The following is a 113070-nucleotide window of genomic DNA, read 5'->3' on the forward strand; positions in this document are numbered from 1 at the left end:
CGGGCCCGCGATGTACGGGTCGATCCTGGTGGCCGAGGAGATCCTCGACCGGTTGCAGCGCGAGCAGATGAACGACCCCGACATCCAGCCGCTCGTGCGCATGATCAACCGCATCCACGTGCTGGAGGAAGCCCGGCACGTGACGTTCGCCCGCGAGGAGGTCGCGCGCGGCATGCGCGACCTGCGGGGCCCCGAGAAGGCCTACCAGCAGTGGCTGCTCGCGGTGGTGGCTCACGAGATCACCCGCAGTCTGGTCAACCCCCGCGTCTACGCCGCCGTGGGCATTCGACCGGCGGACGGCTACCGCGCGGCCGTGAACAATCCGTACTGGCGGGAGACCATCCGCTACTGCGGGGAGCGGATTATGGGCTTCCTCGACGAGGTCGGGCTCGTCGGCGGTCCGGGCATGCCGTGGTGGCGGCGCTCGTTCCTGCTGGGGGCCCGATGAGCGCCGAGCGTTTCGTCACGAGCGACGGCACGGCCCTGGCGGTCGAGCGGGGGGAGGTGGACGACGCGGCGGGCACCGTCGTGCTCGTCCACGGGTGGACCCAGGATCGCCGGACCTGGGACCGCGTGCTTTCCCTGCTTCCCCCCGAGGTCCGGAGCGTGCGCTACGACCTGCGCGGACACGGGGAGTCGGGGCACTCGGCTTTCGAGACCACGACCATCGACCGGCTCGCCGACGACCTCGCGGAGGTGATCGAGGCTTTCGCCCCCTCGGGGAGGCTCGTGCTCGCGGGACACTCGATGGGCGGCATGACGATCATGGCGTTGGCCGACCGGCATCCCGAGCTCGTCCGGGACCGTGTCCACGGAGTGGCGTTCGTGTCCACCGCCTGCGCGAACCTGAGCCGGGTCACCCTCGGGTTGCCCGGCGCGCTCGGAACCGCCGCCCACCGCGTCGAGCGCAAGCTCGCGACGGCGCTCGTGCGGTACCGGAGGGAGCGGCTTCCGCTGCCGCGCACGGCTGCCCGACTCGGGGCGCGGTGGCTCGTGTTCGGTCGCAAGCCCCGGCGTTCCGACGTCGAGTCGGTGGCCGACCAGCTCCTACGGGTCCACCCCGCGAGCATGGGGGCCTTCCGGAACGAGATCGCCCTGCACGACCGCACGGCGGCGTTGGCGGTGCTGCGCCGCACGCCGAGTGTGGTCATGGCGGGAATGGCCGACCGGCTCTGCTCCACCCGCCATGCTCGGGCCATCGCCGACGAGCTGGAGGCGGGGCGGCTCGTGCTGTGCCCCGGCGCGGGGCACATGCTGCCGCAGGAGCGAGCACACGAGGTGGCGCGGGAGATCTCGATCCTGTGCCGAGTGCCGTCGGCGTCCCTCCCGGTGGGCTGAGCGGTTTTCCGCTGTCCGGTCAGTCGCGGCCGGACAGCGGAAAACCCGCGCCGATGCCGCGCCACGCGAGCGTCGAGGTGAGCGCGACGGCCTCTTCCTGGGACATCGAGCTGTTGGCCAGCCAGAACCGAGCGCTGACCTGGCTCATGCCCACGAGCCCGACGGCGAGCAGGCGAGCCTTCTCCTCGTCGAGCCCCGCGTCGGCCGTGATCGTCTCCGTGATGGCGTCGACGCTGGCCGACGTGGCCCGGTCGACGGCCTCCTGCACGGCGGGCTCACCTCGAAGATCCGACTCGAACACCATGCGGAACGCGCCCACGTCACTGTTGACGAAGTCGAAGAAGGCGCCCACGGCGTTCTTGACGCGCTGCTTGTTGTCCGTTGTGGACGCGAGCGCCTGCTGCACGGCGTTCACCAGGTTGTCGACGTGGCTTTCCAGCAGTGCGATGTAGAGGTCCAGCTTGCCGGGGAAGTGCTGGTAGAGCACGGGCTTGCTGACTCCCGCGCGCTCGGCGATGTCGTCCATGGCCGCCGCGTGGTAGCCGTTGGCCGCGAACACCTCCTGGGCGGCCGCGAGCAACTGCGCGCGGCGCTCCGTTCGCGGGAGCCGTACCCCGCGTCCGAGCGGTGCCGAGCTCGTCTCGCTCGTAACCTGCCGCGCCTGCCCTGTCTCCGTCATCCCCGCCTCCAGTCGTGCTTCCCATCGCACACTACTCGTGGGTACGTACCGCACGCCAAGCGCCGTGGGCGTCAGGCATGCTGTAAAGGTGCCCGAAACACGCACCAGTTCACCCGAGAGGTTGACCTCCGAGCGTCCTCGTCGCCGTCCCCCGCTCACCCACGTACCGCTGTCGAGGACCCCCCTGCCGGAACTCGACCTCACGGCCGGACCGTGGCCGGGAGCGTTCGAGCGCGTCGGGGAACTTACCTTGCACGTCCGCCGTACTCACGGCGACGCTCCGGCCGCCTCGGCCACGGCCGTCTACGTGCACGGGCTCGGTGGTTCGTCGACGAACTGGACGGACCTCGGCAGGCTGCTCGCGCCCCACGCCGCCGGGCACGCGCTCGACCTGCCCGGCTTCGGAGCCTCCGAGCCCATGGACGGGTTCACGTTCAGCCTCTCCGCGCACGCCGAGGTGTTGGGCGACTACCTGGCCGAACACACCGACGCGCCCGTGCACCTGGTCGGCAACTCGATGGGCGGGGCGATCTCCATGCTCGTCGCCGCGCACCGTCCGGAACTCGTGCGCACGCTGACGTTGATCTCCCCGGCGGTGCCCGACTTGCGCCCGGACCCGCGCAGGCTCTCCGACCCCCGCCTGGCGCTCGCGTACCTGCCGGTGATCGGCAAACGGGCCCGGCGTGAACTCGCGGCGATGACGCCGAGGCAGCGGGCGGAACAGGTCATCCGCCTGTGTTTCGCCGATCCGTCCTCGTTCCCCGCGCACCGCTTCGACGAGGTGATCGAGGAGCACAGCGCTCGCGTCTCGTACGAGTGGGCCGAGCGCGCGATGGCTCGCAGCACCATGGAGATCTTCCGGACCTGGTTCACCAGGGGAGCGGGATCGTTGTGGGCGGTGGCGCCCCGGATCAGCGCGCCCACCCTCGTGGTCTGGGGCACGGAGGACCGCGTCATCTCCGTGCGCAAGGCGCCTCGGACGGCGCGGCTCATTCCTCGTGCGCGACTGTTGGTGCTCCCCAGAACGGGGCATGTGGCCCAGATGGAGCGACCCACGACCGTGGCCAAGGCGGTGTTGGGTATGTGGGAGAGCGTCGAGGCCGGACACTGGTGAGTGCCACCCCCTCCGAACGGGTGACGCATGATAGGCCGAACGTGTCGGGCCACGCGGAGAACCGCACGCTCAGGTGTGGCACTCTGAAGCCGTGAAGCGGGTAACAGGAGGGGTACGGAAAAGCGACGGGGACATCGCGTCGGCTGGTCACGATCCTGCTGATGCCCGTGGTACGGCGGAGGCGGACCGCCCGGACGACGGGGACTTCGACGCGGAGTCCGAGGGCGGACGTCCCCCGTCCGAGCCGCTGCGGGCGTCGTGGCGGCCGGTCGGGAAGGTTGCCCCGGAACGTCCTCGACGCTCCGGACTCAAGAAGTTCACCGCCACCTACGGCTGGCGCGCGTACCTGATCCCGATCCTGCTCGTCGTCACCGCGCTGGTCGTGTTCGACACCACCAGGAACGCCGGCACCCCCGACGGTGGCGATGCGTCGGGGGCGGCCCCGAGCGGCGGTGGCGACGGCTCGTCGCCGAATCCGGTGGCCACCGAGGTGCCCGCGAAGCAGGTCGACCTCCACATCCCCACCGCCGAGCTGCCCGAGGGCGGGGACTACGACAAGGTCGGCAAGGGCCAGTGGCACGTCGTGCCGCTCGGCGAGAACGGCGGCAAGAAGGCGGGGGACTCCCCGAACCTGTACACCTACACCGTCGAGGTGGAGGACGGGTTGAATCCGGGCAGCTTCGCCGGCGACGACAGTTTCGCCTCCACCGTGGAGGCCACGTTGTCCGACAGCCGGAGCTGGCCGGGGACCGGGGAGGTGTCCTTCCAACGCGTCGACGACAGGCACCCCGACCCGGACTTCCGGGTCAGCCTGACGTCTCCCGAGACCACCAAGCAGCTGTGCGGCCAGGAGATCCCGTTCGAGTCGTCGTGCTACATCAGCTCGTACCAGCGAGTCGTCATCAACCTGGCCAGATGGGTGCGGGGGGCGAAGGCGTTCAGCGGCAACATGGGCGTCTACCAGCAGTACGTCATCAACCACGAGGTCGGTCACGCGCTGGGCAACGGGCACGTCGGATGTCCGGAGGACGGTGCGCTCGCCCCCGTGATGATGCAGCAGACCTTCGGCGTCGCCAACGACTACGTCGCCAAGCTCAACGACCTGCCCGGAGGCGACCAGGGAGCCGTGCCCGCCGACGGCAAGGTCTGCCTCCCCAACGCCTGGCCCGTGCCACAGCCGAAGGGCGAGTGATCCAGCCGACTCTCGTCCACGATGTGGACGTGGGAAGACCCGGCCCTCTCGCGCCGTTATAGATGGCGAAGGACCGCGACACGCGCGAGATGGAGGACTGATGTCTGGTACAGGGGGCGGTACGTCGGAAGCCAAGCTTCCGCCGCTCGTCGAGCCGGCCGCCGAACTCACCAAGGAAGAGGTCGCGCGCTACAGCCGTCACCTCATCATCCCCGACGTCGGCGTGGACGGGCAGAAGCGGCTGAAGAACGCCAAGGTCCTGGTCATCGGTGCCGGCGGGCTGGGAAGCCCCGCACTGCTGTACCTCGCCGCGGCCGGGGTGGGCACCCTGGGCGTGATCGACTTCGACGTGGTGGACGAGTCGAACCTCCAGCGTCAGGTCATCCACGGCGTGTCCGACGTCGGCAAGCCGAAGGCCATCTCGGCGAAGGAATCCGTCGCCGAGATCAACCCGTTCGTGAACTTCGTCGTGCACAACGAGCAGCTGACCACCGACAACGCGGTGGAGCTGTTCAGTTCCTACGACCTGATCCTCGACGGCACGGACAACTTCGCCACGCGCTACCTCGTCAACGACGCCGCCGTGCTGGCGGGCAAGCCGTACGTGTGGGGTTCGATCTTCCGGTTCGAGGGCCAGGTGAGCGTGTTCTGGGAGGACGCGCCCAACGGCAAGGGGTTGAACTACCGCGACCTCTACCCCGAGCCGCCGCCTCCCGGCATGGTTCCCTCGTGCGCCGAGGGTGGCGTGCTGGGTGTGCTGTGCGCGTCGATCGGCTCCATCATGGTCACGGAGGCGATCAAGCTCATCACCGGTATCGGTGAGCCGCTGCTCGGCAGGCTCGTCACCTACGACGCGCTGGAGATGCGCTACCGCGAGGTGAAAATCCGCAAGGACCCGGAGACGCCGAAGATCACCGAGCTGATCGACTACGAGGCGTTCTGCGGCGTGGTGTCCGACGACGCCCAGAAGGCGGCGTCCGGTCACACGATCACCCCGGAGGAGCTGAAGGCGAAGTTCGACGCCGGTGAGGACTTCGAACTCATCGACGTCCGGGAGCCGCACGAGTACGAGATCGTCAACATCAAGGGCTCGAAGCTGATCCCGAAGGACCGCATCCTGTCCGGGGAGGCCTTGGCGGAGCTGCCCCAGGACAAGCCCATCGTGCTGCACTGCAAGTCGGGCGCTCGGTCGGCGGAGGCGCTGGCGGCCCTGCACAAGGCGGGCTTCCGCGACGCCACGCACCTCGGTGGCGGTGTGCTGGCGTGGGCTCGCCAGGTGGACCCCAGCCTGCCAACGTACTGAGCCGCTCCGGCGACGTACGACAACTGCAAACACGCGTCCGCAGCGTGCGGACACGCGTACATGGTCTGCGGACACGCCGGTATGGGCACCCCATACCGGCGTGTCCGCACTTTATGCACGGGTGTTCGCAGTTCTTCGGGGTAACGTCGCGGCGTGATTCAGGGACCCCCTCCGGAGCACACGCGCCGGGCCTTCGGGCTGGGTGGTGCCGACGTCGAACCGTTGGTCGGCGGCACGGGATGGCGCTGCGGTGACGTGGTACTCGAACCGGTGCACGATCGCGCCCAGGGAGTGTGGCTGTCCCGCACGATGGCGGCCCTGGACGTGCCCGAGCTGCGCGTGGCACGGCCGGTGGGCGCGACCGACGGACGCTGGGTGGTCGGCGGGTGGCGAGCCCGCCGCTACCTGTCGGGCTCGCCCGATCACCGGCCTCACGAGACCGTCCTCGCCGCGGTGAAGCTGCACCAGGCGACGGCCGCGTTCCCGCGTCCTCCCTTCCTCGGGGATCGGAACGACGTCTCCGCCGTCGCCGAGCGCCTGGCGTGGGGCGAGGAGCACCGGGAGTTGGACGAGGCCAAGGGTGGGCGGTTGTTCGAGATCCTCGCGCCGGCGCGGCGCCCGGTGCAGGCCCCCGACCAACTCGTGCACGCTGAACTGTTCGGCACCCTGCTCTTCGACGGTGACGAGCCTCCGGGGCTGGTGAACTTCGTGCCGCACTTCCGACCCGCGGAGTGGGGCACCGCGGTGGCTGCGGTGGACGCCGTGGCCTGGGGCGGCGGCGACGGCGCGCTACTGCGGTACTGGTCGCACCTGCCCGAATGGCCGCAGATGTTGTTGCGAGCCGTGTTGTTCCGCCTGGCCTGGCACGCGCTGCACCCTCGTTCCGGCGTCTCGACCCTCGACGGGCTGCGGCGCGCGGCCGGTGAGATCACCGAGCTGCTGTAGCACGGTGTTCCGTGCCACGGTCAGGTCCAGCTCACTCGAAGCGACTCGGCTCCCCGTGCCTTTCCCAGCCGCTCCGCCTCCGCCTCGACGGCCGCCCTCACCCGCGCGGACAGCGGCAGCAGTTCCGTCAACGTCAACTCCATCCGGGCTCCGGACCTCCTCGCCCGCCACACGCCGGCGATCTCGCCGTCGGCGAGGATCGTGCCGGGACTGCCGAGGATCTTCCAGACCTCCTTGCGGTGACCGGGGTCCGGCACGAGCAGTGCGCGGTCCCGCGCCTGTACCAGCGGGTCCCTCGGCGGCAGCAGGCGAACGACGTCCGCCTCCGGTGGGTGCTCCAGCGCCGCGAGTGCGTCGTGGGGGATCACGCATCGCCTGCCGTCCACCGACACCTCCACGAGGTCGTCGGGCCACATCGCGTGTGTCAGCGTGGTTCTCGTGGTTCCGACAAATCCCGCCGCGTCGGTGGCGGTCGCCGGACCGTGCAACCGCAGGTAGGTCCTCACCACGTCGACCGCCGCCCGTGCGTCGGGGTGTTCCGGGACGCGCGGGCGGGGCCGCAGCGGTACCAGCGTCACGGGAGAGACTCCCGGTCGCAGCGCGAGGCCGGCCAGCGGCGTGGCGAGCCGCATGAGCTGGTCGAGGATGTGCGTGGCCCGGCAACGTCGGCACCACAGCGACAGCCCCTCGGGGATCACCTTCGTCACGGCCTCGCTCGCGGCGCCTTTCGTCATGGGGTGCGTGACCACCTTTCGCAGCGCGGCGGCGGCCGTACGGATCGCCTCGTCGGCGGGCATCCCGGCCGCCGCCATGTCGCGGCGTTGCCAGCTCAGCCGTGCGGCGGCGTCGGCCGCGTCCCACGGCATCAAGGCCGGCAAGAGCGCTCGGAAGTCGCCCGCGCGGTGGTAGTGCGGCGCGCCGCGATGCGACCACGTTGAGAGGAAGCGTTCGTCGTCGGCGAGAGGGCGTCGCGGTGCGGTGTCGAGTCTCGCGAGCACCGCGAGGTTCGCGGTGTCGCGCTGCGCGTCGTCCTGAACCCCGAGGTCGAACACCGCGAGCGCGGCGGGGTCGGTCCCACCGCGGTGCAGCCCGTGCGCCGCAACGCGGTACGCCATCGCCTGCCGCCGGTCGATCTCCAGCACCATCGCCGTCACGCTCCTCCCCGCGGGTCCACGCTGTCCGTACCCCCTTCGGGCAGGTGGTAGTCGAACGTGTACGGCACCGTCTCGTTCGCCGACGCCGCCGTGCCACTGCCCTCAAGACCGGCCAGCTCACCCGTGGCGGAGCCCGGCACCACGGTGAACCGGTCCGAGATCCCGTTGGCGGTGTAGGCGACGTCGTGGCGAAGGACGAACGTTCCCGAACGACCCGCGACGCTGCCCTCGACGCGTTCGTAACCGGGCGCTCGCTGTCCGCCGTGCGCGGTGGCCTCGTCGTAGTACAGGAGGTAGTCGACCGACGCGGTCCCTTCGATCACTCCCCGATAGGTGGAGGTGGCGTGTGCGTGGGCGTAGTGGGGGCCGGTGTCCGAACCCGCGACGACGTGTTCGTCCCAACTGGTCACGGTGTAGGAGTTCGTGCTCATGACACCGACCCTGCCCGGTATACCTGTCGTCCTTTGTCAGGTTTTACGCGCAGAATGAAGGTCGTGCGGGCGAGCAGGTTGCTGTCGGTGCTGCTGCTGTTGCAGAACCGAGGGCGGATGACGGCACGGGAGCTCGCCGACGAGCTCGAGGTCTCGGTGCGCACCGTCTATCGCGACGTCGAGGCGTTGTCGGCGGCAGGCGTGCCCGTCTACGCCGACCGGGGCCGCGCGGGGGCGTATCGGCTCCTGGGCGGCTATCGCACCCGGCTCACCGGACTGTCGGAGGCGGAAGCGCGCGCTCTCGCGCTGGCGGGCCTGCCGGCGGCCGCCTCCGAACTCGGTCTCGGCACGGTGCTCGCCGCCGCGCAGCTCAAACTGCATGCCGCGCTGCCGGAGGAACTTCGCCACCGGGCGGGCGAACTCGCCCAACGTTTCCACGTGGACGTTCCCGGCTGGCACCGGGAGATCGAACACGCCTCGGCCCTGGCGGCGGTCGCCGATGCCGTATGGCACGCCAAGCGAGTACGCGTGCGCTATCGGCGGTGGGACGGCAGCGCCGTCGAGCGTGATCTCGACCCGCTCGGTCTCGTGCTCAAGGCCGGGGCGTGGTATCTCGCCGCACGGTGTGACGGCTCCGTGCGCACCTATCGGGTTTCGCGGGTGGACGCTCTCGTCGAGCTCGGTGAGACGTTCGACCGGCCCGACGACTTCGACCTCGCCGACTACTGGCGAACATGGTCGGAGGGGTTCGAGCGGCGGCTGTACCCGGAGACGGCGAGGGTGCGACTGTCGCCGTTGGGGTGCGAACTCGTCCCTTTCCTCCTCGGGTCCGTGGGTGCCCGTGCCCTGCGGGAGACCGCCACTTCGCCGGACCGGGACGGTTGGGTGACGGTGGAGCTGCCGGTGGAGACCGGCGCGCCCGCGCTCGCCCAGCTCCTGCAGTTCGGTGCGGAGTTGGAGGTGCTCGCGCCGCCGGAACTCCGGCGCAGGGTGTCCGACGTCGTCGTGAGAATGGGTTCCCACTATGGCTGAAGGTGTGCTCACGGGGGTGACCGTCGGGATCACCGCGGAGCGCAGGGCGAGCGAGTTCATCGCCGCGCTGGAGCGGCACGGGGCCACGGTGGTACACGCCCCCACCATCCGTATCGTGCCGCTGCCCGAGGACGAACAACTGCGTGCCGCCACCAATGCGATCCTCCAGTCCGGTGTGGACGTCGTGGCGGTGACGACGGGCGCCGGGTTCCGGGGCTGGCTGGAGGCCGCCGACGGGTGGGGAGTCTCGGAGTCGCTGACGCGCGCGCTGGCGAGGGCGAAGGTGTTCACGAGGGGGCCGAAGGCCACCGGTGCGGTGCGTCAGCGGGGGCTGTGGGAGGTCTGGTCGGCGCCGGGGGAGACCAACGACGAGCTGTTCGACCGGCTCGGCTCCGAGGACCTGCGGGGCAGGCGGGTGGCGGTGCAGTTGCACGGCGCGCCGCTGCCCGAGCACGTCGCCGCGCTGCGCGCGCGGGCGGCGGAGGTGATCGAGGTGCAGCCGTACCGCTGGGAGTGGCCCGCCGACCTCGCGCCCGTGAAGGACCTCGTCGCACGCATCGGCGCGGGAGAGGTGGACGCTCTGGCGTTCACGAGCGCTCCGGCCGCCACGAACCTCCTCGCGCTGGCGGACGAGGGCCCCCACCGGAAGGCCTTCGCGGACGCGCTCGCGAACCGGGTGCTCTGCGCGTGCGTGGGCCCGGTGACGGCCGCGCCGCTCGTCGAGCGTGGGATTCCGGTGGCGGTACCGGAACGTGCCCGGCTCGGCGCCTTGGTGAAACTGCTGGTGGCGCGACTCGGCCGGTAGCCGGGCTCAGTCGGCGAGGACTTCGCCGCGGTCGTGGGCCCGTAGTTGCTCGCGTCCGGTGTCCTCCTCGCTGCGGCCACGACGCCAGTAGCCGGTGAAGGTGATGTGGCGCTTGTCGACGCCGCGCTCGCGCACGAGGTGGCGGCGGACGTGCTTGACCAGGCTCGCCTCGCCGGAGACCCACGCGTACGGCGCTCCCGGCGGGAACGTCGCCTCGCGGACGGCGGCCAGCACGGCCTCGCCGACGGGGGCCTCGCCGCGATGCACCCACCGCACGTCCACGTGGCGTCCGTCTCCGGCCAGCGGGATCTCGTCGGTGGCGTCGGCCACCTCCACGAACACGGCTGCCTTGGCCCCCTCCGGCAACCGCTCGCAGATCGCGGCGATAGCGGGGAGGGCGGACTCGTCGCCCACCAAAAGCTGCCACGACGTTCCCGTGGGCACGTCGTACAGTCCGTACGGCCCGAGCAACGCCACCTCGTCGCCGGGACGGGCCGAGGCGGCCCAGCTCGCTCCGGGGCCGGCGTCGTCGTGCAGGAGGAAGTCGATGTCCAGCTCGGCCTCTCGTGGGCGCGCGCTGCGGACGGTGTAGGTGCGCATGGCGGGTCGGGTGCCGTCGGGCATCGCGAGGTACCGGCGGTACCAGGACATCGCGTCGTCGGCGAGCGGCGGCGGGAGTTGGGGGCGGTCGGTGCCGGGGGCGGGGAAGAACACCTTGACGTACTGGTCGGGCGCCGAGTCGACGACATGGGCGAGGTCGGGGCCCGCGAACGTGATCCGCACGAGTCGCGGGGTGAGGGCGCGAACGTGCCGGACGTACGCGCTCAGGTAGGCCAGGCGTGGCCGGGTCGCCTCGATGCTCATTAGGCAAGGCTAACCTACAAAGGCTTCCAGCGAAACTTCCGGAGGTCGATCCGCCGTCCGTCGGCGAGGACGCCCTCCGCCCGCAGCCGCGCGAGTTGTTCCCGCGCCAGGTGGGGGGCCGGGGTGCCGTCGGCGCGGAGTATCCGGTGCCAGGGCAGGTCGTGCCCGTCCTCGGCGAGCACCCGGCCCACGAGCCGCGGCGTGGACGCGCCCGCCAGGGCCGCCACGTCACCGTAGGTCGCCACCGTGCCCTCCGGCACGGACGCGACCACCTCGCGGATGCGTTCGTGCAGTTCCTCGTTCATCGCCTACCCCCGTACCGGAAGTGCGAACACGCGTACCCAACCTGCGGACACGGTATGCACCCTTTCGGGCGAGCAGTATGCGCAACACACGGTGGACGTGCTCCGTCGATCCGCCGGGGCGGCATGATTCCATCAGGACGTGAACGGACTCCGAGCGCGATTGGTACGGACCCCGGTGCGACCGGTCCCACCGCAGACGTGGGACGAGGGTGCCCGGTGGCTGCTCGCCGAGCCGCGCGGGTTCGTCCGGGTCCTGGGAGCACCGGGGACGGGCAAGACCACCCTGCTCGCCACCACCGCGGCCGCGCGGATCGCCGAGGGCGCCGATCCGGAGAGCGTGCTGGTACTCACCGCGTCGCGGAAGTCGGCCGACGCCGTGCGCTCCGAGATCACCCGACGGCTCACGATCCTCGACGACACCCGCGCCGAGATTCGCACGGTGCGCGAACCGCTCGTGCGTACCGTGCACTCCTACGCGTTCGCGGTCCTGCGCGCACAGGCCGCTCGGGACGGGGTCCCCGCGCCCAGGCTGTTGTCCGGACCGGAGCAGGACGTGGTGGTGCGGGAACTGCTCGCCGGAGATCTCGAACGCGGCGCCCCGGACTGGCCCGAACCCCTGCGTCCCGCGTTGGCCGTGCCGGGATTCGCCGAGGAACTACGTGATCTGCTGCTGCGCGCCGCCGAACGCGGTCTGGGGCCCGAGGACCTCGTCACGTTGGGCCGCAGGCAGGGCAGGCCCGAGTGGGTGGCGGCCGGGCATTTCTGGAGCCAGTACGAGCAGGTGACCCTGCTGCAGGGAGTCGGCGGACACGCGGTGGGTGAGCCGGGCGCTCCCGCGCTCGACGCGGCCGAGCTGGTCTCCAGCGCGCTCGTGGAACTCGAAGGTGATCCGGGCCTGCTCGCCGGGGAACGGCAGCGGATACGCCACCTGTTCGTGGACGACGCTCAGCACCTCGACCCCCTGCAGTACCGCTTGGTGCGGTTGCTGGCGGCCACCGCGTCCGACGCCGTGCTGGCGGGGGACCCCGACCAGGCCGTGTTCTCGTTCCGGGGAGCCGATCCGCGGTTGCTCGCCGACGCCGACCCCGACGGCACGCACACCGTCGTCCTGGAACGCTCGCACCGGCTCGCCCCCGCGGTGTACGAGACGGTGGCACGCATCGCGGGAACCCTGCCGGGCACGTCGGCGCATCGATTCGTGTCACCCGCGCCGAACGCCACCGCAGGCACGGTGCGGGTTCGGTTGCTGCCCACCGCGACCGCCGAGGCGGCGTGGGTGGCCGACCAGTTGCGCCGGGCCCACCTGCTGGACGGGGTCCCGTGGTCCGAGATGGCCGTGCTCATGCGATCGGCGACGCAGTCGCTTCCGTTGCTGCAGCGGGCCTTGGCGACGGCCGGGGTGCCCGTGGCCACGGTGGTCGAGGAACTGCCCCTGGCGCAGCAACCCGCCGTCCGTCCGTTGTTGACGGTGCTGAAGGTGGCGGCCGAGCCGTGGTCGCTCGACGCCGAGACCGCGGAGATGCTGTTGTCGTCGCCGTTGGGCGGCGCCGACCCGTTGGCGTTGCGTCGCCTGCGTCGTGGGCTGCGCCGACTGGAGTCGGTGGCGGGAGGGGAGCGGTCGAGCGACGAACTCCTGGTGGAGGCGTTGCGGGACGGCGACGTGCTGGCCGGGTTGGCCGACGCGGAGGCCCTGCCGGTGCGGCGGGTGGGGAGACTGCTCACCACGGCGTCGGAGGCCATCCGGGAAGGCGTCGGGGTGCCCGAGGTCCTGTGGCGGGTCTGGGAGACGAGCGGTCTTCAGGACCGGCTCGTGGCTCAGGCCGGCCGGGGAGGGGTGTTGGGAGCGCGGGCGGACCGCGATCTCGACGCGGTCGTGGCGTTGTTCGACGCGGCGGCCCGCTATGTGGAGAGGCTTCCGAAGGCCAGTGTCGCCGGGTTCGCCGAGTACCTGTCGTCGCAGCACATCGCGGGCGACAGCCTCGCGCCCGTGGCCCAGAAGGGAACGGGGGTCTCACTGCTCACCGCCCACGCGGCAGTAGGTCGGGAGTGGACGGTGGTGGCGGTGACGGGACTCCAGGAGGGGACGTGGCCCGACCTTCGGCTGCGAGGCTCGCTGCTCGGCGTCGAACGACTCGTCGACCTGTTGTCCGGAGTGGACGACGACGCCATGTCGGCCGTCTCCGCCACCGCGCCGATCCTGGCCGAGGAACGTCGCCTGTTCTACGTGGCCGCGAGCCGGGCTCGGCGAACCCTGCTGGTCAGCGCCGTGCAGGGCGAGGAGGAGCAACCGTCACGGTTCCTCTCGGAGCTGACCGACAGCGGTGAGGACGTGGGGCGGGGCGGTCCGCGGACTCCCGTGGAGGAGCGGGAACGAGGACTGACGCTCGCGGAACTGGTGGGTGAGTTGCGCGCGGCCGTCACCGATCCGGACGCAGACCTCGGGCGCCGCAGGCTCGCCGCGCGTCAGCTCGCCCGGCTGGCGCGAGCCGGGGTGCCCGGAGCGCACCCGTCGCAGTGGTACGGCGTCTCGGGCCCCTCCACCGACCGGCCGTTGCGGGGACCGGACGAGATCATCCGCGTTTCCCCGTCCGTTGTGGACACCTTGGTGAAGTGTCCGCTCCGTTGGCTGCTGGAGCGGCACGGCGGCACCGATCCCGCCCAGTTGTCGGCCGTCACCGGCACCGTGGTGCACGCGCTGGCGCAGGCGGCGGCCGAGGGGGCCGACGAACGGACCCTGTGGAAGGAACTCGACGCGGCGTGGGCGAAGGTGGACGCCGGTGCGCCGTGGTTCTCCCGCAGGGAGCGGGATCGGGTGGAGGCCATGGTCCGCAACTTCCTCGCCTGGTTCCGCCGGAGCCGGGCCACGCTCACCCAGCACGCCGTGGAGCAGGACATGAGGGTGGAGCTGCCCGCCTCGGAAGGGGAACCGAGGGTGGCGTTGACGGGACGGGTCGACCGGCTGGAGCTCGACGAGGAGGGCAGGCCGGTGGTCGTCGACCTGAAGACCGCCAAGGAGGCGGTGAGTGAGCGCGCGGCCGCCGAACACCCGCAGCTCGCCGTCTACCAGCTCGCCACCCTGCTCGGGGCGTTCTCCGAGCACTCGGGCACCACCGGCGGTGCCAAGCTGCTGTACGTCGCCAAGTCCAACAAAAAGGACGGGGCCACCGTCCGGGAGCAGCCGCCGTTGGACGAGGAGGCCGCGCGTCGCTGGCTCGCCGACGTGCGCCGGGCCGCCGCCGACACCGCCGGGCCGACGTATCGGGTCAAGGAGAACGTGGACTGTTCGCGATGCCCTTCGCGGTCGGCGTGCCCCCTGCGGCCCGAGGGCAGGCAGGTGACGGGAGAGTGACGAGGACGAACGAGACCGCCCGCCCGGCCCGGTTCCTCTCTCCCGCCGACATCGCGGAGGCGTTGGGCCTGCCCACGCCGACTCGGGAACAGGCCGCGGTCATCGCGGCTCCCCCCGAACCCGCGCTCGTGGTGGCGGGCGCGGGAGCGGGCAAGACGGAGACCATGGCGGCACGCGTGGTGTGGTTGGTCGCCAACGGACTCGTCACCCCGGACCGCGTGCTGGGGCTGACCTTCACCCGCAAGGCGGCGCGGCAGCTCGCGGAGCGGGTGCGGGCCCGCCTCCGGCGGCTGGCCGGCTCGGGTCTGCTGGACGACGTCGATCCCAGCGGACAACGCAGGCTCGCGGTCGCCTCGGGCGAGCCGACCGTGCTCACCTACCACGCTTACGCGGGGCGGCTGCTGAGCGAGCACGGACTGCGGCTGCCGGTGCAGCCGGGGGCGCGGGTCCTGTCGGAGACCTCCGCGTGGCAGCTCGCCCACCGGGTCGTGGCGTCGTGGGACGCCGACCTGGACACCGACAAGGCGCCGTCGACGATCACCGAGGACGTGCTCGCGATCGCGGGCGAGTTGGGCGAACACCTGGTGCGGCCCGAACGGCTCCGCGAGTACACGGAGTGGTTCTGCTCGTTGGTGGAGAACGCGCCCCGTGCCAAGCGGCAGCGCGCGAACCTGCCGGACAAGTTGCTCAAGGTGCTCGCCACGCAGCGCCTGCGGCTGCAGTTGCTGCCGTTGGTGAAGGCGTACGAGCAACGCAAACGGGCCGAGGGAGCGCTGGACTTCTCCGACCAGATGTCGCTCGCGGCCCGGCTGGCGGAGACCCAGCCCGACGTCGTCGCCCTCGAACGCGCCCGCTACGGTGCCGTGTTGCTGGACGAGTACCAGGACACCGGGCACGCCCAGCGGGTGTTGCTGCGTTCGTTGTTCGGCGGAGCCGAGCCGATGCCGGTCACCGCGGTGGGCGATCCGCTCCAGGCCATCTACGGCTGGCGTGGGGCGAGCGCGGCCAACCTGCCGCGGTTCACCACGGACTTCCCGCGCCTCGACCGCGCCGGCGGGCACGTGCCCACGCCCGCCCGTGAGTACGGGATGCTCACGAGTTTCCGCAATCCGCCCGAGGTGCTCGCGCTCGCCAACGCGGTGGCCGAGCCGCTTCGCGGGGAGGGCGCGGGCGTGAGCGAGTTGCGGGCCCGTCCCGACGCGGGGCCCGCCGACATTCGGGTGGCGTTGCTGCCCGACGTGCGAAGCGAGCGCCGATGGGTGGCGAAGCAACTGGCGACCCGCTGGTTCGCCGAGCGGGAGGCCACCGGCGTGGCGCCGACCGCGGCCGTTCTCGTGCGCAGGCGGGCCGACATGGCGCCCATCGCCGCGGCGTTGCGCGAGGAAGGGCTGCCGGTGGAGGTCGTCGGGCTGGGTGGACTGCTCGACGAACCGGAGGTCGCCGACCTCGTGGCCACGTTGCGGGTGCTGGCCGAACCGCTGTCGGGCACGGCCGCCGCGCGGCTGCTCACGGGGGCCCGGTGGCGACTCGGCGCGGCCGACCTCGCCGCCCTGTGGCGTCGGGCCGGCGAGTTGTCGGCCGCGGACGACGCGGTGGTGGCGGAGAGGTCCGAACAGGCCGGGCTCGTGGACGCGCTGGACGATCCCGGTGAGCCGGAGCGGTACTCGCCGGAGGGCTACGCGCGCATCCGCAGGCTGAGCCGGGAGCTGGAGGCGTTGCGACGCAGGCTCGACCAACCGCTTCCCGAGCTGGTCGCCGACGTCGAACGCACGATGTTGCTGGACGTGGAGGCGCTGGCCCGGCCGGGCGCGGTGGGCCGGGCGCACCTCGACGCGTTCGCCGAGGTCGTGCACGAGTACGCCGAGAGCTCGCCGACGGCCACGTTGCTGTCCTTCGTGGACTACCTCACCACGGCAGCCCGTGCCGAGGACGGACTCGAACCGGGTGAGGTGGAGGTGGCCCCCGAGCGCGTGCAGGTGCTCACCGCCCACGCGGCCAAGGGGCTGGAGTGGCGCCTCGTCGCCGTCCCGCACCTGGTGGACGGCGTCTTCCCGAACGAGCGCAAGACGGGGTCCTGGCTGCGTACGGTGTCCGAGCTGCCCGCCGCGCTGCGGGGGGACGCCCAGGACCTGCCCGCGCTCACGCTTCGCGGGGACGAGGACCGTAAGCAGGTCCAGGAGGCCCTCGACGACCACGAGGAACGGTTCAAGCAGCGGCACGCCGAGGAGGAGCGCAGGCTGTGCTACGTGGCGTTGACGCGTTCCGAGCACTGCCTGCTCGTCTCCGGTTATCGGTGGCATGACCCCGCGGCGACGAAACCGAAGAACCCGTCCCCGTTCCTGACCGAGATCGCCGAGCAGCTCCGGGAGCACCCCGAGGCCGGAGTGATCGACCACTGGCAGGAGGAAGCGGGGGACAACCCGCTGTCGGAGTCGTCGCGGGAACTGCTGTGGCCGGTCGACCCCCTCGGCGCCCGCCGCGCGGCGGTGGACGAGGGGGCGCGCCTCGTCCTCGAAGCGCTGGAGGCTCCCGAGGACCCCGACGGTGACGAGGACGATCCCGACGGCTGGGTGAGCGACACCGACGTGCTGCTGGCCGAGCGCGCCCGCACCGGACAGCCGCAGACCGAGATCGAGCTGCCCGGCAAGCTGTCGGTGAGCCAGCTTGTGGACCTCGCCGGGCAACCGGAGGACCTCGCGCGCAGCCTGCGCAGGCCGCTGCCCTTCCCACCGAACGCCTACGCCCGGCGGGGCACGGAGTTCCACGGCTGGCTGGAACGTCGGTTCGCGAGCGACAAGTTGTTCGACCTCGACGACCTGCCGGGCGCGATGGACCCGGACGACGTGGAGGGACCCGACGGCGACGCGGCCGGCCTGGAGGGCTTGAAGGAGGCGTTCGAACGGAGTCCGTGGGCCCGAAGGACCCCTCACGACGTGGAGGTACCGTTCTCCACCGTCATCGACGGAATCACCGTGCGGGGCCGGATGGACGCGGTGTTCGCCGACGAGGACGGCGGCTGGACCGTCGTGGACTGGAAGACCGGGGCAGTGCCGGACGCCGACCGGATGCGGGTGCTGTCGGTGCAGCTCGCCGCGTACCGGCTGGCGTGGGCGGGGCTCTCGGGGGCGCCGCTGCACAAGGTGCGGGCGGCGTTCCACTACGTCCGCGCGAACCGCACCGTCCATCCCGTGGACCTGGCCGACGCCGAGGGGCTCAAGGCCCTGCTGCGCACGGTGCCGCCACGCGAACGGGACGGGGAGGCGACGTGAGGACGGGTACGGCGCGATCATGGTGAGGGCGTGGAGAGCCAACCTCCGCGAGGAGAGGTTGTCCGAGCTACCGGGGCACGCGTTGGTGGGCGTGGTCAACATGCCCACCCACACGGTCAGCCCGGTGCGTGCCATCGCTCGCCGGGTGCTGTTCGCACTGCTGGCCCTGGTGGCCGTGGTGTTCGTCGTCTACCTCGAACGCGACGGGTACCGCGACGTCAACGGTGACGGCCTTTCGTTGCTCGACTGCTTCTACTACGCCACCGTGACGCTGTCCACCACCGGCTACGGGGACATCACCCCGGTCAGCGAGACGGCCCGGCTGGTGAACACCGTCCTGATCACACCGCTGCGGGTGCTGTTCCTGATCGTGTTGATCGGAACGACACTGGAGGTGCTGACGGAGCGCTCGCGGCAGGCGTTTCGGATCCAGAATTGGAGGCGCACAGTGCGCGACCACGTGGTCGTCATCGGCTTCGGCACCAAGGGTCGCTCGGCGGTGAACGCGTTGCTGGCGGAGGAGGACAGCGATCCGAGCCAGGTCGTGGTGGTGGACACCGACCGCGCCGCCCTCGACGCCGCCAGCGCTCGCGGGTTGATCACGGTGCACGGCTCGGCGACACGCTCGGACGTGCTGCGGGTCGCGGGCGTGCAGCGCGCCCGCGCGGTGGTGGTCGCGCCGAACCGGGACGACACGGCCGTGCTCGTGACGCTCAGTGCCAGGGAACTCGCTCCCAAGGCGCGCATCCTCGTGTCGGTGCGGGAGGCGGAGAACGTCCACCTGCTCAAGCAGTCCGGTGCCGACCAGGTGGTGGTGTCGAGCGAGACGGCGGGTCGTCTGTTGGGCATCGCCACTCGGACCCCACGGGTGGTGGACATGGTGGAGGACCTGCTGACCCCCGAGACCGGTCTGGCGATCGCCGAACGGCCCGTGGAGCCCTCCGAGGAGGGAGGCTCACCTCGGCACCTGAGCGACATCGTGCTCGGGCTCGTGCGAAACGGCATCCTCTACCGCGTGGACGCTCCCGAGGCCGACTCCCTCGAACCCGGCGACCGGTTGCTGTACGTGAAGAAGGTGTCGGCGGGGGAGGAAACCGTGTCGTGACGGACGTCCTCGCGGTTTTCGACGTCGGGGACCGTGTTGTGGGCGGTGCCGAGGTGTTCTGGAACCATTGAACCGTGCCGCAGCCAGCGAACCCAGACAGACGGCGAACTCCCCAACTGACACCGCGAGTGCTCGGTGTCGCTGTGGTGACCGGCATCCTGATCCTGCTCGGGGCGTGGTGGATGGGGCCCTCGCTGTTCGGGGCCGGGTCCGCTGAGGCGGACCGGAAGGTCGTCGACGCGACGGTGACGAAACCCGTGGAGTGCTCGAAACCCGACGCCGAGGAGACCGTCCGGTTCCAACTCGACGGGAAGACCTACGAGGGCCTGCTGAGCGGATGTGGCCACAGTCAGGACGAGCAGGTGAGCATCGCGGTGGTCGACGACCCCACCGAGGCCGAGGGCCCGGTGTCCGTGTTCCTCGACGCCACCGCGCCGGGCGTCCACGACCTGCGCAGGCCGGTGGGACTCGGCCTGCTCATGCTCGGTTGCGTCAGCGGTGGCACCTACGCCTTCCTGCTGGCGCGAGGGCCGCGCTCGGGGCTCGCGGCGGCGTGATCGCGAGCGCGGCCCGGCCGCGTCGAACTCAGGCCACGTCCTCGCTCGGGGCCGCGAACGTGTTGCAGTCGACGATGCGGTTGTCGTAGGCACCCGCGCGCCACCACTTCGCGTAGTTGGCGTTGCTGCCGTGGTCATGGGTGCCCGAGGTGTCGTCGCCGCGGGTCTCCTGGTCGTACCAGGCGGCGTCGTACATCTCGCGGGTGATGGAGCCGCCCTGGTCGACGTGGGCGCCGAGGAACATCCCGGAGAAGCACTGCGCCTGCAACTCCTTGCGCCGCGACATCTCCTGTCCGGCGGGGCTGTCGCGCCCCTCCGCGTAGATGCGTTCCCAGGCGGCGTCCATGATCCCGGCCAGCTCCTGCACGTGATGGCCGTACTCGTGCGCGAACAACGCGAGGTAGACGCCGGGGGCGTTGCCGTACTGCTGGGTCTGCAGCCCGTCGAAGGGCAGGTACAGGTCACCCTCGCAGTAGTACGCCGCCGTGGAGATGCTGACGTCGATCCTGCCGCACTGGGTGTCGAAGCTGTCCGTCTCCGGGAAGTGCAGTCTCGGGGGTGTGAACGGCAGGTTGTACGCGCGCAGGAACGGCTCCCACGCCGCGTCGAGGCACTCCCGCGCGGCGGTGAAGAACTCCTGCGCCCCCTCCGGCGTGCTCTCCCAGCCGGGCAGGTAGCAGGCACGGTTGGCCAGCCCGGCGTTCGGGTCCTGGAGTATGGGGTGGTCGGCGAGCTTGAGGATCTTGGTGGGTTGACCCGCCTGCCCCGTCGCCGACGCGCCACCCGCCGCAGGCGTCGCCGAGGTGGTGGTGGACGTCGTGCTCGACGTGGTCTCCGAGCTGCTGGGCACCGCCGGAGTCGGTATCGGCGAGGAGGCGGCCGAGTCGATCTGCGTGTCGCGTGACTCGGTGCCCGTCGCGACCACGTACACCAGCACAAGGGCGAGGACGAGCAGGATCGAGCCACTGCCGAACGCGAGCGCGTAGGGCCGCGTGGGTTTCCGCGGTGGCTGGTGCGGTGGTGTCGGGGGTGCCGGATACCCGGAGGGCACGTACGGGCCGTGACCGTGGCCCGAGGAGCCCGGCCACGGTGGCGGTTGTGTCATCTCGTCGTCCCCGCGCGGTCGATGGAACTCGGCCGCAAGCATAGCGAGCTTTCCTCCCCGCGGAACGGTTCTGCGGCGGACCCGGTCGCATTCCACACGCGAGGCAACCGTCAGGATGGAGGTATGTCCGAATCCACAGGTTGGTCCACGTCGCGTGAGCGGCGGCCGGGCGTCATCCCGCTTCGCCCACTGCTTCTCGGGGAGATCCTGGAAGGTGCCGTCGCGACCTTGCGCAGGTACGCGGGCGTGGTGTTCGGCTCCGCCGCGGTGGTGGCGTTGGTGAGCGCCGTCGTCTACTACGCCGCTGACCTGTGGGTGCTCGACGCCACCAGCCCCGCTCCCGTCATCGACGCGGACGCACCGCCCGAGGTGCAGCTCGAACAGGCGATGGAGCAGCTCAGAAGCTCGCTGCCGCAGTTCGGGGTGCTGGCACTGATCACCTTGGTGACGCAGACGTTCCTGTCCGGCCTGTTGACGGTCGTGGTGGGCAAGGCCGTGCTCGGCCGGCCCATCGGCGTGCGTGGGGCGTGGGAGGAACTGAAGCCTCGGCTGCTGCCCTTGCTGGGGCTGACGTTCGTGGTGACGGCGGCGGTCATGGTGGGCACCGCGCTGTTCATCGTGCCAGGGGTGTGGCTGTACGCCCTGCTGAGCCTGGCGACACCGGCGCTGGTGCTCGAACGCGGTCGGCTCGGGGCCGCGCTGCGCCGTTCGGTGCTCCTCGTGCAGGGCGCGTGGTGGCGGGTGTTCGGGGTGCTCGTGGTCGCCGTCCTGATCACGTGGGCGTTGTCCTACCTGATCCAGTGGCCGTTCACCCTGGCGATCGACCCGCAGGCGTTCGAGCGTGGCTACACGCCGCAGGAGCTGGTGATCCGGGAACTCGGGGGTGCCGTGGCCCGCACCGTCACGGTTCCGTTCTCCGCGGCCGTGACCGCGTTGCTCTACATCGACCAGCGCATCCGGAGGGAGAACCTGGCCGACGAACTCTCCAGGGCCGCCGGGAGGAACTGACCCGGACCTCGGGTGACATCACTCACATGCAGTGATTTCCTCCTCGGGTGAAACGCGGGGGCCGGTACCGACGACGAGGACGGTGACGTCGCCGGCGCACCGGGTCCGGCGCGCTCGTCGCGGCGAGGAGACACCGTGGGTCGTGTGGGGCGCCGGTCACGCGGCGTACGGCGGGCAGCTCGCCGTGCGTTCGTCACCGGGCTGGTCGTGGTGCTGACGTTGGGACTGACGGCATGCGTCTCCCCGAGAGCCACGACCGCGGCCACGACCCCGACCTGGTGCGAGGACCAGTCGGCGGCCATGATCCTCGGCGATTCCCACAGCACGGGGTACGGGCTGTCCGACTATTCGGGCGGCGGGAGCTACGCGCCGACGGAGGCCGGCTGGACGTCGACTCTGACGCGGCGCGCGTCCGACGAGTGGGGCACGATCACCACCGTGCTCGCGCACAACGGTGCCACGGCGGCCGACTTCCGGCCGGGAGGGCGCTGGGCGGAGACCGCGGGCGCGATCGGGACCGTGCACGACGTGCAACCGGCGCTCGTGATCGTGGCCCTCGGCGCGAGCGAGTTCGCGTCCGACCTCCCGCCCACGGACTTCGACGAGCACTACCGCGCTCTCGTGGAGGGGCTTCAGCAGGCCTCGCCGCGGACCACCGTGTTGTTGCTGGTGCCGCCCGAGCCGGGCGCGCGGCTCGTGCCCGACCCGGTGTATCCGTGGGAGGCGTACACCGCGGTGATCGAGACCGTGACGGCCGACCGGGGCGTCGAACTGCTCGACCTCGGGGAGTACCTGCCCGCGGGTGGCACGCCCGAGGCCGAGGGGCTCTACCTGCCCGACTCGACGCACCTGACGGAGGCCGGGCATCGGGTGGTGCATGCGGCGGTGTGGACGCTGCTCACGGCGCGGTGCGGCCTGTGACCGTCACGGCCTCCGGCAGACGTAGCCGACGTCGAGCGCGAGTGTGGACTCCTCGGCCTTGTCGGGATCGAGGGTGGTCGGCGGTGTGGACGCCTCCGAAGTCGTCCGAAGGGATGGGGCCGAAACAGCCGGGGACCGAAATCGGTGCGGAGAACGGGAGCCGGGTTCTCAACCCAGGGCGTCGCGTACGAGCTCGTCGCTGAGCTGCCGCAGCCGTTCTCGCGCCCGCCCGTCGCGTGCCTGCGGGTGCGGGGCCGCCTCACGGGTGCCGTCGAAGAAGCGTCCCGTGGTCTCGGCGAGGTCGTCGTCGCAGATCAGCCGCAGGGCCGCGGCCGCGCCGTCGTCCACACTGCTCGTCGGGGTGATGCCCGCCGCGCGCACCATCGTCGTGTCCATGAAGGTGGCGGGGTGCAGGGCGTTGACGGTGACGCCGCCGGCCCGGAGCTGGTCGGCGAGGTCCAGCGTGAACATCACCAGCGCCAGCTTGCTGCGCATGTACGCCGACATGCCGTCGTAGTGGTTCCGTAGCTGAGGGTCGGCGAAGTCGAACTCCGCCTGCCCGACCGAGGCGACGTTGACGATGCGAGCGGGAGCCCGCAGCAGAGGAAGGACGCGGCGGGTGAGGTGGTAGGCGGCGAGGTAGTTCACCGCCAGCCGCAACTCGTAGCCGTCGGCGCTCTCCTCCCGTCGAGTGGGATCGCTGCCGAAGCCCACCCCGGCGTTGTTCACCAGGACGTCCAACCGCTCGTAGCGTTGGAGCAACTCGGTCGCGAGACGGTCGACCTGACGCAGTTCCGCGAGGTCGGCACGGACGATCTCGGCGCCCGTCTCGTCGCGCACCGCGCGGAGCTTCTCCGGATCACGACCGTGGGCGATCACCCGGACCCCGCGGTCGATCAGTTCGGTGACCAGGCGTCGGCCGAGGCCGTCGGTGGCCCCGGTGACGAGTACGGTTCGCTCGGACAGCGGTTACCTCCGGCGTCGATCCAGTGGCCTCGTCACTTGCGTGGCTGCTCTCGGAATCGAGATTACCCGTAGGGTGTGCTCATGGCCGTCTCCGAGCTACACAAGTTCACCCTCGACAACGGCCTGCGCGTCGTGCTCGCGCCCGATCCGACCGCACCGGTCGTCGGGGTGAGCGTGCACTACGACGTGGGCTTCCGCTCCGAACCGGAAGGGCGCACGGGGTTCGCCCACCTCTTCGAACACCTGATGTTCCAGGGCAGCGAGAGCCTCGAGAAGCTCGCCCACTTCCGCCACGTGCAAAGCAGCGGGGGCACCTTCAACGGCTCCACTCACCCCGATTACACCGACTACTTCGAGGTTCTGCCGTCGGCAGCGCTGGAACGCGCGCTGTTTCTGGAGGCCGACCGCATGCGCGCGCCCAAGCTGACGCGCGAGAACCTCGCCAACCAGATCGACGTGGTGAAGGAGGAGATCCGCCTCAACGTGCTGAACCGGCCCTACGGCGGGTTCCCGTGGATCCTCCTGCCCCCGGTGCTGTACTCGACGTTCCCCAACGCCCACAACGGCTACGGCGACTTCACCGACCTGGAGCAGGCGTCCCTGGACGACTGTGCGGCGTTCTTCGACACCTACTACTCGCCCGCCAACGCAGTCCTCACCGTGGCGGGTGACCTCGACGTGGACCGCACCCGCGATCTGGTGGAGAAGCACTTCGGTGACGTGCCCGCGCGCCCGAAGCCGCAGCGGCCGTCGTTCGCCGAGCCCCGCCCCACCAAGGAGCTGCGCGGCTCGCACACCGACCCGCACGCACCGCTGCCCGCCCTCGCCGTGGGCTACCGGATGCCCGACCCGGTGGGCGAACTCGACGCCTACCTCGCTCACCTCGTCCTGGCCGGGGTGCTCACCGACGGCGACTCGTCGCGGCTGCAGCAGCGGCTCGTGCACGCCGAACCGCTGGTGACCGACGTCAACGCCGGTGCGGGACTCTTCGGTCCGTTCGAGGCGAGAGACCCGGACACGTTCTCGGTGACGGCGATCCACCCTCCGGAGACCTCGACCGAGCAGGTGCTCGACGCGCTGGACGCCGAACTCGACGCGCTGTCCACCACGCCGCCGGGAGAGCAGGAACTCGCCAAGGTGACGGCCCGATGGAGGGCGAACCTGCACTCCGATCACGACCGGTTGGTGTCGCGGACGCTGGCGCTCGGGTCGCTGGAGCTGCTCTACGGTGACGCCGGACTGGTGTACGAGCTGCCCGAGCGCATCGCCGCGGTGACGGCCGAGCAGGTGTCCGAGGCGGCGAAGTCGCTGCGCCCCGATTCGCGTGCCGTTCTCGAGGTGGAACCGGGACAGGGAGGTGCCCAGTGAGTGTGACCAGTCACCGTTCCGCCGAGGAGATCGGCCGTACGAAGCAGGGGCCGAGGCAGTTGCCCCCGCTCGGGGAGCAGCGGAGCGCGGCCGAACTGTCGCATGCGGACACCGTGCTGGACAACGGCCTGCGCGTGCTCGCCGTGCACAAGCCCACCGTGCCGATGGTCGAACTTCGGCTGACGATCCCCTTCGCGGGCGACGACCCGATGCACCCGGCCACGGCCGAGGTGCTGGCCGAGACCCTGCTCACCGGCACCCGCCGTCGCGACCGGATCGGCATCGACACCGACCTCGCGCTCATCGGCGGCGAGTTGAGCACCGTGGTCGACCCCGAACACCTCAGGATCTCGGGCGGCGCGCTGGCCGAGAAACTTCCCGACCTGCTGGACGTGCTGGCCGACGTGCTCACCGAGGCCTCGTACGAGGACGCCGAGGTGAACAGGGAGGCCGCCCGGATCTCCGAGCGGCTCGCCGTGGCACGCACCCAGCCCAGGGTGATTGCGCGGGAGGCGTTGCAGCGCAGGCGGTACGGCGACCACCCCTACACGCGTGAGATGCCGCGGGCCGAGGACGTCGCCGCCGTGGTGCCCGAGGGAGTGCGGTCGCTGCACGCGGCGTCGGTGCTGCCCGGCGGGTCCACCCTCGTCGTGGTCGGGGACGTGGACCCGGACACCGTGGTGGAGCAGGTTCGGCGGGCGCTGGCGGACTGGTCGAGCGACGCGCGGGCGCGCCGGCTTCCCGAGCTTCCGGACCTCACGCCCGGTGACCTGCTCCTGGTCGCCAGGCCCGGCGCGGTGCAGTCGCAGTTGCGGCTGTCGGCGCAGGGGGTGCCGAGGACCGATCCGCGCTATCCCGCGTTGCAGCTGGCCAACCTCGCCTACGGCGGGTACTTCTCGTCTCGGCTCGTGGAGAACATCCGCGAGGACAAGGGTTACACCTACGGCGCGCACTCCGGGTTCGAGTTCACCGGGTCCAAGGCCACGTTGCAGGTGGAGGCCGACACGGCGAGCGAGGTGACCGCGGCGGCGTTGCTGGAGACCCGCTACGAACTGGCCCGGTTGGGGCTCGTGCCGCCCACGGACGACGAGGTGGAGTCCGTGCGGCAGTATGCCGTCGGCACTCTGTTGATCGCGTCGTCGTCGCAGGCCGGGCTGGCGAGCCAGTTGGCCGCGTTGACCGCCGTGGGACTCGGGGTGGAGTGGCTCGCGGAGCATCCGCGGCGGCTGGCCGAGGTGACCACCGAGCAGGTGGCCGAGGCGGCGTTGGAGTTCTTCTCGCCCCGGCGTTTCACCGGGGTCGTGGTCGGCGATGCCGACGTCCTCGCGCCGAAGCTGACCGCGCTCGGGGGCGTCGAGGTGGACGGTGAGATAGTGCCGGCTCGATGAGTGCTACGAGCCAACCTTCCCCGTTCCGGCTGACCACCCTTCCCGCGCTGTCCCGGTCGACAGCCGATCGACAGGAGTCGCTCCGCACCGATCCCGAGCGGTTACGGGCTCGGTGGCCCTCGGCGCGAGTCGTCCGCCTCGACAGCGCGGGGCGCGTCCCGGTGCCCGAGGACGCCCTCCTCGGGCACCGATCCGGTGGGGTGCCGCTGGCCACGACGCCCGCCCTCGACGTCGCCGAGGAGGTGCCCGAGGAGGCCGTCTTCCTCGGGCGCTGGGAGGACACCGACTACTGGGCCGTGCTGGCCGATCCCGCGGGGCCCGGACGGCGGGTCGGCCTCGACGGTGGCTGGGGACTGCCGGTGGAGGTCACCGTCGTCGGCAACGAGGCGTGGGTGGATCTGCGAGCGCACGGCGCGGTGCTGGACGACACGGCCGCCGGCCTGCTGACCACCGCCGTGGCGCTGCGCAACTGGCATCGGCGAGCCCGGTACTGCGCTCGGTGCGGGGGGCGGACGACGCTGCACCAGTTCGGCTGGGCCAGCACGTGCGAGCAGTGCGGGCGCGAGGAGTATCCGCGGACGGACCCGGCCGTGATCTGCCTGGTGCACGACGACGTCGGTGTCAACGGGGAGAACGTGCTGCTGGCACGTCAGCCGACGTGGCCGCCGAACCGCTACTCGGTGCTCGCCGGGTTCGTCGAGGCGGGCGAGTCCCTGGAACGCTGCGTGGAGCGGGAGATCCGCGAGGAGGTGGGGGTCGCCGTTCGAGACGTCCGCTATCTCGGCAGCCAGCCGTGGCCGTTCCCACGCTCGATCATGATGGGCTTCGCGGCACGGGCCGACGCCGTGGCGCCGCTCACGCCCGCTCGCGGGGAGATCGAGAACGCCCAGTGGGTGTCCAGGGAGCGGGTTCGAGCCGCCCTCGCCGGGAACGACCCGGAGCTGTTGCTGCCGGGGGAGACGTCCATCGCACACGTCATGGTGCGTGCCTGGGCGGAGGCCCGGAACTGAGCACGAACTTTCGGCCGATAGTCTCGCGACACGCGAGAATCAGGGGGTAGGTCGAGTGAGCGCAGCGCGGGCTGTGGGACTGCTGCTGGGCGTTGTGGCCGACGCGATGGTCGGCGAGTCGGTGCGGGGGCGAGCGGACGCCACGTTCGCGCGTCTCGCGCGGGCGGTGCGGCGACGCGTCCCCGTGGATCACCCGCTGGCGGGGGCGGTGCATCTCGGTGCGGTGACCGGGACGGCCGTGTTGGCCGGGACGGCGCTGGAGCGCCTCGGCCGTACCCGCCCGCTCGTGAACGCCGTCACCACTGCGGCCGGTACCTGGGCGGTCCTCGGTGGGGCTCGCCTGGCCGCCGACGGCACGGCGCTGGCGAGGCACCTGGAGACCGGTGATCTCGGGGCCACGCGCGAGACCCTGGCGCACTGGGACTCGCGGTGCTCGCGGGATCTCGACTCCGTCGCGTTGGCGCGGGCGTCGGTGGAAGCCGTGGCGCACAACGCCTCCGACACCGTGGTCTCGCCCCTGTTGTGGGGCGCGGTCGCCGGTGTGCCGGGGTTGCTGGCTTCTCGTGCCGTCGGCGTGGCCCGCCGCGTGGTGGCGGAGCGGCCGGATTCCCGGCGGTTCGCCCTGCCCGTCTCCTATCTCGACAGGGTGGTGAACCTGCTGCCCACGCGTCTGACCGCCGCGTTGACCGTCGTCGGGGCTCCCGTGGTCGGCGGATCGGCCCGTGCGGCGTGGCGGGCGTGGCGGCGGGACAGCGTCCTGCACCCCAACCCCAACGCCGGGCGGGTAATGGCCGCCTACGCGGGCGCGCTGGAGATCCGCCTCGGGGGCCGCACGACGTACCCGGACGGGGTGCGGGAGCTGCCCGTGCTCGGCGACGGACGCAACCCCGACGCGGGTCACGTGACCCGCGCCGTCGAGCTGTCCCGTGTGGTGGGTGGGCTCGCCGGGGTGACGTCCGCCGCCATCGCCCTGGTGTCGAGCCTGCGTCGCCGCCGACGTTCCCGCGGGCGCGGCTGAGGTGGTTCGCGTCAGAGCCCGCGTCGGGCGGAGACGGCCAGCCGGGTCTCCTCCTCCACCAGGTCCGCGTTGATCCGGGCCCCCGCCGTCGCGCCCGCGGCCGCGGCGGCGCCGACCTGGGCCATCGGGTCGGTCACGTTCCCCGCCGCCCACACTCCGGGGACCTCGGTCCGTCCCGTGGGGTCGGTGGGCACGTGCTCGCCGACCCCCGCGGGATGCGTCACCGGGCGTAGCCCGATCCCGGCCAGGAAACCGCCGCGGGCCCTCGCCCGCGGCGCGACGGCCACCACCTCACGCTCGTGCACCGTGCCGTCGGCCAACCGCACGCCGGTGAGCCGGTCGTCCACCACCTCCACGCCGGTGACCTCGCCGTCGACCACGTCGATGCCTCGGGCGACCAGTCGTTCGAGCTCCTCGGGGGACGGGGCGGGACGGTCGTGGGTGAACAGCATGACGTCGGCGCTCCACTGCCGGAAGAGCAGCGCCTGATGTACCGACGTCGGCCCGGAGGCCAGCACGCCGATGGCCCGGTCCCGGACCTCCCAGCCGTGACAGTAGGGGCAGTGGAGGACGTCTCGGCCCCAGCGCGAGCGTAACCCCGGCACGTCGGGTAGTTCGTCGACCAGCCCGGTGGTCACCAGCAGTCGCCGGGCCCGCAGACTCGGGCCTTCCGCCAACGTCACGGTGAAGCCGGTGTCGTCCCGCTCGACCGCGGTGACCTCGTCGTTCACCACCTGGCCGCCGTAGCGGCGGACTTCCTCCCCGCCACGGGCGAGCAGGTCGGTGGGGGACACGCCCTCCCTGCCGAGCAGCCCGTGCACGCCCTCGGCGGGAGCGTTGCGTGGTTCGCCGGAGTCGACGACCACCACCGACCGGCGCGCACGGGCCAGCAACAACGCTCCGCTCAGGCCGGCGGCGCCACCACCGATCACCACCACGTCCCGTGCCGTGTTCTCTCGGTTCACCTGCTCGGTCATCTCGACCACCTCCGTGGCGATCATGCCCACGGCCGAGAAGGAGCGGCAAAGAATTTTGCCGTACCAGCAAGTGACGGTCAGTGCCGCGAGGTGTCGGAGTCGGTGTCTCCACCGCTGCCGACCGGGCTCTCCTCGGCGGTGTGGTCCTCCTCGTCCTCGGCGAGCATCTCGGCCACCGACTTGCGACGGGTGCCGCCCCCGCGCTCCTCGGAGAGCACCCCTCCGGGCTTCAGCTCCCGCAGCGTGAAATACCCCCAACCGAGGATCGCCATGGTGCCGAACGCCACCCACTGCAGCGCGTACGAGAAGAAGGGGCCCGCTTCCAGCGTGGGCAGCGGGAGCGCGCCGAGCACGCCCGGCTGCCCCTCGGTGAGTTGGAAGTATCCGGGGGAGATGTCGAGTCCCGAGGACCTCGCGACGATACGAGAGTCGACGGCGTAGGCGTGCAGCTTGCCCCGCGTGGAGGCGTCGGCGAAGGCGTCGCGGTTTTGGGGGTCGGTCTCGTCGGCGCGAACGCGTGCCTCCACGCGCACCACCCCGTCCGGCGGCGCGGCGTAGGGCGGGACGGCTCCGTTGTCCGGGCGCAGGTAGCCCCGGTCGATCAGCACCACCCGCCCGGAGGACGTCCGGAACGGCGTCAGGACCTCGAAGGCCGGTTCGCCCTGGACGGTGCGCAGGCGTGCGATGACCTCGTGCTCGGGTAGGTAGGTGCCCTCGATGAGGACTCGGCGCCACTCCGTGTCCTGTCCCGGAGACCGTCCCGGCGGCAGCACCTCCTCCAACGGGCGCGGCTGCTCCGAGAACGAGGTCGACACGGCGTCGTTCTGCGCCTTGCGTTCGGCGTGGCGGTCGAACTGCCACGGCGCGAGCACCGTGTAGCAGGTCACGGCGAAGCCGAACACGACGAGCGTGAGCGCCAGCCAACCCGGCTGGAGCAGCGATTTCCAGCGCACGTCCCCACGGTATGCGGGCCCCGGTGCCGCGTTTCGGCAGGGGGGGGCGGCGGGGTCAGGCCAGCGCGGCGCGGGCGGCGGCCAGTGCTTGCGCCGCGTAACCACCCCCGAACAGCACGGTGTGCACCAGCAGCGGGAAGAGCTGATGCAGCGGCACCCGCCGTTCGTGGCCGGGGGAGAGGGGACGCCCGAGGTCACGGGCCGCCTCGCGATACGCGCCCAGGATGTGGTCGAGCAGAGGCGCTCCGAACAACCGGAGCATGGCCAGGTCGGTCTCCCGGTGCCCGCCGTGCGCGGCCGGGTCGATCAACCACACCCGCCCGTCGGAGGCCCAGTGGACGTTGCCGCTCCAGGCGTCACCGTGCAGGCGGGCGGGCGGTTCCGGGGGACCGGCCAACTCCGGAAGGCGGGCACACACGGTGTCGAACACCGCCGCCTGGGCCGGGGAGAACAGGCCTTGGTCCACCGCCTGCCGGACGTACGGCTCCACCCGGTACCGGGCGTAGAAGGTGGGCCAGTCCTCGTGCGGCTCGTTGCGCATGCGGGCGAGCCCGATCCAGGCCTCGGTGGGGCCGCCGGGCGGAGCGGCTCCGAAGGCGGGAGCCGAGCGCGCGTGCAGGGCGGCGAGCGCGCGTCCGAATGCCTCGGCGGCGCCCACCTCCGGCCTGCCCTCGGGGACGTAGTCGACGACCAGCCAGTCGTCGTCCACGCCGTGTACCTCGGGAACCGGCACGTCACCCGATTCGCCGAGCCACCGCAACCCGGCGGCCTCCGCCACCGTGGAGTCGGGCCCGGAGCCGCGCTTGACGACGACGGTCCGGCCGTCCTCCAGGCTCACGACGGCGGAGCCACCCGAGAGGGGCCGGTCGCCGGTGGCCCGTACGCCGGTGTGCCGTTCGGCTGCTCGTCGGGGGCCGGTCACCGGTCGCGTACCCATTCGACGAGACCGTCCACGGCGCGTTCGATCATGCCCAGCACCTCCTCGAACCCCTCGTCGCCGCCGTAGTACGGGTCGGGGACCTCGGCGTCGGCGGGGGCGGTGGGGTCGAAGCTTCGGAGCAGTCGCACCCGGTCGGGGTCGTCCACCATGTCGCGCAGGTCGCGCAGGTGGCTCTTGTCCGCGGCCAGCAGCAGGTCGGCGTCCAGGTGTTCGGGGCCGACCCGGCGCGCGACGTGGTCGACCGGGTAGCCGTGGGCCTGCAGGGTCGCCCTGGCGCGGGGATCGGCCGGTTCACCGACGTGCCAGCCGCCCGTCCCGGCGCTTCGAACGGTCACGGCGTCGGCGAGCCCGTGCTCGACGAGGCGGTGTCGGAACACGATCTCGGCCATCGGTGACCGGCAGATGTTGCCGGAGCAGACGAACACGACGCTGATCGGCGAGCTCGCTCCCGCACGAGGGGAGCCGGTGCTGTGATCGGCCATGGATCCAGTGTCCCCGTCCTCGCGGTCGTCCCGTCCGGTGGGTCGAAAAGATCGAAAACGAGATCGAAAAAGCCGGGCCGGGGGAATGTGGGTATCGAACGGAGTGCGTCCGGTGGCAGACGGTGAACGGCTCGACTAAGCTGCCGGTCTCGTCGGCATTCGGGAAATTGTGATCTCCCGTCGCTGACTTCTTGTCAATGAACGCCAAGACACCTAGCACACTTGGGGGGCTCCCATTTCCCCGTCGCATGCGCTCCGTGCCTTCACTCCGGACTCGCCGAACGGTCGGGCTTTGCTCGCGCTGGCGGCGTCGGTCTTCGTGACCGGCGTTCTCTGGGTGTGGGCTTCCCTAGAAACCGTTGCGTCACAACGACTTCCGATACTTCTCGTGGGATGTGTGGCGTTGGCGTTGCTGTGTGCGGCAACGTTCGTGGCGGCAGTGCACTGTGCGCAACTACAGGAAGTGCACCGCCACGCCGAATCGGTGGAGAGTGAACTCACTCAACTGGTTGACGAAATCCTTCCGACGATTGCTCGCCGATTACGTGAAGGGGCGTCCATTGACACCGTAAAGGCTGAAATTCCGGATCACGCGAACGAGATATCCGGCCGCATTGTGCAATTGTTCACCAAGGAAATCGAGGTGAGCGAGCGGCAGCGCGAGGCCACCATGGCGGCGTGCGCCAACGCGGCGGGCCGCGTCCAGGCCATGACCACCAGCATGCTGGCCGATCTTCGGGAGATGGAGTACCGGCACGGCGAGGACGTGCTGGGGGACCTGCTCAAGCTCGACCACTGCACGTCCCAGGCGAGCAGGCTCGCCGACAGCATCGCGGTGCTGACCGGGGCGCGCACGGGCCGGCGCTGGACCAAGCCCATCGTCATGGAGAGCGTCCTGCGTGGGGCGATGGGCCGGATCAGCGCCTATCAGCGGGTGCGGCTGCACTCGACGTGCACGGCGGCCGTCGTCGGCTACGCGGCCGAGGACGTCATGCACCTGCTCGCCGAGCTGATGGACAACGCGGCGAAGTTCTCCAAGCCGTCCGAGGACGTGCACGTGCACGTCGAGCAGCTGACGTCCGGTGTCGTGGTGATCGTGGAGGACGCCGGGCTCGGCATGAAGCCGCACGCGCTCGAACGCGCCGAGCGGGCCGTGTCGACGACGGAGCCGCCGGACCTCGTCACCCTCTCCGGAACCCGCCTGGGGTTGGCGGTCGTCGGCCGACTGGCGCGCAAGCACCAACTGCGGGTGCGGTTCCGGCGTTCCCCGAGGGGCGGGGTCAGCGTGGTGGTGCGGATCCCGGCCACCCTGATCACCGATCCGTGCCCCGAGGACGTGCCCACGCTGCGCAACCGCCGCCCGGTGGAGGAGCGAGGGCCCCAGGTGAGTTCGCGGGCCGCCGCTCGACTACCCAAGCGCCGCCGCGGTCAGACGCTCACGGCGTCCCCGCCGCCGAGAACGCGCCACCGTGCCGAGACGACCAAGCCGCGCACCGACGCGGGCGCCCGGTTCAGCGCGTTCCGGGCCGCGGTTAGGCCGAACACGCCCCCGACCACAGCCGACTGAGGGATTGATTGAGCACCCATGAGCACCACCGACCAGAGTCTCGAATGGTTCTTGCAGAGCTTGTTGGACCAGACACCGGGAGCGCGCCACGCTCTGGTGCTCTCGCGGGACGGGCTGAAGCTGTGCCATACCCGGAATCTCGACGTCGACCAGGCCGACCAGCTGGCCGCGATCGCCGCCGGGGTGCAGGCCCTGGCGCACAGCGCGTCGGCCGAGTTCGGCGATGGCTCGGGAGGAGTGCGGCAGTCGATGACCGAGTTCCACGGAGGGCTGCTGTTCGTGGTGGAGGCCGGTGAGGGCGCGCACCTGGCGATGGTGGCGAAGGAGAACGCCGACGTCGGCCTGGTGGGGCACAAGATGAACGAGCTCGTGGAACAGATTGGTGCGTTCCTCACCGCGCCGCCCCGGTACCGTCGTCGTACTTCCCAGCCGGCATGACCGCGGACACCGACGTGGCTCAGGACCGGCCCGACCGGCTCTACACGATCACCTCCGGTCGGAGCCGGGCCGACGACACCGACCTCGACCTCGTCACGCTCATCGTGAGCGAGTGCGAGCCCGAGCCCGGCATGCAGTCGGAGCACGCCCACATCCTGCTGCTGTGCTCCAGCCCCACGGCAGTGGTCGAGGTGGCCGCCGAACTGGGCCTACCGGTCAGCGTGGTGAAGATCCTGCTCACCGACCTCCTGGCCACGGGAGCCGTGACGGCGCGTCATCCCAGCGCTCCCCGAGCCGCCGATCAACTCCCCGACCCCGCGTTCCTGGAGAAGGTCCTTGTCGGACTCCGCAATCTCTGAACCCGAAGTGTCATATCCCCGAAGCGGGGGCCGTACCCCCTTGCGCAGCACCGCGGCGGACGGCGTGAAGATCGTCGTCGTCGGCGGCTTCGGGGTCGGCAAGACCACGCTGGTGCGCTCGGTCAGCGAGATCAGACCCCTGTCCACCGAGGAGACGATGACCGAGGCGGGCCGGGGGATCGACAGCACCGCCGGGCTGACCGAGAAACTGCGCACCACGGTGGCGTTCGACTTCGGGCGGGTCTCACTCACCGACGAGGTGGTGCTGTACCTGTTCGGCGCGCCGGGGCAGCGGCGGTTCTGGTACCTGTGGGACCGCCTGTTCGCCGGAACCCTGGGCGCCGTCGTGCTCGTGGACACCCGCCGCGTCGAGGACTCCTGGTACGCCATCGACCGCCTGGAGCAGTACGGCATGCCGTTCGTCGTGGCCCGCAACAACTTTCCGGGCACCCGACACGACCTCGGCGAGCTGCGCGAGGCGCTGGCCGTCGGCGACGAGGTGCCGATCGTGGAGTGCGACGCGCGCAGGCGGGAGTCGGCCAAGCACGTCCTGATCACGCTGGTCCACCACCTGTACACCATGTCCAAGGCGCGCGCCGTGGGGTGCTGAGCGCGTCTGGGAGGATCACGGCATGGCTTCGACAGTGTCCGACGTGATCGCCGCGCTCGATGCGGCCTACCCTCGCGAGCTCGCCGAGTCGTGGGACGCCGTGGGACTGGTGTGCGGTGATCCCGGCGAACCGGTGGAGCGGGTGCTGGTGTGCGTGGACCCCGTGACGGCGACCGTGGAGGAGGCCGTCGAGTGGGGTGCGCAGTTGATCGTGGCGCATCACCCGTTGCTGCTGCGGGGTGTGCACGGCGTGGGCACCGACACGGCCAAGGGACGGCTCGTGCATCGCATGGTGCGCTCGCACGTGGCGTTGTTCTGCGCCCACACCAACGCCGACTCGGCGGTGCCGGGGGTGTCGGATGCCCTCGCCGAACGCCTCGGGCTGCGGGTGACGCGACCGCTCGCACCCCACGGGGACGGCTCGGGTCCCACTGGCATCGGGCGGATCGGCGAGTTGCCGGAGGCGATGCCGTTCGCGGAGTTCGTGCGCCGTGCCGGTGAGGCGCTGCCGGCGACCCGACCCGGCGTGTTGGGGGCCGGGGATCCCGACCGGCTCGTGCGGACCGTCGCGGTCTCCGGTGGGGCGGGCGACAGTTACCTCGCCGCGGCCGCGGAGGCCGGGGTGGACGTCTACGTCACGGCCGACCTCCGTCACCATCCCGCCGGTGAGCACCTCGAACAGGGCGGTCCCGCCCTCGTCGGGCTGACCCACTGGGCCAGCGAGTGGCCGTGGTGCGAGCAGGCCGCCGAAGTGATCCGGCGGGTTCGCGGCGTCGAGGTCCGGGTCTCGACGCTGTGCACGGACCCGTGGACCCTGCGCGCCGGAAACTAGTCAGACCCTGTACCGAATCGGGATTCGGTGATTCCCCGAGGTCACGGGGCCTCTACAGTGTGGGCATGACCGATGGCCGGGGCCGTAAGGCGGGTGGGGCACCCGAGGGCGAACTCGACTTCTGGTCGTTCGTCGAACTCGCCAACGAACGGCTCGCCACCGAGTACGGCTTCCGGCACCAGTTGGCCACCGAGGTGCTGCTGACGCTCAACCGGGCCTCCAACATCGTCACCTACGACCTGGAGGCGGCGGTGCACCGCCCGCACGGGCTGTCGTGGTCGGCGTTCCGGCTGCTGTTCGTCACGTGGCTGGCGGGGCCGTTGGAGCCGAAACGGGCCGCCGTGCTGACGGGGATGAGCAGGGCGGCCGTGTCGAACCTGGTGAAGCCCCTGGTGGCGGACGGGCTGCTCGACCGCAGCCCCGACGAACGCGACGGCCGATCGGTGCGGCTGTCCCTCACCGAACAGGGACACACCGAGATGGTGCGGGTCTTCCGTGTCCACAACGAACGCGAACACGAGTGGGCCAGCGTGCTGACCGAGACGGAGCAGCGCATCCTGATCATGCTGCTCAACAAGCTGATCACCAATCGGAACCAGTTCGACGTCCGGGGCCGCAACTGAGGCCCCACGGGTGGCCCCCGAAGTCCGGGGACGCTCCCGTGTGGACGCCGGGGGTCAGGTGGTGACGAGCCGGGCGAGACGTCGTGCCGCGTCGAGCACGGCCTCGGCGGCCTTCTCGGTGTCCAGTCCCTCGGTGGCGACGACGCCGACACTGCGTTCCAGCGGGTGACCGGAGGCGCGGATACCCGCCGACACTCCCACGGCGCCGCGTTCGAGCTGGCCGCTCGTGATGCTGTAACCGTCGCGGCGGGCCTGCCGTACCGCCTCGGAGTCGTGGGGACTGGGAGGACGCAGCGCGAGGATGGCGATGCCGGAGGCCCCTCGGTCGAGCGGATGCCTGCTGCCCACGCGGTAGCCCACCCGCAGCACCGTGTCGGTCGGCTCGGCCACCATCAGCACCACGCACTCGTCGCCCTCGGCCCCCGCGACGAACGCCGTGGCGCGGGTCCGGTCGGCGAGTTCCGCCAGCACCGGTCGGGCGCCGTGCAGGAACTGGGGTTCGAAGCGGGACAGGAGCACGGCGGCACCCACCCCGAGCCGCAGCCGACCCGACTCCGTGCGGGTCACCAGCGAGTGTGACTCCAGCGTGGCCACGATCCGATAGCAGATGGCCCGGTGCACGCCCAGTTCGGCGGCCAGCTCGGCCACGGAGATACCTTCCGGGCTCCGCGAGATGATGTCCAGCGCGCGCAGGCCACGGTCGAGGGTCTGCAGGGTGCTCATCCGGTTCCTCGTCGTGTACGTCGGCTCGATGATCGCATAACCATGACAGGCCCGGCCTCTCGTGGCGCGTCCCCCGGCCTCACCGTCGCCCTGTGGGAGGATCGCAGGGGTGGGCGGTGCGAGTCCGCCGGGCGAATCCGCACCTGAGACGAACGGAGTGCAGCAGTGAAGGCAGAACCCGCCGTGCAGCGTCAGTTGCTCGACCTGGCGAAGGTCGACGCCGAGCTGACCCGCCTCGCTCATCGCCGCCGCACGCTGCCCGAGCTGGCCGAGATCGAGGACGTGGAGAAGCGTCTGCGGGAGCGGCGTGACGCGCTGGTGGCCGTGCAGACGGCCGCCTCCGACCTCGAACGAGAGGTGAGCAAGCAAGAGCGCGAGATCGAGTCGGTGCGGGCGCGGGCCGAACGGGACCGCAAGCTCATGGAGTCCGGTTCGGTGTCCGCGAAGCAGCTTGCCGACCTGGAACACGAGCTGGAGACGCTCGCGCGCAGGCAGTCGGTGCTGGAGGACGACCAGCTCGAACTCATGGAGCGCAAGGAGGCGGTCGACGCCGACGTCCAGCGCACCGCGGCCGAGGTGGACAAGGCCGAGCGGGAACTCGCCGACGCGCGGAAGCGGCGTGACGAGGCTCTCGCCGACCTCGACACCACGCAGGCCCGCCGAGAGGCCGACCGCGAGAACCTGGTGCCGACACTTCCGGAGGCCCTCGTCGCCCTGTACGAGCGGGTGCGTGCCCACAAGGGCATCGGGGCGGCACTGTTGCAGGCCCGCCGGTGCGGCGCCTGTCAGCTCGAGCTCGACCGCAGCGCCATCGCCGAGATCAAGGCGGCGGCCGACGACGAGGTCGTGCAGTGCGAGAACTGCGGCGCGATCCTGGTGCGCACCCCGGAGTCGGGCCTGTGATCTCCGGGGTCGTCGTCGAGGCGGACGGTGGGTCGCGGGGCAATCCGGGGCCGGCGGGATACGGAGCGGTGGTGCGGGACCCCGACACCGGGGACGTGCTCGCCGAACGGCAGGCCGGGCTCGGCGTCACCACCAACAACGTCGCCGAGTACAACGGACTGATCGCGGGTCTCGAGGCCGCGGCGGAACTCGGTGCGTCCACAGTGGAGGCGCGGCTGGATTCGAAGCTCGTCGTGGAGCAGATGAACGGCCGCTGGAAGATCAAGAACGCGATGCTGCAACCGCTGGCGCTGCGGGTGCGGGAACTCGCGCGGCGCTTCGACCGGGTCACCTACACCTGGGTGCCGAGGGAGCGGAACGCGCACGCGGACCGGCTGGCCAACGAGGCCATGGACGCCCAGGCCGAGGGGCGCTCGGTGGCCCGCGCCGACGCTCCGGCCGCCGAGCCGAAGGAGACCCCGGCCGCGGGAGCGAAGGAGGAGGCCCGCCGGGAACCCGCCGAGCAGCGGTCGCCGTCGAGCTGGACGGGCGCTCGTGGCGCGCCCACCCGCCTGCTCCTGCTGCGCCACGGCCAGACGCCGATGTCCGTGGACCGACGCTATTCGGGGGCCGGGGACGTCCGCCTCACCGAGCTCGGCACGAGGCAGGCCGAAGCGGCCGCCAAACGCATCGCCGCGATGGAGGACCTCGGTGAGGTGGTGCACGTGGTGTCGTCACCGCTCCTTCGGGCCACCCAGACGGCGCAGAAGGTCGCCGACGCCCTCGGGACACGCGTGGAGACCCATCGCGACCTGCGGGAGACCGACTTCGGCGAATGGGAGGGCCTCACGTTCGGCGAGGCCGCGGAACGGGACCCCGAGCTGCACCGCCGGTGGCTGCGCAACCCCGCCGTGCGCCCGCCGGGGGGCGAGAGCTTCGAGGAGGTGTACCGCAGGGTACGCAAGGCGTGCGCCGACGTGCTGGCCCGCTACGGCGGCACCACGGTGGTGATCGTCAGCCACGTCACGCCGATCAAGTCGTTGCTCCGCGCCGCGCTCGACGTCGGCCCCTCGCTGTTCTACCGCCTCCACCTCGACCTGGCGTCGTTGTCCGTCGTCGATCACTATCCGGACGGCAACACGTCGGTGCGGTTGGTCAACGACACCTGCCACCTCGGGTAGGGGCCGGGGAGTACCCTTCTTCTCGTGGACGAGTTGGCAGGGCGGCCGCGGTCGAAGGCGATGCCTTCGGTCGAGGAAAGTCCGGACTCCACAGGGCAGGGTGGTTGCTAACGGCAACCCGGGGTGACCCGCGGGACAGTGCCACAGAAAACAGACCGCCCGGCCGACAGCGGCCGGGTAAGGGTGAAACGGTGGTGTAAGAGACCACCAGCGCCTCGGGTGACCGGGGCGGCTCGGTAAACCCCACCCGGAGCAAGGCCAAGAGGAAGCCCTCGGGCTTCTGCGCAGGCGTTCGAGGGCGGCCCGTCCGATGCCTGCGGGTAGGCCGCTAGAGCCTGTCGGCGACGGCAGGCCCAGATGGATGGTCGCCCATCGTCCGCCGCGAGGCGGGCGTGGACAGAATCCGGCTTACATGCCAACTCGTCCACCTCCCGCCCGGCTCGACGGTTTCCGGGTCACCGGCGCGGTGTCATCCGGAAGGTCACGTAGTCGACCTGCCAGCCGTCCTTGGTCAGGCTCCGTTCGGCCACGACGGTGCGGTCGAAGCCCGCCTTCTCGGACAAGAACGTCAGGTAGTCCAGATCGCCCGAGGTGCCGAAGAAGACCAGCATGCGGCCGTCCTCGGTCAGGTGATCGCGGACTCCGGCGAAGAACCGGGTCATGGCTTCGTAGTTCTCGTCGGTTATGGCGGTCTCGAACAGCGTGCGAGGTCGGAACCACCGAAACGGCGGATCGAACACGATGAGGTCGAACCGACCCTCGACATGGCTGAAGACGTCGCTGTGCCGGACCTCGATCCGATCGGCGACGCCGTTGCGCCGCGCGTTGTCCCGCGCGGCCTCCAGGGCCTTCGGGTTGATGTCCACGGCCAGCACCGTCTCGGCCTTTGCCGCGGCGAGGACGGCGTTCACACCGCTGCCGGTGCCCATGTCGAGCACGCGGTCCCCCGCGCGGACCTCGTCGAGGACAGCGCCTCCCAACAACTCCGACACCGGCGTGAGCGGTTGGACGTCGGGCGGCACCACGATGCTGCGGCCGAAGTACGTGACCCGCTGCTCCTCCCGCTCGGAGTCACCGCGGTAGGCCCGTTCGTGCCAACGACGAATGCGCTCGATCCGCTCGGGCGGCATGCGCGGACTATAGGTGGGAAGTTCGGGCTCCTCGGTCATGGCGGGACCGTAACGTCGGCGGGCCCGGCGGGTCATCCGATTTAGGGAAGGTTCTCCCCGCGGCATGGTGAGGTCGTCGGTACGGACCACGGTGAGTCTTCCCGTGGCGGTGGGGCGCGCACTAGGGTGATCGCATGGATCGCGCCGTCGCCTCCGAACTCGCCCAGCGTTGTCACAAGGTCCTGGAGCCCCTGCACTCCTTCGTGTACTTCGCGCCCGAGGTGGAGAAGGCGTTCGTCGACGCGGGTCTGGAAGCCGGTCGCATGGCCTACTTCGCCGGCCGGGCCGCGCCGCTGGGCCCCGTGGGCGCGGGCGTGGTGAGCGCGACGTTCTACAACTTCAACCCCCGGCTCGTGGCGCGGTGCATCCCGAGGGCGTGGGAGCTCGTGGAGCCCGACGAGGTGCTGAAACTACGGTTCGCGGGGGCCGAGACCGCTTTGCGTCGGCTCCTCGGCGACGCGGCCGACGCCCCGGAGCTGGCCGAACTCGCCGAGCTCGTACGACGGGCCGCGGAGGCGACCACTCCCGAGGGGCGGCCCTTGTTCGCCGCCCACGCCGATCTCCCGTGGCCCGACAATCCCGTGGGGGTGCTGTGGCACGGGGTGAGCCTGCTGCGGGAGTACCGGGGAGACGGGCACATCGCCGCCCTGGTCACGGAGGGCCTGTCCGGGCTGGAGGCCATCGTCACCCACACCGCCACCGGAAAGGGTTTCCGCGCCGAGGTCGCCAAGTCGATGCGCGGGTGGAGCGACGAGGAGTGGGAGAACGCGGAACGCGAGCTGCGCGAGCGGGGACTCCTCGACGCCGACGGTGCCCTCACTCCGGAAGGGGAGGCTCTGCGTACCCGGCTGGAGGAACGCACCGACGAGCTCGCCTCCGCACCGTACCGGCGGATCGGTGAGGACGGGGCGAGCCGCATCGCCGAGCTGGCCAAGCCCTTCACGCGGAGGGTGTTGAAGGGCGGGGGCATCCCACGGGAGTTGTTCGGGCGGGGGTGACCGCGGGCGCGTCGAGCCGCCCCACTCGACGTCGGGTCCGTGCCGACGCCGATGTCGGGGCGCGGGATGCGTCGGCCCGAAGGGGGATCACGGTCCGTGACCGGAAGGGGTCGGGGTTGCGGTGCCGCTTCCCCTTCTCCCACGTCCGGGCGGTGTCCGTCCCACGAACCGGTAGAGGTCGGGACCATATCCGGTCTCCGTGCCTCGCTCCCCCCCGGACATGATTCACTGTCTTAGCGGTCACCGACCGAGGGATTTCTGGCACACACTGTGAGGGGGCGTCATGCGTACGAGCGAGCGCTGGCCCGTGGCGGGACACCCGAACAGGCCGAGCGTGAACCACGTCGTTGGGAGCCGGCTGTCGAAGGACGTGCACGTCCCGGTGTGTGAGATCCCGCAGGGAGGCCGAGTGGACGGGTCACGGTACGGAAGTCGACCTTTGACCCCCACCGGTCATCACGCCATGATGTTGAGTGAACACGGCACGTGCCGGATAACCGGTGTTGCGCATAACCGTGCGCCACGCCACACACCCCGGGCACTCGGGAGCATGCGATGACCACGATGACGCTTGCGACACTCGCGCAGGCCGAGCTCGACACGGACAACGTCCAGGGCTGGATCCTGGACAACATCATCCCGCTCGTGCTGCTCGCCGTCGCGCTGCTGCTGCTGTGGCTCGGCGGCGGCAAGGGCGACAACGCGGGCGTGATGCGAAGGCTGGCGGGTGTGGTCATCGCTCTGGCGATCGTCGGCCTCGCGGTCAGCGGACTGGGTGTCGACGTCGGCCAGTGGTTGGCCAGTCTGTTCACGAGCTGATGTAGGGCACGCGCGGTGCGCATTCGAACTGACGACGAGATCTACCGCGTCGACGCCGTCTGGCTCGGTCCGCCGAAGGCCACCTTCCCGTGGCGGGCTCGTTATGTCGCATGGGGCGTGGGGATCCCGGTGTTCCTCATCGTGCTCAGTGTCGAGCGACAGATCGGCATCGGCTTCGACTTCTTCTCCACCGCGTGGGCATTGGTCATCACCATCGCCCTCACGCGCATCATCACCTCGAAGATCAGTCACGAGCGCCCGTTGGGCGCGGTGTTCACGATGTGGTGGCGCGAACTCCACGCGCCCCGTGAGCGCCGGACCCCGACGGGCGGCGCCGCGAGCGCGAGCAAGATCCGGGTGAATCGCGAGCGACCGAGACCACGGGCCAAGCGTAGACGCGGGGCCCGGCGTGGTGCGGCACCGCCGCCCACCCCGTATCCGCCAGACAGCCCAGGACGAGCGCGCCGTCGCCCGGCGGCGGTCGGGAGGTAGTCGTTGTTCGGTCGCGGCAGTAGCCGGAAAGCCCAGTACCCGGCAGCAACGCAGAGGCCCGGAAAGGGCCGTCGGGGCAGACGACTGCCCGGCGAGCAGGACATCCCCACCTACACGCCGTCGATCGCCGCTCGTTCGATCGACGGGCACCTGCTTCGCACCCGGCACGAGGTGTACGCCTGGTACCGGCTCGCCCCCCAACGCTGGTCGTTCCGGTCGGATTCGCAGCGACGAGACCTGATCGCCGCGATCGCCGGTCAGTACGCGGAGCTCCAGGGACGCTGGCTGCATCTTCGTGTCACCACCCGGCCGTATCCCATCAGGATGTGGGCCGAGGCGCACGTCCACAACGCCCACGACCGTCCCGCCGACGTGCCGGGCGCGCTGTCGTTCGACGACTACCTGGTCGGCGAGCAGCAGCAGCTGATGGGGCGGTCGATGGCGGAGAAGGAGGTCTACCTGGGGGTCCAGGTCCAGACCCGTCGGGTGGTCGACCGCGCGGTGGAACGTGCCGCGCCGCTGCTGCGCAAGATCCTGCCCGAGGCCGTGGACGCCGAGCTGGTCGCGCTGGACTCCGAGGTCGAGCACCTCGACCAGGTCATCGGCGCGCCCGGTCTGGAAGGGCGCCCGGTGGAGGCCGAGGAGATGTCCTGGCTGATGCACCGGTCGTGCTCGCTGGGACTGCCCGCGCCGAGGAACCTGCCCGCCGTGCCGGGAGCGGCATGGGAACCGGAGGACCTCGCGAGTTTCACAGACGCGGCGGACTTCCACTGCGAGCCGTACGCGCCCACCGTCACGGTGCGGGGCCGCACCGGCTCCAACGCCGGGGTCACGCGGCACGTCGCCGTCCTCACCGTGGGCCAGATGCACGGGCTGCAGATCCCCGAGGTCGACGACCCGTGGGTGCAGCACGCCGACCGGCTGCCGTCGGCGGTGGAGTGGTCGGCCCGCATCTACGTGCGCAGGCCCGAGGAGGTCGCGGGCGAGCTGCAACGCCAGATGAACAAGGTGCGCTCCCAGGTCAAGCACTACACCGATGAGCACGACCTGGAGCCCCCGCAGTCGTTGGCCCGGCAGGCGTCTCGGGTGTTGGAGATCGACGACGAGATGACCTCCGGGTTCACGGCGTTGGCCACGCGCGTGCGGTCGTGGTGGCGGCTCGCGGTGTCCGGCCCCACGGAGCGGGACGCGCTGCGGCTCGCGCAGCAGTTGCTCGACCTCTACAAGCCCAAGATCGCGATCGAGCACCCGGAGGCACAGTACGCCCTGGCGCGGGAGTTCATTCCGGGCGAGCCGTTGTCGTCCGGTGCGTACCTGCGGCGGGGCTCCGTGGTGTGGGCCGCGTCGGCCGTGCCCACCGCGACGGCCGAGGTGGGTGACCGGCGCGGCATCCTGCTCGGGGAGACCTGCACGGCCACCCGCAGGCCCGTGGCGTGGGACCCGTGGATGGCGCAGGAGGTCCGGGACGGCTCCGGTCTGACGGCGATGGTGGCCGGTCTCGGGGGCGGCAAGTCGTTCCTCGGCGGCGGCATCGTCTACAAGACGCTGCGGGCGGGGGCCCACTGGACGGTCCTCGACCCGTCCGGTCCGCTGTCGGCGCTGTGCGAGCTCCCGGAGATCCGGCCGTACGCGCGGCCGATCAACCTGCTCAACGCCCAGCCCGGCATCCTCAACCCGTACCGCGTCGTGGCCGAGCCGCAGCTCGAACACTTCATGGACGAGGAGGACCCCGAGCGGGCGTGGCGGCGCGAACGCGCGCTCGCGGGGGCGACCCGACGACGGTTGGTGCTGGACGTGCTCACGGGCGTGCTGCCGTACGAGGTGGCGCGGATGCCGCAGACGCGGATCGTGCTGCTGCGTGCCGTGCGCCGGGTGGGCGGACGCTACGACGCCGACCCCGGTCAGGTGATCGACGCGCTGCGGCGGGATTCGAGCGAGCACTACGAGCACGCCGTCGTGGTGGCCGACTTCCTCGACGAGCTGCGCGAACGCATGTCGCTGCTGATTCCGGAGGCCGACGCCGACCCGTACTCCGACATCCGCGACGACCGGCTCACCGTCCTCACGATGGCCGGGCTGACGCTGCCGAAGGAAGGCGTGGGCAGGGAGCACTGGACCGATGCCGAGGCGCTCGGCGTCGAGATGCTCAACCTCGCGGCGTGGCTCACGCAGCGCTCGGTGTACGAGAAGCCGAAGGAGGAACGCAAGGGCGTCTGGATCGACGAGGCGTTCTTCCTGTCCGAGGTGCCCACCGGCCGGGTGCTCATGAACCGCTTCGCGCGTGACTCGCGGAAGTGGAACGTGCGGGTGCTGCTGTCGTCGCAGATCCCCGCGGACTTTTTGAAGATCCAAGGCTTCGTGGCGTTGCTCGACTCGGTGTTCGTGGGACGGCTCGACGACGAGGAGGCCCAGGCCGACGCGTTGCGACTGCTCAAGGTGCCCGTGGGAGTGGGCTACGAGCAGGTGATCGCCGCGCTGGGCCGTAGGCCGGGTTCCCGCAGCGAGGTCGAACGTGACACCGAGCCGCGGCAGTTCATCTTCGCCGACGGTGCCGGTGGGGTCGAACGCATCAGGGTGGACTTCTCGGGTCCGCACCTCGATCACCTGAGGGCGGCACTCGACACCACGCCGGGGGCGACGGCGAGCTCCGTGCGCCGACCGCAGCCCTCCGGTGAGGCGGACAAGGGTGAGGACGAGCAGCGTGAGGAGGCCCCCCGCGTGCCCGAGCCACCGGAACCGGAACTGGACGAGGAATTCGAACGCGCGGCGGAGCTGGAGGTCGGTCTCACCGAGGAGGACGTGCTGGCGGGCGCGGCCGAGGCCGACGAGGCTTCCGAGAGCGGGGCCGGGGAGGCGCGCTCGGAGGACAAGGAGCACGCGGGAGCCGGCAAGGGCGGCACCGGCAGGGATGCGGCATGAACACGATCATGACGTTGGTGGCCGTGGCCTGCTGTGCGTGGGTGTGGCGGACCGTGCGGGCGCGCCGTCGTGGCCTCCCGGTACGGCGCCGAGGCCCCGCACTGGCGATGGTCGTGGCGGTCCTGGGGCTCCAACTGACGATCACCGCACCCGCCTCGGCGCAGAGCGGGTGTGAGGTACCGAATCCCGAGCGCCCCGGCGCTGGCATGGTGGGTGCCATCGACCCGCCGGGCGTGAAGGGCGAGGCGGGCAGCGCCTATCTCGAGTACAGCTACGCCGGCATGGTGTGGCACGTCTACGACTGCGACAGCGGCGCGCTCGGCCTCGGCTCGCCCGAGTCCACCATCGACACGTGGGCGGGCAACCAGCTGTTCAACATCGCCAAGAACATCGTCGGTGCCACCAACTCGCTGCACTACACGGTGTTGGAAGGCGGGCTGCTCAACCCCATCTACAACGCCGTGTCGGAGGGCGCGAAGGCCGTCTACGACAACGTCTACACCCAGTTGTTCGGGCTCTTCGCGTTGCTGCTGGCGGTGCTGCTGTTCCGCAACATCTGGCGGGGCGATCTGTCCACGGTGAGCAAACGCGCCCTGTTCGCGCTCGGCGGGGTGTGGCTGGCCGCGTCGTCGATGGCGTTGCTGCGCTACTACGACGACATCGACCACGCCATCGTGCAGACCACCACCAACATCCAGGCCGGGTTCGTCGACGAGACCGAGGACCGCGTGGTGCGGCACATCCTGCCCACCGACCTGCACACCGAGGTGGTCTACAAGAACTGGTTGCGGGGCGAGTTCGGTGCGCCCGACTCGCCGCAGGCCGAGGAACACGGCAGGGACCTGCTGGACGCGCAGGCGTTCACCTGGGAGGAGATGCGCAACGGCGACGACGCCGACGAGGAGTTGATCGAGGAGAAGAAGGCCGCGTACCAGACGATCGCGAACCAGCTCGGCCCGGCGACCGGTTACTTCACCGGTGAGGACGGCAGCCGTACGGGCGTGGGCTTCCTCGCGTTGCTGCAGAGCCTGTGTTACGCGCTGTTCCAGTTGTTCGCCAAGGCGGCCGTGCTGTTGGCGCAGATCCTGGTGCGGTTGTTCACACTCACGGCACCGCTCATCGGTCTCGTCGCCATCCTGCACCACGACATCCTGCGCCGAGTGGGGCGGGTCCTCGGCACGGTCGCGTTCAACCTGTTGGTGCTGTCGGTACTCGCGGGTGTGCAGGCGTTGCTGCTGCAGGCCATCTTCAACGCGACCGGGCTGTCGATGCTCACGCAGATGGCGGTCGCGGGGTTGATCACCGTGCTGCTGTTCATGGTCGGCAAGCCCGGCAAGCGGTTGTGGCAGATGGTGGAGATGTCCGTGGGCATGGTCGGCGCGGCGGTCCCGACCCCGCGCGGGGGCCTCTTCTCCCGGTTCCGCCGAGGTGGCGACACGCCCAGCCCCCAGGACGAGTTCTGGAAGACCGTGGCGGAGAAGGACGCCGCCGAGGGCGGTGCCAACACGCGGGGCACCGGAGGCGTGCTCTCGGGTGGCCGCAACCGTCCCGAAGCGACGATCATCGCCACGGCCGAACGCCTCGACACGCGGGCGGGCGCCGGGGCACACCCGGCCACGTTGTGGTCGCCCGGCCCGCGGGCGGCACTCCCGGCGGGGGAGAGCGACTCCGCGGACGCGTTCGGTCGTTACGCTCCGAGCCGGTCGCCCGGCGACTACCTGGGCGGCCGGGACTCGGTGGCGACGGGCTCGGGTGTGAGTCGCAGGGTCGACACCGTGCCGGTGAGCGACCCCGGTTGGGATCGGCTGGACGACGTGGAGCCCGTGGTGGTGCCCTCGCGGTTGTCGGTGAGCGCCGATCCCGTGACGGCGGCGCCGTCGACCTCCCCGCCGACGCGGTACCCGACCCCGGCGCCCGTGCCGCAGCCTCGGCGCGTGGAGCACGAATTGGTGGCGGGCAAACCCGTGTTCGTGCTCTACCGGCCGTCGCGCGGTCTCGAGGTCCGTGACGACGTTCGTGACACCGACCGCGTGGTCCGATAGGAGGCGCGGGAGATGCCGATTCGCACCAACCGGGGCCGGGCGGCGGTGTACCGCCGCCTGTGGGGCTGGCCGATGCGTTCGCCGACCCACCTGGTGGGCACCGTTATCCTGGTGGTCGCGCTGGTGATCGCCGCGGGGCTGCTCGTCCCGAGATTGGTGAGAGACGGTGGCGCGGGGGCCGCCTCGCCGAACGCCCCTCAGGCCACATCGGACAACGTGGCTCCCGCGACGGAGGGGAGCGCGGAGCCGACGCTCGACCGCGAGACGCTCCCGACCCGGTTGTCCGAACCACTCGTCACTCCCACCACGGCCGAACCCGCTCCCGAGGCGCTGGAGGTGGTGAAGGAGTGGGTCGCCGCGTGGGCGTCGGTTCCGGAGGACGGTGACCAGGACACGTGGCTGGAGGGCCTGCGCCCGTACACCACGGAGGAGTTCCTGCCGCAGCTTCGTACCGTGGACCCGGCCAATGTGGACGCCACGAAGGTGGTCGGCGAGCCCGAGGTGCGCGAGTCCTACCCGCGTTCGGTGACGGCCGAGGTCACCACCGACGGGCCGACGTTGCTCGTCACCGTGATCGAGACCGACGACGGGTGGCGGGTGACCGACTACACCGAAGCCGACGGGTGAGAGGGGGACGTCGTGCGAGTCGGACTGTTGTTCGGGTTCGTCGCCGCCGCGACCACCACCGTGCTCGTGGCCGCCGGTGCGGCGATGGTGATCGACAGCCAACGGCAACAGGTCCACGCCGCCCCGTTGAGCTGCAACGCGGCGCTCGGCCCCACCCAGCCCGGACAGCAGAACCGAGGGGCGAACGACGCCGCGAACCTGACCGACGAGCAACTGAACACGGTCTCGCTCATCATCACGATCGGCAAGGAACGGGAGCTCTCCCCGCGAGCCTGGCAGATCGCGATCCAGGCCGGAATGACCGAGTCGGGGCTGCGCAACCTCGACTACGGTGACCGGGACTCGCTCGGCATCTTCCAGATGAGGCCGTCCATGGGATGGGGTTCGCCCGAGCAGATCACCGATCCCACGTACGCGGTGAACAAGTTCTACGACGTGCTGGAGAGTGTTCCCGGCTGGGAGACCATGCGGCCGGGTGACGCGGCACAGGCGGTGGAACGTTCGGCGTTCCCCACTCGCTACCACCGGTGGGAGCCGATGGCCGTGCACCTCGTGGAAACCCTCGGCGAGGTGTCCGACGCCACGGGCTGCGGTCCGGGCATGGGAGCCGCGCTGCCGCCCAACGAGCAGGCGGCCGAGGCCATCGAATTCGCGCTGGGGGAGCAGGGCAAGCCGTACGTGTGGGGTGCGGAGGGCCCGGACGCGTACGACTGCTCGGGGCTGATGCAGACCGCCTACGAGGCGGCCGGGATCACGCTGCCCAGGGTGTCTCGCGACCAGTACCGGGCGGGGGCGATGTTGCCGGTGGAGGAGGCACAGCCGGGCGATCTGGTGTTCTGGGCGTACGACTCGTCGGACCCGGCGACCATCCACCACGTTGCCATGTACCTGGGCGGGGGAAAGATCGTGGAGGCGCAGCAGTCCGGCGTTCCCGTGCACACGCGGGATTTCTCGTTCGACGAGCCCGGTCTCGTGCCGCAGGCCGTGCGGCCCGGTGTGTGAGGAGAAGTCGTGGCCAAGCAGTGGGGTAGGCGCAGGAAAGCGAAAAGTCCGGTCGTGGTGCCTCAGGCGTTCGACGCCGCGTTCGGGGAACCCGCGCGAGCACGGGCGGCGAACCAGCCGACGCGGTCGGGTCGGACTCCCAGGTCGAGCACGCCCCTGGCCGATCAGCTCTCCGCGGAGGCCCCCGGCGTCACGGAGAACTACGTGGTGCTGCCGCGCTCGCTCGCCGAGGACATGCCGCTGCCGTGGCAACAGCAGATGGCCGCGCTGCTCGCCCAGTTCCACGAGACGCACAGGGACCTGTCCTGGCCGACGTACCGCGTGGTCCCGTCGCGTCCCGAGCGCCTGGTCGACCTCGACGAGGAACAGCTCGCGGGAGCGGGCTACCTGGTGGAACTCGACTCCGACGGCGAGCTGGTCTACCGCGACCGCACCGGGCGGCGGGTGGAGGACCCGGAGAACACCATCGCGCTCGTACCGTGCCTCGACCCGATCGTGCGTAAATCGGGGGACACCGCCTCCGACTCGGGGAGCGGAGCGGCCAAGCCGGGCGCCGTGCCCATGAACATCGGCCCGCAACCGGTGTGGCGCACCACGACTCCCCGTGGTTCGGCGGCGCCTCCGCTGCCGCCGCCTCCCACCGCCCCGTCCCTGTCGTCCCCTCCACCTCCGGCGTCCCCTCCACCTCCGGCGTCACCACCGGCTCCGGCCTCACCGCCGGCTCCGGAGTCGCGGGAACCCGGCTGGTCCGGTGGTTCGGAGCCCGCGAGCGCCACGGCCGAGACCCCCGAGGTCTCGGCGGCCGAACCCGACACGACGGCGGCCCCGGAGAACCCGATGCCGGAATTCGGCCCGACCGGGGAGCCAACGGAGATCCCTTACCGCTACCGTCGCTGAGCCGTCCGTGCCAGGCTGGCGGTATGGCAGCCAGACGCAAGGACCCGAACCCGCCGACAGGCTGGTGGTACAACACACGGACAGGCGAGGTCGAGCACGGCGAGCTGTCCCGAGCCATCGACCTCATGGGGCCGTATCCCGACGAGGCCACCGCGAGGCGTGCGTTGGAGATCGCCAAGGAACGCACGAAGCGTGCCGACCGCGAGGACGCCGAGTGGGAGGGCGAGGACGTTGACGAGCGCTGACCCGGCACGGGCAGCGACACCACGGGCAGCCGGGTTAGTGTCGAAGAGTGGCTCTGGTAGCGCACGGCCAGGGCGCCGGCGACTTCGCCTCGCTGCGCGCCGAGTTCGCTCTGCCGGAGTCGTTCCCGCCCGAGGTGCTGGCCGAGGCCGAAGCCGCCGCCGGTGATCTCGTACCGTGTCCCGGCTCTCGTGAGGACGCCACCGGCCTGCCGTTCGTGACCATCGATCCGCCCGGCGCCAAGGATCTGGACCAGGCGGTGTTGTTGACCCGGCGCCCCGGTGGTCGGTTCCGCGTGCACTACGCGATCGCCGACGTCGCCGCGTTCGTCGCTCCCCGCGGCGCGCTGGACGCCGAGGCCCGGCGCCGAGGTCAGACGCTGTACCTGCCGGACGGCAACGTGGGGCTGCATCCTCCGATGCTGGCCGAGCAGGCCGCGAGCCTGTTGCCCGGCGTGGTACGCCCCGCCGTGCTGTGGACGCTCGACATCGACTCCGACGGCGAACCGTCCACGGTCCGGGTACGCCGGGCCTGGGTGCGATCGGTGGAACGCCTCGACCACGACTCGGTGGCCGAGGCGTTGCGGGCCGGAACACCGCACCCGTCCATCGCAGCCTTGCCGGAGCTGGGCAGGCTGCGGCGGGAACACGCCGCTCGGCGAGGCGCGGTGGAGCCGCAGGTGCCCGAGCAACGCATCCGGGCCGAGCCCGAGGGTGGTTGGGCACTGGTGCGTCGGCCGAGACACGAGGTGGAGGAGTGGAACGCCGAGCTCTCGCTGCTCACCGGCATGGTGGCGGCGGAGTTGATGATCGAGGCGGGGATCGGCGTGCTCCGGACGGTGCCCGAGGCTCCGCCCGACGCCGTGGACTGGCTGCGGCGGTCCGCTCACGCGCTCGGCGTGTCGTGGCCGGACTCGGCGAGCGTCTCGGAGGTGCTGGCCGAGCTCGATCCCGCCGACCCCGCGTCGCTGGCGTTGCACGCCGGGACGGTGCGGCTGTTGCGCGGCGCGGGCTACACCGCCTTCGACGGCGAGGTCCCCGAATCGGTCGGTCACGCGGGTATCGGCGGACCGTACGCGCATGTCACCGCGCCCATCCGGCGGTTGGTGGACCGCTTCGCCACCGAGGTGTGCCTCGCGGTGGCCGAGGGACGCCGCGTCCCGGAGTGGGTGCGTCGGTCGCTGCCCGAGCTGCCGCGGCTGATGGGATGGTCCGACTCGCGGGCGTCCCGAGTCGAGCGCGCCTGCCTCGACCAGGTCGGGGCGTGGGTGCTCGCCGAGCGGGTGGGGACGACGTTCGACGGGGTGGTGTTGCGGTTCGACGCCGCGGGAGCGGCCGAGGTGTTCGTCCAGAACCCGCCGCTGCTGGCTCGCTGCTCCGGAGTGACGGCCCCGGAGGGCAGCGAGATCGCCGTGCGTCTCACCGAGGTCGATGTCGTCGGTCGGAGGGTGTGTTTTGAGCAGGCGTGAACGAGGCGAGGACGAGCTGACGAAGGGGTGGACCGATGAAGAGCGGGCACTGCGGGAGCGGGTCCTGGCCGGACACAGCGTCGTGGTGAACGTCCGCAAGTCGGGGCCGCACCGGCATCTCGTGCCGTGGTTGGTGGCGGAGGACCTCATCACCTACGTCGGGCACGCCGGGAACCGGCACTCCTGGCCCGAGTCCGACTTCGCCAACCCCTTCGTGAAGGAGGCGAAGCAGGACCGCGTCATGATGGTCCGGCACTATCGGGACTACCTGCGTGAGCAGCCCGAGCTGCTGCGTCGGCTGCGGGACGGCGAGCTGAACGGGCGGGCGCTGGGGTGCTGGTGTGCCCCCGAGCCGTGCCATGCCGACGTTTTGGTGGAGTACACGGAATGAAGGACGAGCTGGGCGCCGATGTCGCGCTCTCCGGGCCCCCGAGCCGGGTGGTGTCGCTGGTGCCGTCCCTGACGGAGGCGGTGGCCGAGACCGTGCCGGGAGTGCTGGTGGGCGCCACCGACTACTGCACGTACCCCGTTGGGTTGGACGTGCCGAGGGTCGGCGGTTCGAAGTACCCGAAGATCGACGCGGTGCTGGACTGCGCTCCCGACCTGGTGCTGGGCAACGCCGAGGAGAACCGTCCCGAGGACGTGCGCCGCCTGCGCGAGGCGGGCGTCGCGGTGTGGGTCACGGCCGCGCCCGCGACCGTGACCATGGCCCTGGAGTCACTGCGCACGTTGTTCACGCGAGTGTTCGACATGGCGACCCCCGCGTGGCTGACCGAGGCCGAGGCCGCGTGGCGGGACCCGGCCCCCGTACGGGTCCGGGCCGTGGTGCCGGTGTGGCGCAAACCGTGGGTGGTCCTGGGACGGGACACGTTCGGCGGTGACGTGCTGCGTCGGCTCGGGGTCCACAACGTCTACGCCGAGCACGCCGATCGGTACCCGCGGCCCCGCGTGGAGGAACTGCGGGCGCGGTTCGCCGACGGCGAGGCCGACCTGCTGGTCCTGCCCGACGAGCCGTACGTCTTCACCGACGACGACGGCCCCGACCACTTTCCCGGAGTGCCCTACACGCTGGTCTCGGGGCGGCGGCTCACGTGGTACGGCCCGTCGCTGGCCGACGCCAGGGCGGAGCTGGAGGCCGCGCTCGCGGACGTCCGGACCCGGTAAGGCTCAGCGTCGCACGGCGAAGGCGTCCGTCGCGCGGCGAAGAGCCGCGAACACTCCCGGATCGGTGACCGCGTGCCCCGCTCCGTCGAGCAAGGTCAGGGTGGAGTCCGGCCACGCCCGGTGCAGTTCGTACGCGGTGATCGGCGGGCACACCGCGTCGTAACGGCCCTGCACGATGTGTCCGGGGATGCCCGCGAGTCGATGGGCGTCGCGCAGCAGTTGTCCCTCGTCGAGCCACGCGCCATGGGTGAAGTAGTGCAGGGCTATCCGGGCGAACGCGACGGCGAACGGCGGAGCGCCGTAGCGCGCCCGGAACGCCGGTTGCGGCGTGATCGAGACGATCGCCCCTTCCCAGGAGCTCCACGCCACGGCCGCGCGTTCGGCGACGGCGGGGTCGGGGCTGTTGACGAGGTCCCGGTACGCGGTGAGCAGGTCGTCGCGTGCCGACGGGGGCACCACGTCGACGTAGCGCCGCCAGGGCTCGGGGAACAGATGTCCGGCGCCGCCGTTGTAGAGCCAGTCGAGCTCGGACTTGCGGGCCGTGAACACTCCACGCAGCACCAACTCGCTGACCCGCGACGGGTGGGTCTGCGCGTAGGCGAGTGCGAGCGTGGCGCCCCACGAGCCGCCGAACACGAGCCACCGGTTGATGCCGAGGTGCTCTCGCAGGAGCTCCATGTCGGCGACGAGATGCCAGGTCGTGTTCGTCGACAGATCGACGTCCCGATCACCGACGTGGGGAGTGCTGCGCCCGGAACCGCGCTGGTCGAACTGCACGATCCGGTACACGGTCGGATCGAAGAGCCGACGCGAGATCGGGTCACTCCCGCTGCCCGGTCCGCCGTGCAACACCACCGCCGGTTTGCCGTCGGGTGCGCCACTGACCTCCCAGTACACCCGCTGGCCGTCGCCGACGTCCACCATGCCGGAGGCATGGGGAGCGATCGGTGGGTACAGCTCCGGCTCCGACACCACCCACCTCCTGTCGAACGACCCGGCGCCCGCTCGTGCTCGGCGCCGGGTCGTTATTTAGCAGGCCACCGGGGTCAGTGGAAGGTGTGCTCCGCGGTGGGGAAGGACCGCTGCCGTACCTCGTCGGCGAACGTCTTCGCCGCGGTGGTGAGCGCCCCGGCGAGATCGGCGTACTGCTTGACGAACCGCGGGACGCGGCCCGTGCGCAGCCCGGCCATGTCCTGCCATACGAGCACCTGCGCGTCGCAGTCGGGGCCCGCGCCGATGCCCACGGTGGGGATTCGCAGTTCATGGGTGATCTGCTTGGCGACCTCGGCGGGCACCATTTCCATGACCACCGCGAACGCGCCCGCGTCCTGCAACGCCAGCGCGTCGGCGATGAGACCGTCGCCCGAGGCACCACGGCCCTGGACGCGATAGCCACCGAGGTTGTGCTCGCTCTGCGGGGTGAAGCCGATGTGTCCCATCACGGGTACTCCCGCCGCGGTCACGGCCTCCACGTGTGGGGCGAACCGGCGACCGCCTTCCAGCTTGACGGCGTGCGCCCGGCCCTCCTTCATGAACCGCGCCGACGTGGCGACGGCCTGTTCGGGCGAGGCCTGGTAGGAGCCGAACGGCAGGTCGGCCACCACGAGAGCCTTCGAGACCGACCTGGTGACCGCCCTGACCAGCGGCAGCATCTCGTCGACCGTGACCGGCAGCGAGGATTCGTAGCCGTACACGGTGTTGGCCGCCGAGTCGCCGACCAGCAACACCGGGATGCCCGCGTCCTCGAACAGGCGGGCGGTGTAGGTGTCGTAGGCGGTGAGCATCGGCCACGGCTCGCCGCGTTCCTTCATCTCCCGGAGGTGGTGGATGCGGACTCGCTTGCGCAGTGGCGCCTGCTCCGCGGGCGGCTGCCCGTAGGGGGCGGGAGTCTCTCCGCCGGTGGGGTTTTCCGAATGCGTACGTGGCGTGTCAGATGACATCGCTGTCAAACCGTCCTTCCCTCGAGGCCGCTTCGCGGTCCCCGGGTCGTGGATCGTTGGCGCCTCCAGCGTCCCACTCCCCGGAAACCCCACCCAACCCGCTGCGACGAGCTTCACATCCCGTGATTCGAAGCTGTGAGTGACCGCACGCCTACCACGAAAGAGTGATGCGTGGTAAGTAACTCGCCATGCTGTCGGGCCCGCGCCGTACCGAGCCGCCCCTGGGCGCGGTTCGTCGGCTCACGGTGGGGCTGCTGTTCCTCGGCGCCGTGACCCACGCCGGTTTCCTGGCCGAGGTGGTGCTCGACACCTACCTGTCGCCGTGGCACACCGTTCCGGCTCGGCTGGCCGCCGACGGGCAGCCTCACCGAGAGGTGTTCCGGGCCGCCGACGGCATCACCGGGGCGGTCTTCGTGCTGGTCTGTCCCGCGCTGTTCCGTATCGCGCCCGTGCACTGGCCGGGCAGGCTCACCGTGCTGGTGCTGTTCGAGTTCGGGGTGTTGCTGCTGCTTCGGGCGGCGTTCCCACCCGAGTGCCTTCCCGTGGAGGCCGGGTTGTGCGCCGCGCCGACGGGACGGCCCACCGAACTGCCGGTGCTGCTGGCGAGCGTGCACTACGTGGCCGGGCCGTTGATCGTGGGGGCGTGGTGGCAGGGCCCGTGGAAAGTGGCCATGCGCACGTTGCTGGCCGTCCAGTTCGCGCTGTGGGCGGCGCTCGTCGCCGCGGATTGGTTGTTCGAGGGATGGTTCGTGGGTCTGGTCGCGCGGACGCAGGTCATAGGGGGTTCGGTGTTGTTCACGCTAGGTGCCGTCTACGTGCTGCGCATGGGGATGTCCCGGCGGACTCGCAGGTGCCAGTCGTCCCCGCGGGCGGAGAGGACCGCGCCGTGCCCGGGCTGATCGGGCCCGTCGCCGACGAACGCGAGGGGCTGCTCGACTACCTGGCACAGCAGCGTTACGTGTTGTGCCTCGCCGCGTACGGGCTGACCGAACAGCAGATCCGCAGTACGCCGACGGTGAGTTCGCTGAGCATCGGCGGTCTCCTCAAGCACGTCTGCCGCACGGAGCGGGCCTGGATCGACCTCGTCGTCGGCCGCGCCCCCACCGACCCCGGCGACGATCTGCACCTGACCCCCGACGAGACCCTCGCCGACCTCATCGGGGAGTACGAGCGGGTGGCCACCCGGACCGAGCAGGTCGTCGTCGACATCGACGACCTCGGTCGTCCCGTGCCCGTGCCCCGTGACGTGCCGTGGTTCCCGGACGATGTCGACGCGTGGTCGGTGCGGTGGGTGCTGCTGCACCTCATCGAGGAGACGGCCCGGCATGCCGGGCACGCCGACATCATCCGGGAGGCGATCGACGGCGCCACCGCGTTGTCGCTCATGGCGGCGGCGGAGGGCTGGCCGCGAACCCCGTGGCTGTCACCGTGGCGCCCGCCGGAGCACCCCGGTCAGGGGTCGAACAGCGCGGGTTGAGCGCTGTGAGCGCGCTCCACGCCGAGCAGCCGTTGTTTGGCGGCGACCCCTCCCGGCCCGGAAAACCCGCCGATCCCGCCGTTCGCGGCCAGCACCCGATGACACGGCACGATGGGCGCGAACGGGTTTGCTCCCAGCGCGCGACCCACGGCCCGTGCCGCGTACGGCTCGCCCAGAGCGGCGGCCACGTCGCCGTACGTCACCGTGCGACCCACGCCCACCGTGCGGACGAATTCGTAGACCCGCCGGTGGAACTCGGGCACGGCGGAGAAGTCGAGCGGTACGTCCGACAGTTCCACCGCCTCCCCACGCAGCAGCGCCCTCACTCCGTTGACCACGGGCCGCAGTGACGCGGGGACGGGGGTCTCGGCCGCCTCGGGCACCGCGGTGGAAAGCCGCGCGCGGGCCTCGTCGGCGTCGCCGACGGGAAGCAGGCTGCGCACCACGACGTCGCCCCGCCACGCGATCCCGCAGTGTCCGAGGGCCGTGTCGAACACGGCGAATCCGGTGGGCTCGGGCGTCACCGGCGGTGGCTTTCCCGCCAGAGGTTGGTCATGGGCAGTCGGCGGTCGCGGCCGAACGCCTTGAACGTGATCTTCGTGCCGGGCGGGTACTGCCTGCGCTTGTACTCCGCGCGATCCACCATCCGAACCACGCGGTCGACAACCTCGGCGTCGAACCCGGCCGCGATCAGGTCGGCGAAACCGCGGTCGCCCTCGACGTAGTCGTCGAGGATGTCGTCGAGCAACGCGTAGTCGGGCAACGAGTCGGTGTCGAGCTGCCCCGGCCGCAGCTCGGCCGACGGGGGCTTGGTGATCGAGTTCGGGGGGATCGGCGGGGTCTCGCCGCGTTTCTCGGCCTCCGCGTTGCGCCAGCGCGCGAGTTTCCACACCTGCGTCTTGAACACGTCCTTGATGGGGGCGAACCCACCCACCGCGTCGCCGTAGATCGTGGAGTAGCCGACGGCCAGCTCGGTCTTGTTGCCGGTGGCGAGCACGAGGTGGCCTTCCAGGTTGGACAGTGCCATCAGCAGCATGCCTCGCACGCGGGCCTGGATGTTCTCCTCCGCGAGCCCCGTGAGGTTCAGTTGGTCGACGTAGGTGGCGACCATGTTCTCCACGGACTCGACGCGGAAGTGGCAGCCGAGACGCCGAGCCAGATCGGCGGCATCGGCGCGCGAGTGCTCCGAGGAGTACTTCGACGGCATCGACACGCCGTGGACGGCGTCGGCGCCGAGCGCGTCGACGGCCAGCGCGGCCGTCACCGCGGAGTCGATGCCCCCGGAGAACCCGAGGATCACCGAGCGGAAACCGTTCTTCCGCACGTAGTCGCGCAGGCCCACCACCAGGGCCGACCACACCTCCGCCTCGTCGGGCAACGGTTCGGCGACCACGAGCCGGTGGGTGGGGGAGTACGGCTCCACCGGGGTGTCGCCGAGCACCCGGCGCCGCACCCGGAAACCCTTCACGGTGCCGTCGAGGCCTTCGCGTTCGCGCCGCGGCAGCTCGACGTCGACCACGAGCAGATGCTCGACGAACTGGGGCGCGCGCCCCAGCAGCGTCCCGTCGGGGGACACCACGATGGAATCGCCGTCGAACACCAGGTCGTCCTGCCCACCGACCTGGTTCGTGTACACGATCGGGGCCTTGGCCTCGGCGGCCCGCCGGGCCACCAGGGGCAGCCGGACGTCGTCCTTGGCCCGCTCGTAGGGCGAGGCGTTGGGGGAGAGCACGAGATCCACCCCGGCCGCGCCCAGCGCGGTGATCGGACCGCCGTCCTGCCACAGGTCCTCGCACACCACCATGCCCAGGTCGACGCCGTGCAGCCGCAGCACGGTGAGCTCGCTGCCCGGCTTGAAGTACCGACGCTCGTCGAACACGCCGTAGTTCGGCAGGTGGTGCTTGAACTGCCGGGCCACCACCTCGCCCCGGTACAGCGCCGCGACGGCGTTGCGCGGTCCCACCTCGTCGGAGTCGAGGTACCCCACGACCACGAGCAGGTCCCCGCACCCGGCGTCCGCTACCGCGGTGGCGAGGTCGTCGACGGCGGCCTTCGACGCCGCGGTGAACGCGCCGCGCAGCGCGAGATCCTCCACTGGGTACCCGGTCAGCGTCATCTCGGGGAACACCACGACGTGGGCTCCCTCCGCCGCCGCCAACCGGGTGCGCTCGACGACGAGTTCCGCGTTGCCGGAGAGGTCACCGACGCTCGTGTTCACCTGGGCCAGGGCGATGCGCAGTTGTGGCATGCCCTCATTCTCACCCATGAATTCACGATCGCTTCTTGCGAAGCATGCTTCGTACCTTCTTGAGTGCCTGCTCGGCGTCGGAGTCGAACGGGTTGTCCTGCACCAGATAGGTCCAGGTGGACGTGGGTCTGCGGACGCCGGCGCGCGCCAGGTCGATGCCCTCGTCCGTGATCTCGGCCTCCACCAACGTCTTGGCGGAGCGCTTCTCCAACTCGTCGCGGATCTTGCGGAACGCCGGGATCGCCGTGCGGTGGAACTCGTCGAGCGGGGTCTCCTTCGCGAGCGCGCGCAGGTGGATCGTCTCCCGCACCTCGGTGAGGAACGCCAGGTGATCGGCCCAGAGCTGGTCGAGGTGGAACAGCACGATCTCCCGGCACACTCGCCGCAGCGTCTCCGCGTCGAGCGACTCCGAAAGCTCGGAGTAGCGGTCCGGTACGGCCTCCTGCAACAGGGTGGCGCCCGCGTCGGTGCGCAGGACCTCGTCCCGGAAGCGCAGCAACTCCGCCCGTTGGTGCTCGATGAGCCGGGTGTAGCGCCACGTGTTGCGGTGGATCTCCAGGTCGACGCCCTCGGCGACGCGCTGGGCGTGGTTGATCTGCCGGTGGGCGGCCGCGTCGGTGATCTCGCCGGTGTCCTCGTCGCTCGGGATGCCCTCGGGGACGTCGGGCGCGTGCGCGAGCACCAATTCGTCGCCGAGGCTGGCGAAGAACACCGAGCTGCCCGGATCGCCCTGCCGCCCCGCGCGTCCGCGAAGTTGGTCGTCCAACCTGCTGCTCGGGTACCGGGCGGTGCCGATGACGTGGAGCCCACCGAGTTCCGCGACCCGTTCGGCGTCCGCGCCGTCGGCGCCCCCGAGCCGGATGTCGGTGCCCCGGCCCGCCATCTGCGTCGACACCGTGATCGCCCCGTACGCTCCGGCCCCGGCGATGACGGCGGCCTCCTCGGCGTCGTTGCGCGCGTTGAGGACGACGCACGACAACCCGGCCTTGCGCAACTTCTCCGCCAGCTCCTCGGACTCGGCGACGTCCTGGGTGCCCACGAGGATCGGTCGCCCGGTCTCGTGCACCTTCCGGATCTCCTCCACGATGGCGCGGAGTTTGTGACGCGGGGTGGCGTACACGCGGTGGGGGAGGTCCTCGCGGATCATGGGCGTGTTCGGCGGGATGACGGCCACCTCGAGCTCGTAGAACTCCCGCAGCTGCTCGGCCACCGCCACCGCGGTGCCGGTCATGCCCGCTACCTGGGGATAGCGCGCGATCAGCGCCTGCACCGTGATGGAGTCGAGGATCTCCCCGTGGTCCGACGGCGGGAGCTGTTCCTTCGCCTCCACCGCGGCCTGAAGCCCGTCGGGCCAGCGCTGCAATTCGGCGACCCGGCCCCGTGAGGCGTTGATGAGCTGGACCTTCCCGTCCCGGACCAGGTAGTCGACGTCCCGCGTCAACAGTGCGTGCGCGTGGAGGGCGGCGTTCACCGCCGCGAGCCGGTCGGAGCCCTCCTCGGCGTAGAGGTCGATGCCGCCGAGCGCCTTCTCCACCACGGAGGCGCCCGCCGGGGTAAGCCAGGCGTTGCGGCCGTCGGGGTCGGTCTCGTAGTGCAGCCCGACCCGCAGGCGCCGCACGATGTTGGCGACCTCCTGGTCGGCCACCCCGGCGTCCACGGAACCCGCCATCACCAGCGGCACGCGCGCTTCGTCCACGAGGACCGAGTCGGCCTCGTCCACGATGGCGACTTCGGGCTCCGGTTGCGTGAGATCCTCCACCGACGTCACCAGCCGGTCGCGCAGGACGTCGAACCCGATCTCGCTCACGGCGCCGTAGCAGACCTCGCGGTGGTAGGCGGCGCGCCGTTCCTCGGCGGTCAACGCCGGTTCAACCCAGCCCACCGACACCCCGAGCAGGTCGTACACCGGGCGCATCCATTCGGCGTCGCGGCGCGCGAGGTAGTCGTTCACCGAGATGACGTGCACGCGCTTGCCCTGCAACGCGTATCCCGCCGCGGCCAGGGCGCCGGCCAACGTCTTGCCCTCACCGGTGGCCATCTGCACGACGTGTCCCGTGAGCAGGCCCATCGTGCCCAGCAACTGCACGTCGAACGCGCGCTCGCCGAGGGCCCGCCGCGCCGCCTCCCTGCCCAGCGCGCACACCTCGATCAGCAGCTCGGTGTCGGTCCGCTCCGTCTCCCGGACGGCCGCCGCGCGCTCGGTGAGCTCGGCGTCGGACAACTTCTCCAGCTCGGGCTCCAGCTCGCCGATCCGGGGGAGAAGTTCTTCGTACCGTGTCAGGTCCGCACTCGCGGGCCGGGACAGCATTCGTCTCAGCTTCTGCGAAACCCGGCTCCAGAACGCCACCTGCGCCTCTCCCCTCTACTCGCCCGCGCCACGCCCAACGTAGCCGTCGTCGTGCCGAGTTCCCAGTGCTGATGGCACGATCGCAGCGTGCGCACGACGAAACGCTACCCGGCGATGGCGGCGACGCTCCTCCTTCTTTCGTCGCTGACCGCCTGTTCGAGCTCTGCCGACGACGGACCGACCGTGCCCGCGGGCCCGGTCCCCGAGGGACTGGAGGAGTTCTACTCCCAGCGGCTCGAATGGGGTGACTGCGCGCCGTACGCCAAGGACGCGACGGCGAGGCAGGCGTTCGCGGGTGAGGGCCTGGAGTGCGCGAGGCTCACCGTCCCGTTGTCCTACTCCGAGCCGCAAGGCACCACGATCACCGTCGGGTTGCTTCGCAAGCGGGCGAGCGACCCCGACAACCGCATCGGCTCGCTGGTGCTGAACCCGGGCGGTCCCGGTGGCTCGGGAATGAGCGCGGCGGCGCAGCTTTCGACCGCCGTCGAGAACACCGAGTTGGGTGAGCGGTTCGACCTCGTGGGCTTTGACCCGCGCGGGATAGGGGCGAGCGAGCCCACCGTCAAATGCCTCACCGACGCCGAGATGGACGCCGACCGCGCCGACATGACCGCCATGGACGGCGTCGACGACGTCGCCGACGCGGAGCGGGAGGCGAAGGAGTTCGCCGCCAAGTGCGCCGAACGCACCCCGCACGGCGAGAAGATGCTCGCCAACCTCGGCACCCGCGACGTGGTGCGCGACATGGACGTGCTGCGATCCGCGCTGGGCGACGAGAAGCTCACCTATCTCGGCTACTCCTACGGCACGCGCATCGGCTACACCTACGCCGAGACGTTCCCACGCAACGTGCGCGCGCTGCTGCTCGACGGGGCGCTCGACCCCGAGCAGGACATGCTCGACTCGTTGGTCGCCCAGGCCGAGGGGTTCGGTGGCACCTTCGGCAAGTTCGTCGAGTGGTGCGTCACCCGCCCCGACTGCGCGCTGGGAAGCAACGCGGACACGGCCGTGCAGGCCTACCAGGACCTCGTCCGTCCGCTGCTGGACGAGCCGGTGAAACTGCCCGACGGCCGAGTGCTCTCCTACGAGGACGCCACCACCGGCACCGTGGCGGCGCTGTACAGCAAGCAGCTCTGGCCGAGCCTCAACCGGGGGCTGGCCACACTCGCCGAGGGCGAGGGCACGCTCATGATGGCGTTGGCCGACACCTACTACGAGCGCGGTCCCGACGGGAAGTACTCCTCGACGCAGACGGGCCTGGTGGCGATCCGCTGCGTCGACGACCCGCCCGTGACCGACCGCGAGAGCATCGAGGCGGCCCAGGCCGAGTACTTGGAGAAGGCCGAGTTCCTCGACCCCGGTCTGCCGCCCTCCTCGGCGAGGGACGCCTGCGCGTTCTGGCCGGTCGAGCACACTTCCGAGCCCCACCTGCCCGACGTCGAGGGGATACCGCCGACGCTGGTGGTCTCCACGACGAACGACCCCGCCACGCCGTACCAGGCGGGCGTCAACCTCGCGAAGGCGATGGGCGGCAGGCTCCTGACGTTCGAGGGCGCCCAGCACACGGCGTTCCTCTCGGTGGGCAACGAGTGCGTCGACCGCGCGGGTATCGCCTACCTCGTCCACGGCACCCTTCCCCCGGAGGGCACCCGATGCCGGTGAGTCGTCCGGTCACGACCGGTCCGCGGGCTCGTCCGCGGACCGGGAGCCGGTCGCGTTGTGCTCGCTCAGGGCGAGCTCCAACTGCACGGCGCCTTCGTTCTTCTTCCTCGGCGGTACCTGAACCCAGATCCGCATGAGCCGGCCGCTTGCACCCGCGATCCAGAACTTGACGTCGACGTCGTCGTGCACCCCCGCCACCAGTGCCGAGATGGCCCGATGGTCCAACTCGCCGTCGACCCGGTAGGTCTCGACGTCGTCCAGTTCCTCGCGGGTCTCCGTCTGTAGGTCGGTGGCCTCCGTGAGCAGTCGCCGGAGGCCCTTTTCGGGGTCCAGCAACCGAGCCGGGGTGTACTCGGCGGGCGCGGGCCGCTGAGTGGTCTCGCCGTCCGGGTCGGTCAGCGTGAGGGTGTCGTCGGTGAGGACGAACGAGTACTGGACGCGTTCGGTGAACAGTTGCGCGTCGGCTTCCCCGCTCGCCGTGCCGTTCGGTCCGCCCTCACGATCGGCGACACCTTCGACCTCCCGCACCGACAGGCCGGGGATCTCGCCGCTCACCCGGAACTCGAAGGCCACGCTGGTCAGCTCGCGCAGGTTCTCCGCAGCTTCCTCGACCAACCCCGTCGCCTCGGGGAGCGGCCCGGTGTTGTCCGGGTTACCGGCGCACGCCGACAGCGACGCCGACCCGATCAGCGCGACGAGGGAGAGCCGAGCAAGACGACGGAGGACCATGCGCGTTACCGTAGCCGGGCGTTCTCCGCCGATCCGACGAGGTCCGCCCCCCTCACCGGGGGGAGGAATGCCGCCCGGAAACATCCGCTTAACACGGTGAGCATATGGTCGCGGCATGGATCGCCAGCAGGAGTTCGTGCTGCGCACGCTGGAGGAACGCGACATCAGGTTCGTGCGCCTGTGGTTCACCGACGTCCTCGGGTTCCTCAAGTCGGTGGCCATCGCGCCCGCCGAACTCGAAGGCGCCTTCAACGAGGGCATCGGTTTCGACGGCTCGGCCATCGAAGGCTTCGCGCGGGTGTACGAGTCCGACATGGTGGCCAAACCCGATCCTGCGACGTTCCAGGTCCTGCCTTGGGAGACCACGGACGGCGACCGCTACTCCGCGCGGATGTTCTGCGACATCGCCATGCCGGACGGCTCGCCCTCGTGGGCCGATCCCCGCCACGTGCTGCGCCGCCAGCTCGCGAAGGCCAGTGAGGCGGGCTTCACCTGCTACGTGCATCCCGAGATCGAGTTCTTCCTCCTGGCCAACATGCCCGAGGACGGTCGGGAGCCCGAGCCCGCCGACAACGGGGGGTACTTCGACCAGGCCAGCCACGCCACGGCGACCCATTTCCGCCGCCACGCCATCGAGGCGTTGGAGGAGATGGGCATCTCCGTCGAGTTCTCCCACCACGAGGGCGCGCCGGGGCAGCAGGAGATCGACCTGCGGTACGCCGACGCGCTGACGATGGCCGACAACGTGATGACGTTCCGCTACGTCGTCAAGGAGGTCGCCATCACGCAGGGCGTGCGAGCCACCTTCATGCCGAAGCCGTTCAGCGACCAACCCGGTTCGGGGATGCACACCCACGTGTCGTTGTTCGAAGGCGACCGCAACGCCTTCTACAGCCCGGAGGACCCGTATGAGTTGTCCGAGACGGGCAAGGCCTTCGTTGCGGGGCTGCTGCACCACGCGAGGGAGATCTCGGCGATCACGAACCAGTGGGTGAACTCCTACAAGCGTCTGATCCAGGGCGGCGAGGCCCCGACGACGGTCTCGTGGGGGCGTGCCAATCGTTCGGCGCTGGTGCGCGTACCCATGTACTCGCCGGGCAAGGCGTCCTCGCGACGGGTGGAGATCCGCACCCCCGACTCGGCGTGCAACCCCTACCTGGCGTACTCGGTGATCCTCGCGGCCGGACTGAAGGGGATCGAGAAGGGCTACGAACTGCCGCCCGCCGCCGAGGACAACATCTGGTCGCTCTCCGACGCCGAGCGCAAGGCGGCCGGCTACGTCGAGCTGCCCCAGAACCTGGGCGAGGCACTCGCCGAGATGGAACGGTCGGAGTTGCTACCGGAGGCCCTGGGCGAGCACGTCTACGACTTCTTCCTCCGCAACAAGCGCGTCGAGTGGGACAACTACCGCAGCCAGGTCACGCCGTACGAGCTGAAGACCTTGCTTCCGGTGCTGTGAGCTGCTCGGCGCCCCCGCACCCCGCCTGACCTGTGGTTTTGTGGTTTGGGGGACCCCCCTGTTGGTGGGTTTTTTGGGGGGTGTAATCTTTTGTTCGTCGCCGGGGAGACCGGCCGGGACCGGAAAGCGGTTCGGGGCGGGTTACTCGGTGGGGAATGGCGAACCAAGCTCCCACGGTTGTGGTAGAGTGGGCCTTCCCGGTTGGGTGTGACTGCTTCATCGCTGGTTTTGGTGGTGGGGTGGGTTGCGCCCGGCGACTGGAAATACACTCGGTGTGTTGTTTGAGAACTCAACAGTGTGCTAGTGATTGTCAGCTAGTAGTGCTTTTTTGCCCCTTTTGTGGGTTTCTTTGAGATGACAGGTGAGTCATCGGATTGAATTCATTGTTGGAGAGTTTGATCCTGGCTCAGGACGAACGCTGGCGGCGTGCTTAACACATGCAAGTCGAACGCTGAAGCCCAGCTTGCTGGGTGGATGAGTGGCGAACGGGTGAGTAACACGTGGGTAATCTGCCCCGTACTCCGGGATAAGCCCGGGAAACTGGGTCTAATACCGGATAGGACACGCTATCGCATGGTGGTGTGTGGAAAGCTCCGGCGGTACGGGATGAGCCCGCGGCCTATCAGCTTGTTGGTGGGGTGATGGCCTACCAAGGCGACGACGGGTAGCCGGCCTGAGAGGGTGACCGGCCACACTGGGACTGAGACACGGCCCAGACTCCTACGGGAGGCAGCAGTGGGGAATATTGCACAATGGGCGCAAGCCTGATGCAGCGACGCCGCGTGGGGGATGACGGCCTTCGGGTTGTAAACCCCTTTCGCCCGGGACGAAGCGTAAGTGACGGTACCGGGAGAAGAAGCACCGGCCAACTACGTGCCAGCAGCCGCGGTAATACGTAGGGTGCAAGCGTTGTCCGGAATTATTGGGCGTAAAGAGCTCGTAGGCGGTGTGTCACGTCTGCCGTGAAAACCTGCGGCTTAACCGTGGGCGTGCGGTGGATACGGGCATCACTTGAGTTCGGTAGGGGAGACTGGAATTCCTGGTGTAGCGGTGGAATGCGCAGATATCAGGAGGAACACCGGTGGCGAAGGCGGGTCTCTGGGCCGATACTGACGCTGAGGAGCGAAAGCGTGGGGAGCGAACAGGATTAGATACCCTGGTAGTCCACGCCGTAAACGTTGGGCGCTAGGTGTGGGGTGCTGTTCACGTGTCCCGTGCCGTAGCTAACGCATTAAGCGCCCCGCCTGGGGAGTACGGCCGCAAGGCTAAAACTCAAAGGAATTGACGGGGGCCCGCACAAGCGGCGGAGCATGTGGATTAATTCGATGCAACGCGAAGAACCTTACCTGGGCTTGACATGCACCGGATCGGCGTAGAGATACGTCTTCCCTTGTGGCTGGTGCACAGGTGGTGCATGGCTGTCGTCAGCTCGTGTCGTGAGATGTTGGGTTAAGTCCCGCAACGAGCGCAACCCTTGTCCCATGTTGCCAGCGGGTTATGCCGGGGACTCGTGGGAGACTGCCGGGGTCAACTCGGAGGAAGGTGGGGATGACGTCAAGTCATCATGCCCCTTATGTCCAGGGCTTCACACATGCTACAATGGCCGGTACAATGGGCTGCGATACCGTGAGGTGGAGCGAATCCCTGAAAGCCGGTCTCAGTTCGGATCGTAGTCTGCAACTCGACTGCGTGAAGTCGGAGTCGCTAGTAATCGCAGATCAGCATTGCTGCGGTGAATACGTTCCCGGGCCTTGTACACACCGCCCGTCACGTCATGAAAGTCGGTAACACCCGAAGCCCATGGCCCAACCCCTTGTGGGAGGGAGTGGTCGAAGGTGGGACTGGCGATTGGGACGAAGTCGTAACAAGGTAGCCGTACCGGAAGGTGCGGCTGGATCACCTCCTTTCTAAGGAGCTTTTGGCTCTTGGAGCTTATGTGAACCGCTACTAGTGAGGTCTTGCCGTGGTTCGTGCCCGTGGGGGTGCGGGGTGGGGCCGGTCGCTGGCATGCTGTTGGGTCCTGAGGCAACACGCTGGTGTTGTTTCCGGTGTGGTGTTTGAGAATTGCAGAGTGGGTGCGAGCATCTTTGTGGTCAAGTTGTGTAGGGCATACGGTGGATGTCTTGGCACCAGGGGCCGATGAAGGACGTGGGAGGCTGCGATAAGCCTCGGGGAGCTGCCAACCGAGCTGTGATCCGAGGATGTCCGAATGGGGAAACCCGGCACCCGTGATAATGGGGTGTCACCCGCCGGTGAATATATAGCCGGTGTGGAGGGAACGCGGGGAAGTGAAACATCTCAGTACCCGTAGGAAGAGAAAACAACCGTGATTCCGTGAGTAGTGGCGAGCGAAAGCGGAAGAGGCTAAACCGTGCACATGGTAAAGCTGTCAGGCGTTGTGTGTGCGGTGTTGTGGGAGCCACCTGCCAGTAGCTGACACTGCTGGGGATGGTGTGTGTGGTTAGTGGAACACGTTGGGATGCGTGACCGGAGAGGGTGAGAGTCCCGTACGCGAAAACCGCATGGCATTGTCTTGGTGGTGTTCCCGAGTAGCAGCGAGCTCGTGGAATTCGCTGTGAATCTGCCGGGACCACCCGGTAAGCCTAAATACTTCCTGGTGACCGATAGCGGACGAGTACCGTGAGGGAAAGATGAAAAGTACCCCGGGAGGGGAGTGAAAGAGTACCTGAAACCGTGTGCCTGCAAGCCGTCAGAGCCTTCGGGTGATGGCGTGCCTTTTGAAGAATGAGCCTGCGAGTTAGTGCTACGTGGCGAGGTTAACCCGTGGGGGGTAGCCGGAGCGAAAGCGAGTCTGAATAGGGCGTTGTAGTCGCGTGGTCTAGACCCGAAGCGGGGTGATCTACCCATGGCCAGGGTGAAGCGCCGGTAAGACGGTGTGGAGGCCCGAACCCACCAGGGTTGAAAACCTGGGGGATGAGCTGTGGGTAGGGGTGAAAGGCCAATCAAACTCCGTGATAGCTGGTTCTCCCCGAAATGCATTTAGGTGCAGCGTCGTGTGTTTCACATCTGGGGTAGAGCTACTGGATGGCCTAGGGGGCTTACCGGCTTACCGAAGTCAACCAAACTCCGAATACAGGTGTGTGAGAGCACGGCAGTGAGACGGCGGGGGATAAGCTTCGTCGTCGAGAGGGAAACAGCCCAGAACACCAGCTAAGGCCCCTAAGTGTGTGCTGAGTGGGAAAGGATGTGGAGTCGCTGAGACAACCAGGAGGTTGGCTTAGAAGCAGCCATCCTTGAAAGAGTGCGTAATAGCTCACTGGTCAAGTGGTTCTGCGCCGACAATGTAGCGGGGCTAAGCACACCGCCGAAGCTGTGTCATTCACATGTGTGATCGGCTCGAGTCCTTCGGGGTTCGGGTCCAGTCGTGTGGATGGGTAGGGGAGCGTCCTGCATCCAGGGAAGCGGCCGGGGAACCGAGTCGTGGAGGGTGCGGGAGTGAGAATGCAGGCATGAGTAGCGAATGCAGAGTGAGAATCTCTGCCGCCGGATGACCAAGGGTTCCTGGGCCAGGTTGTTCCGCCCAGGGTAAGTCGGGACCTAAGGCGAGGCCGACAGGCGTAGTCGATGGACAACGGGTTGATATTCCCGTACCCGCGTAGGCGCGTCCCTGGTGAGGCAGGTGAGACTAACCACCCGCTCCGCGCGTTCGCCCTTCGGGGTGGTGTGTGGGGTGCGTGGGACCTGAGCTTGTAGTAGCCAAGCGATGGGGTGACGCAGGAAGGTAGCCCCGCCAGTCAGTGGTGATACTGGTGTAAGCGTGTGGCCCGCTCGATAGGCAAATCCGTCGAGCTGTCCTTCGAGGACGAGGGTGAGGCGTGATGCATAGCCGTTGCGGCGAAGTAGGGTGATCCTCTGCTGCCGAGAAAAGCCTCTAGCGAGTGCCTTCGCGGCCCGTACCCCAAACCGACACAGGTGGTCAGGTAGAGAATACCAAGGCGATCGGGTGAACTGTGGTTAAGGAACTCGGCAAATTGCCCCCGTAACTTCGGGAGAAGGGGGGCCAAAGCACCTGAAGCTCCTTGCGGGCTAGGGTGGGTTGGCCGCAGAGACCAGCGGAAAGCGACTGTTTATTAAAAACACAGGTCCATGCGAAGACGTAAGTCGATGTATATGGACTGACGCCTGCCCGGTGCTGGAACGTTAAGAGGACCGGTTAGCCCCTTTCGGGGGGTGAAGCTGAGAATTTAAGCGCCAGTAAACGGCGGTGGTAACTATAACCATCCTAAGGTAGCGAAATTCCTTGTCGGGTAAGTTCCGACCTGCACGAATGGCGTAACGACTTTCCGGCTGTCTCAACCACAGGCCCGGCGAAATTGCACTACGAGTAAAGATGCTCGTTTCGCGCGGCAGGACGGAAAGACCCCGGGACCTTTACTACAGCTTGGTATTGGTTTTCGGTTCGGCTTGTGTAGGATAGGTGGGAGACTGGGAAGCGGCCACGCCAGTGGTCGTGGAGTCGCTGTTGAAATACCACTCTGGCCGGATTGGGAATCTAACCTCGGACCGTGATCCGGTTCAGGGACAGTGCCTGGTGGGTAGTTTAACTGGGGCGGTTGCCTCCTAAAGGGTAACGGAGGCGCCCAAAGGTTCCCTCAGCCTGGTTGGCAATCAGGTGTTGAGTGTAAGTGCACAAGGGAGCTTGACTGTGAGACCGACGGGTCGAGCAGGTGCGAAAGCAGGGACTAGTGATCCGGCACCTCCTGGTGGAAGGGGTGTCGCTCAACGGATAAAAGGTACCCCGGGGATAACAGGCTGATCTTGCCCAAGAGTCCATATCGACGGCATGGTTTGGCACCTCGATGTCGGCTCGTCGCATCCTGGGGCCGGAGTAGGTCCCAAGGGTTGGGCTGTTCGCCCATTAAAGCGGCACGCGAGCTGGGTTTAGAACGTCGTGAGACAGTTCGGTCCCTATCCGCCGCGCGCGTTGGAGACTTGAGGAAGGCTGTCCCTAGTACGAGAGGACCGGGACGGACGAACCTCTGGTATGCCAGTTGTCCCGCCAGGGGCATGGCTGGTTAGCTACGTTCGGAAGGGATAACCGCTGAAGGCATCTAAGCGGGAAGCCTGTTCCAAGATGAGGTCTCCCACCACCATGGAGTGGGTAAGGCCCCCCAGAGACGATGGGGTTGATAGGCCAGACATGGACGCACAGTAATGTGTTTATGAGTGGACTGGTACTAATCGGCCGAGGGCTTGACCACAAAGACGCTACGCACCCACTCTGCGACTCTGAAACACCACCCTGGTGTGCCAGTGGTTGTTTCACAGAGTTTCGGTGGTAATAGCGGTGGGGAAACGCCCGGTCCCATTCCGAACCCGGAAGCTAAGCCCACCAGCGCCGATGGTACTGCACCCGCCGGGGTGTGGGAGAGTAGGACACCGCCGAACATAACTTCACTAAGGAAATGCCCCAGCGGTTGGCTGGTCGAGAGATTTTCTCCCGCCGACCCTGGGGCATTTCCCTTTTCAGGGGCTGTGAGTATTGCTTTCGGGACGGGCCGAAGCCGTAAGCTGGGCGGGTGAGCGCACCTCGTCTTCTCGTTGTCCAGCTGGACCCGTTGGAGCCATTGGGACCACTCGGTGACTGGTTCGCCGAGGCTGGTGCGTCGATCGATTCGCGATCGATGCCGGAACACGAGTTGCCCTCCTCGCTGGACGACCACGACGGAATCGTGGTGCTCGGTGGCCGGATGAAGGCCGAGCAGGACGACCGTTATCCGTGGTTGGCCGCAGTCAGGTCGCTGTTGAGCGCGGCCGTCGCGCACGACAAGAGCACGCTGGGTATTTGCCTCGGCGCGCAGTTGCTCGCGGCCGCGGCCGGAGGTCGGGTGAGGGCCGGGCATGACGGGCCGGAGATCGGTCCGGCACTCGTGGCGAAGAAAGACGCGGCATGGACCGACCCGTTGTTCGCAGACCTCCCTCTTTTGCAGGACGTCCTGGAGTTCCATACGGACGAGATCGCTCAACTACCACCGGGGGCCGTCCTGCTGGGGGCGTCGCCGAGGTACGAGAATCAGGCGTTCCGCTTGGGGCGGAAGGTTTACGGCCTCCAGTTCCACATCGAGACCACCCCGGACGTGGTGTTGCGTTGGGCGGCCGACCTCGGGGAGGGAGCGGATGCCGTACCGGCCTCGCTCGACGAGGAGGCGTTGACACAGGCTCATGCCGACATCGCCGAGACATGGCGGCCCTTCGCTCATCGGTTCGTCGAACTCGCCGCGGGGAAGCTCGAACCCGCGCAGCCCGTCCGTCCCTCCCTGCCGATCACCGATGGCTGATCGAGCTCGACCGGGGGCGTCGGCAGCTCGCTACGGCTTCACCGAGCGCGGCGCCCAAGAGGCATTGCGCACCACGGGTTGGTGGAACGACGTCGGCCCCGATCCCGAGGCCGGCGACGTGTTGGCGGCGCTCGCGCGTACGCCGGACCCCAATCTCGCGTTGCTCACCGTGGAGCGCATTCGGAACGCGGACGAGAGCGCGTGGCCGGAACTCGACGCCGCGTTGCGTACCGACTTCCAGTTTCGAGCCAGGCTGTTGTCGGTGCTCGGATATTCCACGGTGCTCGGCGACCTGGTCGTCAGTGATCCGGGGTGGTGGCATCGCCTCGCCGTACCCACGCTGACGCCGGTACGGGAGTACGACGCGCGGTTGGCCGATGCCGTCACCACCGACGACGGCACCGTGCTCACCGGCACGGCCGCCGTGCGAGCGTTGCGCGCCACGTATCGCGGCTTGTTGCTGGAGATCGCGGCGTCGGATCTCGCGCACGTCGTCGAGCCGAAGTTGGAGGAAGTGCCGCTCGGTGAGATCACCGGGGCGTTGACCGCCCTGGCCGAGGCCGCGTTGCGAACCGGGTTGCTAGTCGCCGAGCACGAGGTGGGACACAGCGCCGACGCGACGTTGGCGGTTATCGCGATGGGGAAGTGCGGCGCGCGCGAACTCAACTACGTCAGCGATGTCGACGTCGTGTTCGTCGGCGAGGGAGACATCGGGATCGCGACGAGGTTGGCCTCGACACTCATGCGTGTCGTGAGTCAGGCCTGTTTCGAGGTCGACGCGGCGCTGCGGCCGGAGGGGAAGACCGGGGCTCTCGTCCGGTCGCTCGAAAGCCACGAGGCGTACTACACGCGATGGGCCAGGACGTGGGAGTTCCAGGCGTTGCTCAAGGCGAGGCCGGTGGCGGGCGATGTCGAGTTGGGGCGTCGTTACGCCGAGCTTGTCGCGCCCATGGTCTGGTCGGCCGCGGAACGGGAGGACTTCGTCGCCGACGTGCAGCGGATGCGCCGTCGTGTCGAGCGGCACGTCCCCGCCGATCTCGCCGACCGGGAACTGAAACTCGGCCGTGGCGGGCTGCGTGACGTCGAGTTCGCCGTTCAGTTGCTCCAGCTCGTGCACGGCCGAGCCGACACCACGCTGCGATCACCTTCTACTGTGGACGCGCTGGAGGCGTTGGGGGCCGGTGGCTACGTGGGCAGGGCCGACGCGGCGGAGTTGCGGGAGTCCTACGAGTTCCTGCGCACGGTGGAACACCGGTTGCAACTCAGGGGACTGCGGCGCACCCACCTGTTCCCCGAGTTCGACGACGTGGAACAGCTGCGGTGGTTGGCACGGGCGAGCGGGGTGCGGCCGTCGCGAGGCCGCGCCGAGAGCGAAGTGTTGACCGCCGAGTTCCGTAGGCACGCGCGCCGGGTGCGGCGGTTGCACGAGAAGTTGTTCTACCGGCCGCTGCTGGAGGCGGTGTCGAAGGTTCCCACGGCGGCGTTGCGGTTGACGACCCAGCAGGCCGCCAGCCGGTTGGCGGCACTCGGGTACCTCGCCCCCGACGGGGCGCTCCGGCACATCCGTGCGTTGACGGCCGGGGTGTCGAGGAGGGCAGCGATCCAGCAGACGCTGTTGCCCGTGCTGCTGGATCTGTTCGCGGACACCCCCGATCCGGACGGTGGTCTGCTGGCGTACCGGCGCGTGTCCGAAGCGTTGGCCGAAACCCCGTGGTATCTCAGGGTGTTGCGGGACGAGGCGGCCGTCGTCGAGCGGCTCGCCATGTTGCTGGGAACCTCCAAACTGGTGCCGGACCTGTTGGTACGTGCTCCCGAGGTGTTGCAACGGCTGGGGGATCGCGACGCGCTCGCGGGGCGGGACCCCGAGGAAGTGGCACGGTCGTTGCGTGCCGCGGCGGGCAGGCAGCCGGACATGGAGGCCACCGTGGTGGCGGCGCGTTCACTGCGCCGGCACGAGTTGCTGCGGGTGGCGTGTGCCGACCTGCTCGGACTGCTCGACGTCAGCTCGGTCTGCGTCGCGTTGTCGTCCATCTGGACGGCGGTGTTGCAAGCGGCGTTGGCCGCCGCCCTGCGGAGGAAGGCCGAGGAAGCGGGCGGTGAGCGGGCACGCATCGCCGTGATCGGCATGGGCAGGCTCGGCGGCGAGGAGCTCGGGTACGGCTCCGACGCCGACGTGATGTTCGTGTGCGAACCGGTGGCCGGTGCGAGCGACTCCGAGGCCGTCCGGTTCGCCACCGCCGTGGCCGAGTCGGTGCGTTCGGCGCTCGGGGCGCCGAGTCAGGACCCGCCGTTGGTGGTGGACACCGAGTTACGGCCCGAGGGACGCAGCGGCCCGCTGGTCCGCACGTTGGACTCCTACCTCGCCTACTACGCCCGCTGGGGAGAGGTGTGGGAGGCCCAGGCCCTGTTGCGGGCTCGGGTCGTGGCCGGTGACGCGGAACTCGGGGAGCGCTTCCTGGAGGCCATAGCGCCCCTGCGCTACCCGGCCGGCGGTCTCGACGCGGCGAAGACACGTCAGATCCGGCGCATCAAGGCGAGAGTGGAGACCGAACGCCTGCCCAAGGGCGCGGACCCCACCACGCACACGAAACTCGGCCGTGGCGGTCTGGCGGACGTGGAGTGGACGGCGCAGTTGATGCAGTTGCGGTACGCCCACGACGTTCCCGAGCTGCGCACGACCTCGACTTCCGGCGCGTTGCGGACGCTCGCCGACGTGGGGTTGGCCGATCGGGAGGACGTGAACTCGCTCGTCCGGGCCTGGGAACTGGCCACTCGGGCGCGCAACGTGACGATGCTCGTCCGAGGCAAGTCGTCCGATCAGCTTCCCGCCTCGGGACGGGAACTGGCCGCGGTGGCGCGGGTGTTCGGGGCTTCCGCCGACGACGATCCGGGGGAATTCCTCGACACCTACCGGCGGGTGACCCGTCGCGCTCATGCCGTGGTGCAGCGGTTGTTCTACGAGTCGTGAGGGTCACCACCACGGGACGGCGGGGTGGTGGGCGGCATAGGGTGGTGCCGTGAGTGAGCTGGAGCCGTTTCGAGTCCGGATCAAAGTGCGCCATTACGAGCTCGACAGTCTCGGCCACGTGAACCATGCCGTGTACCACCAGTACGGCGAGATCGCTCGGACGGAGTTGTTCGACAAAGCCGGGGGCCTCGAGGGCGAGCTTCGGCAGCGGGGGATGGCTCCCGTGCTGTTGGAGTCGCACATCGTCTACCGCCGGGAGTTGCGTGCGGGCGATGTGGTGGACGTGAGCTGCCGCACGAAATTCGGCGACGGCAAGGTGTTCTGGATGGACAGCGACATCGTCAAGACCGACGGGACGCTGTCGGCCGAGATCCGATGCACGCTCGGCCTCATGGACCTGAACCTGCGCAAGCTCGTGGCCGAGCCCCGTAAGCGTTTCGCCGAGGCCGGACTCGACGTCGACCTGCTCGGCGGTGCCGCGTAAGTCACGGCTCACCGATCACAAGGCGGCGGCGACGGCCGCGCCGACGAAGATCACCTGCAGTACCGTGCGGAGCGGTAACGGGGTGACCGGCTTGCCGCCCAAGGTGAGATTGCGCCGGGCCGCTGACACGTTGGCGGGGAACATCGCCAGCATTAGCAGCGCCAACCCCATGGCGGCCCACCGGGCCAGGGGCGGGACGAGCAGTGCCACGGCGCCACCCAGTTCCAGCACGCCCGTGACGGCCACCAGCAACCGGGGACGGGGCAGGACGGACGGGATCATGGCCGCCATCTCGTCGCGCCAACCCGGCAGGAAGTGCGGAATCCCCGTGAACACCAGCATCAGCGCCAACGCCGCGCGCAGTGAGGGCTGCCAACCGTCCAGGACGTCCACCCCGACCAGACCGGTCAGGCGGAACACGACGAATCCACCGAGAAGAGCGAAGAAGGGTACCAAGGCGCACTCCAATCTTGACACTGACAAGATTGCAGGCGCTCGCTAACTTGTCAATGTCAAGATTGGGAGGTGGGAAAGATCGGAAGCTCGGGCTATCACCACGGGAACCTGAGGCGCGTACTCCTCGACGCCGCACTCGAGGCCATCGTCGAACAGGGCCCCACGGCCTGGAGTCTGCGGGAACTCGCCCGGCGGGCCAACGTCTCCCATGCCGCTCCCGCGCATCACTTCGGTGACAAGACCGGGGTGCTCACCGCCGTGGCCGCGGAGGGGTACGAGTTGTTCGCCGACGCCCTCGAACGCGAGTCGCACGACTTCCAGCGAGTCGGCCTGGCCTACGTGCGGTTCGCTCTGGAGAGACCCGCCTACTTCACCGTGATGTTCCGCCCCGACCTCTACCGCGTCGACGACCCGGATGTGGCCGCGGCGCGGGACCGTGCCCGTGCGGTACTCGTCGCCGGTGCCCGCACGTTTGCGGCCGGTACCGCGCCCGACAGGGCCGTCGTCCTGGCCGCCTGGTCGTGCGCCCACGGTTTCGCTCATCTGTGGTCGAGCGGCGCGTTGCCGGAAAGCGTGGCCGGCGACCCGGAACGGACGGTCGGTGAGATGTTCCGCAGCCTGTTCGGCGGCTCGCACGCCGACGGCCCGCCGGCATGAGTGCCGACGGGCCGTCAGACTCGGCGTACGCGCGGAGTACGCGTCACACGTCGTAGTAGAGCGCGAACTCGTACGGGTGCGGGCGCAGACGCAGCGGGTCGATCTCGTTCTCCCGCTTGTACGCGATCCACGTCTCGATCACGTCGGGGGTGAAGACGCCACCTTCGAGGAGGTAGTCGTGGTCGTTCTCCAGGGTGTCGAGCACGGTGCCCAGGTCGCTCGGCACCAGCTTGACGTCCTTGGCCTCCTCCGGGGGCAGCTCGTAGAGGTCCTTGTCGATGGGCTCCGGAGGCTCGATCTTGTTCTTGATGCCGTCGAGCCCGGCCATCACCATCGCCGCGAACGCCAGGTACGGGTTCCCGGACGAGTCGGGGCACCGGAATTCGATGCGCTTGGCCTTGGCGTTGCTTCCCGTGATCGGGATGCGCACGCACGCGGAGCGGTTGCGCTGCGAGTACACGAGGCTGACCGGCGCCTCGAAGCCCGGCACCAGACGGTGGTAGGAGTTGATGGTCGGGTTCGTGAACGCCAGCAGGCTCGGCGCGTGGGTCAGGATGCCGCCGATGTAGTAGCGAGCCGTGTCGGACAGGCCCGCGTAACCGGACTCGTCGTAGAAGAGCGGCTCTCCGTCCTTCCACAGCGACTGGTGGCAGTGCATGCCCGACCCGTTGTCGCCGAACAGGGGCTTGGGCATGAAGGTCGCCGTCTTGCCCGCGGCGAACGCCGTGTTCTTGACGATGTACTTGAACAGCTGCAGGTCGTCGGCCGCGTGCAGGAGCGTGTTGAAGCGGTAGTTGATCTCGGTCTGGCCGGCGGTGCCCACCTCGTGGTGCGCACGCTCCAGGACGAAGCCCGACTCGATGAGCCGCCGCGAGATCTCGTCACGCAGGTCGGCGTAGTGGTCCACGGGAGGTACGGGGAAGTAGCCGCCCTTGAACTTGGTCTTGTAGCCCTTGTTGCCGCCTTCCTCCTCGCGGCCGGTGTTCCACCAGCCCTCGATCGAGTCGATCTCGTGGAAGGTCGCGTGCTCCGAGGAGTCGAAGCGCACCGAGTCGAAGATGTAGAACTCGGCTTCCGGGCCGAAGAAGGCCGTGTCGGCGATCCCGGACTCCGTGATGTACTGCTCGGCCTTCCGCGCGATGTTGCGCGGGTCGCGGCTGTAGGGCTCGCGAGTGAACGGGTCGTGCACGGAGAAGTTCAGCGACAACGTCTTGTGCTTGCGGAACGGGTCGATGCGAGCCGTCGCGGGATCGGGCAGCAGCAGCATGTCGGACTCGTGAATCGACTGGAAGCCGCGGACCGACGATCCGTCGAACGCGAGACCTTCCTCGAACACGTCCGCGTCGAACGACGACGCGGGAACGGTGAAGTGCTGCATCACGCCGGGCAGGTCACAGAACCTCACATCGACGAACTGCACGTCCTCGTCCGCGATCAGACGTAGGACGTCCTCTGGAGTAGTGGACACCCTCGGTGACTCCTTCGTGGTCGGTGGCCAGCGGCAGTGTTCTTGGCGCCCCACGCTAAGAGCGCGGTGTTGCCCGACCATCACCTCGATGTTTCGCGGACGTTAACTGGGTGGCTCGGTGGCGGTCGGCGACACAACCGGATTGACCGGATCCGACACGGGCTACACCCGGCGAATACCCTGGACGAGTGGCACGATGGACCGGCGAATGGCTGCAGACACTCTCGTCCGGAGGGGCGACCACTCAAGAGCCCCCTCAGTGGCCGGGTGAGCGCTTCGGACTTCCCGAGCACGGGCCCCGCTCCGTGGCGGGCTCGGGGCGGCGGTTGCTCGCGCTCGTGGTGGACCTGGTCCTCGCGTCCCTGCTGACGGCCCTTTTCACGCGCCCGGACTACTCCGATCTGGCCGCCATGCAGGAACACAACTTCTGGGCGTTGGCGACCTGGGCCGTCATCACGGTCGTACCCGTGGCGCTCTTCGGGTTCACCCCCGGCATGGCGGTGACGGGCATCCGTGTGGCGAGGCTGGACGGCAAGGCCGTCATCGGACTATGGCGGGCCGCCCTGCGGTGCGTGCTGACCTTCTTCGTCATTCCCGCCGCTGTACGCAACCCCGACAACCGTGGCTGGCACGACCGCCTCACCAACACCGTCGTGGTGTCGATGCGGTAACCCTCGGCGACGTGCCGCCACCGTGACGAACGGGTCTCAGCGCCGACGAATGGTGCGCTGCAGGTTGCGCATCTTCGCGCCCTGCGGGATGGGACCCTTCGGCAGGGCCGCGCCGCGGTTACCGAGCGCCGTGAGCTTGGTTTCGAGGACGTCGATGTCGCGGGGCCTGAGGTTACGCGGCAGCTTCATGAGGTAGGTCTGCAGCTTGCGCAACGGCACCTGGCCCTCGTCGTTGCCCACGATGACGTCGTAGATCGGGGTGTCACCCACGAGCCGCGCGATGCGCTTCTTCTCCTGGGCCATCAGGTTCTTCACGCGATGCGGCGCACCCTCCGCCACGAGGATGATTCCGGGACCGCCCAGCACGCGGTGCACGGCGTCGAGCTGCGTCGTCGCGGCCACCGTCTGCGTCACCCGCCAGCGCCCGCGCAAGTTGTCCAGGGCCCACGCGGCGGCCCCCGGCTGGCCCTCGGCCTTCGTGAACACGGTCTTCTGCACTCGACGACCGAAGACGATCATGGCGGCGAGCAGGCCCAGCATGATGCCGATCGGCAGCAGCCACCACTGGATCCCCATGAGCCACCCGAGCCCGAAGACGATCCCGGTGACGACGAGGAAGGAGCCGAGCATCCAGGGGATGAGGGCCTTGTCCTCTTTACGCTGGATCGAAAACGCCTGGAAGATCTGTGCCCGCCTGGCCTTGCTCGCCGCGCGCTTTTCCCGCTTGGCCTGCTTGGCAGCTTCCTTGTCCTGCTTTCCCGCCATAATTCCCCAGGATACGGGCGCCAGGGTGGACGTCGGCTCGTCGGTCCCCTCTGCGAGGATGCCGGAGTGGTCAGCACACGACGCCCGGTTCGACCGGAGGACCCGCTCGACGGTCTCGATCCGGAACAGCGTGCGGCCGCGAGCGCTCCTCGCGGCCCGGTGTGTGTGCTCGCCGGTGCCGGGACGGGCAAGACGCGCACGATCACTCGTCGTATCGCCTACCTCGTACGACAGGGACACGTCGCCCCGACGCAGGTACTCGCGGTGACCTTCACGGCCCGCGCGGCGGGAGAACTCCGGGCGCGCTTGCGGCAACTCGGCGTCGAGGGTGCTCAGGCCCGTACCTTCCACGCCGCGGCCCTCCGGCAACTGCGGTACTTCTGGCCTCGTGTGGTGGGCGACGCGCAGTGGGAGCTCCTCGACGGCAACAAGCTTCGCCTCGTCGGACATGCTGCCAACAAGGTGGCCCTGCCCACGGAGACGGAGGTCCTGCGGGATCTCGCGGGTGAGATCGAATGGGCCAAGGCGTGCCTCGTGGGCCCCGACGACTACCCGGCCGTGGCCAAGGAGCGTCGTCGCGACATCGGGTACCCGGTCGAGCAGGTCGCGGATGTCTACTACACCTACGAGCGGCTCAAAAACGACCGGCGACTGCTCGACTTCGACGACCTCCTGCTGCACACCACGGCGGCCCTGGAGGAGTACCCCGAGGTGGCGCGGGAGTTCCGGGAGCGTTACCGCTGCTTCGTGGTGGACGAATACCAGGACATCACGCCCGCTCAGCAGCGGTTGCTCGACGCCTGGCTCGGTGGACGCGACGACGTGACGGTGGTCGGCGACGCCAACCAGACGATCTACTCCTTCGGCGGAGCGTCGCCGCGTCCCCTGCTGGAGTTCACCCGGCGGTATCCGAATGCCACCGTGGTCCGGCTCGAACGGGACTACCGTTCCACGCCGCAGGTGGTGGAACTGGCCAACCGGGTCATCAGCGGGGCACGGGGGCGTCCCGCGGGCGCGCGGTTGCGGCTGGTGGGTCAGCGCCCCGACGGGCCACGACCGACGTTCTCCGAGTACGACGACGAGCCCGCCGAGGCCGCCGCGGTGGCCCAGCGAGTCCGGGAACTCATGGCCGAGGGCGTTCCGGCCGGGGAAATCGCTGTGTTGTTCCGGGTCAACGCGCAGTCCGAGACCTACGAACGAGCGCTCGCCGATGCCGGGGTGCCTTACCAGGTTCGGGGAGGCGAACGCTTCTTCTCCCGCCCCGAAGTCCGGAAGGCGATGACCGCCCTGCGTGCCGCCTCGGCCTCGGAGCCCGAAGTCGGGACGGCGGATCTGCCCACCGCGGTGGGGCGGGTCCTGGCCCCGCTCGGTTGGGGGCCTCGGCAGCCAGTCGGGGGAGCGGCGCGCGAACGGTGGAGCGGGCTGCAGGCCCTGTACGAACTCGCGCAGGACTTCGCGGCGGAGTTCGCGGCGGTGTCCGAGGGGGAACAGCCGACCCTGGCACGTTACGTTGCCGAACTCGACCAGCGTGCCGCCGCGCAGCATCCTCCCGCAGTGGACGGTGTGACACTCGCGTCGCTCCACGCGGCAAAGGGACTCGAATGGGATGCCGTCTTCCTCGTCGGTCTCGCCGAGGGCACCGTGCCGATTCAACACGCCACCACGGAGGACGCGATCGAGGAGGAACGCAGGCTGTTCTACGTGGGCGTGACTCGCGCCAGGGAACACCTCGCGCTCAGTTGGTCCCTCTCCCGGCTGCCCGGTGGCCGTCCGCACCGTGGGCGCAGCCGGTTTCTCCACGGACTCGCTCCCGAGGACGAGCCCGCTCCGCGCGTTCGCCGTTCGTCGCGACGCCGCACGAGGGAACGAGCGGTGTGCGGTGCCTGCGGTCGTCCCCTCGGGACCACGTTGGAAATCAAGATCGGACGCTGTGCCGATTGTCCTCCCGACATCGACTGAACGGCGTTCCGACGTCCGTCGGCGGCGGAGTGACCACGAGGGAACGGTTCGTCGGTGAGATTTTCCCGGCCGGTCCCGCCGACGCCCCCGACCGCAGGTGGGAACCGGCCTAAAAACCCTGGTCGGAAGGGTTTTTCGGAAGCTCGGGAAGTTCGTCGAAAAATAAGTTGCCGTGCCGGGCGCGGGGCAATAACCTGCAAGCACTGGGTGGATACTGTGCGATCTTGACCGCCGTCGCAAGCGGTGGATCGCGGGACAGCGAGAGGAGGTGCCAGCGATGACGCTCAACTGCAGGAACGGCATTGCCGGCACGCCGCTGTCCCGGATGGTCGACGTCGTTCGAGGACGTCGTCACGTCCTGGTGCCGCGGGATGCGCAGCAGAGCCGGGCGACAGCGAAAGTCAACGCTGTCTCCGTTCTCGTTGCTGTCGACAGTGTCGCGGCCGTCGATGCGGCATTCCGTCGTATGACCGCCGTTCTGCCGAAGCAGTTCTGGGTTCCGTTGTGCCCACAGGAGAGTGCCACCTGACCTAGGTGTCAGTGGAACAGGCTCACGAAGGCCGCGGAACCGTACCCCGGATCCGCGGCCTTCGTGCTGTTTCGGTCCGGGTATCGGCTGGATCAAGTAGCGCACAACAACACGAGGGAGAGAACGAATGTCATCGGCGATCGCCTTCGCGTCAGAGAAGGCGTCGGAGAAGTTATCGACCGACACCGCCGGGACGACGGGTGTGGCCGACCTGCTCGATTCCGTCACCGCGCAGGAGACCGACCTACCGTGCCGCGTGGGGGATGCGGACCTGTGGTTCGCCGAGGCCCCGGCGGACCTGGAACAGGCGAAGTACCTGTGCGGCGACTGCCCCGTCAAGGAATCCTGCCTGGCTGGAGCGCTCGCGCGGCGTGAGCCCTGGGGTGTGTGGGGCGGCGAGATCTTCGAAAGGGGTGTCGTGGTGGCGCGGAAGCGGCCGCGTGGCCGCCCTCGCAAGCACCCGGTGACGCCCTCCGACTCCTCGGCGAGGCAGCGGACCGGAGAACGGAGCGCGGCATGACCACCACACTCCTCCGCGATCGGCAGGTAGTTCGGCGAGACGTGGCTCACCGCATCGCCCCACTCGTCGATTCCCCCACTTCGAGCAACAAGGAGTACACCGCCATGTTGATGCATGAAGAACTCGCCAGAGAACGAATACGGGACATGCTGCAATCGGCTACCGAACGACGTGCGGCCCGATCCGCCGGGAAATCTCGGCGATGGGCACGCTTGATCGGCCGAGCCCGGCTTCGAAAGCGGCAAAACCATTAGGGAACGAGGTGGGGACGGTGGAATACTCCGCCGTCCCCACTTTCGTGATCTTGGAAGGAGAGTTCCGCCGTGGCCGCCGTGACGCCCGACAACATCGACTGGTCGGCCAAGCTGAGTGCGATGCGCCGGCTCGACATGCTCGAACGGGACGCTGTGCACGGCGTCGCCCGCAAGCTCGCCGGAACGTTGCCGCCGGGAGCGGTCGTCGTGGACGCGGGATGCGGAACCGGAGGAATGAGCGTCGCGCTCGCGTCGGTGCTGCGTGAAAACGGTGGAGGCCGGTTGGTGCTGGTCGACGCCAGTGACGCGCTCCTCGCGGTGGCACGGGAGGCGGCCACGGCCGCCGGGGGAGACACCGTCTCGGTGAGCACGGTGGTCGCGGACCTCGCCGACGACTCGTCGGTGGCGCGGATACCGCGAGCCGACCTCGTCTGGGCGTCGGCCATGGTGCATCACCTGCCGGACCAGCAAGCGGGAGTGACGACACTCGCGCGTTTGCTTGCTCCCGGCGGGCTGTTGGCACTCGCCGAAGGTGGTACGGGCCAGACGTTCGTTCCGTGGGACCTGGGGCTGGGACGGCCCGGTCTGGAGGCCCGGCTCAACGCGGCGCGGGACGCCTGGTTCGGCGAGCTGCGCGCGAACATCGAGGGCGGGGTCGCCATGCCCTACGGCTGGACCACGGCACTGGTCCGGGCCGGACTCGAGGAAGCCACGGCGTTTAGCTACCTCGTCGAGCATCCCGCTCCTCTGGGAGAGAGCACTCGCCGCTACGTAGTGGAGCGGTTCACCTGGCTTGCCGAGACGGTGGGCGACCGAGTCGACCCGAGCGACCGGGAGACCCTGACCGCGCTGCTCGACCCCGAGGGGCCGCACTACGTCGGTGCGCGCGACGACGTGTTCGTGCTCTACGCCCGCACCGTCCACACGGCGCGGCGGCCGTCCTGACGTCCTCATCGTCGATCACGCGGCGACACGGGCTTCGGACACCACGTGGGGGCGGGGGCGTCCCGCCGCCCGGCGAAAACCACGCACCAACTCGGCGATGACGAACTCGGCGTGGTGCCGAACCAGCGACGGTGTGGTGCGGACCAGTACCACTCCCGCGGCGGTGAGGGCGAGACGGTCGCGTTCGCTCCCGACGTCCACGGGGGCTATGGACCAGGCCAGGCCGACCTCGTCCCACCACGCGTCCACACTGCCGAGGCGACGGCGGTCGCGGGTGAAGACGGTGGTGTCCCACCGCGGTGGGGGAAGCGGGCAGTGTCGTATCACCTGCCGCGCGGTTCTGCGCAGGTCGGACTGGTCGGTGCGCGTCAGGGTGCGAAGCTGCGCTCGAACGGCCGCGGACCCACGCTGGTTGCCCGTTTCGAGCTCGTCACGGAGCTCCCGCAGGTCGCAGAGTCCTTCCTGCACGGGAAGCGTCAACAACCGCCGAATGAGGTCGAGGTCGGTTTCCCGGCGGGCCGCGTCGAGGGCCGCTCGCGCCGGTGGGGCGTAGGGCACCCCTTCGAGGGTAACGGGAGCGGGCAGTCGTGCGGTGCGTTCGACGGTCACGAACGCGGGCGGGGTGAGGCGGCGATGTGCCGCCACGAGCGCCCCGACGGCCGTCGGTGGGGGCAGCCGGACCCCGTAGGCGCGCAGGGCGTCGATGCCCGTGATCACGCTCTCGGGGCCCAGGTAGGCGACGGCGGCCTGGAGCAACTGGTGTCGGGTCGGCTCGCCGGTGCCGAGCAGGACGACACCGGGAGCGAGCCGTCGCCACGGCCCGCCCGGCCTGCATCGTTTCGTGATCGTGCTCGGCGGCACGCCGAGGGAGCGGAGCTGCGCCACGGAGAGCACGCGCGCCCGACCGTCCTGCGCGGGAACTGGGGAACGTACGGCCGAGAACACCGAGGCCAGCGTAGGTGTGGAAGTGGAGGTCGCGGATCGTGTCGTACGAGTCGTTGTCGCCATGGCCCGAGCCTGCACCGCACTCTCGGGGCATGGCGCCACTCAGTACGCGATGTGGACAACCACCGTGGACGAACGGTGCCGCTCGGGGCTTCGGACGGGTTTCTGTGGACAACCGCGAGTTCGCGGCGGGGCCTCGTCAGTCGGCGAATCCGGGTTGCCACCGTTCGACGATCGAGCGCACGGGCAATTCGGCGTCCAACTGGCACAGGATGCCGATCGCTCCCGCCGTGACGCGGTGGATCAGCAACCACTGAGGCGGCAAGTTGAGCGAACGGCCGATGTGGAAGTCCTTGTTCTTCGTGTCGCCCATGCGCATCGCCTGTTTCTGCGCCCACTGCCGCGTGAAGTGGAAACTCTCGTCGGTCAACGGGGCGACGAGCGGGAGCAGCCAGGCGTAGACGTCGTCGGCGTCGAGCCCCACCTCCGGTCGCACGAACCCCTCGGCCCGCAGCACCTCGAAGAGATCCCGCGACCGCCCTTCGAGGGCCAGCCGCATCATCACGCCGAGAGCGCGCGGCGCGCCGTCCGGCAGGTTCGCGACGGCCCCGAAGTCGATCACGCAGAGCCGCCCGTCGTCGAGCAGCATGAAATTGCCGGGATGGGGATCGGAGTGCAACAGCCGCGCCCTGGCGGGGGAGGAGTAGTGGAACTCGGCCAGCAACCGGCCCGCCCTGTTGCGTTGCTCGACCGTGCCGTCCGCGATGACGCGTGAGTACGGGATTCCCGTGACCCACTCCGACACGATCACCTTCGGAGCACTCGCGACCACCTTGGGGACGAACACGTTCTCGTCGTTGTGGAACGCCTTCGCGAAGCGGCGCTGGTAGTCGGCCTCACCTCGGTAGTCGAGTTCCTCGTCCATGCGCTCGGCGAGCTCCGCCAGCAGCGGCTTGACCTCCGTGCCCGGCAGGAGTGCCTGGAAGAGCCTGCTGAACCGCTGGAGTTGCCTGAGGTCGCTGCGCAGCGCCTCGTCCGCGCCCGGATACTGAACCTTCACGGCGACTTCCCTGCCGTCGTGCCAGACAGCTCGGTGTACCTGGCCGATGCTCGCCGCCGCGGCGGGTTCGTCGTCGAACTCGGCGAACCGTTTGATCCATGACCGGCCGAGCTGTTCGGCGAGCACTCGGTGGGTCTGGCGGGCCGGCATCGGAGGCGCGGCCGCCTGGAGCCGGGTCAACGCGTCGCGGTACGGGGCGGCGAACTCCTCCGGCACGGCGGCTTCGAACACGCTGAGTGCCTGACCGAACTTCATGGCACCGCCCTTGAGCGTGCCGAGCACCTCGAAGAGCTGTTCAGCGGCCTTGGCCGAGAGGGTGGCGTTGATCTCCTCGGCGCTCTGACCGGCGAGACGCCGACCCCAGCCACCGACAGCCCGGCCCGCTATGCCGAGAGGCAGGCTCGCCAGCTTTGCCGTTCTCGCCATCGTCCGGCGAGGCAGGGGGGCGTCCGCTTGATCGTCGCGGGAGTCGCGGGAGTCCGTCACGACAGCGATTCTGCCTCCCCGATCACCGCTTCCGCACTGATTTTGATGTGTGAAAGGGAAATTCAGTGGTGTGCCCGCTGCTGCGGGGCGCCGCAGGGACAGTGGGGGTGCGGGGGCCACTCCCGCTTGGTGACGACGCCCGTGACGCAGTCGAACTCCAGCGTCGCGTTCCACGTCGGCGGGGGTTCGACGGTGAGTGCGGGCGGCGTGGCTCGCAGCGCTCGCAGAGCCTGGCCCACCGCCAGCGCGGCGGTGCCGTACACGGTCGTGAGGTCCGCCTCCTGGTACCGCCCGGCGAGCTGCCCCGCGATGCGGGGCCAGCAGGAGTCGCGTCCGGTGCGATGCAGGTCGGCGCATCTCAGGCAGCTACTTCGACCGGGCACGACCAGCGGGCCGACGATGCCGACGCCGTCCCTGACCCGCGCCACCAGGTGGGGGATGCCCCACGACATCAGGTCGGTCACCACCTCCGGGGCGGGCACCACCGCGTCGGTCAGGACGACGAGGTCGGTGGGCGTGACCCCGGGGCGCAACCGCGTGACCCGCACCTCCGGACCGCGCCGTCTCGCGAGATCGGCGAGCGCGGCCGCGCGAGGCCGGCCCACGTCCTCGTCGCGAAAGCCGGCCCCGACGTCGGTGTCGGACACGACGCCGTCGGCGGCGAGGCACAGCCTGGCCACACCGGCTCCGGCCAGCAGCGTGGTGACGGCGGCCGCCAGGCGACCACCGCCGTGAACACCGATCGCGTGGGCGGTGTGACCGACGGCGATGCCCGACGGGCTCAGAGGCGTCCCCGGAGAACCGGCGGAAGGTTCCGCGTCCTCGACAAGGCCGCGTTCGGCCAGTCCGCACAGCATGGCTCGGAGGCGGTCAGCGTGCTCGTCCCGCACCAGCGACAGGAGCGTGTCGGTGCTGCGTCGTCCGTCCAAGCCGCGGAGGACGTCCACCAGGACGGGCGGGAGATCGGTGGCGATGACGCCGTGGCGCGGGTCGAGACCGATCTGGAGTTCGCCCTCACGGCGCTCCACCACGGGCAGCCCGGCGCGCAGGCGCGGCCGCCTCGGCAGCGGAACGCGGGAGGCGACCTGCGGCGGTGATCCGGTCATGCGCTCACTGTGGCCGTGATCCGGGAATCCCGCACACCCTGTGACGGAGTTGTCCACAGGGTGACACGCGTGTGGACAACTCGGGGTGATCCGGCTCCGTGATCGCCGACGATGTCGGTGCTTGGCCTTACCTTTGTTCCCGTGGCCGACGCACGGTTTCCCTCCCTCAGGAATCGGAACAGCACACAGCGGGACGCCGCTGGCAAGAAAGAGAAAGTGGAAGTCCGGAGGAGCCCCCGACGCCGCCGGACGGTCACCGCGTACCGGGACGGTGACACGCTCGTCGTACTGATCCCTGCCACCATGACGAAGGCGGAGGAGAAACACTGGGTGGCCGAGATGCAGCGCAAGCTGCAACGCGCGGAGAGCCGCCGCGCCAGCCCGGCGCGCGCCTCCGACGAGGCCCTCCTCCTGCGGTGTACGCAGCTTTCCCGTCGTTACCTGGACGGCACGGCGCAACCCGCGAGCGTGCGGTGGGTTCCGCCCATGCGTACGCGGTGGGCCTCGTGCACGCCGGCCGATCGCACCATCCGGGTCAGCGAACGACTCAGGGACGTGCCGTCGTGGGTGCTCGACTACGTCCTCGTGCACGAGCTGGCGCACCTACGGGTGGCCGAGCACAATCGCACGTTCTGGAACCTGGTCAGGCGGTACCCGAAGACCGAGCGCGCCATCGGGTACCTCGAAGGGCTCTCGGCGGCCGAGCGGCTCGCCGGCTCGTCCAGCCCCGACTGACCGGGATGCTCGGAGGCGTCGCCGACGTGAATCCGGCGGCGCCTCACTCCTCGTCGTTCTTGTCGCCGTTCTCGTCGCCGTCGTCGGAAGGTTCGGCTTCTCCCCGCTCGGCCTCATCCCGGCGGGCGCGCTCGGCCCGCTCCAACTCCGCGAGAGGGTCGATGCCGTCGTCGAGGGCGCCGTTGTCGCCGAGCCGCTCGGCGAAACCGATCGGATCGTCGAGATCGTCGGCGGTGGGCATGAGATCGGGGTGGCTCCACAGGGTGTCGCGAGCCTGCATTCCGTGACGGTCACCCACGAGCTTCCACAGTGCGGACGCGGCGCGCATCCGGCGAGGACGTAGTTCGAGCCCCACGAGAGTCGCGAACGTCTGCTCGGCGGGGCCGCCCGTGGCGCGGCGTCGACGCAGGGTCTCGCGCAGCGCCTCGGCACCGGGAAGTCGTTCCCCGACGGCGTCCGCCACGACGACGTCGACCCAGCCCTCCACGAGCGCGAGCAAGGTCTCCAGCCTGCCGAGCGCCGCCTGCTGTTCGGGCGTCCTCCGGGGTTCCAGGAGGCCGGAGGACATGACCTCCTCGATGCTGGCCGGGTTGGTGGGATCGACACGCCCGGCAAGCTGCTCCAGCGCGCTGGTGTCCACCGTGATCCCCGAGGCGAATTCCTCGACCGTTGCCAGCAGGCGCTGCCGCAGCCACGGGACGTGGGCGAAGAGCCGCTGGTGCGCGGCTTCCCGTGCGGCGAGGAACACGAGCACCTCGCTCTTCGGACGCTCCAGCCCCTCGGTGAACTTGTCGATGTTCTTGGGCAGCAGGGCCGACGTGGTCTCGGGACCGAGCGGTAACCCGACGTCCGTGGACGTGAGGACCTCGGACGCGAGCCCCGCCAGCGCGTTGCCGAGCTGGGAGCCGAACGCCATGCCGCCCATCTGACCGACCATCGACAGCAGCGGACCGGCCGCTCGCTTGGCCTCCTCGGGAAGGGCCTGCATCCACGCGTTCGACATCTGCTTCGCCACCGGGTCGCACAACCGCTGCCAGGTGGGAAGCGTCTTGTCGATCCAGTCCCGCGCCGTCCACGTCGCGGTGACGGTGGCTCCGGCGGGCAGGATCGTGGCCTCGTCCAGCCAGAGTTCCGCGAGGTGGGCCGAGTCGCGTACGGCCGCCTCGCCCGTCCGGTCGCCCGCCGCGAAACCCAACTGCCCCTCGGAGCCCAGGCGTTGCAGGGCGATCTGTTTGGCCAGGTCGTAGTTCACCGGCCCCGAAGAGCTGCCGGCCTGGCTGAGCATCTGTCCGAGCTGGCTGAGCATCTGTCCCAGCTGCTGGAAGGCGTCGGCGCCCGAGCCGGATTGCCCGCCCGACGATTCGTTGTCGCGGCCTTTGTCGGGATCGGGGAGTCCGAAGCCGAACGGTGGGTTGCTCATAACACCACCGTACGCGGCTCGGGGGACGTCCGTAGAACGGACCGTGACGCCCACGGCGAACACGCGCGACACGGTCCGTAGGCTGGTCGCGTGAGTGAGTCCCCGGACAAGGCAGCAGCGACCGAGCAACCCGCCGGGCGTTCCGTCGGCACACTCAGTGACAACGAGGAGGCGCGGTGGCCCTCGGGGAGGGGCCGCGACGGTCGGCGGTTGAGCAGACGCGGCTGGACGATGGTGGCCAGCGCCGTACTCGTGCTCACGTTCGCGATGTTGGGTGCGTTCGTCCGCGTGCCCTACGTGGCGCTCGGTCCGGGGCCGACGTACGACACCCTCGGGGAGGTGGACGGCACCGCGGTCGTCGAGGTCAACGGCGAGCGGACCTATCCCACCAGTGGTGAGCTCCGCATGACCACCGTGGCGCTCAACGACAACATGACGTTGTTCGGCGCGCTCGGCATGTGGCTCAGCGGCCGCTACGCCCTCGCGCCGAGGGAGGAGTACTTCCGGCCGGGACAGTCGGAGGAGGAGGTGCGCAGGGAGAACCTGCGGCAGTTCCAGGACTCGCAGAGCAACGCCGAGGTGGCGGCGTTGCGCAAGCTCGGCTATCCGGTGGTGGCCGTGGTCGACCAGATCGTGGAGGACAGCCCCGCCGCGGGCGTTCTCGAACCCGGCGACCGGCTCGTGGCGGTGGACGGCAGGAAGGTGTCCGACTCCGACGCGGTGCGCGAGGTCCTCGGCGGCACTCGTCCGGGCCAGACGGTGGCCGTGACGTTCCAGCGGGGTGAGGAGGAACGGACGGAGTCGGTGACCCTGGCGCGGCACCCGGAGGGGTCCCACGGTTTCCTCGGCATCCAACCCGCGGACAGCACCGAGACGTCCTTCGACGTGGAGATCGCGTTGGAGGACGTCGGCGGACCGTCGGCCGGACTGATGTTCGCGTTGGCGATCGTGGACGAGTTGACTCCGGGCCAGCTGACCGGGGGCAAGCACGTCGCCGGGACCGGAACCATCGACGCGAAGGGCAACGTCGGCCCCATCGGCGGGATCTCGTTCAAGCTCGTCGCCGCCCACGAAGCCGGTGCCACGGCCTTCCTCGTGCCCGAGGACAACTGCGGCGAGGCCGTGGCCGCCGCACCGGACGGCCTCCAGCTCCTCCGGGTGGGAACGCTCGACGAGGCGGTCAGCGCGTTGGAGTCACTGGCGGCCGGGCGTCCGGTGCCGACCTGCGAGGGTTGACGAGGGGTTCACGGCTGGAGTGTGGCCCGCAGCGCCTCCACCAGGTTCGGTGCGAGGTCGGCGCTTTCGACCACCTCGTCGACCGGGTCGGAGTCGTCGCCGGGGGCTATCCCGCGCAGCCGCATGACGCAGGAGGCGGAGCCGTCGCGGAGGACGGCGGCCACGAGCCGGGCCTCGGTACGGCGCGGGTGGTTGGCCGCGGCTTGCCGCAGGCGTTCCAGATCCTGCTCGCTGACGTCGCCGTCGGCTTCGTCGGTCAGGTCGGGCAGCTCCTGCTCGGCGTCCGGGGGAAGCACGATGATCTCCTGGGCCAGGGCGCAGCCGTGGACCGCGTCGGGCCAGGCGATGCGGCCGAGGGCCTCCGCGAGGTCGCCTTCGGGCAGTGAGTCCTGGGCGACCGGGGTGAACTCGCTGTCCTGATCGAGGTGGGTGGCGAGTTCGGGTTGTTGACGGAGCAGATCCGTCGTCGGCACCAGTGCGAACAGCTGAGGCTGTTGGTCCCAGCCGCCACTCGCGACGAACTCCTCGACCTCGCGGGCCAACGCGGCTACCCTTCCGGGTCCTGCCCGGTTCTCGTTCTCCGTCATGACGCCATCCTGACAGGCGGCGGGCCCGACCTGCGCGGCGCCCGATTTGGGGGGCTTCGGGAACTCGGGTAGCCATCCGTACAGTTAGGTAACCAGGGACGCTTTGTAGGTCGGCGCCCTGACAACGACAGCCTTGACCACGGGAGTGTGCGTAGTGGCCACCCGGCCTCCAGCCAGCTTGCCGAAACTTTCTCGGCGCGCCCGCGTGTTGCTCATCATCGCGGCCGTCCTCGTTCTTCTGCTCCTGCTCGGTGCCCGTTTGCTGGACACGTACGTGGACTGGCTGTGGTACGGCGAGGTCGAGGCACGCGGTGTCTTCACGACGATACTGCTGACTCGGGTGGCGCTGTTCTTCGCGACGGGCGTGCTGGTGGGCGGTCTGCTCGGGTTGAGCCTGTGGCTCGCGTACCGCACCCGTCCGGTGTTCGTTCCCGTGTCGAGCACCGACGACCCGCTCGCGCGGTATCGCTCGCTGATCGTGGCCCGGACGAAGCTGTTCGGCATCGGCATCCCGGTGATCGCGGGCCTCATCGCGGGGGCCAGCGGTCAGGGCAGTTGGGAAGTCGTGCAGATGTGGCTGAACGGCACCGAGTTCGGTCGTACCGACCCGGTGTTCGGCAAGGACGCCAGCTTCTTCACGTTCGACCTGCCGTTCTACGGCTGGCTGCTCGGCTGGATCTTCGTGGCGCTGATCATCTCCTTCTTCGGCGCCGTCGTGACCCACTACCTGTTCGGTGGCATCCGGCTGGCGGGACGGGGCGGTCAGATCTCCTCGCCGGCCAAGGTGCACCTGCTCGTGCTGGTCGGCGTGTTCGTGCTGTTCAAGGCGCTCGAGTACTTCTTCGACCGATACGAGCTGTTGTTGTCCGGCCGCAACGACCTCTTCACGGGGGCCGCCTACACCGACCTGCACGCGGCCATGCCGGCCAAGCTGATCCTGCTGTGCATCTCCGTGCTCTGCGCCATCGCGTTCTTCGCGGGCGCGTTCCTGCGGAACATCCAGCTCCCCGCCATCTCGCTGGTGCTGTTGCTGCTGTCGGGTCTGATCCTGGGCGTCGCCTGGCCCGCGGTGCTGGAACAGTTCTCCGTTCGCCCGAACGCGAACGAGAAGGAAGCCGAGTCGATCGAGTACAACATGGCGGCCACCAAGTTCGCCTACCAGCTCGACTCGCAGACCGTCGAGATCAGGGAGGACTACACGGGCAACACGAACGCGTCCCCCGAGGAGATCCGGGCGGACGCGGGCACGATCCCGAACATCCGGCTTCTCGACCCGAACGTGCTGAGCTCCACCTTCACGCAGCGGGTCGGTCGCGAGAACTTCTACGGCTTCCCCGAGAAGCTGGACGTCGACCGCTACACGGTCGACGGCGAGGAACAGGCGTACATCGTCGCGGCGAAGGAGATCAACACCAACGGTCTCGCCGAGAACCAGCAGACGTGGATCAACCGGCACCTGGTGTACACCCACGGTAACGGCTTCGTGGCGGCGCCGGCCAACACGATCGACCGCGCCCTGGAGGACGCCAACAGCGACGGTGGTTACCCGCTCGCCCGGACGAGTGACACGCAGAACCCCGAGGGCGCGGGCATCCGGGTCGACGAACCCCGTATCTACTACGGCGAGCTGGCCACGGACTACGCGATCGTGGGCGGGACGCCGGGACAGGCGCCGGGTGAGTACGACACCGCCACCGACCGGGGCTACCTCTACAAGGGCAAGGGCGGCGTCCCGATCGACAACCTGTTCAACCGACTGGTCTTCGCCGCGCAGTACGGGGAACGCAACATCCTGTTCTCCGACCAGATCAGCGACGGCGCCAAGATCATGTACCACCGCGACCCGCGGGAACGGGTGGAGAAGGTCGCCCCGTGGCTGACGGTGGACGGCGACCCCTACCCGGCGGTGGTCGACGGGCGTATCCAGTGGATCGTCGACGGTTACACCACGCTGAACAACTACCCGTACTCCCAGCGGACCTCGTTGGGAGGGGCCACCGAGGACTCCCTCACCGGGGTGGCTCGGCAGCAGGACAACCGGATCAACTACATCCGCAACTCCGTCAAGGCCACCGTCGACGCGTTCGACGGCACCGTGACGTTGTACGAGATGGACGAGAACGATCCGGTGCTGAAGACGTGGATGAAGACGTTCCCCGGCCTGGTCAAGCCGCAGTCGGAGATCTCCGACGAACTGCGGGCCCACTTCCGCTACCCGGAGGACATCTTCAAGGTGCAGCGTGAGCTGCTGACGAAGTACCACGTCAACAGCGCGCAGGAGTTCTACTCCACCCAGACGTTCTGGAACGTGCCCCAGGACCCGACCCAGGAGGGCGGCCTCGACCCGAACTCCGACACGGCCAACCAGCCGCCGTACTACATCTACGCGCAGGCTCCGGGGCAGGACAAGCCGACGTTCCAGATCACGAGCGCGTTGACGCCGCTGGCGCGGCAGTACCTCGCGGCGTGGGTGACGGTGTCGTCCGATCCGGAGGACTACGGCAAGATGACGGTGCTCAAGCTGCCCACCGGCGGTGGTCAGCAGCTTGAGGGGCCGGTGCAGGTCCAGAACGCCTTCCAGAGCAATCCGAAGTTCACCCAGGACCGGACCCTGCTCGGCAACCAGAGTGTCGACATCATCTACGGAAACCTGTTGACGCTGCCCGTCGCGGGCGGGTTCCTCTACGTCGAGCCCGTCTACATCCAGCAACGCAACGCGCAGAGCTATCCGCAGCTGGCTCGGGTGCTGGTGTCGTACGGCGGCCGGATCGGTGTCGCCTCGACGCTCAACGAGGCGCTGGACGAGGTGTTCGGCGAAGGAACGGGTGAGGCCGCGACCGGCCCGGCCGACCAGAATGGAACGGACAGTGGCGACACCGACGGGCAGGAGCAGCCACCGCCGACCTCGGGCAACGACGACCAGGCGACGCCGCCGCCTCCGAGCGGCGATTCCGGTGGCACGGAGATCGACCAGGCCGTTGCCGACATCCAGGCGGCGCTGGAGAAACTGAAGGCCGCTCAGCGCTCCGGGGACTTCGCGGCTCAGGGCGAGGCGCTGAAGGAGTTGGACGAGGCGGCCGCGCGGTACGAGAAGCTCACCGGTTCGGGTAACTGAGGCTGTGATCTCGGGGACACCCACTTTGCGTCGGGCGGTAACCCTGACGTAAAGTGGGTGTCACCGAAGGGGTGAAAGCTACGGCGGACATACCCCGACCCCCCTGAGACAAGGGGGAGAGGGATGTGCTAAAGTAGTAATCACAACGACGCGGGGTGGAGCAGCTCGGTAGCTCGCTGGGCTCATAACCCAGAGGTCGCAGGTTCGAATCCTGTCCCCGCTACGAGGAAGAAGGCCCGGATCACCATGATCCGGGCCTTCTTTGTGTTCACCCCGGTGCACAGGGTGAACCACGAGTTCCATTGTGGACGCATCCTTGACCACTGTGGACAGAACTCGATTTTCATGGCACGGTAGAAGCGTGTCCGATTTGAACGCAACTGCCGCAGCACTGCTTGGTTTGCTCCACGACGGTCCCGCTACCGGTGGCGAACTCGTCGCGGCGGCTGAGGAACGATTCGGCACGTTCTTCAGCGTCACGAGGAGCCAGGTCTACCGGGAGCTCCCCGCGCTGCACAAAGAGGGTTACGTGCGGCTGGGGAAGCAGGGGCCCCGTTCCAGTCAGCAGTACGTCCTCACGGCCGCCGGGAAGAAGGCCTTCAAGGCGTGGCTGACGAGCGCTTCCTCGCCCGACCACCTGCGGAGTCCGCTCATTCTCAGGGTGGTCAATTCGGGGGTGCTCACGCCGAAGCAGCGAGCCAACCTCTTCGAGACGGCTCGCGAGACCTACAAGGCCGAGCTGGACGCCGCCAGGGCCGCGGTGAAGGCCGCCGTCGACCCGGTGGAGAAGGCCGTCGCCGAGTTCGGTCAGGCGCACGCCAGGGCCGCGTTGAAGCTGCTGGACACGGTGTCGTCGGCCTGACCGGCCGGGCGGCGGGAGTCGGCGAGAACGAACGAGAACGACGAAGACGGCGAGTCGGGGCGACCGCCTGGGAAGCGGTCGCTCGATTTGCCGTAACCTTGTGTTTCGTGAGTGCCGACTTCGAAGCCGCGCTGAAGGAAATCGGCGGCAAGCTGTCCCAGATCGAAGCCGTGATGGATCTGGATTCTCTCCGCAAGGAGGTCGCCGAGCTGGAGGAGGAAGCCGCTCGCCCGGATCTCTGGAACGATCCAGAAGCCGCGCAGAAGGTGACCAGCCAGCTTTCCCACAAGCAGGCGTCCCTGCGGCGTCTCACCGAGCTCCGGCAGCGGGTGGACGACCTCGCCGTGTTGCACGAGCTGGCCGAGGCCGAGGGTGACGCGGCCAGCCGGTCCGAGGCCGAGGCGGAGCTCGCCGAGGTCAGCCGTGAGGTCGACGCCCTCGAGGTCCGCACTCTGCTCTCCGGCGAGTACGACGAGCGCAACGCCGTCGTCACCATCCGTTCCGAGGCCGGCGGTGTGGACGCGGCCGACTGGGCGGAGATGCTTCTGCGTATGTACCTGCGGTGGGCGGAGCGGCACAACTACCCGACCGAGGTGTACGACATCTCCTACGCGGAGGAGGCGGGCATCCGCTCGGCCACCTTCAAGGTCAGCGGGCCCTACCTCTACGGGACGCTCTCGGTCGAGCAAGGTACTCACCGCCTCGTCCGGATCTCGCCGTTCGACAACCAGAGCCGACGCCAGACCTCCTTCGCGCACGTCGAGGTGCTTCCCGAGGTCGAAGAGGTGGACCACGTCGAGATCCCCGAGAAGGACATCCGCGTCGACGTCTACCGTTCGTCGGGGCCGGGTGGACAGAGCGTGAACACCACCGACTCGGCCGTGCGCATCACCCACCTGCCCACGGGCATCGTGGTGTCGTGCCAGAACGAGAAGTCGCAGCTGCAGAACAAGGCCTCGGCGATGAAGGTGCTCCAGGCCAAGCTGCTCCAGCGCAAGAAGGAAGAGGAGCGCAAGGAACTCGACGCGCTGCGTGACAGCGGTTCGAGCTGGGGCAACCAGATGCGCTCGTACGTCCTGCACCCGTATCAGCTGGTCAAGGACCTGCGTACCGACTACGAGGTGGGCAACCCCTCGGCCGTGCTCGACGGCGAACTCGACGGTTTCCTCGACGCCGGTATCCGATGGCGGAAGAAGCAGAGCGAGGTGGCGTAAGGCCCGCGTGCGGAGGCAGTGGTCAACCGAGGCTTAACTGGCTCCGACTGTAGGATGGCCGACCGTGATCCGGCTTGAGAGTGTCTCCAAGGTTTACAAGACCTCTTCGCGTCCCGCTCTCGCGGACGTCTCGGTCGACGTAGACAAGGGTGAGTTCGTCTTCCTCATCGGCCCCTCGGGCTCGGGGAAGTCGACGTTCCTGCGGCTTCTGCTGCGGGAGGAAGTGCCCACCAAAGGCCGGGTGATGGTGTCGAACTTCGACGTGGCCAAACTGCCTCGCCGCAAGGTCCCCCGGTTGCGGCAGACGATCGGCTGCGTGTTCCAGGACTTCCGCCTGCTGACCAACAAGACCGTGGCGGAGAACGTCGCGTTCGCCCTGGAAGTGATCGGCAAGCCGAAGAAGACCATCGACAAGGTCGTCCCCGAGGTCCTGGAGCTGGTCGGTCTCGAAGGCAAGTCGGACCGGATGCCCCACGAGCTGTCCGGTGGTGAGCAGCAGAGGGTGGCGATCGCGCGCGCCTTCGTCAACCGTCCGTTGGTCCTGCTCGCCGACGAGCCCACGGGAAACCTGGACCCCGACACGAGCCAGGACATCATGCTCCTGCTGGAGCGCATCAACCGCACCGGAACGACGGTGCTCATGGCCACCCACGACCACTCGATCGTCGACTCCATGCGCCGGCGGGTCGTCCAGTTGGACCAAGGGCGCGTGATTCGTGACGACCGCCGCGGCGTGTACGGCGTCGGTCGCTGATCACCCCGGTTTCTCCCCGAACCACCCACTTCCCCCTTCCCCCGACCCAAGGAAACCCCCTACCGATGCGTGTCAGCTTCGTCTTCAGCGAGGTCATCACCGGTCTGCGCCGGAACGTCACGATGACCATCGCGATGATCCTCACCACGGCCATCTCGCTCGGGATGTTCGGCGGTGGTCTGCTGTTCGTTCGCACGATCGACAAGATGAAGGCGAACTATCTCGACGACGTCCAGGTGACCATCTACCTGAACGACGAGATCAGTTCGACCGACTCCACGTGCTCCTCGTCGACGTGCACCACGCTGAGGCAGTCGTTGGAGACGAACCCCGCCGTCGAGTCGGTGGTGTACGAGAACCGGGACGAGGCGTACAAGCGCTTCCAGGAGATCTTCCGGGGACAGCCGGAGCTCGTCGAGCTGGCGCGCCCGGAGTCGCTGCCGTCGTCGCTGCACGTGAAGCTCGTCAACCCCGAGCGCAGCGACGTGCTGGTGCAGGAGTACACCGGCATGGAGGGCGTCTACCAGATCGACGACCAGAACAGGTTCCTCGAACGGTTCTTCGGCATTCTCAACGCCGGGCGCAACGGGACGTTCATCATCGCGTTGATCGCCGCGCTCGCCGCCGTGCTCCTGATCGCGAACACCATCCAGGTGTCGGCGTTCACCCGGCGCACCGAGGTCGGCATCATGCGACTGGTGGGAGCCACTCGGTGGTACACCCAGTTGCCGTTCCTGCTGGAGGCCGTGGTCGCGGGTGTGCTGGGCGCGATCATCGGTACCGGTGGGCTGATCGCGTTGAAGTACCTGGTGCTCGACTCGATCATCGGGGCGACGGGCTCGGTCATTCCCCAGATCGAGTTGGTGGAGATCCTCTTCCCGGTGGCGCCCATTCTGCTCGGCACGTCGATACTGATCTCCGCCATTACCGGATACACGACACTGCGCCTGTACGTGCGGCACTAAATTAGGCGGATCGAACGGTCCCGGAAAGATACAGTCGAGGTATGGCGAAAGAAGTCGGTCAGAAGGTGATCACGTCGAACCGGCGTGCCCGGCACGACTACACGATCATCGACACCTACGAGGCCGGGGTGGCGCTCGTGGGCACGGAGGTCAAGAGCTTGCGCGCGGGTAAGGCGTCGCTGGCCGACTCGTTCGCGACGGTGGACGACGGCGAGGTGTTCCTGCGGGGCCTGCACATTCCCGAGTACTCGCACGGTACCTGGACCAACCACGAGCCGCGGCGGACGCGCAAGCTCCTGTTGCACCGCAGGGAGATCGAGAAGCTGATCGGCAAGACGAAGGAGTCCGGTCTCAGCCTCGTGCCGCTGTCGCTGTACTTCAAGGACGGCAAGGTCAAGGTCGAGCTGGCCCTCGCACGGGGACGGAAGGTGCACGACAAGCGTCAGGCCATCGCCAAGCGTGACGCGCAACGCGAGATGGCCCGCGCGATGGGACGCGCCGCGAAGGGCAAGTATCGGCGTTGAGCCTCGCCGCCGACCGGGACGAGCCCGGCCCGCGTACCGATGAGGAAGTAGCGGGCTGGGTTCGCGGGCTCGGGCTGCCGGGACTCGTGGACGTCCACGTGCACTTCCTGCCGGAGCGCGTGCTGCGCAAGGTATGGGCGTACTTCGACAACGCCGAGGAGCACTACGGCATGCGGTGGCCGGTGTACTACCGGCTGCCGCAGACCGAACGGCTGGCGGTGCTCCGATCGCTCGGGGTGCGGACGTTCGCGCCGTTGGTGTATCCGCACAAGCCGGACATGGCCGAGTGGCTCAACGCGTGGGCGCGGGAGTTCGCCGCCGACGTTCCGGAGGCCGTGCCCACGGCGACGTTGTTCCCCGAGCCCTCCGTGGTGGACTACGTGGGGGAGGCGCTGGCCGCGGGGGTGCGCTGTTTCAAGGCCCACGTGCAGGTGGGCGACTACGATCCCCGCGACACGACGCTCGACCGCGCGTGGGGACTGATCGCGGATGCCGGGGTGCCCGTCGTGGTGCACTGCGGGCACGGGCCCCTGCGAGGCGCCTACACCGGGATCGAGGTCTTCGAACAGGTGCTGGTCCGGCACCCGCGGTTGGTGACGGTGCTCGCGCACTCGGGCATGCCGGAGTACGACGCCGCGCTGGCGTTGGCGCAGCGGTACCCGAACGTCTACCTGGACACCACGATGGTCGGCGTGCCGTTCACCGAGGAGTTCATGCCGATGCCCGACGACTGGCCGAGCCGACTGGCCGACGTCGCCGACCGCGTGGTGCTGGGCACCGACTTTCCGAACATCCCGTACTCCTACGCCACCCAGTTGCGTGCCGTGGCGGGGTGGGCGGAGTCGCACCCCGGACTGGGACGGTCGTTTTTGCGCGCGGTCCTGCACGACACGCCGTCGCGGTTGCTCAGGCCGCTACGGGCGTCCGGGGCCCGACACGCGTGAGGGCGTAAGCGCCGACGACCAGGGCGATCCACGGCCACGGCGTCGCGGAGAAGCCCGTCGCGGCCAAGGCCAGCGTGCCGGTGGCGGCGAGGAGAGCCGCGGCGCAGAGCCGAGGTGTGGAGACGGGCGCCGAGTTGGGCACGTGGGTCTCGAACCGACCGAACACCCGCAGCAGCATGGTGAGGATGGCGCCGGCCGCCAGCAGCCAGCCGGGGATCGTGGTGAACCACGTGATCGTGCCCGGAACCGGTGTCGCGTAGCCGAACCAGAGCACCGTCACTCCGGTGAGCACGATCAGCGCGGGCATGTGCCACAGGTACACACTCATGAACCGGGGGCCGAGCCAGCCGAGGGCCGGGGCGATCACGGGGCGGGCGGCCCACGCCGTCAAAAGGTCTCGGGCGGCGAGAACGAGCCCGATCTGGCCGACGGCGAGAAACACCAGCACGAGAGCGGGAGGACTCATGTTGGACATCGGCGCGCCGGGCAGTCCGATCATGCTCTCCGTGTAGGGGCCGAAGGCCACCAGGAGCGCGGTCGTACCGAACCCGGCCGCCGAGGCGGTCAGGGCGGCGCGATGGGACAGGCGCCGGAGGGTTCCGTCGGCGTAGAAGAATCCGAGCTGGTGCACGGCGAACCAGACGAAGACCGCGTTGGCGTAGCCGAGGTAGGGGATGCCGTCGAAGCGAGCGACGTCCACCACGGCGGCCAGGGCCGTGAGGACCGCCGGGACCGCCCAGCGCCAACGCCGGTGGGCGGTGACGAGCAGCGGCGTGGCGAGCACGGTGATCAGGTAGACGCCGAGGAACCACAACAGTTGCGCCGCGATCGAGCCCGCCAGCGCCACAGGTTGCTCGGGAGCGCCGAACAACCGCAGCGTCGGGGGGACGATCAGCCACACGGCCAGCAACGGCAGCAGTGGGAACAGGAGTCTGCTCAGGCGCCTCGACAACCACGACCGGGCCGTGTCGGCACGGGCCAGGGACACGTGATTGGCGGCTCCACCGGTGAAGAACACCAGGGGCATGACCTGCGACAGCCAGGTCACCACCCACCATCCGGGAGTGGTGAACGCGTTGGTCGCGACGAGTTCGCCGTCGGCGTAGTCGAGCACCGGCATGGTCCAGTGCTGGACGACCACGGCCGCGATGGCCAGTGTGCGGACGATGTCGAGGAAGCGATCCCTATCGGGCACCACGTGCACCGGTTTCGAGACACTCAGCGTCATGGTTCGAGCTTGGCGGGCCCGACGAGGGAAAACAGCGGTGCGGGCTGGTGTTTCCGAGGTAGGGCTGGCCCTACCGGCTCGGGAAACCACAGTGGACACACCACGGGGTCGGGCGGCTCAGCGCCCCAGGTAGGTCAGCACGGCGCGGACCCGGCGGTGCTCCGTGTCGCTGGCTTCGAGACCGAGCTTGGCGAAGATGTTGCCGATGTGTTTTTCCACGGCTCCGTGCGACACGACGAGTCGTGCGGCGATGGCGCCGTTCGTGAGTCCCTGCGCCATGAGGCCCAACACCTCCGACTCCCGTGGGGTCAGCGACTCCAACGGATCGCGACGGCCCCTTGCCATGAGCTGGCTGATCACCTCGGGGTCGATCGCCGTACCGCCGGATGCCACGCGCCGCACGGCGTCCAGGAATTCGGCCACGTCGGCCACCCGTTCCTTCAACAGGTAGCCCACGCCGCCCGTCCCACCCGACAGCAGTTCCACCGCGTACGTCTCCTCGACGTACTGCGACAGCACCAGCACCGGCAGACGTGGTACGAGCTGTCGGGCCCGCAGCGCCGCCCGCAGTCCTTCGTCGGTGAACGTCGGCGGCATCCGTACGTCCACGATCGCGAGGTCCGGACGATGCCGCTGAACCGCCTCGATCAGGTCGTCGCCGTTGTCGACGGCGGCCACCGTCTCGACGTCGTCGTCGGCCAACAGCCGCTGCAGCCCTTCCCGCAGCAGAACGGCGTCCTCCGCGATGACCACGCGCATGTGCACTCCCCAGAGGTGTCAGGACAGCTCACCACGTGCACGGCAGGTCCGCTCGAACGACGGTGGGGCCGCCGGGTGGGCTGACGACGGAAACCGTGCCGTCTATGGTGGCAGCTCGGTCGGCAAGCCCCGCCAGGCCACCGTTCGGTCGGAGCCGAGCTCCGCCCTTGCCGTTGTCGGTCACCTCCACGGTGACCATGTCGCCGTCGCGCCACACCCTGACGGAGGCGTGGTCGGCTCCGGAGTGTTTGGCGATGTTGGTGAGCGATTCCCCCACGATGAAGTAGGCCGTGGTCTCCACCGCCGCGGGAGGTCGGGGCGCCACGTCCACCGTGACGTCGACGGGGATCGGCGACTTGGCCGCTTGGGCGGACAGTGCTGCGTCGAGGCCCCGATCGGCCAGCACGGCGGGATAGATGCCCCGTGCGAGATCCCGCAGTTCCGACACGGCGAGTTTCGCGTCGGCGTGGGCCTCGTCGATGAGTTCCCGAAGCTCGGCGTCGGCCTGCGTTCCGCCGGCGAGACGGTTCTTCGCGCGGCCCAACGTCATGGCCACCGAGACCAGCCGCTGTTGCGCGCCGTCGTGGAGGTCGCGTTCGATGCGGCGCCGTTCGGCCTCCGCCGCGTCCACGCCGCGTGCCCGTGAGGCCTGGAGCCGCTGGGCCCGCGCCTCCGCTCTCCGTGCCTTGGGGGGACCCAGCAGAGCGGCCGCGAGGTGGGCGTGCAGCCAACCGAGCGTCGGGACGACCCACAGTGCCACCGGGACGAGCGGGACGGCGACCAGACCGACGAGGAACTCGACGACCCCGATGGGGAAGGCGAGCATCAGGTACGCGAGGTCCCGCCACGTCGTCGGGTCGGTCGCGCGGGCCAACCAGAGTCGGCCCCAACCGCCGTCGCCCCGCGCCCGTTCCGCGGTGGGAACGTTCACCCCCAGGGCCCACCGCGCCCAGGACCGCTCCAGATCACCGAAGGCGCGCACGAGCCAGAGGGTCGCCATCTGGATCGGGATGCCGATCCAGATCACGACGGTGGCGATCCCGAGCAGCGCACCGCAGACGATCAACACGAACTGCGCGAGCCGCAGCGGGAAGCTCGCGATCATGAAGAGGATGGTTCGCCACGTCCGCGGTCGTCTCGGCACGCTCACGGAGTCCGTCGTCGCCTTGTCCGGCATGCGCGCATTCTCCGGGTCACGAGCGAGCCGGGGACAGGGCCGTTCCGGCTTCGTCGAATTCCCGCATCCGAGTGGATGTCGGGCCCAGCATCGTCCCGGCGAGGCGGCCGTGCGCGGTCCCCAGCCCACGGGTCAACAGCGCCGTGCACACGAGCAGCAACAACCCGAGTGCCGACCACGGCAGGGCCGACCCGACGGAGTCCACCGTCACCCAACTCAGCGAGGGCTCGGTGGAGGGGAAGCGCCAGACGCCACCCGGCAGGAACCGGTAGTAGACGGGCAGCGTGAGCAGGGCCAGGGAGATGCCCCAGCTCGCGACCATCAGCACCAGTTCCACGACGCCCAGGGGGAACAGCAGGAACAGGTACCCGTACTCACGCCACGTGGCCGAGTCGGTGAGTCGGGTCCGCCACCGCTGTCGGGCGTTGCCTTCCGGGAGCGGCCGGGTGGCGGGCGGGATGTAGGTGCCGAGCAGGGCGTAGGCGCGGGCGCGCTCCACGTTCGCGGCTCCCCGAGTGAGCAGCACTGTGGCGGCGAGCACGGGAAGGCCGATCCACACGATCGCCGTGCCGAGTCCGGCGACGGTCAGTGGCAGCAGGACCACGAAGGCCGCGACCCCGATGGGAAAGTTCAGCAGCAGGTAAACGAGCGAGCCGAGGACCGAGGGGTGGCTGCGTTCGCGGCCGTGGGGCCGTGCCGTCGACATGGCTGGAAGTGTCCTTTCGCTTCGTACGTCGGCTCCCAGCATCGGTGGTGGGAGTCTCGAAAGCCATGGGGGCCGCAGGTCTTGTGAAGGTAGGGCTGTCCCCACCACGGGGAGTGCCGCTGGTGTCGGCCCACGGGAATTATCGAGTTGCGCCCCGCGTTATCCTGGACGCAGTTCTTCGGAGGAGAACGGTACAAGCTAGGGGGTGAACGGTTTCGACTCTGGACGTTGATCCAGGGGAAGCGTGCCGGTGCAGGCAACGACCACCGCAAGCGTCGTCGCATTAAATACAAGCGCCAAGACGAACAGTCAGCGCGACTTCGCCCTCGCCGCCTGAGCGAGCGCGAAGTCTGTCGGCCCGGGATCGCCTCCGGCCCGGTTTGCCGGCATCAGCTAGGAGGCTCACCGCCGGTTCCGGCCACGGGAACCGGTTGGGAAGCAAACAGTGGCTGGGCCCGTCACACCGGCTCGTTCGCGTGACCGGTGGGGTCGAGTAGAGGCACAGCGAACTGCGCACGGAGAAGCCCTGGAAAGGCGACAGAGGACCCGGGTTCGATTCCCGGCACCTCCACGACCGAACACGAAGGCCACCCGCGAGGCGGGTGGCCTTCGTGCTGTCCGAGGTTTTCTCGCCCACTTCTTCGTGGGTCTCCTCTTCCGAATCGAACGTATGAGCGAGCGGGTCGCGCGTGGCTCGACGCCGCTGTTTGGGCTTCTCGGGGCACGGCAAGTCTGCGGGAGGGAGGAGAGGAGCCACGGATGACCTCGCAACCGCCGAGTCCCGTCAAGGACAAGAATTACAACCTCATCAGCGTCTTGCAGGCCTCGCTCGAATACGCCTGGCAGATGGAGACCTACATCGCCGATGCCGAGCGGGAGGGCGACAGCGAACTCGCCGCCTGGTTCCGCCAGATCCAGGAGAACAACACGAAGGCCGGGGAGCAGGGCAAACAGCTGCTGGCGGCTCGACTGAGGAAAGGTTGACGCTCATGGACCACGATCACTTCATCGGTCAGGTTCAGGCCCGAGCGCAGTTGGCCAGCCGTGGTGAGGCGGAGGGGCTGACCCGCGCGACGTTGGAAACCCTCGGGGAGCGCATCCCGGAGCAGGTCGCCACGCACCTCGCCGACCAGTTGCCCACCGAGATCGGTGAGAACCTGCGCAGGACCATCACCATGGGCGGCGCCGGTTCGGGGGAGCGGTTCGGACTCGACGAGTTCGTGCGTCGGGTGTCCGAACGTGGACATCTTCCCGAGCCCAACGCGGTGTACGGGTCCCGAGTGGTTCTGGAGGTGACGGGCGAGGCGACCAGTGGTGTGTTGCGGAAGGTCCGGGACTCGTTGCCGGAGGAGCTGCGCCCGCTCGTGGACTCCGGGAGCAAGGGAGAGATGCGCTGACCCTCCTCGGCATCGTGCGCGTTCGCCGAGGAGGCTCTCACGAGCGACGGCGGGCGGTGCCCTTCGTGGGTTCGGCGGTCAGCGGATCGGCGGGCCACGGGTGTTTCGGGTAGCGGCCCCGGAGTTCCGCGCGCACGGCGGCGTATCCGTTGCGCCAGAACGACTCCAGGTCGGAGGTCACGGCGGCGGGCCGACCCGCGGGTGACAGCAGATGAAGGACCACGCGCACGGTCCCGTCGGCGAGCGTCGGGGTCTCACGCCACCCGAACGTTTCCTGAAGCTTCACCGCGAGTACGGGTTCGGTCCCGGAGTAGTCCACTTTCACCCGCGAGCCCGTGGGCACCCGCAGCCGTTCCGGGGCGAGTTCGTCGAACCGGGCGGCCTGCGGCCACGGCAGCAGGCGGCGCAGTGCCGCCGCCGTGTCGACGGTGGCGAGGTCGGCGCGGCGCCGCACGGTGTCGAGTTCCGGTCCGAGCCAGTCGTCCAGCCGAGCGAGGAGTTCGTCGTCGGTCACGGCGGGCCACGGAGCGCCGAGGTGCCGGTGCAGGAAGTCGAGGCGTTGCCGAAGCCGGGTGGCCTCGTCGGGCCACGGGAGCAGTCGCAGGCCCTCTCGGCGCAGGCCCTCCGCCACCGCCGCCCGCACGGCCGCCGGGTCGGGATTCGACAGGGCACGCTCGGACAGCGTGATGGCGCCGAGTCGTCGCACTCGGCGGGAGACGACGTCGCCGTCGGTCCACGCGATCTCGTCGGTCTCGGTCACCAGAGCCGCGCCCGCCCGTGTGGCCAGGCGTTCGTCGGCCACCGCGGCGAGGCGTACCACGCCGTGCGCGTGTCCCGGTTCCCGCGTCGCCTCGGCGACGGCCAGCCACTCACTGTCGCCGAGGCCGCTTCCGGGCGGCACCTCCACCGCCGTTCCTCCGGCCAGGAGGTACACGGGGGAGTTGCCCGGTCGGCGCCGGGCGAGTCGTTCGGGGTGGGCCAGGGCCACCACGGCCGCGGGGTCGGGGGTGTGGTGGTCGTCGTGATCGGCCACGAGGGCACGGAGCCGGGCGACCTCCCGACGCCAGCGCCGCGCCGCCGCGTCGTCGGACCTGCGCAGGTGGGTCAGCTCGGCGTCGAGGTCGGTGCGCGTGGAGCCGGTGTCGAGCAGGGCCACCACCTCGGCCGCCGTTCGCGCGCCGACCTCCTCGGCCCCGTCGAGCAGCGCACGGGCGAGGCGTGGGTGCAGCCCCACGGAGGCCATGCGCCTGCCACGTGCGGTGGGGCGGCCGTCGGAGTCCACGGCGGCCAACGTGGCCAACAGTTCCCTGCCCGCCGCGAGCGCACCCTCCGGAGGTGGGTCCCACCAGGTGAGTCCGGAACCGTCCGGAGTGGACCAGCACGCCAGTTCGAGTGCCAGTCGGGAGAGTTCGGCGGTGCGGATCTCCGGTTCCGGATAGGCGGGCAGGCTCGCGTGTTCCGAGCGCGGCCAGCAGCGATACGCCACTCCGCGGGCCTCACGCCCGGCCCGGCCGGCGCGTTGGTCGGCGACCGCCCGCGACACCCGCACGGTTGCCAGCCCCGGAAGACCGCGGCGGTGATCGACCCGTGGGACTCGGGCCAGACCGGAGTCCACCACCACGCGCACCCCTGGCACCGTCAGACTCGACTCGGCCACCGCCGTCGACAACACGACCCGCCGCCGCGGTCCCGGAGCGAGCACCGTGTCCTGTCGCTTCGCCGGGAGTCGTCCGTGCAACACCACGACGTCGGCGTCGAGGTCGCCGAGCAGGGACTCCACCCGGTGGATCTCGGCGACGCCCGGAAGGAACACGAGGACGTCGCCGTCGTTCTCCTCCAGTGCCGTGTGGACGGTTCGGGCGACGCACGCCTCGATGCGCTCCCCGCGGTCCGGTGGTCGGTGCACGATGTCGACGGGATGCGTCCGGGCCCGCGCGGTGACGACCGGCGCGGCACCGAGGAGCGAGGCCAGGCGTTCCGACGCGACGGTGGCCGAGGTCGCCAGCAGCCGCAGGTCGTCCCGCAGGCCCGCACGAGCGTCGAGCAGGAGCGCCAACAGCAGATCGGCGTCGAGATGGCGTTCGTGGCACTCGTCGAGCATCACCACCGACGTGTCGCTCAGCTCGGGATCGTTCTGGAGGCGTCGCACGAGGAGACCGGAGGTCACCACCTCCACACGGGTCCGAGGAGAGACCTTGCGGTCGCCCCGCACCGAGTACCCGACGGTGTGGCCGACGGGTTCCCCGAGCAACTGCGCCATGCGCGCGGCGGCGGCACGGGCGGCGAGTCGGCGTGGTTCGGCCACGACCACTTTGCGCGGGAGGTGTCTGGCCAGTGCCAGGGGGACGAGCGTGGTCTTGCCGGTGCCGGGTGGGGCGACGAGCACGGCGCTGCCGCGGTCGGCCACGGTGGCGCACACGTCGTCGAGTACGGCGCGCACCGGCAGGTCGGGCAGCACCACGGAGTCGAGGTTGCTCATGGGCCTTCGATCTCCGGCGGGGTGGCCACCTCGACGCCGGATGGGGCGAGATGTCGCTCCAGCGACGCGCGCCACGAGCCCGAGTCGATCATCTTCCGGAGGGCGGCGTTGACGGCCGCCTGCCCGTCGGTGTCGCCCTTGCGCAGCCCGATCCCGTAGTTCTCCGTGGACCACTGCTCACCGACGAGCGTGACCAGTTCGGGGTTCTGCGCGACGTAGCCCGCGAGGATCGCGCCGTCGGTGGTCACGGCGTCGACCCGGCCGGCGATCAGCGCGGTGACGCACTCGGAGACGCGCGGGTACTCGGCGAGCTTCACCAACTTGCCGAGCCGCCGTTTCACGTTGGCGGCGGAGGTGGTGCCCCTGGAGGTGCACACCGTGCGCCCGATGAGCGAGTCGGGGCCGGTGAAGGTGGTGGTGCGTCGGATGAGCAAGTCCTGCCCCGTCTGGAAGTAGGGGCCCGCGAACGTCACCTCGCGGCTGCGTTCGTCGGTGATCGAGTAACCGGCCACGACCATGTCGACGGCGCCGGAGTTCAGGGCTTCCTCGCGTTTCGAGGGGAGGACCTCTCGCCACACGATGTCCTCCTCGGCGACGCCGAGTTCGGCGGCGACGAACCGTGCGACGTCGGCGTCGAAGCCCACCACCCGCCCGTCCATCGTCCGTTCCGACAATCCCGGCTGGTCGAACTGAGTACCGACGATCAACGATCCGGTGTCACTCGCTCGGGCGACAATCGAGTCGGGTTCGGCCGTGGAAGCCGAGCACGCCGTGAGTAGAACCCCTGCTACAGCCACGTTGACCAGGCTTCTGAGCCGTCGCATCGCCGTTGCCCCTCACGATTTTCACAGGTGCGCTGGCTAGCCTAGACGTTGTGCTTTCCTCCCGTGGACGGCTGCTTCGAGGTGTCGGACTGCTCGCCAGGCTCGGACTGGCGGCGGTCTGGCTGATCTCGGGTGTGGCCAAGGTCGCTGATCCCGGCCAGACGTACCTCGCGGTGCAGGCGTACGACGTCCTCCCCGAAGACCTGGTGGGCGTGGTGGCCACCGCGTTGCCGCTGGTGGAGGTCGTGTTCGGGGTACTGCTGGTGGTCGGCGCGGCCACCCGGTTCACGGCTGTGGCGTCGGCGGCGCTGCTCGTGGTGTTCATCGCCGGGGTGGCGCAGTCGTGGGCGCGAGGACTGACCATCGACTGCGGTTGCTTCGGCGGCGGTGGTGAGGTGGCACCGGGTGAGACGGCTTACCCGCAGGAGATCGCCAGAGACATCGGTTTCCTGGCGTTGGCCGTGTGGTTGTCGGTGAGGCCGAGCACACCGTGGTCGATCGACGGATGGCTGCGGCGTGGGCGGGAGGCGATTGAGGAGGAGCCACCGCGATCGGCCGAGGTGACCGAACGGAACGAGGAAGCGAGGAAGGACCCCAGTGGGCGGAGCGGAGCGGACGGCGAGGAAACGGCGTCAACAACAGTTGGCCGCCAGAAGTGACGGCGGGAAGGCCGTCGCCGCGGCCCGGCGCAGCGGTGACGGCAAGCGGATCGCCGTGATCGTCGGTGTGGTCGTGGCCGTGATCGCCGTCGTGGTCGGTGGACTGCTGTGGAGCAACGCGTCGAAGAACGCCACGGAGGGACAGCTGATCCCCACCGAGTCGGCGCAGGCGGACATCACCGAGCGCAGGGACGGCGCCGTGGTGTTGCTCGGTGACGAGAACGCTCCCGCGACGATCGACGTGTACGCCGACTTCCTCTGCCCGGTGTGCGGGATGTTCGAGCAGGAGTACGGCGAGCAGATCAAGCAGAAGGTCGCTTCGGGGCAGCTCCTCGTCCGTCAGCACATGCTGCCGATGCTGGTGAAGAAGTCGGACCCGCCCGGTTACTCCATGGACGCCGCCAACGCGGCGTTGCTCGCGGCCGACGAGGGCAAGTTCGTCGAGTTCCACGACAGCCTGTTCGCCCACCAGCCCGAGGAGGGCAAGCGCGGGTACGACAAGGAACAGCTGATCCAGCTCGGTCGTGACCTCGGCATCACCGGCGAGGCCTTTGCCACCGGGGTGCGCACCGGGAAGTACGAGGATCTGCTCAACCAGGAGATGAAGCGGGTCAGCGAGGACCCCAGCCTGCAGCAGGACTTCGGGGGCGGCCAGATCGGGTTCGGGACGCCGACCGTCGTCGCGAACGGCGAGATCGTGGACCACAGTGACCCGGCGTGGCTCGACCAGGTGGTCGCGGCCTCGACGAGTTGAGCGTTTTCCCCGCTTCGTGCACTCCGGGTGTTCTACTGTTCGACTCGGAGTGCACGCGGCGGGAACCGGGCTCGTGCCGCTCGCGTCGCACTCACGCGAAGGAGGGTGACGTGGACGGCACACCACACACGGGTTTCCGGGTCGAGGAAGGCGCCTACGACCACTACGCCCGCAGTATCGACCCCACTGGCGACGATGTCGGGAAGGCGGCCGACCGGCACGTCTCGCCGCACATCGAACTGAGCGGTGACGGGTTCTCCGTCATGGGTGCGGAATCCGGGTTCTCCGGCGCGTACGCCGCGCGCATGCGCGGGGTCCGGGACCGGTTGAGCAGGCTCGGGAGCAACTGGCGGGAGATGGCCGACGCCGCGCGCCGTACCAGCGCGAACTACGAGGTCGTCGAGTCGGAGCAGCAGGGCACCATCCAGCGGCTGGGCAAGGAGCTGGGATGACGGAGACCGCGGAAGTCACGAGAGCGGCACTGGACCTGCCCGACCAGTTCGCGCGTCGCATGCGGACCGACGACGCGGCCATCGACTCCGCCGTGAGTGGGCAGACGGCGTTACGGACGTCGTTGGACGAGGTCCGTAGCACGGCCTCGGCCCAGCGCGTGTTGCTGGCGGAACGGTCGTCGGGCAACGCCACGGACAACGCCGTCGGTACCTCGCAGGCGTTGGAGGACGAGGTCCAGCAGCTGCTCGACGAGAGCATCGAGATCGAGAACGCGGTAGTCGAGGCCGCGGAGGCCCTCAAGGTGGGGCAGATCGAGAACGATCGGATCCGCGAGGAGATCATCCGCGAGATCAGCAGGACCATGAAGGCGGTCGCGGCGGCGAAGCAGACTCCGCCGATACCGACGGGCGGCCAGGCGGCCGTGCGGGAGCTGATGATCAGGCTTCAGCAGCGGATCGCCGAACTCACCGGCCAGGCGGCCGACGTCAGCGACCGCACGTTGTCCACCTTGACCGACATCGCGGGGAAGCTCGGTCGTGACAGCGGGACGACCACGAGCAGCGCGAGCACCGAGGTTGCGTCGTCGTTCAACTCGCAGGGCGCTACCGGAGGCGGTGGTGGCGGCGGAGGGGGAGGAGGCGGCGGTTACGGCGGCGGTGGCGGTGTCGTGACCAAGCCTCGTCTCCCGGTGGCGATTCCCCCGCAGCCGGGTACCGGCGTGAAGATCAACCTGCCGAACGGGAAGACGGTCGAGGCGCCGAACGAGACGGCCGCCAAGGCCGTGCGCGCGGCGCTGTCGCAGCTCGGCGTTCCCTACGTGTGGGGCGGAACGCAGCGCGGTGTGGGGTTGGACTGCAGCGGGCTCACCATGACGTCGTACCGCGAAGCGGGGCTCGAGATCCCTCGGCTCGCGCAGCAGCAGACGGTGGGGGCGGAGGTGCCGTCGCAGGACCAGCTGCTGCCCGGTGACCTCGTGGTGTGGTCGGGCCACGTCGCGATGGTGATCGGCGACGGCCTCATGATCGAGGCCGGTGACCCGGTGAGCATCAACCCCATCCGCACCACCAACGCGGGGCAGCAGTTCATCGGCTTCTACCGGCCCACCGGATAGGTTTGCCCGTGATGTCGGGTGACAGTGGGTGGCGGTGTTCGTCGAGGCTTGTGGGGGTGTGATGGAGTTCGACGCGGAACGGGAAGCGGATCGGATCGACGAGCAGGTGCGGCAGACCTCACAACGGGCCGCCGATCAGTTTGCCCGTGTGGGTTCCGTCACCGCAAGCGCGGAGTCGGGCGACGGTGCGATCCGGGTCGAGGTCGCGCCCGGAGGACTGCTCACGAACGTGCGGCTGACCCATGCCGCCTTGCGGTCGGGTACCGACGCGCTCGCGCAGCAGATTCTGGCTTTGGCCCACACGGCCACGCGTCGAGCGGGCGATCGGATGTATCGCGTGCTGTCCCCCGTCCTCGGTCCCGACGGTGACGCCACGTTGGCGTCGCTGGGCTACGAGCCGTTGCCCGAGGACGAGGAGGAGGACGACTACTCGGTGTGGGACGGAAGGGGACGGACGCGGTGATCGAGCAGGTGCCGGTTGGAGGCGCAAGCACCAGGGACCTCATCGCTCAGGCCCGCGCGCGTCGGGAGGCGTTGGCGTCCGTGGACGCGCTCATGGCGCAGGCCACGGGAACCGCGCACGACGTCGACAACACGATGGAGTTGACGGTGGACGCGCGCGGCAAGTTGCTGCGGCTGTGGCTCGCGCCCTCGGCGGTGAACTGGGGGCCCGAGCGGCTCGGCTCCCTGCTGGTCGAGGTCGCGCAGGTGGCGATGCGGGAGGCCATCCAGGCGAGTTACAACATGGTGGCGTTGCGGCTGGGGGAGGACATGACGTACCTCATCGAGCAGCTCTCCGGCATGCCCGCGCCCGCCCGTGACCCGGAGGCCGACACGGGGATCACGGTGGAGGAGTTCCAGCGACGGCGTGAGGAGCGCCTCCGGGAGACCGAGCGGCGTACGGGAGGTGCGACGCGGGTTCGACGGGACGTCGGGGGAGCCGCCGTGCAGGATGAGGACGACTACGACCTCGACACTTTCGACCCGGCGACGCTGCGGTCGGACCGATAGGGGACCCCCCCTGCGAAGCGCGCTTCGAGGCCCTGTATAGTCATCGGTACAAACGAACACGGGGCTATGGCGCAGCTGGTAGCGCACCTCACTGGCAGTGAGGGGGTCAGGGGTTCGAGTCCCCTTAGCTCCACGTCACGGACGAGGCCCGAAACCGAGAGCACGGTTTCGGGCCTCGTCGTTGTGTCGGGTCGAGATCTCCCTCGGGTGGCGCGTCGGGTCGGAGACTCACGTCACATTCGGCCGCGATGTGGGCGGGAGTCGGGTCGGAGCGCCGTGGTCGGCTCGTCGTCATCGACGCTCGGCGACCCCAATGATGCTGGTGGTCGGCGTCGGCCGGTCGAGGGTGCCGGTACGGGTGAACCCCGTCGGGGCCGAGCCGCGTTCCCGCGGCTCGGCTCGTCGCCGCGTCATTTCCGCAGTTGCGGCCCCAGAACGAGTAGTACGCCGAGGACCGCCATGACGACGTGCAACGGCAGGCGGTACCCCTCCAGGGCGTCGACGTGGTTCAGCAAAAACCAGCTCGGACCGTCTCCCAGGATGTTGTTGACCGTTCCCCCGATGCCCTGGATTCCCAGCAGGACGCCGAGGGGTTCCAGAAGGCCGAACTTCTTTCTCATGTCCCGTCCCCCAGTCTCATCAAAGCAATACAGATGTATTGCCTAGGTGGAGAACACTATGCCAGGGGCGACGAAGTATTGCAATACGTATGATTTGGACTTACTTGACGAGGGCAGGGGGTCGGTGAGGTGCGAGGTGTCGGGGCGGAGCATGAGGCGAGGCGGCGTGAGTTGGTGGAGGCCGCGCTGCGTGCGGTCGAGCGGGGCGGGGTCGACGCACTGACGTTCCGACGGGTGGCCGCCGAGGCTGGGGTCTCCCTCGGGCGCGTCCAGCACTACTTCTCGAATCGAACCGATCTGCTTCGCGCCACGTACGCGCACGTCCAGGAACTCACCCGGCAGCGCATCACCGCCGAACTCGCCGAGATCGGGAAGAACGCGCCGGGCCGGGTGGTGGTCCGGGCGATCCTGCACTCCCTGGTGCCGGCGACGCCTTCCCGGCAGGCTCACCTGCGGGTGGCGCACCTGTTCGACACCGCCGCGATGGGGGACGCCGCCATGCTGCGGCAGCTTCGGGAAGGACACGCCGAGCTGCTCGACTTCCTCGCCTCCCAGTTGGACAGAGCTTGTCGGGACGAGGCGGTCGCGCGGGGTTTCGACCCCGCTCGTGCCGCGCTCGCGCTCCTCGCGCTCGCGGAAGGACTCGGCACCCTCGTGCTCATCGGCCATACGCCCGCGCCTCGGGCGCAGGACGTCCTCGACGAGGAGCTCGACAAGGTGCTGGGGAGTGAAGACGGCCGCTGACGATCGACACCGTCACCCCGCACGGTTCCCCGAGCGTCGAGCAACCGGCGGGCCCGAAGCGCAGCGGGGCGGCCACCGCCAGCGGCCGGGCGCCCGAGTCGGGCGATGTTCACTCGGCCTCGTGGTGTTGCAGGTAGGCCAGCACGGCGAGGACTCGGCGGTGTCCCTGCTCGTCCTCGGGGAGATCGAGCTTGGCCAGGATGTTGCCGATGTGCTTGGCAACGGCCGCCTGGCTGATCGACAGACTGCGCGCGATGGCCGGGTTGCTCATGCCCTGTGCCATGAGGGCGAGCACCTCCTTCTCGCGCTTGCTCAGCCGGGAGACGGGGGACTCCGTGCGGTGTCGTGCCAGCAACGTGCGCACGACCTCCGGGTCGATCACGATTGCGCCCGCCGCGATGTCCTCCATGGTCCGCACGAACTCGCGGACGTCACCCACCCGGTCCTTCAGCAGGTAGCCGGTGGAGGAGGTACTGCTGCCGAGGAGTTCGGAGGCGTAGACCTTCTCCACGATCTGGCTCAGCACCAGGATGGGCAGCTCCGGTCGTCGCGCACGGAGTTCGAGTGCCGCGCGAAGCCCCTCGTCGGTGTGTCCCGGTGGCATTCGCACGTCGGTGATCACGATGTCGGGGTCGTGCTCAGCGGTCGCGGCCAGCAGGCTGTCGGCGTCGTTCACCGCCGCGGCCACGGTATGGCCGTACCGGCTCAGGAGATTGACCAGTCCG

104 protein-coding genes, 2 tRNA genes, 3 rRNA genes and 2 other RNA genes (2 of these 111 cut by a window edge) are annotated in these 113070 nt (G+C 69.4%); 76 read left to right on the top strand and 35 right to left on the bottom strand.

What is annotated here, in order from left to right; all coding sequences use genetic code 11:
- Both SACGLDRAFT_RS03470 and SACGLDRAFT_RS03475 read left to right on the top strand, forming a co-directional pair.
- Positions 1–448, top strand: partial view of an AurF N-oxygenase family protein gene (locus tag SACGLDRAFT_RS03470; RefSeq protein ID WP_005461796.1) — the end only. Its footprint begins 458 nt before the window's first position; 448 of the gene's 906 nt are visible here — the last part of the coding sequence; its start codon lies off the left edge, out of view; its stop codon occupies positions 446–448.
- Entirely contained in the window at positions 445–1338 is an 894-nt protein-coding gene (locus SACGLDRAFT_RS03475; protein ID WP_005461797.1) for an alpha/beta fold hydrolase, read from the top strand. The genes SACGLDRAFT_RS03470 and SACGLDRAFT_RS03475 overlap by 4 nt, the downstream gene beginning before the upstream one ends.
- 19 nt (positions 1339–1357) lie before the next feature.
- Here the strand turns inward: SACGLDRAFT_RS03475 and SACGLDRAFT_RS03480 are convergent, their stop codons facing one another.
- Positions 1358–2017: a TetR/AcrR family transcriptional regulator gene (locus tag SACGLDRAFT_RS03480; protein WP_005461798.1), complete on the bottom strand. Its 660-nt coding sequence runs from the start codon at positions 2015–2017 to the stop codon at positions 1358–1360.
- An 88-nt stretch (positions 2018–2105) separates the two neighbouring features.
- Here SACGLDRAFT_RS03480 and SACGLDRAFT_RS03485 point away from each other — a divergent pair, with 88 nt between their 5' ends.
- The 4 genes from SACGLDRAFT_RS03485 to SACGLDRAFT_RS03500 all read left to right on the top strand — a co-directional run bounded on the left by SACGLDRAFT_RS03485 (position 2106) and on the right by SACGLDRAFT_RS03500 (position 6571).
- Positions 2106–3131: an alpha/beta fold hydrolase gene (locus tag SACGLDRAFT_RS03485; protein WP_005461800.1), complete on the top strand. Its 1026-nt coding sequence runs from the start codon at positions 2106–2108 to the stop codon at positions 3129–3131.
- A gap of 91 nt (positions 3132–3222) precedes the next feature.
- A complete protein-coding gene (locus tag SACGLDRAFT_RS03490) occupies positions 3223–4323 on the top strand; it encodes a DUF3152 domain-containing protein (RefSeq protein ID WP_157608753.1) in 1101 nt (366 codons plus the stop codon).
- A 100-nt stretch (positions 4324–4423) separates the two neighbouring features.
- Positions 4424–5626, top strand: a complete 1203-nt coding sequence (gene moeZ, locus SACGLDRAFT_RS03495) for an adenylyltransferase/sulfurtransferase MoeZ (protein ID WP_005461805.1) — start codon at positions 4424–4426, stop codon at positions 5624–5626.
- A gap of 153 nt (positions 5627–5779) precedes the next feature.
- A complete protein-coding gene (locus SACGLDRAFT_RS03500; RefSeq protein WP_005461807.1) occupies positions 5780–6571 on the top strand; it encodes a TIGR02569 family protein in 792 nt (263 codons plus the stop codon).
- A 20-nt stretch (positions 6572–6591) separates the two neighbouring features.
- Here the strand turns inward: SACGLDRAFT_RS03500 and SACGLDRAFT_RS03505 are convergent, their stop codons facing one another.
- The gene (locus SACGLDRAFT_RS03505; protein ID WP_005461808.1) at positions 6592–7716 is read right to left on the bottom strand and encodes a DNA glycosylase AlkZ-like family protein; all 1125 of its coding nucleotides are present in this window, start codon (positions 7714–7716) and stop codon (positions 6592–6594) included.
- Between the two features lie 5 nt (positions 7717–7721).
- Positions 7722–8156 carry a DUF3224 domain-containing protein gene (locus SACGLDRAFT_RS03510; RefSeq protein WP_005461809.1) on the bottom strand — a complete coding sequence of 145 codons (435 nt, stop codon included), beginning with the start codon at positions 8154–8156 and terminating at the stop codon, positions 7722–7724.
- 63 nt (positions 8157–8219) lie between these two features.
- On the opposite strand from SACGLDRAFT_RS03510, the gene SACGLDRAFT_RS03515 reads away from it, so the two are divergent.
- Both SACGLDRAFT_RS03515 and SACGLDRAFT_RS03520 read left to right on the top strand, forming a co-directional pair.
- A complete protein-coding gene (locus tag SACGLDRAFT_RS03515; RefSeq protein ID WP_456300009.1) occupies positions 8220–9188 on the top strand; it encodes a helix-turn-helix transcriptional regulator in 969 nt (322 codons plus the stop codon).
- A complete protein-coding gene (locus SACGLDRAFT_RS03520) occupies positions 9181–9993 on the top strand; it encodes a uroporphyrinogen-III synthase (protein WP_005461811.1) in 813 nt (270 codons plus the stop codon). The genes SACGLDRAFT_RS03515 and SACGLDRAFT_RS03520 overlap by 8 nt, the downstream gene beginning before the upstream one ends.
- A 6-nt stretch (positions 9994–9999) precedes the next feature.
- Here the strand turns inward: SACGLDRAFT_RS03520 and SACGLDRAFT_RS03525 are convergent, their stop codons facing one another.
- Positions 10000–10857, bottom strand: a complete 858-nt coding sequence (locus SACGLDRAFT_RS03525; protein WP_005461812.1) for a siderophore-interacting protein — start codon at positions 10855–10857, stop codon at positions 10000–10002.
- A 14-nt stretch (positions 10858–10871) separates the two neighbouring features.
- The gene (locus SACGLDRAFT_RS03530) at positions 10872–11162 is read right to left on the bottom strand and encodes an MGMT family protein (protein WP_005461813.1); all 291 of its coding nucleotides are present in this window, start codon (positions 11160–11162) and stop codon (positions 10872–10874) included.
- A gap of 139 nt (positions 11163–11301) precedes the next feature.
- Here SACGLDRAFT_RS03530 and SACGLDRAFT_RS03535 point away from each other — a divergent pair, with 139 nt between their 5' ends.
- The 4 genes from SACGLDRAFT_RS03535 (at position 11302) to SACGLDRAFT_RS03550 (ending at position 19442) form a co-directional block, all read left to right on the top strand.
- A complete protein-coding gene (locus tag SACGLDRAFT_RS03535) occupies positions 11302–14511 on the top strand; it encodes an ATP-dependent helicase (protein ID WP_040918484.1) in 3210 nt (1069 codons plus the stop codon).
- Positions 14508–17780, top strand: a complete 3273-nt coding sequence (locus SACGLDRAFT_RS03540; protein WP_051036168.1) for an ATP-dependent helicase — start codon at positions 14508–14510, stop codon at positions 17778–17780. Before SACGLDRAFT_RS03535 ends, SACGLDRAFT_RS03540 begins: the two co-directional genes overlap by 4 nt.
- Positions 17781–17799: 19 nt before the next feature.
- Positions 17800–18885, top strand: a complete 1086-nt coding sequence (locus tag SACGLDRAFT_RS03545) for a potassium channel family protein (RefSeq protein ID WP_005461818.1) — start codon at positions 17800–17802, stop codon at positions 18883–18885.
- 128 nt (positions 18886–19013) lie between these two features.
- Positions 19014–19442 carry a hypothetical protein gene (locus SACGLDRAFT_RS03550; RefSeq protein ID WP_040918488.1) on the top strand — a complete coding sequence of 143 codons (429 nt, stop codon included), beginning with the start codon at positions 19014–19016 and terminating at the stop codon, positions 19440–19442.
- 28 nt (positions 19443–19470) lie between these two features.
- Here the strand turns inward: SACGLDRAFT_RS03550 and SACGLDRAFT_RS03555 are convergent, their stop codons facing one another.
- Positions 19471–20547 (bottom strand): neutral zinc metallopeptidase, encoded by a 1077-nt coding sequence (locus SACGLDRAFT_RS03555; protein WP_083852977.1) that lies wholly within the window; start codon positions 20545–20547, stop codon positions 19471–19473.
- 123 nt (positions 20548–20670) lie between these two features.
- Here SACGLDRAFT_RS03555 and SACGLDRAFT_RS03560 point away from each other — a divergent pair, with 123 nt between their 5' ends.
- Together SACGLDRAFT_RS03560 and SACGLDRAFT_RS03565 are read left to right on the top strand one after the other, a co-directional pair.
- On the top strand, positions 20671–21555 hold the full coding sequence (locus tag SACGLDRAFT_RS03560; RefSeq protein ID WP_005461821.1) for a YciC family protein: 885 nt from the start codon (positions 20671–20673) through the stop codon (positions 21553–21555).
- 135 nt (positions 21556–21690) lie between these two features.
- Positions 21691–22476 carry an SGNH/GDSL hydrolase family protein gene (locus SACGLDRAFT_RS03565; RefSeq protein ID WP_005461825.1) on the top strand — a complete coding sequence of 262 codons (786 nt, stop codon included), beginning with the start codon at positions 21691–21693 and terminating at the stop codon, positions 22474–22476.
- A 168-nt stretch (positions 22477–22644) separates the two neighbouring features.
- Here SACGLDRAFT_RS03565 and SACGLDRAFT_RS03570 read toward each other — a convergent pair whose 3' ends face one another.
- Positions 22645–23442, bottom strand: a complete 798-nt coding sequence (locus tag SACGLDRAFT_RS03570) for an SDR family NAD(P)-dependent oxidoreductase (RefSeq protein WP_005461827.1) — start codon at positions 23440–23442, stop codon at positions 22645–22647.
- Positions 23443–23523: 81 nt separating this feature from the next.
- Between SACGLDRAFT_RS03570 and SACGLDRAFT_RS03575 the strand changes: the two genes are divergently transcribed.
- The 4 genes from SACGLDRAFT_RS03575 to SACGLDRAFT_RS03590 are packed head-to-tail and all read left to right on the top strand — an operon-like array spanning position 23524 to position 28226.
- On the top strand, positions 23524–24810 hold the full coding sequence (locus tag SACGLDRAFT_RS03575; protein ID WP_005461829.1) for a M16 family metallopeptidase: 1287 nt from the start codon (positions 23524–23526) through the stop codon (positions 24808–24810).
- Positions 24807–26198: a M16 family metallopeptidase gene (locus SACGLDRAFT_RS03580; RefSeq protein WP_005461831.1), complete on the top strand. Its 1392-nt coding sequence runs from the start codon at positions 24807–24809 to the stop codon at positions 26196–26198. Before SACGLDRAFT_RS03575 ends, SACGLDRAFT_RS03580 begins: the two co-directional genes overlap by 4 nt.
- On the top strand, positions 26195–27208 hold the full coding sequence (gene nudC / locus SACGLDRAFT_RS03585; RefSeq protein ID WP_005461833.1) for an NAD(+) diphosphatase: 1014 nt from the start codon (positions 26195–26197) through the stop codon (positions 27206–27208). Before SACGLDRAFT_RS03580 ends, nudC begins: the two co-directional genes overlap by 4 nt.
- Before the next feature lie 55 nt (positions 27209–27263).
- Entirely contained in the window at positions 27264–28226 is a 963-nt protein-coding gene (locus SACGLDRAFT_RS03590; RefSeq protein WP_005461835.1) for a cobalamin biosynthesis protein CobD/CbiB, read from the top strand.
- Between the two features lie 11 nt (positions 28227–28237).
- On the opposite strand, the gene SACGLDRAFT_RS03595 is transcribed toward SACGLDRAFT_RS03590, so the two are convergent.
- The 4 genes from SACGLDRAFT_RS03595 to SACGLDRAFT_RS03610 form a co-directional block, all read right to left on the bottom strand.
- Entirely contained in the window at positions 28238–29203 is a 966-nt protein-coding gene (locus tag SACGLDRAFT_RS03595; RefSeq protein ID WP_232284060.1) for an NAD(P)/FAD-dependent oxidoreductase, read from the bottom strand.
- Between the two features lie 77 nt (positions 29204–29280).
- Positions 29281–30156 carry an SURF1 family cytochrome oxidase biogenesis protein gene (locus tag SACGLDRAFT_RS03600; protein ID WP_005461839.1) on the bottom strand — a complete coding sequence of 292 codons (876 nt, stop codon included), beginning with the start codon at positions 30154–30156 and terminating at the stop codon, positions 29281–29283.
- A 55-nt stretch (positions 30157–30211) separates the two neighbouring features.
- Positions 30212–31093: a fructosamine kinase family protein gene (locus tag SACGLDRAFT_RS03605; protein WP_005461841.1), complete on the bottom strand. Its 882-nt coding sequence runs from the start codon at positions 31091–31093 to the stop codon at positions 30212–30214.
- A complete protein-coding gene (locus SACGLDRAFT_RS03610; protein ID WP_005461843.1) occupies positions 31075–31578 on the bottom strand; it encodes a low molecular weight protein-tyrosine-phosphatase in 504 nt (167 codons plus the stop codon). Before SACGLDRAFT_RS03610 ends, SACGLDRAFT_RS03605 begins: the two co-directional genes overlap by 19 nt.
- A gap of 292 nt (positions 31579–31870) precedes the next feature.
- Here SACGLDRAFT_RS03610 and SACGLDRAFT_RS03615 point away from each other — a divergent pair, with 292 nt between their 5' ends.
- The 6 genes from SACGLDRAFT_RS03615 (at position 31871) to SACGLDRAFT_RS03640 (ending at position 36007) form a co-directional block, all read left to right on the top strand.
- Positions 31871–33145, top strand: coding sequence for an ATP-binding protein (locus SACGLDRAFT_RS03615; RefSeq protein ID WP_005461845.1), 1275 nt, complete (start codon positions 31871–31873; stop codon positions 33143–33145).
- Between the two features lie 18 nt (positions 33146–33163).
- Positions 33164–33583 (top strand): roadblock/LC7 domain-containing protein, encoded by a 420-nt coding sequence (locus SACGLDRAFT_RS03620; protein WP_005461847.1) that lies wholly within the window; start codon positions 33164–33166, stop codon positions 33581–33583.
- Positions 33580–33942, top strand: a complete 363-nt coding sequence (locus tag SACGLDRAFT_RS03625; protein ID WP_005461848.1) for a DUF742 domain-containing protein — start codon at positions 33580–33582, stop codon at positions 33940–33942. The genes SACGLDRAFT_RS03620 and SACGLDRAFT_RS03625 overlap by 4 nt, the downstream gene beginning before the upstream one ends.
- A gap of 40 nt (positions 33943–33982) precedes the next feature.
- Complete coding sequence (locus tag SACGLDRAFT_RS03630; protein ID WP_005461849.1) at positions 33983–34552, top strand: GTP-binding protein; 570 nt, start codon at positions 33983–33985, stop codon at positions 34550–34552.
- Between the two features lie 22 nt (positions 34553–34574).
- Positions 34575–35384 (top strand): Nif3-like dinuclear metal center hexameric protein, encoded by an 810-nt coding sequence (locus SACGLDRAFT_RS03635; RefSeq protein WP_005461850.1) that lies wholly within the window; start codon positions 34575–34577, stop codon positions 35382–35384.
- Between the two features lie 65 nt (positions 35385–35449).
- Positions 35450–36007, top strand: coding sequence for a MarR family winged helix-turn-helix transcriptional regulator (locus tag SACGLDRAFT_RS03640; RefSeq protein ID WP_005461851.1), 558 nt, complete (start codon positions 35450–35452; stop codon positions 36005–36007).
- A gap of 54 nt (positions 36008–36061) precedes the next feature.
- Here the strand turns inward: SACGLDRAFT_RS03640 and SACGLDRAFT_RS03645 are convergent, their stop codons facing one another.
- A complete protein-coding gene (locus SACGLDRAFT_RS03645) occupies positions 36062–36730 on the bottom strand; it encodes an IclR family transcriptional regulator (RefSeq protein ID WP_005461852.1) in 669 nt (222 codons plus the stop codon).
- Between the two features lie 165 nt (positions 36731–36895).
- On the opposite strand from SACGLDRAFT_RS03645, the gene SACGLDRAFT_RS03650 reads away from it, so the two are divergent.
- The 3 genes from SACGLDRAFT_RS03650 (at position 36896) to rnpB (ending at position 39220) form a co-directional block, all read left to right on the top strand.
- The gene (locus SACGLDRAFT_RS03650; protein WP_005461853.1) at positions 36896–37633 is read left to right on the top strand and encodes a zinc ribbon domain-containing protein; all 738 of its coding nucleotides are present in this window, start codon (positions 36896–36898) and stop codon (positions 37631–37633) included.
- Positions 37630–38793, top strand: a complete 1164-nt coding sequence (locus SACGLDRAFT_RS03655; RefSeq protein WP_005461854.1) for a bifunctional RNase H/acid phosphatase — start codon at positions 37630–37632, stop codon at positions 38791–38793. The genes SACGLDRAFT_RS03650 and SACGLDRAFT_RS03655 overlap by 4 nt, the downstream gene beginning before the upstream one ends.
- 29 nt (positions 38794–38822) lie before the next feature.
- Positions 38823–39220: RNase P RNA component class A (rnpB, locus tag SACGLDRAFT_RS21635), an RNA gene on the top strand.
- Positions 39221–39248: 28 nt separating this feature from the next.
- On the opposite strand, the gene SACGLDRAFT_RS03660 is transcribed toward rnpB, so the two are convergent.
- Positions 39249–39962: a methyltransferase gene (locus SACGLDRAFT_RS03660; RefSeq protein WP_040918493.1), complete on the bottom strand. Its 714-nt coding sequence runs from the start codon at positions 39960–39962 to the stop codon at positions 39249–39251.
- Between the two features lie 134 nt (positions 39963–40096).
- Between SACGLDRAFT_RS03660 and SACGLDRAFT_RS03665 the strand changes: the two genes are divergently transcribed.
- From SACGLDRAFT_RS03665 to SACGLDRAFT_RS03720, 12 genes are all read left to right on the top strand, one after another.
- Positions 40097–40960 (top strand): SCO6745 family protein, encoded by an 864-nt coding sequence (locus SACGLDRAFT_RS03665; protein ID WP_005461857.1) that lies wholly within the window; start codon positions 40097–40099, stop codon positions 40958–40960.
- A gap of 555 nt (positions 40961–41515) precedes the next feature.
- The gene (locus SACGLDRAFT_RS03670) at positions 41516–41779 is read left to right on the top strand and encodes a hypothetical protein (RefSeq protein WP_005453869.1); all 264 of its coding nucleotides are present in this window, start codon (positions 41516–41518) and stop codon (positions 41777–41779) included.
- Between the two features lie 15 nt (positions 41780–41794).
- Entirely contained in the window at positions 41795–42271 is a 477-nt protein-coding gene (locus tag SACGLDRAFT_RS03675) for a hypothetical protein (protein ID WP_005461858.1), read from the top strand.
- Positions 42272–42274: 3 nt separating this feature from the next.
- The gene (locus tag SACGLDRAFT_RS03680; RefSeq protein WP_005461859.1) at positions 42275–45190 is read left to right on the top strand and encodes an ATP-binding protein; all 2916 of its coding nucleotides are present in this window, start codon (positions 42275–42277) and stop codon (positions 45188–45190) included.
- Positions 45187–47232, top strand: coding sequence for a hypothetical protein (locus tag SACGLDRAFT_RS03685; protein WP_005461860.1), 2046 nt, complete (start codon positions 45187–45189; stop codon positions 47230–47232). The genes SACGLDRAFT_RS03680 and SACGLDRAFT_RS03685 overlap by 4 nt, the downstream gene beginning before the upstream one ends.
- Positions 47233–47244: 12 nt before the next feature.
- Positions 47245–47859, top strand: coding sequence for a hypothetical protein (locus SACGLDRAFT_RS03690; protein ID WP_005461861.1), 615 nt, complete (start codon positions 47245–47247; stop codon positions 47857–47859).
- Positions 47860–47871: 12 nt separating this feature from the next.
- Positions 47872–48861: a C40 family peptidase gene (locus SACGLDRAFT_RS03695; RefSeq protein ID WP_005461862.1), complete on the top strand. Its 990-nt coding sequence runs from the start codon at positions 47872–47874 to the stop codon at positions 48859–48861.
- A 9-nt stretch (positions 48862–48870) separates the two neighbouring features.
- Positions 48871–49758 (top strand): hypothetical protein, encoded by an 888-nt coding sequence (locus tag SACGLDRAFT_RS03700; RefSeq protein ID WP_005461863.1) that lies wholly within the window; start codon positions 48871–48873, stop codon positions 49756–49758.
- Positions 49759–49781: 23 nt separating this feature from the next.
- Positions 49782–50003 carry a hypothetical protein gene (locus SACGLDRAFT_RS03705; RefSeq protein ID WP_005461864.1) on the top strand — a complete coding sequence of 74 codons (222 nt, stop codon included), beginning with the start codon at positions 49782–49784 and terminating at the stop codon, positions 50001–50003.
- A 47-nt stretch (positions 50004–50050) separates the two neighbouring features.
- The gene (locus SACGLDRAFT_RS03710) at positions 50051–51469 is read left to right on the top strand and encodes an RNB domain-containing ribonuclease (protein ID WP_005461866.1); all 1419 of its coding nucleotides are present in this window, start codon (positions 50051–50053) and stop codon (positions 51467–51469) included.
- Entirely contained in the window at positions 51456–51860 is a 405-nt protein-coding gene (locus SACGLDRAFT_RS03715; protein ID WP_005461867.1) for a DUF4326 domain-containing protein, read from the top strand. Before SACGLDRAFT_RS03710 ends, SACGLDRAFT_RS03715 begins: the two co-directional genes overlap by 14 nt.
- Positions 51857–52633 carry a helical backbone metal receptor gene (locus SACGLDRAFT_RS03720; RefSeq protein WP_005461868.1) on the top strand — a complete coding sequence of 259 codons (777 nt, stop codon included), beginning with the start codon at positions 51857–51859 and terminating at the stop codon, positions 52631–52633. The genes SACGLDRAFT_RS03715 and SACGLDRAFT_RS03720 overlap by 4 nt, the downstream gene beginning before the upstream one ends.
- Before the next feature lie 3 nt (positions 52634–52636).
- On the opposite strand, the gene pip is transcribed toward SACGLDRAFT_RS03720, so the two are convergent.
- Both pip and panB read right to left on the bottom strand, forming a co-directional pair.
- Complete coding sequence (pip, locus tag SACGLDRAFT_RS03725) at positions 52637–53605, bottom strand: prolyl aminopeptidase (RefSeq protein WP_005461869.1); 969 nt, start codon at positions 53603–53605, stop codon at positions 52637–52639.
- A 74-nt stretch (positions 53606–53679) separates the two neighbouring features.
- Positions 53680–54573 carry a 3-methyl-2-oxobutanoate hydroxymethyltransferase gene (gene panB, locus SACGLDRAFT_RS03730; protein ID WP_005461870.1) on the bottom strand — a complete coding sequence of 298 codons (894 nt, stop codon included), beginning with the start codon at positions 54571–54573 and terminating at the stop codon, positions 53680–53682.
- Between the two features lie 188 nt (positions 54574–54761).
- On the opposite strand from panB, the gene SACGLDRAFT_RS03735 reads away from it, so the two are divergent.
- Together SACGLDRAFT_RS03735 and SACGLDRAFT_RS03740 are read left to right on the top strand one after the other, a co-directional pair.
- Positions 54762–55472, top strand: coding sequence for a hypothetical protein (locus SACGLDRAFT_RS03735; RefSeq protein ID WP_005461871.1), 711 nt, complete (start codon positions 54762–54764; stop codon positions 55470–55472).
- Positions 55460–56050, top strand: a complete 591-nt coding sequence (locus tag SACGLDRAFT_RS03740) for a DinB family protein (RefSeq protein WP_005461872.1) — start codon at positions 55460–55462, stop codon at positions 56048–56050. The genes SACGLDRAFT_RS03735 and SACGLDRAFT_RS03740 overlap by 13 nt, the downstream gene beginning before the upstream one ends.
- Here the strand turns inward: SACGLDRAFT_RS03740 and SACGLDRAFT_RS03745 are convergent.
- Genes SACGLDRAFT_RS03745 through secA2 form a run of 3 tightly spaced genes read right to left on the bottom strand, consistent with a single transcriptional unit; the run spans position 56026 to position 60645 of the window.
- Positions 56026–56574: a methylated-DNA--[protein]-cysteine S-methyltransferase gene (locus SACGLDRAFT_RS03745; protein ID WP_005461873.1), complete on the bottom strand. Its 549-nt coding sequence runs from the start codon at positions 56572–56574 to the stop codon at positions 56026–56028. The two genes, SACGLDRAFT_RS03740 and SACGLDRAFT_RS03745, sit on opposite strands and share 25 nt — an antisense overlap.
- A complete protein-coding gene (locus tag SACGLDRAFT_RS03750) occupies positions 56571–58298 on the bottom strand; it encodes an NAD+ synthase (RefSeq protein WP_040919556.1) in 1728 nt (575 codons plus the stop codon). The genes SACGLDRAFT_RS03745 and SACGLDRAFT_RS03750 overlap by 4 nt, the downstream gene beginning before the upstream one ends.
- Before the next feature lie 22 nt (positions 58299–58320).
- Positions 58321–60645: an accessory Sec system translocase SecA2 gene (gene secA2, locus SACGLDRAFT_RS03755; RefSeq protein WP_005461875.1), complete on the bottom strand. Its 2325-nt coding sequence runs from the start codon at positions 60643–60645 to the stop codon at positions 58321–58323.
- A gap of 87 nt (positions 60646–60732) precedes the next feature.
- On the opposite strand from secA2, the gene SACGLDRAFT_RS03760 reads away from it, so the two are divergent.
- Positions 60733–62307 carry an alpha/beta hydrolase gene (locus SACGLDRAFT_RS03760; RefSeq protein ID WP_040918502.1) on the top strand — a complete coding sequence of 525 codons (1575 nt, stop codon included), beginning with the start codon at positions 60733–60735 and terminating at the stop codon, positions 62305–62307.
- Positions 62308–62316: 9 nt separating this feature from the next.
- On the opposite strand, the gene SACGLDRAFT_RS03765 is transcribed toward SACGLDRAFT_RS03760, so the two are convergent.
- Positions 62317–63036: an LppX_LprAFG lipoprotein gene (locus SACGLDRAFT_RS03765; protein ID WP_005461878.1), complete on the bottom strand. Its 720-nt coding sequence runs from the start codon at positions 63034–63036 to the stop codon at positions 62317–62319.
- A 115-nt stretch (positions 63037–63151) separates the two neighbouring features.
- On the opposite strand from SACGLDRAFT_RS03765, the gene glnA (SACGLDRAFT_RS03770) reads away from it, so the two are divergent.
- The 7 genes from glnA (SACGLDRAFT_RS03770) (at position 63152) to SACGLDRAFT_RS03800 (ending at position 74246) form a co-directional block, all read left to right on the top strand.
- Positions 63152–64495 (top strand): type I glutamate--ammonia ligase, encoded by a 1344-nt coding sequence (gene glnA, locus SACGLDRAFT_RS03770; protein ID WP_005461880.1) that lies wholly within the window; start codon positions 63152–63154, stop codon positions 64493–64495.
- A gap of 383 nt (positions 64496–64878) precedes the next feature.
- Positions 64879–66402: ribosomal RNA gene (locus SACGLDRAFT_RS03775) — 16S ribosomal RNA — on the top strand.
- Between the two features lie 184 nt (positions 66403–66586).
- A 23S ribosomal RNA gene (locus SACGLDRAFT_RS03780) occupies positions 66587–69717 on the top strand.
- 70 nt (positions 69718–69787) lie between these two features.
- A 5S ribosomal RNA gene (gene rrf, locus SACGLDRAFT_RS03785) occupies positions 69788–69904 on the top strand.
- Together the 16S, 23S and 5S rRNA genes form the textbook arrangement of a ribosomal RNA operon.
- 131 nt (positions 69905–70035) lie before the next feature.
- Positions 70036–70794, top strand: coding sequence for a type 1 glutamine amidotransferase (locus tag SACGLDRAFT_RS03790; protein ID WP_005461882.1), 759 nt, complete (start codon positions 70036–70038; stop codon positions 70792–70794).
- Positions 70787–73762 carry a bifunctional [glutamine synthetase] adenylyltransferase/[glutamine synthetase]-adenylyl-L-tyrosine phosphorylase gene (locus SACGLDRAFT_RS03795; protein WP_005461884.1) on the top strand — a complete coding sequence of 992 codons (2976 nt, stop codon included), beginning with the start codon at positions 70787–70789 and terminating at the stop codon, positions 73760–73762. The genes SACGLDRAFT_RS03790 and SACGLDRAFT_RS03795 overlap by 8 nt, the downstream gene beginning before the upstream one ends.
- A 49-nt stretch (positions 73763–73811) precedes the next feature.
- On the top strand, positions 73812–74246 hold the full coding sequence (locus SACGLDRAFT_RS03800) for an acyl-CoA thioesterase (protein ID WP_005461885.1): 435 nt from the start codon (positions 73812–73814) through the stop codon (positions 74244–74246).
- A gap of 15 nt (positions 74247–74261) precedes the next feature.
- Here the strand turns inward: SACGLDRAFT_RS03800 and SACGLDRAFT_RS03805 are convergent, their stop codons facing one another.
- Positions 74262–74666 (bottom strand): DoxX family protein, encoded by a 405-nt coding sequence (locus tag SACGLDRAFT_RS03805; protein WP_232284062.1) that lies wholly within the window; start codon positions 74664–74666, stop codon positions 74262–74264.
- A 105-nt stretch (positions 74667–74771) separates the two neighbouring features.
- Between SACGLDRAFT_RS03805 and SACGLDRAFT_RS03810 the strand changes: the two genes are divergently transcribed.
- A complete protein-coding gene (locus SACGLDRAFT_RS03810; protein ID WP_005461887.1) occupies positions 74772–75359 on the top strand; it encodes a TetR/AcrR family transcriptional regulator in 588 nt (195 codons plus the stop codon).
- 43 nt (positions 75360–75402) lie between these two features.
- On the opposite strand, the gene glnA (SACGLDRAFT_RS03815) is transcribed toward SACGLDRAFT_RS03810, so the two are convergent.
- A complete protein-coding gene (gene glnA / locus SACGLDRAFT_RS03815; RefSeq protein ID WP_005461888.1) occupies positions 75403–76827 on the bottom strand; it encodes a type I glutamate--ammonia ligase in 1425 nt (474 codons plus the stop codon).
- 188 nt (positions 76828–77015) lie between these two features.
- Here glnA (SACGLDRAFT_RS03815) and SACGLDRAFT_RS03820 point away from each other — a divergent pair, with 188 nt between their 5' ends.
- Complete coding sequence (locus SACGLDRAFT_RS03820) at positions 77016–77498, top strand: RDD family protein (protein ID WP_040918504.1); 483 nt, start codon at positions 77016–77018, stop codon at positions 77496–77498.
- Between the two features lie 36 nt (positions 77499–77534).
- On the opposite strand, the gene SACGLDRAFT_RS03825 is transcribed toward SACGLDRAFT_RS03820, so the two are convergent.
- Positions 77535–78263: a DUF4191 domain-containing protein gene (locus tag SACGLDRAFT_RS03825; protein WP_005461890.1), complete on the bottom strand. Its 729-nt coding sequence runs from the start codon at positions 78261–78263 to the stop codon at positions 77535–77537.
- Positions 78264–78329: 66 nt separating this feature from the next.
- Between SACGLDRAFT_RS03825 and SACGLDRAFT_RS03830 the strand changes: the two genes are divergently transcribed.
- The 4 genes from SACGLDRAFT_RS03830 (at position 78330) to SACGLDRAFT_RS03845 (ending at position 82470) form a co-directional block, all read left to right on the top strand.
- Positions 78330–80222 carry an ATP-dependent helicase gene (locus SACGLDRAFT_RS03830; RefSeq protein WP_005461891.1) on the top strand — a complete coding sequence of 631 codons (1893 nt, stop codon included), beginning with the start codon at positions 78330–78332 and terminating at the stop codon, positions 80220–80222.
- A gap of 277 nt (positions 80223–80499) precedes the next feature.
- A complete protein-coding gene (locus tag SACGLDRAFT_RS03835; RefSeq protein WP_005461892.1) occupies positions 80500–80751 on the top strand; it encodes a hypothetical protein in 252 nt (83 codons plus the stop codon).
- Positions 80752–80878: 127 nt separating this feature from the next.
- Entirely contained in the window at positions 80879–81271 is a 393-nt protein-coding gene (locus SACGLDRAFT_RS03840; protein WP_005461893.1) for a WhiB family transcriptional regulator, read from the top strand.
- 323 nt (positions 81272–81594) lie between these two features.
- Positions 81595–82470 (top strand): class I SAM-dependent methyltransferase, encoded by an 876-nt coding sequence (locus SACGLDRAFT_RS03845; protein ID WP_005461894.1) that lies wholly within the window; start codon positions 81595–81597, stop codon positions 82468–82470.
- 15 nt (positions 82471–82485) lie between these two features.
- On the opposite strand, the gene SACGLDRAFT_RS03850 is transcribed toward SACGLDRAFT_RS03845, so the two are convergent.
- The 3 genes from SACGLDRAFT_RS03850 to SACGLDRAFT_RS03860 form a co-directional block, all read right to left on the bottom strand.
- A complete protein-coding gene (locus SACGLDRAFT_RS03850) occupies positions 82486–83364 on the bottom strand; it encodes a hypothetical protein (protein ID WP_005461895.1) in 879 nt (292 codons plus the stop codon).
- Positions 83365–83614: 250 nt separating this feature from the next.
- On the bottom strand, positions 83615–84961 hold the full coding sequence (locus SACGLDRAFT_RS03855; protein WP_005461896.1) for an ABC1 kinase family protein: 1347 nt from the start codon (positions 84959–84961) through the stop codon (positions 83615–83617).
- A 62-nt stretch (positions 84962–85023) separates the two neighbouring features.
- The gene (locus SACGLDRAFT_RS03860) at positions 85024–86067 is read right to left on the bottom strand and encodes a ThiF family adenylyltransferase (protein ID WP_005461897.1); all 1044 of its coding nucleotides are present in this window, start codon (positions 86065–86067) and stop codon (positions 85024–85026) included.
- A gap of 216 nt (positions 86068–86283) precedes the next feature.
- Between SACGLDRAFT_RS03860 and SACGLDRAFT_RS03865 the strand changes: the two genes are divergently transcribed.
- Entirely contained in the window at positions 86284–86802 is a 519-nt protein-coding gene (locus tag SACGLDRAFT_RS03865; RefSeq protein ID WP_040919562.1) for a M48 metallopeptidase family protein, read from the top strand.
- A gap of 43 nt (positions 86803–86845) precedes the next feature.
- On the opposite strand, the gene SACGLDRAFT_RS03870 is transcribed toward SACGLDRAFT_RS03865, so the two are convergent.
- Positions 86846–88222: a zinc-dependent metalloprotease gene (locus SACGLDRAFT_RS03870; RefSeq protein ID WP_005461899.1), complete on the bottom strand. Its 1377-nt coding sequence runs from the start codon at positions 88220–88222 to the stop codon at positions 86846–86848.
- Between the two features lie 90 nt (positions 88223–88312).
- Between SACGLDRAFT_RS03870 and SACGLDRAFT_RS03875 the strand changes: the two genes are divergently transcribed.
- The gene (locus SACGLDRAFT_RS03875) at positions 88313–89458 is read left to right on the top strand and encodes a YlbL family protein (RefSeq protein WP_005461902.1); all 1146 of its coding nucleotides are present in this window, start codon (positions 88313–88315) and stop codon (positions 89456–89458) included.
- Positions 89459–89466: 8 nt separating this feature from the next.
- Here SACGLDRAFT_RS03875 and SACGLDRAFT_RS03880 read toward each other — a convergent pair whose 3' ends face one another.
- Positions 89467–90045, bottom strand: coding sequence for a PPA1309 family protein (locus SACGLDRAFT_RS03880; RefSeq protein ID WP_005461904.1), 579 nt, complete (start codon positions 90043–90045; stop codon positions 89467–89469).
- A 154-nt stretch (positions 90046–90199) separates the two neighbouring features.
- On the opposite strand from SACGLDRAFT_RS03880, the gene SACGLDRAFT_RS03885 reads away from it, so the two are divergent.
- From SACGLDRAFT_RS03885 to SACGLDRAFT_RS03920, 8 genes are all read left to right on the top strand, one after another.
- Positions 90200–93160 carry a UPF0182 family protein gene (locus SACGLDRAFT_RS03885; protein WP_005461905.1) on the top strand — a complete coding sequence of 987 codons (2961 nt, stop codon included), beginning with the start codon at positions 90200–90202 and terminating at the stop codon, positions 93158–93160.
- 149 nt (positions 93161–93309) lie between these two features.
- Positions 93310–93383: transfer RNA gene (locus SACGLDRAFT_RS03890), tRNA-Met, on the top strand.
- Between the two features lie 138 nt (positions 93384–93521).
- Positions 93522–94022, top strand: a complete 501-nt coding sequence (locus tag SACGLDRAFT_RS03895) for a PadR family transcriptional regulator (protein WP_005461907.1) — start codon at positions 93522–93524, stop codon at positions 94020–94022.
- Between the two features lie 107 nt (positions 94023–94129).
- Positions 94130–95236: a peptide chain release factor 2 gene (gene prfB / locus SACGLDRAFT_RS03900; RefSeq protein ID WP_005461908.1), complete on the top strand. Its 1107-nt coding sequence runs from the start codon at positions 94130–94132 to the stop codon at positions 95234–95236.
- A 64-nt stretch (positions 95237–95300) separates the two neighbouring features.
- Positions 95301–95990, top strand: a complete 690-nt coding sequence (ftsE, locus tag SACGLDRAFT_RS03905) for a cell division ATP-binding protein FtsE (RefSeq protein ID WP_005461909.1) — start codon at positions 95301–95303, stop codon at positions 95988–95990.
- A gap of 65 nt (positions 95991–96055) precedes the next feature.
- Positions 96056–96955 carry a permease-like cell division protein FtsX gene (gene ftsX / locus SACGLDRAFT_RS03910; protein ID WP_005461910.1) on the top strand — a complete coding sequence of 300 codons (900 nt, stop codon included), beginning with the start codon at positions 96056–96058 and terminating at the stop codon, positions 96953–96955.
- A gap of 41 nt (positions 96956–96996) precedes the next feature.
- Positions 96997–97479 carry an SsrA-binding protein SmpB gene (gene smpB / locus SACGLDRAFT_RS03915; protein ID WP_005461914.1) on the top strand — a complete coding sequence of 161 codons (483 nt, stop codon included), beginning with the start codon at positions 96997–96999 and terminating at the stop codon, positions 97477–97479.
- Positions 97476–98423, top strand: a complete 948-nt coding sequence (locus SACGLDRAFT_RS03920; protein ID WP_005461915.1) for an amidohydrolase family protein — start codon at positions 97476–97478, stop codon at positions 98421–98423. Before smpB ends, SACGLDRAFT_RS03920 begins: the two co-directional genes overlap by 4 nt.
- On the opposite strand, the gene SACGLDRAFT_RS03925 is transcribed toward SACGLDRAFT_RS03920, so the two are convergent.
- From SACGLDRAFT_RS03925 to SACGLDRAFT_RS03940, 4 genes are all read right to left on the bottom strand, one after another.
- Positions 98386–99651, bottom strand: coding sequence for an acyltransferase family protein (locus SACGLDRAFT_RS03925; protein ID WP_005461916.1), 1266 nt, complete (start codon positions 99649–99651; stop codon positions 98386–98388). The two genes, SACGLDRAFT_RS03920 and SACGLDRAFT_RS03925, sit on opposite strands and share 38 nt — an antisense overlap.
- Positions 99652–99768: 117 nt before the next feature.
- Positions 99769–100410, bottom strand: coding sequence for a response regulator transcription factor (locus SACGLDRAFT_RS03930; protein WP_005461923.1), 642 nt, complete (start codon positions 100408–100410; stop codon positions 99769–99771).
- 28 nt (positions 100411–100438) lie between these two features.
- Entirely contained in the window at positions 100439–101587 is a 1149-nt protein-coding gene (locus tag SACGLDRAFT_RS03935; RefSeq protein ID WP_005461925.1) for a sensor histidine kinase, read from the bottom strand.
- A 16-nt stretch (positions 101588–101603) separates the two neighbouring features.
- Positions 101604–102293, bottom strand: a complete 690-nt coding sequence (locus SACGLDRAFT_RS03940; RefSeq protein WP_005461927.1) for a sensor domain-containing protein — start codon at positions 102291–102293, stop codon at positions 101604–101606.
- Between the two features lie 201 nt (positions 102294–102494).
- On the opposite strand from SACGLDRAFT_RS03940, the gene ssrA reads away from it, so the two are divergent.
- The 3 genes from ssrA (at position 102495) to SACGLDRAFT_RS03950 (ending at position 103690) form a co-directional block, all read left to right on the top strand.
- Positions 102495–102867, top strand: a transfer-messenger RNA (tmRNA) gene (gene ssrA / locus SACGLDRAFT_RS21755).
- 185 nt (positions 102868–103052) lie between these two features.
- The gene (locus tag SACGLDRAFT_RS03945) at positions 103053–103277 is read left to right on the top strand and encodes a hypothetical protein (protein WP_005461929.1); all 225 of its coding nucleotides are present in this window, start codon (positions 103053–103055) and stop codon (positions 103275–103277) included.
- A 5-nt stretch (positions 103278–103282) separates the two neighbouring features.
- Entirely contained in the window at positions 103283–103690 is a 408-nt protein-coding gene (locus tag SACGLDRAFT_RS03950) for a DUF2267 domain-containing protein (protein ID WP_005461931.1), read from the top strand.
- Positions 103691–103727: 37 nt separating this feature from the next.
- On the opposite strand, the gene hrpB is transcribed toward SACGLDRAFT_RS03950, so the two are convergent.
- Positions 103728–106169 (bottom strand): ATP-dependent helicase HrpB, encoded by a 2442-nt coding sequence (gene hrpB, locus SACGLDRAFT_RS03955; RefSeq protein WP_005461933.1) that lies wholly within the window; start codon positions 106167–106169, stop codon positions 103728–103730.
- Positions 106166–106993: a glutamate ABC transporter substrate-binding protein gene (locus tag SACGLDRAFT_RS03960; RefSeq protein WP_005461936.1), complete on the bottom strand. Its 828-nt coding sequence runs from the start codon at positions 106991–106993 to the stop codon at positions 106166–106168. The genes hrpB and SACGLDRAFT_RS03960 overlap by 4 nt, the downstream gene beginning before the upstream one ends.
- Before the next feature lie 50 nt (positions 106994–107043).
- Between SACGLDRAFT_RS03960 and SACGLDRAFT_RS03965 the strand changes: the two genes are divergently transcribed.
- The 7 genes from SACGLDRAFT_RS03965 (at position 107044) to SACGLDRAFT_RS03995 (ending at position 111114) form a co-directional block, all read left to right on the top strand.
- A complete protein-coding gene (locus SACGLDRAFT_RS03965; protein ID WP_005461938.1) occupies positions 107044–107652 on the top strand; it encodes a MauE/DoxX family redox-associated membrane protein in 609 nt (202 codons plus the stop codon).
- Positions 107591–108406, top strand: a complete 816-nt coding sequence (locus tag SACGLDRAFT_RS03970; protein ID WP_005461940.1) for a DsbA family protein — start codon at positions 107591–107593, stop codon at positions 108404–108406. The genes SACGLDRAFT_RS03965 and SACGLDRAFT_RS03970 overlap by 62 nt, the downstream gene beginning before the upstream one ends.
- A 110-nt stretch (positions 108407–108516) precedes the next feature.
- Positions 108517–108858, top strand: a complete 342-nt coding sequence (locus SACGLDRAFT_RS03975; protein WP_005461941.1) for a hypothetical protein — start codon at positions 108517–108519, stop codon at positions 108856–108858.
- Positions 108855–109970: a C40 family peptidase gene (locus SACGLDRAFT_RS03980; RefSeq protein ID WP_005461943.1), complete on the top strand. Its 1116-nt coding sequence runs from the start codon at positions 108855–108857 to the stop codon at positions 109968–109970. The genes SACGLDRAFT_RS03975 and SACGLDRAFT_RS03980 overlap by 4 nt, the downstream gene beginning before the upstream one ends.
- A 61-nt stretch (positions 109971–110031) precedes the next feature.
- Complete coding sequence (locus SACGLDRAFT_RS03985; protein ID WP_005461945.1) at positions 110032–110433, top strand: YbaB/EbfC family nucleoid-associated protein; 402 nt, start codon at positions 110032–110034, stop codon at positions 110431–110433.
- The gene (locus SACGLDRAFT_RS03990) at positions 110430–110981 is read left to right on the top strand and encodes a hypothetical protein (RefSeq protein WP_040919569.1); all 552 of its coding nucleotides are present in this window, start codon (positions 110430–110432) and stop codon (positions 110979–110981) included. Before SACGLDRAFT_RS03985 ends, SACGLDRAFT_RS03990 begins: the two co-directional genes overlap by 4 nt.
- A gap of 60 nt (positions 110982–111041) precedes the next feature.
- Positions 111042–111114, top strand: a tRNA-Ala gene (locus SACGLDRAFT_RS03995).
- Between the two features lie 277 nt (positions 111115–111391).
- On the opposite strand, the gene SACGLDRAFT_RS04000 is transcribed toward SACGLDRAFT_RS03995, so the two are convergent.
- Positions 111392–111601, bottom strand: coding sequence for a hypothetical protein (locus tag SACGLDRAFT_RS04000; protein ID WP_005461949.1), 210 nt, complete (start codon positions 111599–111601; stop codon positions 111392–111394).
- A 129-nt stretch (positions 111602–111730) separates the two neighbouring features.
- On the opposite strand from SACGLDRAFT_RS04000, the gene SACGLDRAFT_RS04005 reads away from it, so the two are divergent.
- Entirely contained in the window at positions 111731–112345 is a 615-nt protein-coding gene (locus SACGLDRAFT_RS04005; RefSeq protein WP_005461951.1) for a TetR/AcrR family transcriptional regulator, read from the top strand.
- 109 nt (positions 112346–112454) lie between these two features.
- On the opposite strand, the gene SACGLDRAFT_RS04010 is transcribed toward SACGLDRAFT_RS04005, so the two are convergent.
- Positions 112455–113070, bottom strand: the 3' portion of a protein-coding gene (locus SACGLDRAFT_RS04010) for a response regulator (RefSeq protein ID WP_005461957.1). The gene runs 62 nt beyond the window's last position; 616 of the gene's 678 nt are visible here — the last part of the coding sequence; the start codon falls outside the window, past its right edge; it ends in the stop codon at positions 112455–112457.

This window comes from Saccharomonospora glauca K62 (assembly GCF_000243395.2).
Taxonomy (GTDB): domain Bacteria; phylum Actinomycetota; class Actinomycetes; order Mycobacteriales; family Pseudonocardiaceae; genus Saccharomonospora; species Saccharomonospora glauca.

Excerpts from the sequence above, each read along its gene's own strand:
- SACGLDRAFT_RS03475 (WP_005461797.1), top strand. The coding sequence starts at position 445 with ATGAGCGCCGAGCGTTTCGTCACGAGCGACGGCACGGCCCTGGCGGTC.
- SACGLDRAFT_RS03480 (WP_005461798.1), bottom strand. The coding sequence starts at position 2,017 with ATGACGGAGACAGGGCAGGCGCGGCAGGTTACGAGCGAGACGAGCTCG.
- moeZ (WP_005461805.1), top strand. The coding sequence starts at position 4,424 with ATGTCTGGTACAGGGGGCGGTACGTCGGAAGCCAAGCTTCCGCCGCTC.
- SACGLDRAFT_RS03505 (WP_005461808.1), bottom strand. The coding sequence starts at position 7,716 with ATGGTGCTGGAGATCGACCGGCGGCAGGCGATGGCGTACCGCGTTGCG.
- SACGLDRAFT_RS03510 (WP_005461809.1), bottom strand. The coding sequence starts at position 8,156 with ATGAGCACGAACTCCTACACCGTGACCAGTTGGGACGAACACGTCGTC.
- SACGLDRAFT_RS03520 (WP_005461811.1), top strand. The coding sequence starts at position 9,181 with ATGGCTGAAGGTGTGCTCACGGGGGTGACCGTCGGGATCACCGCGGAG.
- SACGLDRAFT_RS03525 (WP_005461812.1), bottom strand. The coding sequence starts at position 10,857 with ATGAGCATCGAGGCGACCCGGCCACGCCTGGCCTACCTGAGCGCGTAC.
- SACGLDRAFT_RS03530 (WP_005461813.1), bottom strand. The coding sequence starts at position 11,162 with ATGAACGAGGAACTGCACGAACGCATCCGCGAGGTGGTCGCGTCCGTG.
- SACGLDRAFT_RS03545 (WP_005461818.1), top strand. The coding sequence starts at position 17,800 with ATGGTGAGGGCGTGGAGAGCCAACCTCCGCGAGGAGAGGTTGTCCGAG.
- SACGLDRAFT_RS03555 (WP_083852977.1), bottom strand. The coding sequence starts at position 20,547 with ATGACACAACCGCCACCGTGGCCGGGCTCCTCGGGCCACGGTCACGGC.
- SACGLDRAFT_RS03560 (WP_005461821.1), top strand. The coding sequence starts at position 20,671 with ATGTCCGAATCCACAGGTTGGTCCACGTCGCGTGAGCGGCGGCCGGGC.
- SACGLDRAFT_RS03575 (WP_005461829.1), top strand. The coding sequence starts at position 23,524 with ATGGCCGTCTCCGAGCTACACAAGTTCACCCTCGACAACGGCCTGCGC.
- nudC (WP_005461833.1), top strand. The coding sequence starts at position 26,195 with ATGAGTGCTACGAGCCAACCTTCCCCGTTCCGGCTGACCACCCTTCCC.
- SACGLDRAFT_RS03595 (WP_232284060.1), bottom strand. The coding sequence starts at position 29,203 with ATGACCGAGCAGGTGAACCGAGAGAACACGGCACGGGACGTGGTGGTG.
- SACGLDRAFT_RS03605 (WP_005461841.1), bottom strand. The coding sequence starts at position 31,093 with ATGGGTACGCGACCGGTGACCGGCCCCCGACGAGCAGCCGAACGGCAC.
- SACGLDRAFT_RS03610 (WP_005461843.1), bottom strand. The coding sequence starts at position 31,578 with ATGGCCGATCACAGCACCGGCTCCCCTCGTGCGGGAGCGAGCTCGCCG.
- SACGLDRAFT_RS03620 (WP_005461847.1), top strand. The coding sequence starts at position 33,164 with ATGAGCACCACCGACCAGAGTCTCGAATGGTTCTTGCAGAGCTTGTTG.
- SACGLDRAFT_RS03625 (WP_005461848.1), top strand. The coding sequence starts at position 33,580 with ATGACCGCGGACACCGACGTGGCTCAGGACCGGCCCGACCGGCTCTAC.
- SACGLDRAFT_RS03635 (WP_005461850.1), top strand. The coding sequence starts at position 34,575 with ATGGCTTCGACAGTGTCCGACGTGATCGCCGCGCTCGATGCGGCCTAC.
- SACGLDRAFT_RS03640 (WP_005461851.1), top strand. The coding sequence starts at position 35,450 with ATGACCGATGGCCGGGGCCGTAAGGCGGGTGGGGCACCCGAGGGCGAA.
- SACGLDRAFT_RS03645 (WP_005461852.1), bottom strand. The coding sequence starts at position 36,730 with ATGAGCACCCTGCAGACCCTCGACCGTGGCCTGCGCGCGCTGGACATC.
- SACGLDRAFT_RS03660 (WP_040918493.1), bottom strand. The coding sequence starts at position 39,962 with ATGACCGAGGAGCCCGAACTTCCCACCTATAGTCCGCGCATGCCGCCC.
- SACGLDRAFT_RS03665 (WP_005461857.1), top strand. The coding sequence starts at position 40,097 with ATGGATCGCGCCGTCGCCTCCGAACTCGCCCAGCGTTGTCACAAGGTC.
- SACGLDRAFT_RS03670 (WP_005453869.1), top strand. The coding sequence starts at position 41,516 with ATGACCACGATGACGCTTGCGACACTCGCGCAGGCCGAGCTCGACACG.
- SACGLDRAFT_RS03685 (WP_005461860.1), top strand. The coding sequence starts at position 45,187 with ATGAACACGATCATGACGTTGGTGGCCGTGGCCTGCTGTGCGTGGGTG.
- SACGLDRAFT_RS03690 (WP_005461861.1), top strand. The coding sequence starts at position 47,245 with ATGCCGATTCGCACCAACCGGGGCCGGGCGGCGGTGTACCGCCGCCTG.
- SACGLDRAFT_RS03705 (WP_005461864.1), top strand. The coding sequence starts at position 49,782 with ATGGCAGCCAGACGCAAGGACCCGAACCCGCCGACAGGCTGGTGGTAC.
- SACGLDRAFT_RS03720 (WP_005461868.1), top strand. The coding sequence starts at position 51,857 with ATGAAGGACGAGCTGGGCGCCGATGTCGCGCTCTCCGGGCCCCCGAGC.
- panB (WP_005461870.1), bottom strand. The coding sequence starts at position 54,573 with ATGTCATCTGACACGCCACGTACGCATTCGGAAAACCCCACCGGCGGA.
- SACGLDRAFT_RS03735 (WP_005461871.1), top strand. The coding sequence starts at position 54,762 with ATGCTGTCGGGCCCGCGCCGTACCGAGCCGCCCCTGGGCGCGGTTCGT.
- SACGLDRAFT_RS03750 (WP_040919556.1), bottom strand. The coding sequence starts at position 58,298 with ATGCCACAACTGCGCATCGCCCTGGCCCAGGTGAACACGAGCGTCGGT.
- SACGLDRAFT_RS03765 (WP_005461878.1), bottom strand. The coding sequence starts at position 63,036 with ATGGTCCTCCGTCGTCTTGCTCGGCTCTCCCTCGTCGCGCTGATCGGG.
- glnA (WP_005461880.1), top strand. The coding sequence starts at position 63,152 with ATGGATCGCCAGCAGGAGTTCGTGCTGCGCACGCTGGAGGAACGCGAC.
- SACGLDRAFT_RS03795 (WP_005461884.1), top strand. The coding sequence starts at position 70,787 with ATGGCTGATCGAGCTCGACCGGGGGCGTCGGCAGCTCGCTACGGCTTC.
- SACGLDRAFT_RS03825 (WP_005461890.1), bottom strand. The coding sequence starts at position 78,263 with ATGGCGGGAAAGCAGGACAAGGAAGCTGCCAAGCAGGCCAAGCGGGAA.
- SACGLDRAFT_RS03835 (WP_005461892.1), top strand. The coding sequence starts at position 80,500 with ATGACGCTCAACTGCAGGAACGGCATTGCCGGCACGCCGCTGTCCCGG.
- SACGLDRAFT_RS03840 (WP_005461893.1), top strand. The coding sequence starts at position 80,879 with ATGTCATCGGCGATCGCCTTCGCGTCAGAGAAGGCGTCGGAGAAGTTA.
- SACGLDRAFT_RS03860 (WP_005461897.1), bottom strand. The coding sequence starts at position 86,067 with ATGACCGGATCACCGCCGCAGGTCGCCTCCCGCGTTCCGCTGCCGAGG.
- SACGLDRAFT_RS03870 (WP_005461899.1), bottom strand. The coding sequence starts at position 88,222 with ATGAGCAACCCACCGTTCGGCTTCGGACTCCCCGATCCCGACAAAGGC.
- SACGLDRAFT_RS03880 (WP_005461904.1), bottom strand. The coding sequence starts at position 90,045 with ATGACGGAGAACGAGAACCGGGCAGGACCCGGAAGGGTAGCCGCGTTG.
- ftsX (WP_005461910.1), top strand. The coding sequence starts at position 96,056 with ATGCGTGTCAGCTTCGTCTTCAGCGAGGTCATCACCGGTCTGCGCCGG.
- smpB (WP_005461914.1), top strand. The coding sequence starts at position 96,997 with ATGGCGAAAGAAGTCGGTCAGAAGGTGATCACGTCGAACCGGCGTGCC.
- SACGLDRAFT_RS03925 (WP_005461916.1), bottom strand. The coding sequence starts at position 99,651 with ATGACGCTGAGTGTCTCGAAACCGGTGCACGTGGTGCCCGATAGGGAT.
- SACGLDRAFT_RS03930 (WP_005461923.1), bottom strand. The coding sequence starts at position 100,410 with ATGCGCGTGGTCATCGCGGAGGACGCCGTTCTGCTGCGGGAAGGGCTG.
- SACGLDRAFT_RS03935 (WP_005461925.1), bottom strand. The coding sequence starts at position 101,587 with ATGCCGGACAAGGCGACGACGGACTCCGTGAGCGTGCCGAGACGACCG.
- SACGLDRAFT_RS03940 (WP_005461927.1), bottom strand. The coding sequence starts at position 102,293 with ATGTCGACGGCACGGCCCCACGGCCGCGAACGCAGCCACCCCTCGGTC.
- SACGLDRAFT_RS03945 (WP_005461929.1), top strand. The coding sequence starts at position 103,053 with ATGACCTCGCAACCGCCGAGTCCCGTCAAGGACAAGAATTACAACCTC.
- SACGLDRAFT_RS03950 (WP_005461931.1), top strand. The coding sequence starts at position 103,283 with ATGGACCACGATCACTTCATCGGTCAGGTTCAGGCCCGAGCGCAGTTG.
- hrpB (WP_005461933.1), bottom strand. The coding sequence starts at position 106,169 with ATGAGCAACCTCGACTCCGTGGTGCTGCCCGACCTGCCGGTGCGCGCC.
- SACGLDRAFT_RS03960 (WP_005461936.1), bottom strand. The coding sequence starts at position 106,993 with ATGCGACGGCTCAGAAGCCTGGTCAACGTGGCTGTAGCAGGGGTTCTA.
- SACGLDRAFT_RS03980 (WP_005461943.1), top strand. The coding sequence starts at position 108,855 with ATGACGGAGACCGCGGAAGTCACGAGAGCGGCACTGGACCTGCCCGAC.
- SACGLDRAFT_RS03985 (WP_005461945.1), top strand. The coding sequence starts at position 110,032 with ATGGAGTTCGACGCGGAACGGGAAGCGGATCGGATCGACGAGCAGGTG.
- SACGLDRAFT_RS04000 (WP_005461949.1), bottom strand. The coding sequence starts at position 111,601 with ATGAGAAAGAAGTTCGGCCTTCTGGAACCCCTCGGCGTCCTGCTGGGA.